At 44.7% G+C, this 115,343-nt stretch carries 75 protein-coding genes (1 of these 75 cut by a window edge); 29 read left to right on the forward strand and 46 right to left on the reverse strand.

The annotated features are described in order from the left end of the window. The first annotated feature begins 143 nt into the window (after nucleotides 1-143). The gene (locus KD145_RS05615; RefSeq protein ID WP_212004925.1) at nucleotides 144-962 is read left to right on the forward strand and encodes a GNAT family N-acetyltransferase; all 819 of its coding nucleotides are present in this window, start codon (nucleotides 144-146) and stop codon (nucleotides 960-962) included. Here the strand turns inward: KD145_RS05615 and KD145_RS05620 are convergent. Both KD145_RS05620 and KD145_RS05625 read right to left on the reverse strand, forming a co-directional pair. Further along, nucleotides 955-2,532: a Na+/H+ antiporter gene (locus tag KD145_RS05620; RefSeq protein ID WP_212004926.1), complete on the reverse strand. Its 1,578-nt coding sequence runs from the start codon at nucleotides 2,530-2,532 to the stop codon at nucleotides 955-957. The two genes, KD145_RS05615 and KD145_RS05620, sit on opposite strands and share 8 nt — an antisense overlap. A gap of 215 nt (nucleotides 2,533-2,747) precedes the next feature. Beyond that, on the reverse strand, nucleotides 2,748-3,734 hold the full coding sequence (locus KD145_RS05625; RefSeq protein WP_212004927.1) for an aldo/keto reductase: 987 nt from the start codon (nucleotides 3,732-3,734) through the stop codon (nucleotides 2,748-2,750). 357 nt (nucleotides 3,735-4,091) lie between these two features. On the opposite strand from KD145_RS05625, the gene KD145_RS05630 reads away from it, so the two are divergent. The 3 genes from KD145_RS05630 (at nucleotide 4,092) to KD145_RS05640 (ending at nucleotide 7,319) form a co-directional block, all read left to right on the forward strand. Beyond that, a complete protein-coding gene (locus KD145_RS05630) occupies nucleotides 4,092-4,601 on the forward strand; it encodes an RNA polymerase sigma factor (protein WP_212004928.1) in 510 nt (169 codons plus the stop codon). Nucleotides 4,602-4,634: 33 nt separating this feature from the next. Then, nucleotides 4,635-5,300, forward strand: a complete 666-nt coding sequence (locus KD145_RS05635; RefSeq protein ID WP_212004929.1) for a hypothetical protein — start codon at nucleotides 4,635-4,637, stop codon at nucleotides 5,298-5,300. 264 nt (nucleotides 5,301-5,564) lie between these two features. Next, a complete protein-coding gene (locus tag KD145_RS05640; protein WP_212004930.1) occupies nucleotides 5,565-7,319 on the forward strand; it encodes a hybrid sensor histidine kinase/response regulator in 1,755 nt (584 codons plus the stop codon). Here KD145_RS05640 and KD145_RS05645 read toward each other — a convergent pair. Together KD145_RS05645 and KD145_RS05650 are read right to left on the reverse strand one after the other, a co-directional pair. Continuing rightward, a complete protein-coding gene (locus tag KD145_RS05645; protein WP_212004931.1) occupies nucleotides 7,314-8,258 on the reverse strand; it encodes a hypothetical protein in 945 nt (314 codons plus the stop codon). The two genes, KD145_RS05640 and KD145_RS05645, sit on opposite strands and share 6 nt — an antisense overlap. A 355-nt stretch (nucleotides 8,259-8,613) precedes the next feature. Next, entirely contained in the window at nucleotides 8,614-9,267 is a 654-nt protein-coding gene (locus tag KD145_RS05650; RefSeq protein ID WP_212004932.1) for a DUF1349 domain-containing protein, read from the reverse strand. A gap of 133 nt (nucleotides 9,268-9,400) precedes the next feature. Here KD145_RS05650 and KD145_RS05655 point away from each other — a divergent pair, with 133 nt between their 5' ends. Both KD145_RS05655 and KD145_RS05660 read left to right on the forward strand, forming a co-directional pair. Next, complete coding sequence (locus KD145_RS05655; protein WP_212004933.1) at nucleotides 9,401-10,162, forward strand: response regulator transcription factor; 762 nt, start codon at nucleotides 9,401-9,403, stop codon at nucleotides 10,160-10,162. Nucleotides 10,163-10,636: 474 nt separating this feature from the next. Continuing rightward, nucleotides 10,637-11,461, forward strand: a complete 825-nt coding sequence (locus KD145_RS05660) for a M57 family metalloprotease (protein ID WP_212004934.1) — start codon at nucleotides 10,637-10,639, stop codon at nucleotides 11,459-11,461. Between the two features lie 42 nt (nucleotides 11,462-11,503). On the opposite strand, the gene KD145_RS05665 is transcribed toward KD145_RS05660, so the two are convergent. Both KD145_RS05665 and KD145_RS05670 read right to left on the reverse strand, forming a co-directional pair. After that, nucleotides 11,504-11,923 carry a DUF4267 domain-containing protein gene (locus tag KD145_RS05665; RefSeq protein WP_212004935.1) on the reverse strand — a complete coding sequence of 140 codons (420 nt, stop codon included), beginning with the start codon at nucleotides 11,921-11,923 and terminating at the stop codon, nucleotides 11,504-11,506. Between the two features lie 79 nt (nucleotides 11,924-12,002). Then, the gene (locus KD145_RS05670; RefSeq protein WP_212004936.1) at nucleotides 12,003-12,578 is read right to left on the reverse strand and encodes a Crp/Fnr family transcriptional regulator; all 576 of its coding nucleotides are present in this window, start codon (nucleotides 12,576-12,578) and stop codon (nucleotides 12,003-12,005) included. 258 nt (nucleotides 12,579-12,836) lie between these two features. Between KD145_RS05670 and KD145_RS05675 the strand changes: the two genes are divergently transcribed. From KD145_RS05675 to KD145_RS05685, 3 genes are all read left to right on the forward strand, one after another. Further along, a complete protein-coding gene (locus tag KD145_RS05675; protein ID WP_212004937.1) occupies nucleotides 12,837-14,036 on the forward strand; it encodes a DUF4848 domain-containing protein in 1,200 nt (399 codons plus the stop codon). A 105-nt stretch (nucleotides 14,037-14,141) separates the two neighbouring features. Next, nucleotides 14,142-15,632, forward strand: a complete 1,491-nt coding sequence (locus KD145_RS05680) for an FAD-binding oxidoreductase (protein WP_212004938.1) — start codon at nucleotides 14,142-14,144, stop codon at nucleotides 15,630-15,632. A 16-nt stretch (nucleotides 15,633-15,648) separates the two neighbouring features. Further along, nucleotides 15,649-16,683, forward strand: a complete 1,035-nt coding sequence (locus KD145_RS05685) for an RNA ligase family protein (RefSeq protein ID WP_212004939.1) — start codon at nucleotides 15,649-15,651, stop codon at nucleotides 16,681-16,683. Here the strand turns inward: KD145_RS05685 and KD145_RS05690 are convergent. Further along, nucleotides 16,680-18,959, reverse strand: coding sequence for a hypothetical protein (locus KD145_RS05690; RefSeq protein WP_212004940.1), 2,280 nt, complete (start codon nucleotides 18,957-18,959; stop codon nucleotides 16,680-16,682). The two genes, KD145_RS05685 and KD145_RS05690, sit on opposite strands and share 4 nt — an antisense overlap. Nucleotides 18,960-19,231: 272 nt before the next feature. On the opposite strand from KD145_RS05690, the gene KD145_RS05695 reads away from it, so the two are divergent. Beyond that, entirely contained in the window at nucleotides 19,232-20,113 is an 882-nt protein-coding gene (locus tag KD145_RS05695) for an AraC family transcriptional regulator (RefSeq protein ID WP_212004941.1), read from the forward strand. Here the strand turns inward: KD145_RS05695 and KD145_RS05700 are convergent. From KD145_RS05700 to KD145_RS05745, 10 genes are all read right to left on the reverse strand, one after another. After that, on the reverse strand, nucleotides 20,100-20,510 hold the full coding sequence (locus KD145_RS05700) for an L-rhamnose mutarotase (protein ID WP_212004942.1): 411 nt from the start codon (nucleotides 20,508-20,510) through the stop codon (nucleotides 20,100-20,102). The genes KD145_RS05695 and KD145_RS05700 overlap by 14 nt on opposite strands. Before the next feature lie 2 nt (nucleotides 20,511-20,512). Continuing rightward, nucleotides 20,513-22,057, reverse strand: coding sequence for an SLC5 family protein (locus KD145_RS05705; RefSeq protein WP_212004943.1), 1,545 nt, complete (start codon nucleotides 22,055-22,057; stop codon nucleotides 20,513-20,515). A gap of 50 nt (nucleotides 22,058-22,107) precedes the next feature. After that, complete coding sequence (locus KD145_RS05710; RefSeq protein WP_212004944.1) at nucleotides 22,108-22,989, reverse strand: aldo/keto reductase; 882 nt, start codon at nucleotides 22,987-22,989, stop codon at nucleotides 22,108-22,110. A 3-nt stretch (nucleotides 22,990-22,992) separates the two neighbouring features. After that, nucleotides 22,993-24,222, reverse strand: a complete 1,230-nt coding sequence (locus KD145_RS05715; protein ID WP_212004945.1) for a glycoside hydrolase family 27 protein — start codon at nucleotides 24,220-24,222, stop codon at nucleotides 22,993-22,995. A gap of 15 nt (nucleotides 24,223-24,237) precedes the next feature. Continuing rightward, nucleotides 24,238-26,913, reverse strand: a complete 2,676-nt coding sequence (locus KD145_RS05720; RefSeq protein WP_212004946.1) for a glycosyl hydrolase-related protein — start codon at nucleotides 26,911-26,913, stop codon at nucleotides 24,238-24,240. Nucleotides 26,914-26,964: 51 nt separating this feature from the next. Continuing rightward, nucleotides 26,965-29,514 (reverse strand): hypothetical protein, encoded by a 2,550-nt coding sequence (locus KD145_RS05725; protein ID WP_212004947.1) that lies wholly within the window; start codon nucleotides 29,512-29,514, stop codon nucleotides 26,965-26,967. Nucleotides 29,515-29,765: 251 nt separating this feature from the next. Beyond that, complete coding sequence (locus KD145_RS05730) at nucleotides 29,766-31,508, reverse strand: RagB/SusD family nutrient uptake outer membrane protein (protein ID WP_212004948.1); 1,743 nt, start codon at nucleotides 31,506-31,508, stop codon at nucleotides 29,766-29,768. A gap of 29 nt (nucleotides 31,509-31,537) precedes the next feature. Beyond that, entirely contained in the window at nucleotides 31,538-34,666 is a 3,129-nt protein-coding gene (locus KD145_RS05735; RefSeq protein ID WP_212004949.1) for a TonB-dependent receptor, read from the reverse strand. A gap of 292 nt (nucleotides 34,667-34,958) precedes the next feature. Further along, entirely contained in the window at nucleotides 34,959-36,131 is a 1,173-nt protein-coding gene (locus tag KD145_RS05740) for an enolase C-terminal domain-like protein (RefSeq protein WP_212004950.1), read from the reverse strand. Between the two features lie 168 nt (nucleotides 36,132-36,299). Further along, nucleotides 36,300-38,447, reverse strand: coding sequence for a S9 family peptidase (locus tag KD145_RS05745; protein WP_212004951.1), 2,148 nt, complete (start codon nucleotides 38,445-38,447; stop codon nucleotides 36,300-36,302). Nucleotides 38,448-38,700: 253 nt separating this feature from the next. On the opposite strand from KD145_RS05745, the gene KD145_RS05750 reads away from it, so the two are divergent. Next, complete coding sequence (locus tag KD145_RS05750; RefSeq protein WP_212004952.1) at nucleotides 38,701-40,110, forward strand: APC family permease; 1,410 nt, start codon at nucleotides 38,701-38,703, stop codon at nucleotides 40,108-40,110. A gap of 76 nt (nucleotides 40,111-40,186) precedes the next feature. On the opposite strand, the gene KD145_RS05755 is transcribed toward KD145_RS05750, so the two are convergent. The 5 genes from KD145_RS05755 to KD145_RS05775 all read right to left on the reverse strand — a co-directional run bounded on the left by KD145_RS05755 (nucleotide 40,187) and on the right by KD145_RS05775 (nucleotide 42,566). Then, complete coding sequence (locus tag KD145_RS05755; protein ID WP_212004953.1) at nucleotides 40,187-40,765, reverse strand: YdeI family protein; 579 nt, start codon at nucleotides 40,763-40,765, stop codon at nucleotides 40,187-40,189. Between the two features lie 15 nt (nucleotides 40,766-40,780). Continuing rightward, nucleotides 40,781-41,161, reverse strand: a complete 381-nt coding sequence (locus tag KD145_RS05760) for a DoxX family protein (protein ID WP_212004954.1) — start codon at nucleotides 41,159-41,161, stop codon at nucleotides 40,781-40,783. Nucleotides 41,162-41,197: 36 nt separating this feature from the next. Then, complete coding sequence (locus tag KD145_RS05765) at nucleotides 41,198-41,665, reverse strand: SRPBCC domain-containing protein (RefSeq protein WP_212004955.1); 468 nt, start codon at nucleotides 41,663-41,665, stop codon at nucleotides 41,198-41,200. Between the two features lies 1 nt (nucleotide 41,666). Continuing rightward, nucleotides 41,667-41,990: a helix-turn-helix transcriptional regulator gene (locus tag KD145_RS05770; protein ID WP_212004956.1), complete on the reverse strand. Its 324-nt coding sequence runs from the start codon at nucleotides 41,988-41,990 to the stop codon at nucleotides 41,667-41,669. A 183-nt stretch (nucleotides 41,991-42,173) separates the two neighbouring features. Then, entirely contained in the window at nucleotides 42,174-42,566 is a 393-nt protein-coding gene (locus tag KD145_RS05775) for a hypothetical protein (protein ID WP_212004957.1), read from the reverse strand. Between the two features lie 369 nt (nucleotides 42,567-42,935). On the opposite strand from KD145_RS05775, the gene KD145_RS05780 reads away from it, so the two are divergent. The 3 genes from KD145_RS05780 to KD145_RS05785 all read left to right on the forward strand — a co-directional run bounded on the left by KD145_RS05780 (nucleotide 42,936) and on the right by KD145_RS05785 (nucleotide 47,645). Continuing rightward, nucleotides 42,936-44,114, forward strand: coding sequence for a SpvB/TcaC N-terminal domain-containing protein (locus KD145_RS05780; protein WP_212004958.1), 1,179 nt, complete (start codon nucleotides 42,936-42,938; stop codon nucleotides 44,112-44,114). Continuing rightward, complete coding sequence (locus KD145_RS32225) at nucleotides 44,047-45,765, forward strand: neuraminidase-like domain-containing protein (RefSeq protein WP_249219745.1); 1,719 nt, start codon at nucleotides 44,047-44,049, stop codon at nucleotides 45,763-45,765. The genes KD145_RS05780 and KD145_RS32225 overlap by 68 nt, the downstream gene beginning before the upstream one ends. A gap of 482 nt (nucleotides 45,766-46,247) precedes the next feature. After that, nucleotides 46,248-47,645 (forward strand): hypothetical protein, encoded by a 1,398-nt coding sequence (locus tag KD145_RS05785; RefSeq protein ID WP_249219839.1) that lies wholly within the window; start codon nucleotides 46,248-46,250, stop codon nucleotides 47,643-47,645. A gap of 126 nt (nucleotides 47,646-47,771) precedes the next feature. On the opposite strand, the gene KD145_RS05790 is transcribed toward KD145_RS05785, so the two are convergent. After that, the gene (locus KD145_RS05790; RefSeq protein ID WP_212004960.1) at nucleotides 47,772-48,134 is read right to left on the reverse strand and encodes a hypothetical protein; all 363 of its coding nucleotides are present in this window, start codon (nucleotides 48,132-48,134) and stop codon (nucleotides 47,772-47,774) included. A gap of 359 nt (nucleotides 48,135-48,493) precedes the next feature. Between KD145_RS05790 and KD145_RS05795 the strand changes: the two genes are divergently transcribed. From KD145_RS05795 to KD145_RS05810, 4 genes are all read left to right on the forward strand, one after another. Further along, entirely contained in the window at nucleotides 48,494-50,689 is a 2,196-nt protein-coding gene (locus KD145_RS05795; protein ID WP_212004961.1) for an outer membrane beta-barrel family protein, read from the forward strand. Between the two features lie 123 nt (nucleotides 50,690-50,812). Beyond that, on the forward strand, nucleotides 50,813-51,523 hold the full coding sequence (locus KD145_RS05800; RefSeq protein WP_212004962.1) for an alpha/beta hydrolase: 711 nt from the start codon (nucleotides 50,813-50,815) through the stop codon (nucleotides 51,521-51,523). A gap of 168 nt (nucleotides 51,524-51,691) precedes the next feature. Continuing rightward, nucleotides 51,692-52,552, forward strand: a complete 861-nt coding sequence (locus KD145_RS05805; protein ID WP_212004963.1) for an AraC family transcriptional regulator — start codon at nucleotides 51,692-51,694, stop codon at nucleotides 52,550-52,552. A gap of 95 nt (nucleotides 52,553-52,647) precedes the next feature. Beyond that, on the forward strand, nucleotides 52,648-53,427 hold the full coding sequence (locus tag KD145_RS05810) for an alpha/beta hydrolase (RefSeq protein WP_212004964.1): 780 nt from the start codon (nucleotides 52,648-52,650) through the stop codon (nucleotides 53,425-53,427). A gap of 67 nt (nucleotides 53,428-53,494) precedes the next feature. Here KD145_RS05810 and ppsA read toward each other — a convergent pair whose 3' ends face one another. From ppsA to KD145_RS05835, 5 genes are all read right to left on the reverse strand, one after another. Next, nucleotides 53,495-56,095 carry a phosphoenolpyruvate synthase gene (ppsA, locus tag KD145_RS05815; protein WP_212004965.1) on the reverse strand — a complete coding sequence of 867 codons (2,601 nt, stop codon included), beginning with the start codon at nucleotides 56,093-56,095 and terminating at the stop codon, nucleotides 53,495-53,497. Further along, nucleotides 56,092-56,544: a MarR family winged helix-turn-helix transcriptional regulator gene (locus tag KD145_RS05820; RefSeq protein ID WP_212004966.1), complete on the reverse strand. Its 453-nt coding sequence runs from the start codon at nucleotides 56,542-56,544 to the stop codon at nucleotides 56,092-56,094. Before KD145_RS05820 ends, ppsA begins: the two co-directional genes overlap by 4 nt. Before the next feature lie 220 nt (nucleotides 56,545-56,764). Beyond that, nucleotides 56,765-57,031, reverse strand: a complete 267-nt coding sequence (locus KD145_RS05825; protein ID WP_212004967.1) for a hypothetical protein — start codon at nucleotides 57,029-57,031, stop codon at nucleotides 56,765-56,767. A 63-nt stretch (nucleotides 57,032-57,094) separates the two neighbouring features. Beyond that, nucleotides 57,095-58,669 (reverse strand): FAD-dependent monooxygenase, encoded by a 1,575-nt coding sequence (locus KD145_RS05830; RefSeq protein ID WP_212004968.1) that lies wholly within the window; start codon nucleotides 58,667-58,669, stop codon nucleotides 57,095-57,097. Nucleotides 58,670-58,741: 72 nt separating this feature from the next. Then, complete coding sequence (locus KD145_RS05835; RefSeq protein ID WP_212004969.1) at nucleotides 58,742-59,542, reverse strand: helix-turn-helix domain-containing protein; 801 nt, start codon at nucleotides 59,540-59,542, stop codon at nucleotides 58,742-58,744. Between the two features lie 441 nt (nucleotides 59,543-59,983). Between KD145_RS05835 and KD145_RS05840 the strand changes: the two genes are divergently transcribed. The 3 genes from KD145_RS05840 (at nucleotide 59,984) to KD145_RS05850 (ending at nucleotide 65,742) form a co-directional block, all read left to right on the forward strand. Then, entirely contained in the window at nucleotides 59,984-63,238 is a 3,255-nt protein-coding gene (locus tag KD145_RS05840) for a SusC/RagA family TonB-linked outer membrane protein (protein ID WP_212004970.1), read from the forward strand. 11 nt (nucleotides 63,239-63,249) lie between these two features. Further along, nucleotides 63,250-64,728 carry a SusD/RagB family nutrient-binding outer membrane lipoprotein gene (locus tag KD145_RS05845; protein WP_212004971.1) on the forward strand — a complete coding sequence of 493 codons (1,479 nt, stop codon included), beginning with the start codon at nucleotides 63,250-63,252 and terminating at the stop codon, nucleotides 64,726-64,728. 273 nt (nucleotides 64,729-65,001) lie between these two features. Next, the gene (locus KD145_RS05850; protein ID WP_212006714.1) at nucleotides 65,002-65,742 is read left to right on the forward strand and encodes a bifunctional 2-polyprenyl-6-hydroxyphenol methylase/3-demethylubiquinol 3-O-methyltransferase UbiG; all 741 of its coding nucleotides are present in this window, start codon (nucleotides 65,002-65,004) and stop codon (nucleotides 65,740-65,742) included. A 69-nt stretch (nucleotides 65,743-65,811) separates the two neighbouring features. Here the strand turns inward: KD145_RS05850 and KD145_RS05855 are convergent, their stop codons facing one another. From KD145_RS05855 to KD145_RS05880, 6 genes are read right to left on the reverse strand one after another with little or no spacing between them, the layout of a single operon-like run. Next, complete coding sequence (locus KD145_RS05855; protein WP_212004972.1) at nucleotides 65,812-67,446, reverse strand: cyclic peptide export ABC transporter; 1,635 nt, start codon at nucleotides 67,444-67,446, stop codon at nucleotides 65,812-65,814. A gap of 18 nt (nucleotides 67,447-67,464) precedes the next feature. After that, nucleotides 67,465-68,430 (reverse strand): 2,3-diaminopropionate biosynthesis protein SbnB, encoded by a 966-nt coding sequence (locus KD145_RS05860; RefSeq protein ID WP_212004973.1) that lies wholly within the window; start codon nucleotides 68,428-68,430, stop codon nucleotides 67,465-67,467. After that, a complete protein-coding gene (gene sbnA, locus KD145_RS05865) occupies nucleotides 68,417-69,394 on the reverse strand; it encodes a 2,3-diaminopropionate biosynthesis protein SbnA (protein ID WP_212004974.1) in 978 nt (325 codons plus the stop codon). Before sbnA ends, KD145_RS05860 begins: the two co-directional genes overlap by 14 nt. Before the next feature lie 24 nt (nucleotides 69,395-69,418). Then, complete coding sequence (locus KD145_RS05870; protein ID WP_212004975.1) at nucleotides 69,419-70,861, reverse strand: aminotransferase class I/II-fold pyridoxal phosphate-dependent enzyme; 1,443 nt, start codon at nucleotides 70,859-70,861, stop codon at nucleotides 69,419-69,421. A gap of 29 nt (nucleotides 70,862-70,890) precedes the next feature. Continuing rightward, nucleotides 70,891-71,445, reverse strand: coding sequence for a hypothetical protein (locus KD145_RS05875; protein WP_212004976.1), 555 nt, complete (start codon nucleotides 71,443-71,445; stop codon nucleotides 70,891-70,893). Nucleotides 71,446-71,472: 27 nt separating this feature from the next. Then, nucleotides 71,473-72,354, reverse strand: coding sequence for a polyketide synthase dehydratase domain-containing protein (locus KD145_RS05880; RefSeq protein WP_212004977.1), 882 nt, complete (start codon nucleotides 72,352-72,354; stop codon nucleotides 71,473-71,475). Between the two features lie 81 nt (nucleotides 72,355-72,435). On the opposite strand from KD145_RS05880, the gene KD145_RS05885 reads away from it, so the two are divergent. Continuing rightward, nucleotides 72,436-73,002 (forward strand): hypothetical protein, encoded by a 567-nt coding sequence (locus tag KD145_RS05885; protein WP_212004978.1) that lies wholly within the window; start codon nucleotides 72,436-72,438, stop codon nucleotides 73,000-73,002. Here KD145_RS05885 and KD145_RS05890 read toward each other — a convergent pair. Genes KD145_RS05890 through KD145_RS05930 form a run of 9 tightly spaced genes read right to left on the reverse strand, consistent with a single transcriptional unit; the run spans nucleotide 72,941 to nucleotide 102,406 of the window. Next, the gene (locus KD145_RS05890) at nucleotides 72,941-73,888 is read right to left on the reverse strand and encodes a hypothetical protein (protein WP_212004979.1); all 948 of its coding nucleotides are present in this window, start codon (nucleotides 73,886-73,888) and stop codon (nucleotides 72,941-72,943) included. The two genes, KD145_RS05885 and KD145_RS05890, sit on opposite strands and share 62 nt — an antisense overlap. Nucleotides 73,889-73,899: 11 nt before the next feature. Continuing rightward, nucleotides 73,900-74,391, reverse strand: coding sequence for a hypothetical protein (locus KD145_RS05895; protein ID WP_212004980.1), 492 nt, complete (start codon nucleotides 74,389-74,391; stop codon nucleotides 73,900-73,902). Nucleotides 74,392-74,403: 12 nt separating this feature from the next. After that, on the reverse strand, nucleotides 74,404-80,964 hold the full coding sequence (locus KD145_RS05900) for a non-ribosomal peptide synthetase (protein ID WP_212004981.1): 6,561 nt from the start codon (nucleotides 80,962-80,964) through the stop codon (nucleotides 74,404-74,406). A gap of 6 nt (nucleotides 80,965-80,970) precedes the next feature. Next, nucleotides 80,971-82,653: a PhpK family radical SAM P-methyltransferase gene (locus KD145_RS05905; RefSeq protein ID WP_212004982.1), complete on the reverse strand. Its 1,683-nt coding sequence runs from the start codon at nucleotides 82,651-82,653 to the stop codon at nucleotides 80,971-80,973. Beyond that, nucleotides 82,650-88,091 (reverse strand): condensation domain-containing protein, encoded by a 5,442-nt coding sequence (locus tag KD145_RS05910; protein ID WP_212004983.1) that lies wholly within the window; start codon nucleotides 88,089-88,091, stop codon nucleotides 82,650-82,652. Before KD145_RS05910 ends, KD145_RS05905 begins: the two co-directional genes overlap by 4 nt. A gap of 45 nt (nucleotides 88,092-88,136) precedes the next feature. Continuing rightward, nucleotides 88,137-89,348 (reverse strand): ACP S-malonyltransferase, encoded by a 1,212-nt coding sequence (locus KD145_RS05915; protein ID WP_212004984.1) that lies wholly within the window; start codon nucleotides 89,346-89,348, stop codon nucleotides 88,137-88,139. A gap of 30 nt (nucleotides 89,349-89,378) precedes the next feature. Beyond that, nucleotides 89,379-95,843, reverse strand: coding sequence for a non-ribosomal peptide synthetase (locus tag KD145_RS05920; protein ID WP_212004985.1), 6,465 nt, complete (start codon nucleotides 95,841-95,843; stop codon nucleotides 89,379-89,381). Nucleotides 95,844-95,849: 6 nt separating this feature from the next. Beyond that, a complete protein-coding gene (locus KD145_RS05925; RefSeq protein ID WP_212004986.1) occupies nucleotides 95,850-99,254 on the reverse strand; it encodes a non-ribosomal peptide synthetase in 3,405 nt (1,134 codons plus the stop codon). Between the two features lie 2 nt (nucleotides 99,255-99,256). Then, a complete protein-coding gene (locus KD145_RS05930) occupies nucleotides 99,257-102,406 on the reverse strand; it encodes a non-ribosomal peptide synthetase (protein ID WP_212004987.1) in 3,150 nt (1,049 codons plus the stop codon). Nucleotides 102,407-103,085: 679 nt separating this feature from the next. Between KD145_RS05930 and KD145_RS05935 the strand changes: the two genes are divergently transcribed. Next, nucleotides 103,086-105,524, forward strand: coding sequence for a TonB-dependent receptor domain-containing protein (locus KD145_RS05935; RefSeq protein ID WP_212004988.1), 2,439 nt, complete (start codon nucleotides 103,086-103,088; stop codon nucleotides 105,522-105,524). Between the two features lie 42 nt (nucleotides 105,525-105,566). Here the strand turns inward: KD145_RS05935 and KD145_RS05940 are convergent, their stop codons facing one another. Continuing rightward, the gene (locus KD145_RS05940) at nucleotides 105,567-106,058 is read right to left on the reverse strand and encodes a YdcF family protein (protein ID WP_212004989.1); all 492 of its coding nucleotides are present in this window, start codon (nucleotides 106,056-106,058) and stop codon (nucleotides 105,567-105,569) included. Between the two features lie 233 nt (nucleotides 106,059-106,291). Here KD145_RS05940 and KD145_RS05945 point away from each other — a divergent pair, with 233 nt between their 5' ends. The 3 genes from KD145_RS05945 (at nucleotide 106,292) to KD145_RS05955 (ending at nucleotide 108,758) form a co-directional block, all read left to right on the forward strand. Beyond that, on the forward strand, nucleotides 106,292-106,438 hold the full coding sequence (locus tag KD145_RS05945; RefSeq protein ID WP_212004990.1) for an SDR family NAD(P)-dependent oxidoreductase: 147 nt from the start codon (nucleotides 106,292-106,294) through the stop codon (nucleotides 106,436-106,438). Between the two features lie 149 nt (nucleotides 106,439-106,587). Beyond that, nucleotides 106,588-107,664: a serine hydrolase gene (locus KD145_RS05950; RefSeq protein ID WP_212004991.1), complete on the forward strand. Its 1,077-nt coding sequence runs from the start codon at nucleotides 106,588-106,590 to the stop codon at nucleotides 107,662-107,664. A 77-nt stretch (nucleotides 107,665-107,741) separates the two neighbouring features. Next, on the forward strand, nucleotides 107,742-108,758 hold the full coding sequence (locus tag KD145_RS05955) for a phosphotransferase family protein (RefSeq protein WP_212004992.1): 1,017 nt from the start codon (nucleotides 107,742-107,744) through the stop codon (nucleotides 108,756-108,758). Between the two features lie 146 nt (nucleotides 108,759-108,904). Here the strand turns inward: KD145_RS05955 and KD145_RS05960 are convergent, their stop codons facing one another. After that, nucleotides 108,905-112,054: a TonB-dependent receptor gene (locus KD145_RS05960; protein WP_212004993.1), complete on the reverse strand. Its 3,150-nt coding sequence runs from the start codon at nucleotides 112,052-112,054 to the stop codon at nucleotides 108,905-108,907. 167 nt (nucleotides 112,055-112,221) lie between these two features. Between KD145_RS05960 and KD145_RS05965 the strand changes: the two genes are divergently transcribed. After that, nucleotides 112,222-112,620 carry a hypothetical protein gene (locus KD145_RS05965; protein ID WP_212004994.1) on the forward strand — a complete coding sequence of 133 codons (399 nt, stop codon included), beginning with the start codon at nucleotides 112,222-112,224 and terminating at the stop codon, nucleotides 112,618-112,620. A 152-nt stretch (nucleotides 112,621-112,772) separates the two neighbouring features. Here KD145_RS05965 and KD145_RS05970 read toward each other — a convergent pair whose 3' ends face one another. Next, nucleotides 112,773-113,702: a hypothetical protein gene (locus KD145_RS05970; RefSeq protein WP_212004995.1), complete on the reverse strand. Its 930-nt coding sequence runs from the start codon at nucleotides 113,700-113,702 to the stop codon at nucleotides 112,773-112,775. Between the two features lie 906 nt (nucleotides 113,703-114,608). Here KD145_RS05970 and KD145_RS05975 point away from each other — a divergent pair. Next, on the forward strand, nucleotides 114,609-114,953 hold the full coding sequence (locus KD145_RS05975; RefSeq protein ID WP_212004996.1) for a hypothetical protein: 345 nt from the start codon (nucleotides 114,609-114,611) through the stop codon (nucleotides 114,951-114,953). Nucleotides 114,954-115,078: 125 nt separating this feature from the next. Then, a protein-coding gene (locus KD145_RS05980) for a GLPGLI family protein (RefSeq protein ID WP_212004997.1) crosses the window boundary here: on the forward strand, nucleotides 115,079-115,343 show its 5' portion. The gene runs 581 nt beyond the window's last position; the window shows 265 of its 846 coding nt (coding positions 1-265); its start codon is at nucleotides 115,079-115,081; its stop codon lies beyond the right edge, outside the window.

Here is a 115,343-nt window from a genome sequence, read left to right on the forward strand (position 1 = left end):
TATCCCTTTTCCAGCATGCGGACTACCCCACTGCGCCATTTTATCCCTATCTTCCCAGGGCTAAAGCCCTGGGCTATATTTGTTTGCATTTTTTTGACTTTTTTGACTTTTTTGACTTTTTTGACTTGTTAAAAGATAAACAGATGGTATTACTTGATAAAAATAACTATCATACATTGGTGGGATCTTTAAACGCGACTCCATTCAATACTTATTTTGCGCGCGCCGTTGTTGAACAAAAGATCGACGGGAAAGTGTATGTAGATAATACCGGAACCCCTCAGACATTTTATATCCTACACCCCTATGGGATGTCTTTATTGTTGGGGAAAAGCGATAATGAAGTGTTTAATCAACAATTCAGGGAGTATATTATCAATGCTGACAGCCCACGTGACAGGGATGAATGGATGCAGACATTTCCACATGACTGGAATCCGGTTCTGGGTGCATTATTCAGGGATGATCACCATAACCTTATCCCTGAAGTGGAACTGGACACCAGGGTTAATTTTAAATTCAACAAAGAGAAATACCTGGATTATAAAGCCGGTGAACAGGCAGATGTCAGGATACAAATTGCTCCTACCACAGAGACTGTTTTTGAGACCTTGCAGGGGGCTGTTATTCCGGCTAACTTCTGGAACAGTTCAGCTGAATTTGCGACTAACGGTGTAGGCTATAGTTTGTATTACGACAACAAGCTGGCATCCGTAGCTTTTGCAGCTTTCATTGAAAAAGGGGCGCTGGAACTGGGCATTGAAACCGTTGATCAATTCAGGGGAAAAGGGCTGGCACATAAAGTATGTTCCGCACTGATAGACTACTGCCTGGAAAAAGATCTTGAACCTATCTGGGCCTGCAAACTGAGTAATACCGGCTCCTTTAAACTGGCCCATAAACTGGGCTTTGAAGTTTCCAGAGAGTTGCCTTATTACAGGTTAAAATACGCCGCTAGATAAATTTGAGTTTTTCTTCTTCAATATCTATCTGGTGTAAAAATTTCCTGATAATGTCTTCATCAACATGCTCTGCTTCCTGGTTTTTATCCAGCAGCCACTGGCGCTGTTGATTTAAAATGTCCAGATATATATCCCTGCTTTCGGCAGGCAATGCGGGGTCTGTATCTTCCCGGGATTTTTCTTCCCACTTATCAGCCAGCTGTTGCAGGAAGATATGGTGGCCTCGCTGTTCGCTGTAATGTGTGTTAAGATGGTCAAGCGCACATTGGGCCAATCCTTTTCTGAGTATATATTCCGCGTCCTCCTCCGGCAGATAGTCATTAAAGGCGGGCAGCGGTATCTTTTTAATTAAATAGGGAAGTGTTAACCCCTGCAACAGCAAGGTGGTGAGTATCACAATAAAGGTAATAAAGAGGATAAGGTTTCTCTGTGGGAACGGCTCTCCATCCAATAATACAGGTATAGACAAAGCCGCGGCCAGCGATACCACGCCGCGCATACCTGTCCAGCCCAATAACAATGGTACTCGTAAGCCGGGATAGGTGGGATCCGCGACAGTAATAAAATTACGGGCAATCATAGTGACAATCACAGCACCGAAAGCAGCTATAACCCTCATGACAATCAGTACCACGGTTACTAATAAACCATAACCAACAGCAGCTGAAAAACTGATGCCCTCCTGTTTCAGCCCGGCTGTAATTTCCGGCAGGTCCAGCCCTATCAGCAAAAAGACAATACCATTCAATACAAATACAATACTCTCCCAAACATTCACCCCGCGCAAACGGGAGGTAGCCTTTAAAAAATGATGCCTCCGGTGAGACAGCAGCAATCCTCCGCTCACTACGGCCAGCACACCGGAACTATGCACTTCTTCAGCTGCCATATACATCACATAAGGCGTTATGAAAGTGAGTATAATGTCCATATTGGCATCGGTGGGCAACCGTTTGTGAATATTCATAAATATCCATCCTACTATCAAACCGATACCCACGCCTCCCAATAACATCCAACCAAAACTCAGCGCCGCCTCGTACCAGATAAACTGCCCGGTTGCTACCGCTATCATGGCAAAACGAAAAATAATCAATGCAGAAGCATCATTCAGCAAACTCTCCCCTTCCAGTATAGAAGACATACGTTTGGGTACTTTCACAAACCTCAAAATAGCACCCGCACTAACAGCATCTGGCGGAGATACAATACCACCCAACAGAAAACCCAATGCCAGCGAAAAGCCGGGGATATAGGTGTTGGCCACAAACGCCACCGACAAGGCTGTCAGGAAAACCACCACAAAGGCAAAGCTGCTGATGATACGCCGCCAGCGCCATAGTTCTTTCCAGGAAATAGCCCAGGCAGCTTCATACAACAACGGCGGTAAAAAGATGATGAATATTAATGAGGGGTTAATACGCATCACAGGGATGCCAGGTATAAAACTGATCAGCAATCCGGCCCCCACCAGCAGCACCGGATAGGCCACCTTTATTCTGTTGGCCAGCATTATCAGCAATATGATCACTAAAATCAGGGTTATGTAAAAAGGAAAGTGCTCGATCATTCTGGTTGAATTTATGTGCGTAGTGCGTGAAGGAAAACACGCGAAATAGGGTTGGGGTTTTCACCTTGATAAAATAATTGGGACCTACACTGGATTCCAAAGCAAAGCGTGAAGAACCTGTATCCCTTTACTATAAAGGAATACAGGCCATATTATATCCATTTTAACCGGACAACAATGCTTTAAAATCAGTCTAATCCTGAGTAAGACAAAATTCAACTCCGGTCCACCAGCTGGTTCATGGAGTCATTGTACCGTTCGCCGGTGTTGGGGAATTTCTTCAGCAGGTCTTCGAGGTTTTGCAGATCGGTAGGCGTTAGTTGTATGTCTACCGCGCCGGCGTTGTCCAGGAGGTATTTGCGCCTTTTGGTGCCGGGGATGGGGATGATGTTTTCTCCCTGTGCCAGCACCCAGGCCAGGGCCAGCTGGGCGGGTGTGCAGTTTTTGCCGGCGGCCAGTTCTGCGAAAGCGGCTGCGAGCCGCCTGTTGTTTTCGGCGTGTTCGCCCTGGTAACGGGGCAGTAATTTCCTGAAATCGTTATCTGCGAGCTTGCTGATGTCGAGGTCGTTGGTAACGAGGCCCCTGGCAAGCGGACTGAATGGCACAAACGAAATGCCCAGTTCCTTGCAGGTGGGCAGAATATCCTTTTCCACATCGCGGGTGAGCAGGGAGTATTCGCTTTGCAACGCACTGATGGGATGCACGGCATGCGCCTTGCGCAACGAATTGGCAGAGGCTTCCGACAGGCCCAGGTAGCGCACTTTCCCTTCTTTTACCAGCTCCGCCATAGCACCCACCATTTCTTCTACCGGTACATTCGGATCTATGCGGTGGGCATAGTATAAATCGATCACCTCTGTTTGCAGGCGTTTTAAGCTGGCTTCCACCGCCTTTCTCATATAAGTGGGAGAACCATTGAACTGCATCACGCCATCTGAAGGGTTGGCGGTAAACCCGAATTTGGTGGCAATGAAAATTTTATTGCGGTGGGGTTTCAGCACTTTCGCTACGAGCTCTTCATTTTTACCGGCTGCATATACATCTGCTGTGTCCCAGAAGTTGATACCAATTTCCAGCGCCTTTTCCAGGGTGGCGATGGATTCCACATCGTCGGGAACGCCATAGGCATGGCTCATACCCATACAGCCCAATCCAAGGGCCGACAACTGAACGTTTGTAGTTCCTAATGTTCTGTACTTCATAATATATTTTTTCCGTTTATTAATCCGATCCCGCAAAGGTAGCCGGGCAGCACCGTTGCAAATTGTAAAAACAACAGTATTAATTGTGCATTTCAAAGAAGATATTAAAGATACTTATTCTGCCTGATAGCAGTATCAATCGTAATTCTAAAGCCTGATATGACGGCCTGTTACCGCAACCGGCCTCTCTAACGGAGACGTATACACCGGTAAAGGAACTGGGATTTAACACCAACCCATAAATATTAAAAAACAAAACCATACAAAAACATATAATCCTCATCAACCTAAAAAATTTCTTCCCTCTCCTGTGATTTTTGCCTTTCGGCTGCGTATCATATATTGTAAGCATACAGCATGAGCACATCAAAAGAACAGGAAGCATTTATCCGGCTAATGGCGGGCACTCAGGGAATCATCCTTAAGATCTGCTATGCCTACTGCTACAATAAAGCTGACCGGGAAGACCTGGCGCAGGAAATTGTTCTTACGCTATGGAAGGGCTTTCCCAAATATGACCCGGCCTGTAAATTTTCCACCTGGATGTACCGGGTTGCCATCAACGTTGCCATCACGTACTACCGGAACCGGATTAAAAATAAGGGGACAATTCCGTTTGAAGAGCGTTATCTGGAAATTGAAGACACCCGTCCGGATACCATGGAAACGGAAGCCGCCACCAATAAGCTGCAAAAACATATTGCCCTGCTGCCGGACCTTGAAAGGGCCCTGGTCATCCTTTATTTTGAAAAGAAAAGTTACCGGGAGATCGCCGAAATCATGGGACTGACAGAAACGAACGTAGCCACCAAAATCAGCAGGATCAAGGAAAAGCTGAAAAAGAACATACTGAGTGACCCGGGCTGATATTAATAATATAACTGATTAAAAATACAGGATATGGAAGACATAAAATTAGAAAACCTCTGGAACGATTTCAACCGGAAAGTTGAAGAGGCCAGCATATTGAATATGCAGGCCTGGATGGTTAATCTGGAAACCTTCACGCACCTGCAGCAGTTTAAAGTAAAAACCATACTCAACTCAATAGCCCGGTTTAAAATATGGGCGGTATTGCTGGGCATCATTCTCGTATTACTGCTGGGTTTCCTCGTATACGCCGATCACCTGCGCAATCCGTTTTTCACCATTTCGATGGGCATGATCATGATCTTCACCATCATTGCCATTATCGTTTATCTGCGCCAGGTAATACAAATCCGCCGTATCGATTTGGGCAGCAGCGTCACCGATACGCTACAACGGCTCTCCGCCCTGCAGGCATCCACGATTCATATTTACAGGGTATCATTCCTGCAGATGCCATTTTATTGTACCTGGTTCTGGACACCGGCCTGGATACATGATAAAGCAGGCGCTTTCTGGTTGACAGCCTTTCCCGTCACCCTCGGCTTTACCCTCTTGTCCATCTGGCTCTTCCGGAATATCACGCCGCAGAATATGGAGAAAAAATGGTTCCGCATCCTCTTTGGCAGCAAGGAATGGACCTACATTATCAAAGCCGCCCACGAGGTAGAAGAGATAGAGCGCTTTAAAAACAAATAAGCCACAACCCGCCCCCGAAGCTCTTTGAATGATGGAAGAAACCTGGCCGTAAAAGGAGTATGATGCGCCAAGCGCACTGACAATCAATATGTGAGAACAGAAAAATACACTTTCAATTTCAATAAATTCACTATCTTACTCCGTTAAAGCATTTCTTACACCTGCGTTGATTTTTTTACCGGATTGAAAAACCTTTAGCCGGATTATCCTGGCATGTTGTAATAAGAGAAAGGCCTTTAAACCTATAAACCCTTTGGTAGTAAAATGAAAAGTGATATTAACGCTGGCTTCCTATTGATAAAAACCATGCTATTGAAACCCATACTGGCCGGTACTACTGAAAATGCGGAAGATGTCGAAAAAAGATCCACTATCGTCTTAAATTTAATGGCAGTAGTGCTGATTATTTTGGTAGCGAGTGTGGGCGTTTATTTCTATTTTCTCAAACCATCTGCTCTTTTTCTGATTGGGGTGCCAATAGAAACGCTTTGTTTTCTGAGCGTAATTTTCCTCAACAGGTCCAAACAGTATTATAATGCCAATTTATTGATGCTGGTGACCAATGCCATTTTCATCGGATACTGGTCAACTGTGCTGGGGCCGGCTATTTCACTCGAACTGCTGCTGGCATTTATTACAGTGATCACCTTTTACCTCGCTTCTGCATTCATACTGTATAAAAAAAGTAAGATATTACTGCTTTGTATTGCCGGATGCCTGGGAGTTGGCGCCTATATGATCCTCAACTCCTACTACAATTTTGTAGCTCCGCTGGATTTGAACAGAAATATTACCATCATCATGCGCTGGTCTACCAGTATTGTACTGCTCATATTTATACTGGGACTGCTCATGAGCTATACCACACAAATTAACAGCCTGTTACACGAAGCCAGGCGCCTGAAAGCCATCAGCGACCGTAAAAGCGTCTTTCTTCAGGATACCTTCCACGAAGTCCGCACCCCTATCAATGCCGTATTCTCCATCGCCCAGCTGCTGAAACTGGATAAACAGCCTGCACAAAACGAAGACCTGTACAATAGTTTATACGATAGTTGTTACATCACCCGCAATATCATCAACAATGTACTGGAAATGTCCCGCATAGAATCCGGTAAATTCTATACGGTCAAAAAAGAAAACATTTCATTCGGAAACTGCCTGAAACGTTGTGTGGCCGCCAATGGCTATATCGCCTCCTCCCGGGGCATCCGGATCAACCATACCATTTCACCACTGCTTCACCATAATCCGATCTATAGTGATGAACTGATCCTGACGAAGATCTTAAACAATCTTTTGGGTAATGCTGTCAAGTTCTCCAAAGGAGAAAGCGAAATACAGGTGGATTGCACTGCAGAAAACAATGTCCTTATCATAAAAGTTACCAATGAAGGTGTGATAGACCCCAATATCACGGACAAGCTCTTTGACCGGTTTGTCACTGAAAACAAGAACGGCACCGGAACCGGTTTAGGGCTGGCCATTACCAAAAATCTGGCCCAGCACCTGGGAGGTCAGGTAGCCCTTATCCCTGATAGTGCAAGAGCAGGGCAAGTAACGATTGTGTGTGAGCTGCCCTATGAGCCCGCGATAGCCTGCAAACAAAATACGCCGGGCACCCAATTGCGCCGAAACACCTTTTATGGTGCCAGGGTACTGTTAGTGGAAGATGATCTTTTAGGCGCATCGCTTCTACAAAAATTCTTAAAGGGATTAGGCATAAACCCCGTTATCTGCACCAATGGAGCAACAGTCATTGATAAAATCAGGGCAGAAAAACCTCATGTGATCATTTCGGACCTGAGCATGGAAGGCTTCCATGGCGCAGCACTGGTGAAGTTTGTAAAAAGCGATCCTGAATTAAAAAGCATCCCCATTCTGATTATCAGCGGGGACGCCTTTTCTAAGGAGGAAATTTTAAAAACCGGCGCTGCCGGCTTTTTACTTAAACCCGTTCATTTCGATGATTTATATATGGCACTGGCTCCTCTCCTTCCCAATCATACGCTGTCATGAGGCATAACGGCCTGTGTCCATTACAGCCCAGTCATCGTAACCACGTACAATTCTACATAAGCCGGATAGGTAATCGTTCAGTTGCCGGTTGACAGTCTCACTCCAAAAAGGCAACCGGTCCCGGCATTGTTCAAATGTCCGGAGATACCGGGCATGCTCCTGCTCCACAAATGTATTAGCCTCCTGAAGGCTGATTCCCTTTTCCCGCCGGGCAATCAGGATCAGGTTAAATCCTTTCTCTTCCATATCGTCTTCCCGCGCAACGGAATGCTGGTCGTTGCTGAGGCAACCGCACATGTTCATACACAGCTCCATCTCTCTGACTACAGGGTGGTCGTATACTTCATCCGGAAGTGCTGAACTGTTGAAAATATCCACCAGTGGGAACATGATGTAAAAACCGGTATAGGGCCGCTCTTTATAGTACTTTTCAATATCGGGTTTCCTGCCGGACAGCTGCGTCTCAATTTCGAACTGGCATTCTTTGATATAGTCAATCATATGTTCGCAGAACCGTTTAAACAAAAAGGGTTTGTTCATAGCCTTTAAACGGCTGACAATATCCACCAGGGCCAGCTCCAGTTTCCCATCGCCATCGTATGGCTGGTTGTTTAATATTCCGATGAAGCCTTCCAGTTGCAGGCGCATATGATGGGCGGCTGTTTTATCTGTAGAGCCCCGGTCGGAAGTATCGTCGAGGGTAAACAGCCAGGTCAACAGCTGTCCTGCCAGCGTCACCTGATCGAGTGTAGCCTGCGGATACTCCCTTGCAGCCTGAAAGCCAAAGCGGGCTTTCGTATACCATGCCACCGGCTTAAAATCGGGGGCCAGCCTGAATTCCCGGGCCCAGATAAGTGTATTGTCCTGAACCTGATTGTAAAATGGGCTGATCTGGGAATCGCCTGGTATCGTTACGCAGGCCTGTGTAACATTTTCCATGAGTAGAGGAATTTAAAAATGAGGGATTTAGTAAGCATAAAAAAGGAAGCATCAGTAAGGTATAACGCAGAGGGATATACGAGCAATAATTGTTTGTGACCATCAAATTCTTTTGTATAGTGTATCCTCTAATCCGCCGGATTTTACATACTCACCTGACCGCCTCCGGAAAGACAATCTAAACATCAGAGACATAGGGATGACCGGTTTTGCCGCAAAAATGCGCATTTTATTTAATAAAAAAGCCTTCAAAGCGGGTAGCTTGAAGGCTTTTTTATTTTATGGGCCCATCCGGCCCTTTATAATAGTGGAACTTTAGCAGGGGTGATTCATAAGGACAGGTTTCCTAAAAAGTTTATTTTTCTGAGTGCTGCTGCAACCAGTTTAATCTCCGCAGGTCTGGCAGGTGCTGAACGGTGAATTTTTCAAATTTCGCCTGGAATCCTTTACCATCAGGAGAAGCAGCCATCAGCCCTACCATTACCGGACGATTATCTTTGAGCGGAGCATTCCGTGTCATAACATAATTTTTGTCGTCATAGGAATAATAGATCTCAACCGCATCCAGTCTTCTGATGGCCTTAATCCAGATGAACGGAGGTGTTTTATCCAGCGGTAATACGCTCCAGTCGCTGGTTTGGTGCGTAACCACTGTGCTCACATTAAATTTACCATCATAAAACTCCACGCCGGTTTTGATGTAATTTTCGTGGTCAATTCTGATCATTAAGCCCATCTGGTCGAATCTTGCTTTATAATCTCCTGTCAGCTTGACTTTCACCTCAAATTCACCACCATAGGTAGCATAATAAAACGGGGCATCATCTACCGTGAAACCATAATGCGATATGCGCCAGTAATCCGTTTGGGGTGTAACAAACATGGATAAAGCATTCTCTTTTATTTCCCATTTCGCGGGTTCATTAAACCACTGCATTTTCTCCAGACTCTGGGCAGAAAGTGATTGCAGCACAGACATCATCAATACACTTAAAATAATCTTCTTCATATCAAAATAGCATTTAACTTTTACGCAGTATTGTTGGTCTTTCAGAGAATAACCATATAAAACCAATACCTTTGCAAAGGTAAATCCCTAATAATGAATGCACAATGGTTAAAAATAACCATATCAATACATTATGAATATTCTACATGCACTTAATAACAATTTACTCCGGCAAACATTTGGCAACAGCAATGCGTCCGTAAAACTTTCCAATTTCCAGCTGATTGCGCAGCTATATGCACAGGTAGAAAATTCCATCAGTGTTTTAAGTGATCTGAAAGCCAACAAAAGTTATATCTACACCGGCGGAGCAGCATCAGCGCTGGGTATTGTTCATAAAGAAGATTCCAGGGAGATAACATCGATTTGGGAAGAGGATATTCTGAAGAAAATACGGGAAACAGACCTGCTCGGGAAATACGCGCTGGAGCTGCGTTTCTTCCATTTATTAAAAAGTCTTCCTGTTGCTGAAAGATCAGACTATCAGGTGATCAGCACACTGCACATGCAGGACAAACATAAAAAATATGTTCCTGTTCAGCATCGGATGTTTTATATACAAAGCACGGAAGATGGTAGTATCTGGCTGGCGCTATGCCTCTACAATCTTTCTCCCGACCCCCATCATACCGGCACTTACCAGGGTTCTATTATCAATACGCGAACAGGTAAAGTAATAAGTCCTGATGAATACCGGTTGAATAATATCCTCACAGAACGGGAAAAAGATGTACTGTTACTCATCAAAAATGGGAAAAGAAGTAAGGACATAGCTGCATCACTTTCTATCAGTGTGAATACTGTACATCGTCACCGGCAGAACATTCTCGAAAAACTGCATGTCACTAATTCAATGGAAGCCTGCAGGATGGCAGAATCGATAAAGCTGATTTAACCCTCACAATCACATCGAATAAAACGCTTTACCAGCAACATTAAAACGAGATTAAAACAAACTTAAATTCCGCTTAAATTAAACAGCAACATAGTTCGGACTACTGCTATTCCACTACTGGAAAAAATGAGTGCACGTTTTTAAAATATTTTTTTCAATTAACAGAAAGCTGTAATATTGGCAAGCAGTCACAATATAATTCCAAACGTCGAGCCATAATCTCTTAGCAAATCTGAATAACCCACATAAAAATTTAGAGCACTGGAAAGCCCTTTCTATTCATTAACCCGGCCTCAGAGGATACATATACGGCAATCATAAGGATGGCCTTATTTGTTGGCGAGTAACCCAAGCTTTCCTTTTTTATTTTACGTATAAACTTCAACGTTAGCTATCAAAATAGCTATAGTATAACGTATTTTTTCATGCAGGCACTATAACAATCTGAAAATCTAACATCCAAAATCGCAACCAATGAAAAATCAAGCACTTCTGTTTCTGATCTGTCTCGTGACAGCATCGTTCATTACTTCATGCCGGAAAGACAACAAACAAGACAACAACGAAAAAGCCGCCATCTCCAATGATGTACTGGCACAGATCAAGGCTAAAGGATTCAGTACGCAGCACGTACACCCCGTAAATGGAGGTTATTTGGTAGAAGGAGATATCTTCCTTAGCACCAGTGATCTCAGCAAAAAAGCAACCCATAATAAAGTAAGAGTTGCCAAATCCGAACAGTATTCTACCAACAACCTGGTAAGTGCACTTCCCCGTACAATCACCGTAAGGGTGGTTAGTCTCGGAAGCGCCTTTGTACAGGGCACAGACCTGGCTATCCAGCGTTACAACGCATTAAACCTTCGTATCAAATTCCGCCGTATTACCAGCGGCACTGCAGACATTACCATCCAGGGCTTCAATGAAGGGCCCAGCGGCGGTTATATCACCCTGGGATCATCCGGTTTCCCTACAGATTTCGGAGACCCTTTCAATCTGATACAGATGAACACCAATCCTTACGCATATGGCAGCAACCCCAATGTTCAGTATGTAGGTTCTGTTCTTCAGCATGAAATAGGCCACTGCATTGGTATGCGCCATACCGACTATATGGACCGTTCTTATAGCTGCGGTGGTGATCCGGTAGACGAAGGTGATGGTGGCGTAGGCGCTGTGTATATCCCAGGCACACCCAGCGATCCTGATGCAGACTCCTGGATGCTGTCCTGCTCCAATGGTGGCAACCGTACCTTTAATTACAATGACATCATTGCATTAAACTACCTCTATCAATAAACTCCGCAGGCATGCATGAAAAAAAAGAAAGGTTACACCGCCTTATTGGGCCGGTGTAACCTTTTGCATGGATGATCTCTTTGTGGTGTACAGATAGTAAGGCCCTACCGTCAGGCAGATCAGCACAGCTGTCAGATGAGGATACAGATGACTGCTCTGGTGATGGGCATCATTTAATACAATCAGAAAATCAGTGATGGGGATAATACCCATACATAACATCAACCAACCCAGACTTCTGAATTCCTTGTTCAGCAATAGTGCCAGGATAAGTATGCCGGTTGCCATATCACGGATACCTTTGATATAACAAAAAGCAAAGTTGCTACTGAGTCCTGTCTGAATGCCGAAGCCGGCCTCTGCACGAAGCGGTGTAAGGAAGAAACGTACTCCGATAAAGATCAGCAGTAATCCTGTGGCCAAGGAGGCGATGTAGGCGGTTTTTTGTGACATTGTTTTCATGGCTTTATGTGTTTTTATCTGATGACAACACAAAGCTAAAAAGCCGCTGGCGCCTGTTCATTCACCCAGGTTAATAAATTTATCTGGCTAGTCTTTTTCTGATCCGGCTGAGCGATGGCGGTTTTACGCCCACATAGGAAGATATATAGTATTGAGGCAGCCTTGGCACCAGGTCTGCATAGCTATCCAGGAACTGCAGATAACGTTGTTCCGGTTGTTCGCTGTACATAGAACGGACCTTGTGGATGGCCAATACATACAGGTATTCACAGATCAGGCGGCCAAACTTCTGCCCTTCTGCTACATGTGTATATAACTGTTGAAGATCATCATAGGATATACAAAGAATGGTGCATGGCTCAATACACTGAATGCTACTGGACGATGGGGAGTGGTCCAGAAAACTGGCGTAATTACAGGTATATTCCAATTCCTTATTGAAGTCCACTGTCAGGTCTTCCCCATCTTCCTTCGTCACAAAATATCTTACCAACCCTTTCTCAATAAATCCTACTTCGCGACATACCTGTCCTTCCCGCAGGAAAAAATCACCTTTGTTATAGTTACGGGGAATGAATCTTGCAGAAATCCATTCTTTTTCCTCTTCTGACAGTCGTATAAAATAGGATATGTTGTCAATCAGTTGTTGGTTCATTTGCAGTGTTTAAAAGAGTTTCGCGGGATAAACGGTATTCCGGAACCAATATCCCGGCAGCTAAAATAAGATAAATCAGCATTGACTAAAAATGTCGTTTTCATACTATCTGAAAATGCGCCTGTCAGCTAATTTTGTAAAAGCATATAAAATAATTGTCTGACTGTAGCATTTTTGAAATCCACCGTTTTGGTAGTGATTGTCTGTCGATTCCACCATGCCTTATTTTATTGTTTCACCCACTAAACCCAGTTTTCCATGAGAATCAGTTTTATTACACGCACCTGTGCGCTACTGATGTTTGTTTTCCTGTCCTGCAAGAAGGATGCAGCTATCAAAGAAAATGAACCAGCAGAAAAAGACAACGCTGTCAAAGTCGTAGATGGCGTACTGCACTTTTCCGACTATCAGGTCTATGTACAGACCATGTTATCCATTAATTCGATGTCAGCAGAGCAAAGGACTGCCTGGGAAAAACAGGTAGGATTCACGTCTCTGAGATCGGTGTACGACAAGTTCAACAAAGAACTGGACCAAATGGAAGCCATCCGCGACAAAGACGGCTTCTTTGCAGTGAAGAAAAAATATGAAAACGTTGCAGTATGGAACAATACCGGCACCTCTTATGAGATTAACTGCAGAGGTATTCTTGAAGCTGGTATCGTAAATGCAGATGGTATGGTACAGGTAGGTGATCAGCAGATGCACTACAGCCGTAATATGATCACAGCATCTTCCACAAATGCCCAGGCTGGCAGCAACGCCAGAAAAGATAAAGACCTGGTTATATGGACACGGCAAAACAATCAGCCTCTTTCGGCAGGAATGAGAACTGATCAGCAATCCGCCTATATTGCCTATGGTCAGAATCCCGCAGCCAATCAGCTTTATATGGGAGAAGGCGGTATAAAAAGCGCTCCTCCGATAGAACCTGGTGTGGAAGCAGAAGGATATGCTCAGGTAAAGATCTATAACCTTTTATGGAATGGACAAAACAGAGGTTTTTGTACCCTACGCTACTTTGCTTACCACAGAAACTGGCTCGGTATTATGCGGCAGGTACAAACGATCAGCAGCGGATTCCGGGCGCCAGAGCACTATATTACACTTAGCAATGAAGGAGACAGAGTATTTTATAGTGGCGGTACATTCAATAATCCTGACGCATGGCATAAAGGCCCGAACTGGAACGAGGGATTCTCCGATGAACATGAAGTGGTATTTATTGCATCGGCCGAGCTGAAAAATAACCCAGCCACCATAAGTTTTATTCCTCCCTACCTGAATAATCAGCTTGCCAACGCAGACATTTCGGTAACAGAAAACGGCACTGCCAACAATTACTGGAAACGATATGTACCATTTGGATATCTCGGAATACCGCTCCGTGTTAAGATCCACAGTATAGGCACCCCCCCAAATGCCAAAACACATACTTTTATAATTGAGTTTAACTAGTAATAGTACAGCATAACAGAAAGCCTTCAGATCTTTCCGGATTTGAAGGCTTTCTGCTTTTCATAACACTGAGGAATAAAAAAACATTTTGTTTAAATTTAACCTATGGAAAAAATCACTCCAAGGGATATACGTTATGCTGATCTTGTAGAAAAAAGATTCAACAAGCGCTTTACCGGAAAGCCGGAATATATCTATCTGCCCACCACTGTGCAGGAAGTAGTGGAAGCATTACAGGAAGCGGTGGACAACAAGCGGCGGCCGGTGGTCCGTAGCGGCGGGCATTGTCTGGAAGGATTTGTAGCTGACCCTGCCGCTCAGGTACTTATTGATATGTCGCTGATGACCGATATTTACTATGATGCGGAAAAAGCTGCTTTTGCTGTAGACGCAGGCGCTACCGTGGGTGAGATGTACCGCAGGCTGTTCCTGGGCTGGGGTGTTGTCCTACCTGCCGGTGAATATCCTGGCATCGGTATGGGCGGGCATGTACTGGGCGGGGCTTTCGGGTTCCTTTGCCGGGAATATGGACTGGCTGCCGACTATCTGTATGCTGTAGAACTGGTAACTGTCGATGCTTCAGGAAAAGCACACCGTGTTATTGCTACGCGGGAAACCACAGACCCTCATCGTGAACTATGGTGGGCACATACCGGCGGCGGCGGTGGCAACTTTGGCATCGTAACCCGCTACTGGCTGCGTTCTCCGGATGCCACCGGATCTGATCCTTTTTCTGCACTGCCCAAAGCACCGGCATCCATCACCACCTTCCGGGTGGGCTGGGACTGGAAGACCATTGATGAAGCAGCGTTTTCACGCCTCGCAAAAAATTTCGGGACCTGGTGTCAGCAGCACAGTGCCCCTGATTCTCCCTACAACCAGCTATTCAGCATACTCTTTCTGAATCACCGTAACATAGGCAGACTGGAGATAAAAGGAATTGCCACAGGCCCCAATGCCACCCGGCTCATAGAAGATCATCTGGCCGCCATCGCGGCCCCTGTTGGCCAGCCATATACACAGCAGATAGAGGAAAGCCCCTGGCTGCATTTTGCACTCAATCCATTTCCCGAATTATTTCAGCCGGGCTTTGATAATGTACAGGCAAAAGTAAAAGATGCTTTCTTCCGCAAACCCCTCACCGACAGCCAGATTGCGACCTCCTATCAGTATCTCACGGCGGAAGCAGGTATAGGCGGAGCACTGGGCATGGCCACTTACGGAGGTAAAGTGAACACCATAGCACCGGATGCCACCGCGTCGGCACAACGCGACGCTATCATGGACGTTGCCTGTAATACAGGCTGGATCAGCCCCGAAGGCGCATCCCCCAGCATGTCCTGGGTCCGCAATTTTTATAAAGACCTCTTTCCCGGCTCTGGTGGCGTACCTGTGCCCAACGAACAAACTGATGGTAGCATGATCAACCATCCGGATACAGACCTCGCCGATCCCGAATGGAACCAGTCTGGCATACCATGGCATACCCTCTACTACAAGGAAAATTATCCGCGGCTGCAGCAGGTGAAAGCTAAATGGGACCCGCTCAACATATTCCATCATGCCCTGTCCATACAGGTTGATGATAAATTGTAAGAAGAATACGAGAGATATGAACAGGAATGCTGAATATGAGAAAATGCCCAAAAGCCTGAAAGGCCTTAACCTGTCTGAGAAAGATCTGAACAACCTCAACAAATTAAAGTGGGTAGTAACCGAAAAAATTCATGGCGCGAACTTCAGCTTTGTATATGAAGACCGCAAATTGTTATTTGCTAAACGAAAAGATTACCTTTCCTGGAACGATGATTTTTTCGGGTTTCAGGCGGTGGCAGCTGAAATAGAAGACAGGATGATCAGCCTGTTTGAACAATTAAAACAAGACATCCCCGCACACCGGTATATTATATATGGCGAATTATTCGGTGGGAAGTACCCTCATCCGGAAGTAGCGCCAGCCCCGCATGTCCAGGCCATTCAAACGGGTGTCTACTATAGCCCTTCCATCCGTTTCTGCGCTTTCGATATAGCCATCGAAACAGCCGGAGAGGATTCGAAGCAGTATCTCGACTATGATATGGCAGTAGCCTATTTCGAACGGTTCGGCATCTTTTACGCAAAAATATTATGCTGTGGTAAATGGAATGAGGCCTTAAACTTTGACCTCAGAATCGACTCCCGGATACCAGGCCAGCTACAGCTGCCCGAACTCACGCCCAATCTCATAGAAGGCGTGGTCATCAAGCCCTTAAGCCATTCCGGGCTAACGGGCCTGGCTATACGCCCAATCATCAAATTAAAGAATCCGGAGTTTGATGAAGAAAAGAAATTCCATGAGGCAGAGAAATGGTCCTTTATTCCCAACATCAGCTCCCGGTCGGAAGAACTTTCCTTCCTGGTGGATGAAATGAGCCACTATATTACTGAGAACCGGCTTAACAGCGCCTTGTCGAAGATCGGGCAGCTTGACATCCACAACGAAAAGCGGTTAACGGAGATAAAGAAGGAATTTCAGGAAGATATACTTGTTGATTTCAACGATGACCATGACGATATTCTTTCTTATCTGGATGAGTCTAAAATCCGGTGGCTACGGGATCGCATGGAAGTCCGTATCGCTGAATTTATAGCCCGCTTGAACTCTTAGTTCAGGGGAATACGCACCTCCACTGTTTTACCTGCATCCACTTTGATGTGAGACCATTTCAGAAATGCCGTATATGCCAGCGGAACGGAAGCCTGCCGGTTCGTTTCGGCCATCAGTGAAACAGAGGCGTCGTAGGGTGTTTGATTGGTTACGGCCAGCGTTATAGAAGATTTATCTTTTGAAATGATACGGGCAGTAACATGATCAAAGACATATACTTCTCTTTTGTCTGTATTGACATAAATACCAGGAATTTCCAGCGCCATCAGCATACCTGCCGTTTCTGTCCAGGAATTGCGTGTATTGATAAAATTGCCCACGCTCTCCTTCCCTTCTGCATCGCTGGGCTGTATACGCTCCATAGATGATCCGATGAGGTTATGGGTGGTCAGATGCCCGGGCATGTTCACCGCTTCGGCATGTGCATGTTGAATATCCCGCAGGAGATCAGCATACCGCCTGTTGCCGGTGGCACGGAACAGTTTGAACAGTGCATCGCCGGAAGAAGTACAGATACCCGGCGCGGCGTGTTTGTTCTGGATACTGGCCCATACAGCACCAGCCATATGGCATTGCAGCTGGTCAATAGCGCTGCCGGATGGAAAAACAGGGTCATAGGAAAGCACCCACGTAGCGCAAAGCGCAGCCTGGGTTTCAGCCATCATCAACCAGCGTTGCTGTCCTGAATAATGATACATGGCCATCAGTGACTCCAGAAACCCGAATGCCGATTCTGAATTGGCATCCTGTGAAATGTCCCCACAGTCACCGCCTGTGAGCCCCTGTCTTTCAACATCGCGGAGGTAATAAAAGGCGGACGCATCTTGTGCGATCTTCGTCCATTCTCTGACATGAAAGTAACGGGATGCCATCATCAGGCCTGCCGGCACAATGGCTCCCGCCGTGGAATTAAATACAGCTATCTCCCCTGTTTCGGGAGCAATATATTGTCCGAATTCACCATGCTTTTTCCAGGTAGCGGCAAAAGCCGTAGCCAGGCGTCTGGCCGCCTGCTCCCACTCCGGCCGTATGCTGGCCGCGTATCCCTGCGCTTTCAGCAACAAGAGATGTTTCATCAGCCAAAACAATACATCCCCGTTCTTCCTCACCATAGCCTGCGCCGCTGGAAAGGAAGGATGCATTTTTTCAGAACCCAGCTGTCCGCCGGCTGTAATGGCACCATAGAAATAACCGCTCTTTCCCTGCATAGCGTTTACTACGAAATCAAGTTCCGCAGCAACACGTTGCCGTTCCAGTGTATCGTTCAACGCCAGCATCGGATAGGTGTTGATCATACCGCTTACCCATCCCAGCTGGAAGTCCTGATTGTTCTCCGGCTTATAATAAGCGCCTGCCTTCACTTGTATGAAGTTATTTCTGCAGATGTCTGAAGCGCATTGCAACAGTTTACTCATAGGCAGTATGTTGCGGGGCTGGCCGGGGGCGCCCGGTTCCCCGCGCACCTGCATGAAACGACTTAACACAGCAGGAATACCATCTGCTTCAAATACATATATCCTGAAATGCAGTGTTACTTCATCACCGGCTTTCCAGTCGGGCGCATGGTCACCGCTGGGATGGAAGTCCCCGAAACCTGCTGCCAGTTTTCGTACTACCGGCGCTGTTATACCCATCGTACAGCTGTCCCTGCCGCTATTCTCTTCAATGATAAGACCACTGTTCCCTAAGCGCGTCTGCTGGGTGGTAAGCAGGATAAAGCCTTTCTTTTCGGAAGGCGAGAAAAAGCAGATAGCCGGCGTGGCGGCATTGCCTGTCTGTAATGAAATGAGCGAAGGCGCATTCATTTCTGTTGACAGGCGGGGATTGTTGGATATGGTGAGTGGTGTCTTCGGGTTGTAATACATATCCTCCGGATAGGAAGGATTGTAGCCGTTTCCGATCGCATGGTAACGGTTACCGTTGTACACGGAAGCGGGCACCATCACATAATTATGGGTGCTCCATTTACCGAACTCCAGCGATACGGCGATGGCACTTTGTGCAGCAGTGCCCTGTTCCAGCCTGCATACGGCCTGCACGTCTGTGGCGCCAGGTATGGCCGTGGCAGTTGTTTTCAGCCGCCAGCTGCCATCAACTGTCTGCGCCACATTATTGCGAAATGATTGCTCTGATACCAGGGTAGTACCGTTGAACTGCCGGATACTGAAGTGCAGCGTACCATGCAGCTTTTTAAGCAAGCTGTCCGCCGGAGCCTGTGCAAGCGCCGTCAGACCACAACACAGTAAACATAGTGGCAACAGATACCATCTTCTCATTGTTCTTATCAATTTTTTTTCGTTTATACCCTGGCAGGTCATCGTCACACCGGATAGTACCGGAGAGCCATATCGTGGAATTTATAATATGCTATTATCAGTATTTTACCATACCGGTGTAAAATTCGTATTCATGCGATAGGCATACAAGCCCTTAATTGACCAATATCGGTGCTTTTTTTGCCGCATAGCAAGAGAACAACAGGATGATAAACAAATGCTAAATGTTGCTAAATATTTATACTTTTAGTACCGAAAGATGCCAATTTAATATGCAGTATGTTTATGAAAACTTCACCTTTCCGGCAGACCAATCGTTTACCATCAGGACGGAATGCCTGGAAATAAGGAAGTATACCGCGTTAAAATCACATGTGAACTTTGAGATCGCGCTGCTAGAGAACTGTAGCGGCAAACGTTTTATTGGTGACCACATCCATGATTTTGAGGGTACGGAACTGGTATTGCTGGGAAGTTACCTCCCGCATTGCTGGCAATATTACGGGCTGGTAGATCCCCTGCAACCGCCTACTGCAACAATCGTACATTTTTTTCCCGATTTTCTCGGCAAACAACTACTGGAAAAACCAGAGGCCAGGCAGCTCAACACTCTCTTTGAAAAAGCCGCGAAAGGCGTATTGTTCAAAGGTCCTACCATTACTGCCGCCCGCAACATTATGCAACAGATGTTGTTTAAAACAGGACTCAGCAGAGCAGTACTGATGCTGCAGCTGCTGGACATACTATCGTTATCCTCACATGCAGAAGTACTCTCCTCTCCCTACTTCAATGTGGTGGAGAATTCAGGAGAAGCCAATAAGATCAACAAGGTATTTGATTATATCTTCAGGAATTTTACAGAAGAGATCGTATTACAGGAGGTGGCTGAACTGATTCCCATGTCTCCCGCAGCATTCTGTCGTTTTTTCAAACGTAAAACCAACCGCACGCTGATAGATTTTGTGAAGGAATTAAGAATAGGCCATGCCGCCAAACTATTGCTGCAAGGGCACCATAACGTAGCGGAAGCCTGTTATCAGAGCGGCTATAACAATATCTCCAACTTCAACAAACATTTCAAGGATATCAAAGGTGTATCCCCCCGTGATTTTATAAAACGGTACAACGGGGAGGAAGCTATTATTCATTCCTGAATTCATAAAATGGGGTAGCTTCCACCCAGGTTTCGCCCTGGGCCGTGCCCGCTACGCCCAACTGGTATCCTGCCATCAGGCGATTCCATTCTGCACAGCGCGGGCTGTATGACTCCGCCACCTTTCCCATCTGCTGCAGGTCAGCCCCTGCAGGTGTTACAATCTTCATCACCAGCAGGTGCTGGTATCTGTACAACGTGATTTTTCTATAACCCGCCTTTCTGAAACCAGCTTCTACTTCAGGCCATATCTTCCGGTGATAGTCGAGGTATTCCTGCAGCTTTTGCTCACCGGGAACAATATTCACCACAAAAACCTTTTCCTCCGTTTTTTCTTTTGTACCACAGGCAGCCAGACATGCAACCATTAGCAGCAGGAGTATCTGTATCTTTTTCATATTTATTTCAGTATCAGATAAATGATCAACATTACGGCAGCCAGTATACCCCAGCCCATCCACACTTTCGGAGAAAGCGCCTCCACCTGCCCTTCCGCTGCCTGCGGTGCCCCGGCCGCTTCACCGGATGGAGCAGTCAGCAAGGTAACTACCACCATCAATACCGACAGGCCTGCAAACAAATATACCGACAGCAACAGGAAATGCGGCCAGAAACGTTTATATGGGAAGTTCAGCAGATAACACATACCTGTAATGAGGCAGATGCTTCCTCCTCCGTAGAGCACCGTGTTTACAGCAGCTCTGTTCGTTCTCTTCCAGCAAACGGATGCCAGGAACACCACTGATAATGGCGGCGCCAGAATAGATACCATGCCTTGCGTGATCTCAAACAATCCCTTCCCGGAATGCTGAAATATAGACGCCATGCCTATCGCCAACAGAGAAGCCAGCACAGTGACCCATCTTCCGGCGAGCCGCCGGCCCTTATCATTCATCTCCCTGAACTGTGCAATCACATCCAGCGTAAAAACCGTACTGAAAGAATTCAGTCCCGACGCTACCGTGTCTATCAATGCCGCGATCAGCGCGGCAATACACAGCCCCCGGAAGCCTTCAGGCATCAGTTGTTTCACCAGTGTGATATAGGCGTTGTCGGCAGTTGTAACATCACTGAACAAAATAAAGCAGATAATACCGGGCAGCAGAAAGATAGCCGGTGTTATGATCTTGAGCGCCGCAATAAAAAGTGCACCGTATTGCCCTTCACGGAGATCCTTCGCGCCCAGCAGCTTCTGTACAATTGTTTGATCGGCGCACCAGTAGTAAATAGCCACCACCGGATATCCCGCCAGTACGGCCAGCCATGAGTATTCAGGATCTGAGCTGCCATGCAGCAGTTTCCAGAAATCAGGAGGAAGATGCCGGGAAACGTCCCCGCTCTTTATCACCCTGTTGAAGGCCAGTATTGTCAGGATAAGGGAAGAAACAATAATGATGACCGACTGAAAGATACCTGTGCGTACCACCGCCTTGAAACCGCCTACTGCGGTGTAGCTGGTGGCAATCAGCGCAATCAGTGCCACTGCATATATCTGCGGGCATCCCAGTACCTGTGCAATCACCAGCCCTCCCACATATAATGCGCTGCCCAGCCATACCACCAGTATAGACACCAGGCTGTAGATCACGAGAAAATTATAGGCATTTTTTCCGAAACGGAGCAACAGGTATTGCGGGATAGTGCAGATGCCTGCCGAGAGATAACGGGGCAAAAAGAACATGGCGAGCAGCAGCAGGAATACCCAGGCCAGCCATTCGAAATTGGCCCCCACCACCCCATGTGAAAACCCAAGGCTTGACATGCCTATCAGCATCATCGGACCTGCATTGGCACTGAACATGGAAAATCCCGTCTGCCACCAGCTGAGCGAACGTCCACCCAGGAATATGTCCTGCCCAAGGGTCCTGCTCAGATAAAAACCCAGCATCAAAAGTGAGATGATATAAATCACCAGCACGGTATAATCTAAACCAGTAAGAAACATAAAAGACCATTGTGACACAATCGGTGAATATGCCCAGTTGGTCCATTATCTCACCTGTTGTTACATTCCAGTATATCGCGGTATACAGATGCCGGCAGCGCCCCCTGCCGGAGGCTGGCCAGCGTGCTTTCCAGCTCTGTCCTGTCGGATGCCCCTATCACAATGCTGAAATCATACGGAACATTGAGCAGGAAGCGGTGTGCCAGGGCAGGCAGGGCAAGATGGTTTTCTGTCGCAATCTGCTGTAGCCGCTGTGCCACTGTTATGATACCGATGGGTAACCATTGCGGTGGCTCTTGCTGCCAACGTTGAAAGTTTTTCCCCAACAATCCCATATTCAGCGGACTGGCCGCAAAATAATCAATATTCCTTTCATTACAGCAGGGCAACCTGTCCTGCAAAGCAGCTACATTACAGGCATTCAGCCGGTTGAACTCCATGATCACATCAAAGATGCCTGCTTTTATATGGTGCTCAAACCACACGGGGATGTTCCCTCCCAATCCTATCTTCTGTGTAAGCCCTTTCTGCTTCAGATCCTGCAGCACGGCCACTACCCTGTCTGCTTCCTGCGATGGTACTGCCTCGGGGTCGTGTAGGAACAGGATGTCTACCGCAGGAAGGTCTAATGTTTTCAGCGAGTGGTGCACGCTGTTCATCATCCCGGTGGTAGAATAATCATAATGACCCTGATCTGCGGCATAAGACCTGAGTCTCCCTGCTTTGGTACTAATAGCCGGCAATGGGCCTTTCCATTGTTGCAGCGCTTTTCCCAGATAATATTCTGCATCCCCGTAAGCGGGGGCGGTATCAATGGCTGTGATCCCGCTATCCAGCGCCTGAAGTATAGTGCGAACAGCAGTCCTTTCATCCACTTTACCCCATACGCCCCCAAGACCGGCTGTTCCCAGCACTATACGTTTTGTATCCATTTACTATTGCTGTTTTTCCTGCAAGATAAATACTGCGCAGTCATGACCATCCAGGTTTCCTTTCAGCGCCTTTGTTTCCCTGTTGTTCCAGATATCCATAACCCTGAATGGCTGCCAGAGGTCAAGATCCCGCTTCAGATCAATATCAAAAGTCTGCGCACCTGTATTGCTGTTGAATATACAAACAGCAAAAGCCTTATCCTTCAATGGTTTCAACAGTATCTGCAAGCCATTCCTCTTTACAACGGTCACCGCCTGTTTGCCCAACACGTCCTGGTTGATAGCGATCAGCTGTTTATGGGTAATCAGCCGGAGTATATCAGGTGTGATGTTTTTCAGGTCCATATTGACCATCAGCGGGGCTGCCAGCATACACCATAATGCAAAGTGGGTACGATACTCCGTGAAGGTGCATCCTTTGAAACGTCCGTCAACAGAAGAAGACCGGCCTTTGCCATAAAGACCTACCATCAGCAGGTCCGGATCATTCCAGCCACCGGGGCCTGCATAGGGAGCGAGGTTTTCCTGCTGGCGGAATATTTCCATGATACCGGTGAGGTCGGAGTTATGCGATTCCCATACATCCCGGCTGTCCCAGGTGGTACGCCACAGATGGCCACCTGCGGCCCTGGCCCAGAGCCATGGCCTGCGTTGCCCCCATTCACAGATGGAGTATACGATGGGACGTCCGCATTTTTTCAACGCATCACCCATGCGGCTATAGCGTGTAAAAGCGGTCGCTACGTCTTCCGGCGCATTGCAATAATCATATTTCAGAAAATCGATTCCCCATGCCGCAAACGTGCGCGCGTCCTGCTCTTCGAAATTATAACTACCCGTAACACCGCCACAGGTGAGCCAGGCAGCATCGGAATAGATACCGAGCTTCAGACCTTTTCCATGCACATAGTCCGCGAGATACTTCATGCCATGCGGGAACCTGGCCGGATCTGCATAAAGGTTGTTGTGCTTATCACGGCCCGCCACCCAATGGTCATCAATCACCAGATACTGGTACCCGGCGTCTTTCATGCCATTGGAGGCCATCGCGTCCGCCATGTCCATGATTACCTTTTCACTCACATTTGCTTCAAAAAAATTCCAGCTGTTCCATCCCATAGGCGGGTTAAGGGCCAGCGAATCCCAGGCGCTGTAAGGCGTTTGGGCAAATGATGCCAGGCAGCAAGTCGTTGCTGTAAACAGTAAAAGCATCAAACGGATCTTCTGTTTCATTATTCCCGGAGCGGTTTATTTTAATAAAATACTTAATGGCGCATATGCGCTGATGTTGACTTCCATCTTTTCATTCACCGCAAAAGGTTTTCCTAATGGTGTCCCTCGCAGGTCGCAATAACAGGCTGTCTTAAAGGGATGATGCGGAGGAAGCGTAATAGTACACTTTCCGCTGTTACCTGCCTGCTCCCATAAGCGAAGGACAGTTCCTGTGCCATCAGGGTTTTCAGCGAAGGCGGTCACCATTACCCCTTTCATGGATACCTGCACTCCTGCAGCAACAACAGGCAGCTTTCCGCCTTTGTTATTTACCAGCGTGGCTTTCAGCGGGTAGCGAGATTCTTCTGCCGGTGTGATCACGGCGCTTTCATTGTCATAATGCGCTGTGCTGCGCAGGTATATCCTGGCTGACCATGAACCTTCTATCCACTCTGTAAAATTGGTGCTCCACAGGTTGTTATACAAGTTGATGAAGACATTTGGCTGCTGAGGCACATAGTCTGAAGAGTACTTCCACAGCCCTGGACGGCCGAGGCTTACGCCTGGAGCGTCCGGGGAGAACAAACTCACACCGGCGCCTTTGTCATCGATCACGGCCATCCCTGTATGCAGGAAGCCATAATCCAGGTTGCTGCCTTTCACAAAATCTGTTGCGGGATCAGTTATTCCTCCAAGCCTGCCCAGTCTGAAAGAAGGATGGCTGACATTCAGCGGAAAGCTGATCCATCCTGCCTCCGGCCATGGTTCTGCAGGTTTCCCGTTAATGCTCCATATCAGTTCCAGTTCAGGAGAATTTTCGTATAAGGTGGCCGTGATACTATACCGGTGCTGAACGTTGGCATCAGGCTCAAAAAACATGGTGGCGCTTACACTTACAGGAGAAGACGAAAATACTGTTCTCGCATGGCTCCCTTTTACAGTTATATGCGGACCTGGCGTCAGTGCCGGCCTGCCCAACTCTGCACCTGCCCATTCCTCACGAAATGCTTTTACATAGCTGGCGGTATAATCGTCTGCATCCTGCTTACTGAAACGTTCATATACATATTGCCCGAAACCATACCCGCTGTTGCGGTCTACCAGCTCCCTGCCACTGTTCTTATCCAGCATGGAGGCAATGGCACCATGCTCAGGATCCAGCTGTATGCGGTAGTATTTATTCTCAATGGTGCGGGTAGTTTCATTCATGCTTAATGCCGCTACCATGGGAGCATCCTCTTTTATCAGCTGATAGTTGCGATAACCGGATGCAGGAATATCTTTTGCGATAAACTGTATCACATTATTTTTATTGGATACGGGCATAATCTCTCCCGTTACAATATCCTTTACCGCATTACCCGGGTTCCAGTCGGAAGACACATGTAAGGTGACAAGGCCGCCACGTGTCCATGGTAATGGGTTGTAGACGAAGATCCGCTTGCCGTTCACGCCGGATTCCAGCGCCAGCTCCTGCAACGCGCGGTTAAGATAAGGCGTAACGGTATTCTCTGCTATAAAGACACGGTTGCTCTTTTCTTTCCAGGAAGCTTCAATATCATCATACACACCCTGTGCCCTCATTTGCGCGAAGGCGTCCCCATACGCCCATACCCCGCTCCCAGCGTGGCTCATAGCCATACCGAAAGTATGCTCATTGAACAACAGGTTGTTGTCATATGATTTTTGCAGCGGTGTATTGATACTATATCCTTTGGAAGTCCAGAGGCGATAGAGCGTGTTAATAGATTGCCAGGTGAAGAGGTCTGCGCTTATTTTCCGGTTGCTCTTTACTTCGCGGGGCATTGACATGAAGCCGTGTATCCATGTATCAGGCATGTCTCCCTTCACAACAGGCAGTTGAGGGTTTTCTTTCATGACTGCGTCGTAGAAATCAGAGAGGCGCCCTACCCTGACCCTGGCGTTGGGAGCCAGTTTATGTGCATCTGCGATGATCCGGGCCACCTCTTCCGGAGATGGCGGGCCGTCGTTATCATTTGTCTGCATCAGCGCCAGCCATGTTTTACAGGGCCAGCCGGGCGGAGGGAGCAGTGAGGTGCCGTAGTTCTTCGCCCAGTACATGGTCATCAGCCTGGAACTGTCGGGGCCCTGCCACCAGAACAGCAACGGCAGCTGCGGTGATTGAGATGCCGGATTACAGCCGATATGCAGCATCTCTACCCCGGCATGTGTGAGCAACGTAGGCAGTATCCAGGAATGACTGGGCACATCCGACATCTTCGCATCGCGGGGTAACGGTAATCCTGCATTACGCACCAGACCGGAGGAGATGTTCATGCCACGCACCAGCATCTCCGGGTCCGCTGATTCCGTCTGTATGCTGAATGGCAACGCATGCACGGCAAAGTTCCCGTTGGAGAGCGCCTGCTTCACCCGTGTGGCCACTGCCGGATCACTGCGTTGCAATATCTGCTGCATAGGCCAGCCTGAAACCGTCCATACAAATTTCCTGTTTGCAGCCTGTGCCTTGCTTTTGTCTACCACTTCCAGGGCATGTTGTATCATGCTGGTGCTGTACTTCTGTACAACAGCTTCGGCAAAATCGGTATAGCCGATGTCAAAATGCGTTTTGAAGACAAGGATGATCTCCCTGACGGCAGTGTCTTTCTGCGTTGACTGTGCGCCGGATGTCATTACGGAGAACAACGGCCACAGTAACAATACGTGGAATTTACAGTTTCTGATAAACATTATGTTTATATGTTCGAACAAATATAATAATTCCAATCAGAAACAGCGGCATTAAATTTTCTCCGCCCGGCCTGTTACCGGCACTACCAGTTCGAGCCTGATTTTCTCATCCTGTGCAGGGTGTAACGCCGCCACAGAGAATGAACGCTGGCCATGCGCAATCCGTAAGGCTTTGTTCACTGCCACCTGTTCCAGCGGTCTACGGCCATTATCAGCCACATACAGCTTACCATTTTTGCAGATGATAAACTGCCCTGCTTTTATTTTTTTATCAATCAGCAGTTCGGTATTGCCTGCCCATATGATCTTAATACCATTAACAGTAGCGTCTTTAGGGCCAGTGACTTTGATAGAAAATTCCAGCGGCTGATCACCGAACTCGTTCTGCAAAGTGACCGCTGCCGGCGCTGAGGTACAGGCCAGTTCCGGGAACCTGTTTTCTTTTACAGTATACAGCAGGAAGGCGTTGGTCCCTGTTTTCTCCAGATGGAATTTATAGTTCAGGTCTTTGAGCTTTTCTTTTATCGTCGTGCTGAATTTATTGGCGGCCCTTGCCTCTTCCCAGGTGTGGAACGCCTTGAATATAGCTGCTTTTTCAGCGCTGGCCTCTACGGCCTGCTGGCTCAGACCCAGCATGTACGTGGCATTCCAGCCGATTGATTTCGCCTCGAGGTTCTCTGCATCATACAGGCTCCAGTCTGACTGATAGTTTTGGATACCGAATGTAGCGGGGAAATAGCTGCTTTCAAAAACATAGCGCATGTCTTTTCCTTCAATACCCCATTTATTCAGTACCGGACTGAACATATGATCACCGCCACCCACATTGCAGACGCTCATATAATGCCAGCTGCCTTCCTGTACAGCGCTACCCATTACACGGAGATATTTTCCGCCGTTACGGTAATAGCTGTCGAAAAGCCCGCGGAAAAAGCGTTTGAAGGAGTATTGACCATGCCCCTGGTACATACAGCTTTCCAGGCCATCGAAGTCGATGTAGTCCATTTTGCCTTCTGTCAGCCATTTACCGTAGTAGTCGGCGTAAACATCCTGGAGTTGCATATCGGGTGCAAAGCCGCGGTAGCAGTTGGGTTGCAGCTTTACAATAGTGGTACCGGTTTTGTAAGTTCCACGCACAGTATGATGAAAACCTCTTTTTACTTTCAGGAAAGTATAGGGAGATGTATGGGTGATACCTTCGTATTCAATCAGTTCCTTACCTATCTTCAAAACATTGGTATGATTACCTTCCCAGCCACCGAATTCATGGAAATAGGCCGTATCAGCCACTGTGATGATGGTATCTTCCGGTAAAAGATCTTTTGTAATCACTGTACGTTGCATGATGGCGAGGTGGTCGTTGGGTACGGGAGCCACATCGCTGTTATCATCTGGCTGCAAAAACTCGCAGAGCGTGTGCAGCCCGTAACGGATACCGTTCTGCTGCATCAGTGCGCCAAATGCGGGGATGCTCATAGGAGCCGATCCTGTAAAACTTATTGGCTTTGTCTTCCAGCGGTTTGACGGATTGGGATAATATTCACCCCATCCTTCATCCTGCACGCCTTTGATATTAAGTTGATTGGCATAAGTGGCCAGACTGTCGTGAGGTCCCCACCAGGCTATATCAGGACGGAATCCTGCCGGGTCCTTAATCCATTTACCATCGATGGTAGGATGCGGTAGTCCTTCGGCCAGTACAATTTTTTCTATCGTATGCAGGCCCAGCGAATCGGGGCAGGCATACAGTGCGATGGAGGAACCGATAAAATCCGCATCTGCAGGCGTTACCAGCTGATACCTGGCAGAGTTGGCCTTGCCTTCAATTCCATCCGGGTAATCCGGGAACCGGATCATCTGTTCCTTGCGACGATCCCTGGAATGCATGCAGATGCTTGCACCATAAGCTGGCTCCAGCTTTGCGCCGTTGCCGTAATTCATTCTGAAATATTCTTCCGGCTGGGAATAAAAGGCCACGTCGTTCACGCCGTCACCACCGATGCTGAAAGTCTGTCCTTCTTTCAGGTGCGCCGGCAGCGGATATTTTGCAGGATCGGGAGAATGAATAAAGTAATACATGAATGACATGTCCCCTTCACTGGGCGCTCCGCTGGTAGTGTTATCATCCAGCCCCAGGAGCCCAAATGCAAACTCCCTGTTCCTTACCACCCCGATCACATCCCCTATCAGCGCGTTGATCGTTGTTTTATACGGGCCCCATACGATATTGTCAATGTTATTCCTTGGGGTTAGTGACAGCAGTTTGAATTTAAGGTATTCCGCTTGCTGGTCAATCCTAATCCTGGCTTCGGCTCCGTTGGCATATTTGAGTGAGAGCTCTTTCTTTTGCTGAGAATAGGCTGCCTGGACAGGCAAGATGTATTGTTTCCCGGCGTAAAGGCTCATCAGTGCGGAACTCAGCCCCCGGGGACAATACTCCTGTCCGTTTTTTCTGTTCCTGACGGAAGATATAAACCCCTTGTTATCGATCGTAACAGTTGCGTACTTCGTCTGCAAAATGGTGGATTGTGCGTGAAGACACACCGTATACAACACTAATGATAACAGTACCGTTACCTGTTTTAATCCCCTGAAATTCATTTATAAAAATTTAGATAGTCACCTCAAAAATACCACTGGTAAATCCCAACTAATTAACAAGATATTATCCAATGTTGATGATTTATTTGCCCATCCCTTATCGGCCCCTCTTTCCGGGAAAAGTATATAAAGCAGCGCGCTGGTGTCTGTAAACAGCCACCAGCGCGCCAAAGCCCCTCGCCAAAACGGGGGGCTTTGCAAAATCTGTTTCCCTGCCCCGAGAGAAACGGTCAGATCACTTAAACAATCATTTATTGCATAGGATCGAAATCGCCTCCCCAGTTATTATTCTGTTTAAATAAGGGGTTTCGGTCCATAATCGACTTAGGAATGCCGTAAATATAATATTGGTCTTTGATGGCGATATCAACAGCATCAGTGGTAATCACGGTAGCAGTAAATCTGTTCCACACTGTATTTATATCTGACAGCGGACTTACATCCGGTTGACCAGCTTTCAGCAATACTGCGATGCCATGGCGCTGAGGCAAGGCTCTCAGGTAATCAAACATTTTCCAGCGGCGTAAATCATCCATACGCTTACCTTCAAAACAAAACTCTACGAAACGTTCTTTCTGAAACGCTTTCCGAATATCGGGCTGCGTGGCGGCTGTAATACCGTAATTATTGAGCGTACCGGGTAAAACGCCTGCACGGCCCCTGATCTGTTTTAATACATCCAATGCCACTGAGGTATTGCCTACTTCATTGGCACATTCGCCATAATTCATTAAGACTTCTGCATAACGGATTTCAATCCAGTCGACTGCTGCATTATACACCGTGCCTTTATCAATCGTTTTATCGATGGCTTTTATGCGATAAAAACTTGAATTAGACCACAGGGGATCCTGTGTAACACTGTTATGCACACCTTCCAATCCGGTGGTACCACTGTAGTTTGTTATACTGGTGAAATAAGTCCACAGATAGGTTTTATCATCGCGCATTCCCTTTAAATACTGGTTGGGCGCTCCGTTATAATAGATATTGGCGTAGAAGCGGTCATCTCTGTTGAAAGACAGTGTATCATAGCTTCTTGCCTGTGATTCCCAGGCGGAGCCATCTTTCATAGGGAAAGCATTTACCAGTTCCAATGAAGGCCGGTCGGCGCCCAAATCATCTTTAGACCAGTTCAGCGGAATCAGGCCCCCCTGGAAATAGGTTGCCTGCGGATAGTTGTATCGACGCACCATTACCACTTCCTTGTTTAACTCATCATCCCAGATTTTGCTATATGTGCTATACAATCCCTTACCATGTGCATCTAAAAATTCCTTGGCTGCTTTATTGGCATCGAATGCCTTTTGCCAGGAAGCGATGCCGCCTAAGCCATTAAACAAAGGGCTGGCATAAAACAATAATACTCTTCCTTTAAAAGCCATGGCCACACCTTTATCTATCCTGCCCATATCATTGTCTGTAAAAGCGTCGGGCAGTAAGGCAATCGCATTATCCAGATCTTTTAAAATCTGTGTTACACACTCTGATGTTTTATTGCGGGGTTTCTGCAGCGTTGTCAAATCTGTAGTAGGAGCCTGTGCATCCAATATCAGCGGCACGCCACCATAATTGCTCACCATACTATGATAAGCCCAGGCTCTCCAGAACAGCGCCTGCCCTTTGATCTTATCTTTATCTGCCTGACCAAATGCAGCTTTGTCGATATTGCCTAACAGGATATTAATGGTGCGTATATCACTATATATACCAAAGGTATTTCGTGAGTCGAAGGTGGCGGTACCTCTCAACCAATCATTGGTTTGTTTTTGATAGGGAACCCCTTCATCTGTTCCGTTGGCGCCGCCATAGGTATTTCCTGGCATCAGCTTTCCATAAATCTGATTTAAATAAGCAGTGGCCATATTTACATCCGACCATACCTGGTCAGGGCCCACGGCAGAAAGATTCGTTTTATCAAGCACCTTATTACAACCTGCCAATAAGAAGGAAGCGCAAAAGGTGAGTATCGCTTTATTTAACTTATTCTTCATTTTTTTACTTTTTATTGTAACACACTTTTCTACAATCTGATATCAATACCAGCGGTAAAAGTTTTCGTCGTAGGATAGCTCATGAATCCTTTTATCTCCGGATCATATAACTTAAACTTCGTTATATTAAACAGGTTAGAACCTGCCACAAAAACCCTCACGTCTTTAATAGACAATTTGTTTAACACGATTTCAGGTAGTTGGTAGTTAAGGTTCAGGTATTTCATCCGCAGGAATCCGCCGTTATATACGTTGAAGTTGGAAGTCCAGGTATAGCCGGCAGAATGCGGATCGCCCGATGGATATATTTTTGGCGTAGAACCGTTGGGGTTATCGGTAGTCCATGAATCAGCATGGTATTGCGGCACCTTTCCTCCGCCACCGAAATTTCTACCCCAGGGGTCATTGTAAAACAGCTTATATCCTGTAAGACCGGAGAATAAAGCCTCCACGGAAAAACCTTTATACGTCAATGATATATTCAGTCCATAACTAATAGGTGCATTGTCTGCTCCGAAATATTTACCCAGCACTACCTGGTCGTAGTCGTCTACTTTATTATCGGGTTTTCCGTTCGGGCCACTTAAATCCGCCAGCAACATATCACCTATAGCTGGTGCCACACCATTGACGGTATAACCGGCCGGTAATTTATTCAAATCATCCTGTGTGCGTATGATACCCAAAGCCTGGTAGCCATAGCCATATGACAGCGTTTTACCAATTGGGTTCGCGTAGTCTTGCGTATTGGCTGCCACATCTTTCCTGATCACCTTATTGGTAGCATACGTGAATACGCCTTTCACATTGTAGCTGAAGTTTTTGCCGATGTTGTTATTGTAACCCAGCTCCACTTCAATACCGTTGGAATTCACTTTTCCGTAATTTTCCGGCGGTAAAGTTGAGCCAAACTCATTAGGAATAGCCAGTATACGAGTGCCTAATATGTCATACGACTTCCGTTTCCAATAGTCGAAACTGAATCGGATATTTTTATGTATCGTCGCATCCACTCCGATGCCAACAGAATTAGATTTTTCCCAGGTCAGGTTGCTATTGGGAAGACCTCCGTATGATAAGCGTGGAGCAGGAGTACCGGTAGCACCGAGAAAATAGCTACCACTTGAAATAATATATTGCTCCATCCATCTCCATCTGGCGTTAGGATCGTCTTTATCCAGGATGTCATTACCGGTGGTAGCGTAGGAGCCTCTCAGCTTCAGGAAATCCATACTACGACCAAGCGCGGATGACTGGAAAAATCCTTCTTTGGAGATTACCCAACCCGCAGATACCGATGGAAACCAACCCCATCGTCTGTTGGGAGCAAAGTTGGTAGAGCCATCTCTTCTGACAGAAGCACTGAAAAGGTATTTAGCATCATAATCATAATTCAGTCTTCCGATGTAGGACAATCTTCCAATCTGACCTTCATTACCGCCTGTTGACCAATCGGCGTTGTTGGCGCTGGTGTATAAAAACTGATCCATTGGGATGAGCGGGAAGTTATATCGCGTCAAACTAAATTTGTTCGAGTAACCTTCGTACTGCTCATACACAAACAATGCTCCCAGGGTATGTTTGCCGAATGTCCGGTCGTAGTTAATCTGCGTATTCAATTGGTATGCATCCGACTTCTCGTATGTATTCCCTAAATACGGTGTACCCGGATCTCCGCTTAATACGGAACCCACCAGTGAATCTGTGTAAATCAGGCCATTAGGACCGGTTTTCTTAAAATTATACAGCGTCTGTTTCTTCGCAAAGGTTTTTACATAGCTGTTGTCAAAGTTCCTACTGTAGGTTCCTTTTACACTCAGCCCCTCCACAAAAGGTATTTTATACGCTGCAGTAATCAAGGCATCTACCTGCTGATTGTTGTTACGCCAGTAGCCTCCATTTCTCATCATCTCTATAGGATTGCCCAACCAACCCGGATTATTCGGTTTACCATTTATATATGGCATGGCAAATACATCCCAGTACAATAGTTTACCCCAGAGATTATTCAGGTCGTCGGAACCATAATCGTATGTAAAGTTGAATCGATTTTGGGTACCGTAGCTGGTACCCACATTTAAGCCAAGGGTAAGGTTTTTCACCAGGTTAGCCTGTACATTACCCCGCAGGTTATATTTTTTATAGGATACCTGTGGAAGGAAACCATCTTCATTCACATAGGAACCTCCAATGTACGCCCTTATCTTTTCATTACCTCCCGAAGCGCTCAGTGCATACCGCTGACTGGAAGGATTGGTATAGGCGGCTTTGTAATAGATGTCACCGTTGGGATTATTTTTTAACACCCAGTTGATTTCTTCATCACTCAGGCCCCCATTCACGGCTTTGGTCAAATTCAGTCCATCTTTCACTGGCATGTATTGGGGCATCGCGCCTACGCGTTGCGCGTTATAAGTGGCATTGAAATTTATCACCGCCGCACCACTCTTACCGGTTTTTGTGGTTACCAGGATGGCACCGTTGGACGAGCGGGAGCCATAGATAGCCGCGGAAGAGGCGTCTTTCAGAATGGTAATATCCGCCACTTCATTAGGGTCCAGTGCGTCGAAACTTGTTTTATCCCTTACGACCCCATCAATCACATACAAAGGCTCCACGGCACTGTTACTAAAGGAAGAGCGGGCCCGGACTTTGACCGTTGAACCAATGCCAGGTGTACCTGTCGGTGAACTGATAAAAACACCGGATAAACGTCCTGCCAGCGCATTTGATAAGTTAGTAGTGGGAACAAGCGCTATATCCTTCGCATTCATGGAAGAAACAGCAGCCGTCATTTTAGTCTTTTTCTGCGTACCATACCCTACTACTACCACATCTGACAGTTCTGTAGCAGCCGTGTGCAATTTAATGGTCAGCGGAGTAGTGCCGGCCACCGCAAAAGCAGTGCGAAAACCGGTCATCGTTATTTTCAGCCGGCTGCCAGGAGGGGCATTTAACTCAAAGCGCCCTTCCGCATTGGTAATGACCCCGTTTTTAATATTCCCTTCCTGGTTGATTGTTGCGCCAGGCAGTGGCGCTCCCACGGAATCGGTCACCAGACCTTTGACACTCACTTTGTTCTGGGCATACGTACCCGTAGCCTGTAGGACAATACACAACAATGCGATCGCCCAAAGAAACGATTTAGATTGGTTCATAAATTAAATTAAATAGGTAGCTAATAATTTGTGGAATTACTCATTCATTGTTCAGCCAATAATGTGCTCAGATAACGTGAAATAACATTGTATGTAAAGCTCCTTTTTTATCACGCTATAAACCACCATGAATTTGCTAATTAACGATGTTTTCTTTGCTGTCCTATTCAGCCAGAATACCTATCAACACTATATTACGAAACAATAAGGTATCCTAAAAAAACAAGCCCCTTCATTACGAAGAGGCTTGTTTTAGGATACCTTATTATATTAGCTTCATTATTTATCTCCTTCAGACAGATACAATAGGCATATATTCGTTTAGTCGTTCGCGTTCCCATTTAAAAGATCTGAGGACCAGATTCTTTTTATGGCAATATTCCCAATCTACTTTTACCGGGAAACCAGGTATTTCAGACAATATCAGATTTCCATTTTTCAACACCGGTTGTACTTTGAAATAATCCTGTATACCATACATCAGTGAATACAGGTACTCCACCTGACACTGTTCATGCGCAGTGGCCACCAAAGCAGCCGTATACCAGGGATATCCACCGGAAGAGAATTCGATATTTTCACGGGAGGCCAGATCTCTTACATTCATCAGTTCCTGCACACTGCCTATCTGGGTAGCTACCGGCTGCAAGTGCCTGACACCCGCATTCACAAGGGCCGGAAATACCAGTGCTGACCGCTCTGATTCCCCGTAGGAAACAGGAACCGCTGTCAGGCTGCATAACTTCCCGATCTGGTCCAAAGAAGCGGAATGGACCGGTTCCTCCAACCAGGAGATGTCAGCGCTTTCCACCTTGTCCAAAAAATGTAGTGCTTCCTCGCAGGTCCATACCTGGTTGGCATCTACCGCAAGACGGACATTCTTTCCCAGCAAGCTCCTTACAAATTTCACCCGCTCCACATCCTCCATCATTCTCCTGCCATGTGCCCTTCCTATTTTCATTTTATAACAATCCACGCCTGCATCCAGAAAATAACTTATCTCTTTTTCCAGCTCCTCTAATGTATAGTTAGCCCCTCCGCCGCTACCATAAATCTTCACTTCACTCCTGTTTGCGCCCAGGTATCTGTGCAAAGGCATTTTACTGCGTTGGGCCGCTATATCATGCAGCGCCAGATCAATCTGGCCAAGCAGCGCGGAAGCCGGCCCCCTGAATCCTTCGTTGCGGATAGACCAGTACATCCTGCGATAAAGATCGGTATACGGTATACCCTTACTATGCAACAGTATCGGCAGCAAACACATTTCCAGGATATTGTTGTACGCGCTGTATATCGGAGCCTCTCCTATAAAACCATCCTGGTCTTCCAGGGAAAGGACCGCAATACCCAATCCCTGAAAAGGCCCCATAGTAGCATCCTCGAAGGGAGTGACTGCCTTTGCCGGTTTCAGCACACTGATCTGAGCGCTCTTAATGTTAAAAAACTCACCACCTATTCTTTGCATCAAAGCTGGTTTTGGTATATGTTACTTAGTCTCACACTGCTCTCGCGGAAACAGGTGCTTCAACAAATTTAGGTGTACCTCCTGTTTATTAGTAGGTTCATTTTAACCAATACCTATGTTTTATTTGCCTGGAAATACTGTATAGTAATGACGCCGGCGCGCTATGTTTTATTCATTGTTGTTCCTGTCAGGAGGCGTTGCCCCTAACAGATGGCGCACAAAAAAGTCGTTGCGTTTATTGCGGCCATAAGGACCACCATCACTATGTCCCATACCCGGTATGGGTAGGAATTCGAAGTTCTTGTTATTTTTTATCAGGGCGTTGATCACGCGGTAAGTGGATTCGGGCGGCACGTTGGTATCTGCCTCTCCCACTATCAGGAGTAGGTCGCCTTTCAGTTTACCGGCATTGGTAACATTGGACTGTTCTTCATAATGTTTGCCTACAGGATATCCCATCCACTGTTCGTTCCACCACTGTTTATCCACGCGGTTATCGTGGCAGCCGCAGGAAGCTGCTGCCGCTTTGTAAAATTCAGGATGGAAGAGCAGGCCACCGAGTGCATTTTGTCCGCCGGCAGAAGTGCCGTACAGCCCTACCCTGGCGGTATCCACGAAAGGATATTTTGCAGCAAGGGCTTTGATCCACAAAATACGGTCAGGGAAACCTGCATCCACCAGGTTTTTCCAGCATACATCATGAAATGCCTTGGAACGGTTGGCAGTGCCCATGCCATCTATCTGTACCACTATAAATCCCAGGTCTGCGAGACGCTGCATGTCTATATAGTAACTCATAAAACTCTTGGGCACATAAGCATCCTGCGGTCCGGCATAAATATTTTCTATCACCGGGTACAACTTATTGCTGTCGTAGTCGGAAGGACGACACATCATCCCCCATATATCTGTTTTCCCGTCCCTGCCCTTTGCAGAGAAAGGCACCGGAAAAGGTACGCCTGTGGCCTGCCACGCACTAAGGTCGGTTCTTTCCAGTACCGTAATGAGTTTAGCATCCATCGTACGACGCAGTTCATTTACAGGGGGTACGTTCACCTGTGAATATTTATCGATATAATATTTTCTGTCGGGAGAAAAAAACACCTGATGATTTCCTCGTGCAGGCGTGAGCGTTACCAGGTTATTACCGTCAAAGCCGATGCGGTAGTGATGGACGAAGTATGGATCTTCGTCCCGCTGCATTCCACCGGCACGGAACCATATCTCCCGTTTTTTGGCATCCACGCTGTCGATGCTGCGAACGACCCATTCACCTTTGGTAATCTGATTCTTTACAGCGCCGGTGAGGGTATTGACCAGGTACACATGGTGCCAGCCGTCCTTTTCAGAGGTCCATAACATTTCGTTTGTTTCGGGTAGGTAATGAGTATAGATGCGGGGCTCATAAAGAAAAGTAGTGGTTTGCTCATCCACTATGTTGCGGGTAGTGCCGGTAAGCGCATCCACTTCGATCACGCGGAAACGCTGGTTGCCGCGATCTATCTTTTCATATAAAAAATAGCGGGGGGCCTTATGCCGCCAGTGCAGGACAGGCGGGCCGTAGAAATCCAGTGCTGCGGCATTTACCGCTGTCACCTTTTTATCTGCCACAGAAAAGATGTGCATCCTATACGCCGGGAAAGGATCTCCGGGCTGCTTATAAGGCTGTGAGCGCAGCTGCCCGCGGGTGGTGCCGGCAACGTCCGTAAGCACGTAATAGACCGATGAATCTATTACAGGGCTGGTGAGGTAACCGACGAAGTACCTGCTGTCGGGCGACCAGGCGAATGCTTCGTAACGCGGGGCATCGCTGCTGTCGGAGCCATTACTGGTGAGTTGCAGCAGCGTACTGTCTTTAGCGGATTGAAGAAATACATTGCCATGAATATTCCTGGCGATCCATTGCCTGTCAGGAGACAGGGAGTCAGCTTCAAAGTCTTTCCATCGTGCAGGCCCCTGTTGCTGCAGCTGCGACTGCATCGTGGCAGCAGCCCGTAACTGTGCGAGCCGGCTGGTATCCTTTATTTCTTCCTTACGGCCGGAAGAAGCCTGCACCAGGTAATATATCTTTGATGTGTCTTTGCTGCTGTTAACCGAATACCAGAATTTTTCTCCGCCCGGGAGCCAGTTGGCCTCCACATTATGCCGGAACACTTTCTTTCTGGTGATGCTATCCAATAGCTGTACTTTGTGGTAACGTTGCACCATTTCCAGGTGAGTAGGCTGATAGGGCGTTTGTGCTATCTGTTGTGCCAGCAGGGATCCGCCAGGCAGGCAACACCCCGCGAGGAATCCAAAAAATTTACTGTATCTCATAAGTATATCTAGTGCTATCAAAAGTAAGTCATTCCCTTAACCCTTAAATATAGCCACTGCGAGATGCTGTTTTTAAACAATTTTTGATGACTTATACACGTATTTTAACCTAAATCCCGTCTGAAAACAGATTTGTGATGACAGGCCGCAGTTGCAAAATCTGCACACTATTGGTTAATAATCGGATAGCACCGGGGCGATGATCGCTGTATTTTGGAAATAGTTACCACCAGCAACACCAAATCTAAACGCTATGCCAGAAACCCCTTCGTTCCGGCCTTCGCTGAAATTGCTCGACGCCACCATGATCGTGGCCGGCAGCATGATCGGTTCAGGTATTTTTATTGTGAGTGCAGATATTACCCGTCATACCGGCAGTGCCGGCTGGCTGCTACTTGTATGGCTGATCACCGGATTTATGACCCTTACGGCCGCCCTGAGCTATGGGGAACTGAGCAGCATGTTTCCCCGGGCAGGCGGACAATATGTATACCTCAAGGAAGCCTATAATCCCATGACAGCCTTTTTATATGGCTGGAGTTTTTTTGCAGTGATACAAACCGCCACCATAGCTGCTGTCGGCGTAGCCTTTGCCAAATTCACCGCCTATCTCCTTCCCTTCTTCAGTGAAGAAAATGTGTTACTGGACCTGGGGATTATACATATCACCGCCGCGCAACTGCTTTCCATTGCTGTTATACTGCTACTCACGTATATGAATACACGTGGTATTGAAGGCGGGAAAGTTATCCAGACCACCCTCACGCTCACCAAGCTGGTGAGTCTTTCGGGACTGATAGTATTCGGTCTGATAGCTATGAAACCGGATGTATGGCAGGCCAACTGGCAACAGGCATGGCAACTGCATCCACTCAGTGCAGACAATACGCCGGCATCCTATACCGCCATCGCCTCCCTCGGCGCCATTGCCGCTGCCATGGTAGGATCAGTGTTCAGCAGTGATTCGTGGCATAACGTAGCCTTTGTTGCAGGAGAGATCAGAAACCCCAAACGTAACATCGGCCTGAGTCTGTTCCTGGGCACCGCCATAGTCACCATCATCTATCTGCTTACCAACATCACCTATCTGACCCTGCTGCCCCTCCATGAAATAGCTTACGCTCCCAAAGACCGTGTGGGTGTTGCCGCATCACAGGTCATATTCGGGCAGGCAGGCACTGTCATCATCGCACTCATGATCATGATCTCCACCTTCGGCTGCAACAACGGGCTGATACTAGCCGGAGCCCGCGTATATTATACCATGGCCAATGACGGCCTTTTCTTTAAAAAAGCCGGACAACTCAACAAAGCAGCAGTCCCCTCCTTCGCCCTGTGGATACAATGCATTTTCGCCGGCATCTGGTGCCTCAGCGGCCGCTATGGCGATCTGCTGGACATGATATCTTTTGTAGTAGTCGCCTTTTATATGCTCACCATTGCAGGCATATTTATCCTGCGCATCAAAAGACCAGATGCAGAACGTCCTTACAGGGCATTCGGCTATCCCCTGCTGCCCATACTCTATATTGTGATGGGGCTCTCATTTTGCGGGCTGCTGTTTGTATTTAAACCACGATTTACCTGGCCAGGTCTGCTGATCACGCTTTCGGGCGTACCTATTTATAAATTACTGAAGAAAAGAGAGAGGAGTGGCTTATGAGTGAACAGCGGGCTAACTGATAAAAATGGGGCTGACCAAAAGTAATGGTCAGCCCCAAACTATAGCATACATCTTATCAATCATTCAATCCCTTTCCTTCCAAAATCTGTTCGATACATTTTTCAATTCTCGATTCCCGGGTTTTGGATTGTTTGGGGGCAGAAAAATAAAGCAGATACCCTCTTTGCCGTCCTGGTGTCAGGGCTTCAAAAGCAGTTTTTAAGGCGGCCATTTCATCTAGTTTATGCTGAAATTCCTCCGGCATATTGAACTCAGGCGTTTTTTTGTACTTCACTGCCAAACCAGCCTTTTCCACTTCAATAGCTTCATAAATATAAGCTTTCACAATGGGCGCCATTTTCACTAATTCCTTGAGACTGGTGAACCGGAGCTGACGCGCTGCCTGCACATTTTCCGTCTGCTGCACCAACAGATTATTTACATCTCCCAGTAAGGCTCCTTTAAAAAACAGTACCGCACAGTAATCCTTAAAGCCATGTATTAAGACGATGTTATTGTTCTGATAGGTGTAACAAGGAACACCCCATTTTAATTCTTCCGTCAGCCCGCAGTCAAGAATGATGGTTCTCAACTGCTCAAATTCCTTCTCCCAATTTTCGGCTTTATCAAAAAACCAATCCACTTTAGGATTCATGTTGTTCACTATTTATTAATTAACGGAAAGTACTTTTCTGTCCACAGGTCTGAAATACCATGATATCACGGTCAGTGTAAGCAACAGCAGGGAAGGAAATATATCCTTCATAGGATCACCTGATATGATATGTGAAACCACCGCTCCTGACATTACAAAGAAAAAGCCTGCATAAGCCCACTCCTTCAGTAAAGGGAATTTAGGAACAAGTATTGCTATCACTCCAAAAATTTTCCAGACACCTATAATTGTGAGGAAATAGGCAGGATAGCCCAGGTGTGTCATATAATCCGTTTCGGTTTTCATTTTAAGCACCTGTACCATTGCAGTGGATAACATACCTAATGCCATCCAGAGTGTAGCGATCCAATAGATGATTTTATTCCTTTTAGTCATGGTCTGTTAATTTAAATGTATGAAGGATATTGCGGATTATTTCAGTTTATGAAGAGCTTCTTCGAGGCGTTTGTGGGCAATGTTGATACCTTGTTTAAAGGGCATCTTCAGCACCTGGTCTCTTTGCGCCACGGATTCGTATATAACATGCATGGTGAGTTTACTGGTGTCGTCGCTAAGTGTTTCGAACTCATAAACCTCCAGCTGAACACCAAAGGGCGTATTCTCCATTTCAAAGGTCCGGATGATTTTCCGGTCCGGAATCAGCTCATGGATCACACCATTGGCCCTCATGGCCACGTTTCCCTGAGCGTCCGGGGTTTCAATCTGCCAACTGCCGTACTTTTTGCTCTCCAGCTTTAATACTTTCGTGCACATCCATTGCTCCACAATATCAGCTTCTACATACGCCCTGAAAAGTAAATCTACCGGCAAATCAAACTCTCTGGTAATCACTAGGTCGAGTCTGCCGTCTTCGGCATTGACTTTGGTCTTTTGTTCCATGCTATTTTTTTGTTTTGTAGGTTTTCATGATGGCTTCCAGTTTATTAAACCTGTCATCCCACATTTTGCGGAAGGGTTCTATAAAATCGGCTACTTCTTTCATTTTTTTTGCATTGAGGTGATAATAAATTTCCCTTCCGTTCTGCTCCTGTTCCAGTAACTCACATTCCGTGAGTATTTGCAGATGCTTGGAAATGGTCGGCCTTGCCGTATCAAAATTAGAGGCTATTGCCCCTGCTGTCAGGGCCTGCGAAGCAACCAACAATAGTATAGCCCTTCTTGTCGGGTCTGCTATCGCTTGAAATACATCTCTTCTTAAATTCATTGCGTAGCTATTTGACTACAAATATATACGTAGCCATTTAACTACACAAATTTTTCTTCAGAAATTTTATAATAAAATTTAATCATATTGATTATGAATTAGTTAAAAGAAACACGATGACAAAAAAAATGACAAGTCAATTATTTTTGACTTGTCATTTAATACTTTTCGATAGTAGTATTATTACCGCTTCACCACTCTGGAGGCCACATAAGCAAACAGCCCCTGCACCAGACCGGAAACAGCGCCCACTACCGGCCCCATCATCAGCATCATTAACCGCGGACTATCCGGCATCGGCATTTTCGCCATCATTTCTGCTTCCTCCAGATGCCAGGACAGGTAAGTTTTATATAACAGTATATGCACTCCCGTTATCCATACACAGTTAAAAAGACTCAGCATAAATCCGTGCAGAAAAAACTTCGAGGTACAATACTTCGCGATGAAATAAGCGCAGATAATAAAAATAGCAATCCAGCAAAAAGGCTCCACTTTGGAAGGAATAAAATAAACAGTGCCCAGCGCCATCGCCAGACCGAAAAATGATAACTTAAAAATTAAGCTCCAATTCATATGTAACAGTTTAGGTTTGTCTCAACAGGAAATGCCCGTTCTTCACAGGACTCAGTAGTGATTCCGGCACTAAATATACATATATTCGTCTTAAATGAAATATACCTTTCTGAAGGTCTGTTATTATCCGCTACCACCCATTGGATAACATCTGTTATCCCAACGTAAACGTATATACAAAACATCTGGACAGCCTGTATGACCATTACAGCGGATCCACGCTTTAATGCGCTTTTGGTTTTAATTGGATTACGAAGTATCTTTAGAATCTCAACTGGCACTAAGCACTATAGAATTCGTCATAAATCCCCAAAAGATTTAAAGAAGCAGCTTCTCTTATTTGCATAACACGACATAATCGTAAGACCAATGTCTGGTGATAACCATTCTCCTGTAAAACCGGCATCGTTTCTCAGCAGTATGATGGATAATACTACAGAAACGAAATCCAATGCCATTGATATTCCTAAAATATCGCTGCCCAAAGGCGGAGGCGCATTAAAGAATATTGATGAAAAATTTACGGTAAACCCCTCCAACGGTACGGCTTCCCTATCGATACCACTACCTTTCTCTCCTAACCGCAACGGGTTTACCCCTCAGCTGTCACTTATCTATAATTCCGGTACCGGTAACAGTCTTTTTGGTATCGGCTGGAACCTGCCACTGACAGCCATCCAGCGGAGCACCGATAAAAAACTGCCACAGTATGCAGATACAACAGACGTAAATCTTATTGAACAGGAAGATTCTTTTATGCTGTCCGGCATGGAAGAATTAGTGGCAGTAACAGATAAGGATAACGCTATTGTACAATCCACTCACAATGGCTTTATCGTACGGGAGTACCGTCCACGCATCGAAAGCGGCTTTTCCCGCATCGAACGCATATATCATCCCGACAAAGGCTACTACTGGCGGGTAACTTCCAGAGAGAATATCACTACCTGGTTTGGATACAGCCCTGCCTGTCGCCTTGCTGATCCTGCCCACCCGGAGCGGATTTTTTCCTGGCTTCCGGAACTTAGCTACGACAACAAGGGAAGCTGGATATTATATACCTATAAGGCTGAAGATCTCAATGGTGTTACGAATGAAGTATATGAACGGAACCGGTTTAACAAGCAGGCATTATTCGTCAACCAGCACCTCAGCTCAGTGCAATACGGTAATACAACCGCCTACTACCCCGATCCCAACCAGCCTTATGATGTACAGTTACCACAGGACATGAGTTGCTGTTTCGAACTATTGCTGGATTATGGTGAGTATAACACATTGACTCCTCAACCAGGAAACGTACAGCCCTGGCCATCCCGCAAAGATCCTTATTCCTCCTTCCGTGCAGGCTTTGAGACAAGGACCTACCGTTTATGCAAACGGGCACTGATGTTCCATCATTTTCCGGATTTAAACGGTGGCGCACCTACGCTGGTGCGTTCCCTGGACTTTGATTATACACCATCTGCCACACAGGTAAATGAAACAAACCTCCCTGTGGAAGTTACCTTTCTTTCTGCTAACCAGCCCCAGCAACTCAACAGATAAGATAAAAGATCAGGGAGACAAAACAGCCAACGATATCAAGCCATTGGAATACTACGAAATAAAAATGGCCTGGAGTGAATACCGGAATGGAAAATGGACACAGAAACAGGTCAGCAAGGAAGGTGCCACCACCAATAATATTGATCCCAGCCACGATCTGCCCTACTTTAAATTTGTACCATTCATCTCCAATGACAACGTATTGATCAGTGTTGATGATTACCTGGACAGCGATGGCGGCTTTCTCAACACCTTCAGGTTTGAAGGCAGCAAACTGGTTCTCGACAGCACCACCCATAACGCCAGCTCTGGTGTCCCCATTAATTATTTCAACAAAACAAATACCTATTCACTCCAGACCTGGCAGTTTAACAATGATATCAGAACCAATCATACCTTATCTTTCGATGATCAGATATCTAAAACAACCATCAGTCATTTCTTCACTTTCCACGGAACGAATTTTTATCATCCGTATGCACATCAGTTATTAGGCCTCATTAACAGTGCGGAACTCAACAATTTCTTTTCATTCAATGTAAAAGGCATACTCACACAATCTGATAAAGAAGATGCATTTGGCGCCGGTGTTGATTCGATTGGCACAAGAACCTATCACGAACTAAAACGGCCCTATTCACTTTACAACTGGGAGTTGTTTTTCCATGCACCGATGATGCTGGCCAATGCACTGAGCAAGGCCCAGCAATTTGAAGAAGCGATGAAATGGTATCATTATGTATTTAACCCTATGGCTGAAGGCACCAGTGATAAAAGATGCTGGGAGTTCAGTCCGTTCAGGGAAATAGATGCTACCCATATCCTGGAAAAAATATTTAATCTCTTAAAGCCCAACACCGCTGATGCAGCCATCTCAGAATGGCGCAACAACCCCTACATGCCGCATCTGGTGGCCCGTAGCCGTCCTGTTGCGTACATGAAATGGGTAGTGATGAAATACCTGGATAACCTGATCGCATGGGGTGATTATCTGTTCCGTCAGGATTCGATTGAATCCATTAATCAGGCTACACAGCTGTATGTGCTGGCAGGGCATATCCTGAGGCCCCGTCCCCAACTGATACCTAAGAGAGGGACCATACAGCCACAGACATATCTGTCGATGCTGGGCAAATGGGATGCTTTCTCCAATGCGGCCACAGAGCTGGGACTGGCGGCACCCTACAGTAGCCAGATTGACCAGCCCTTTGTCCTGACCGGCGGCGGAAAGGAAATAGCGTTTGCCAACATCTTCGGATTTGCCAGCGCATTGTATTTCTGCATCCCGTCAAACCCACAACTGATGGGATATTGGGATACGCTGGCAGATCGTTTGTATAAGATCAGGCATTGCGAAAATATAGAAGGTGTATTCAGGATACTGCCGTTGTTCCAGCCGCCGATAGATCCGGGATTGCTGGTGAAGGCAGTCGCACAGGGGCTTAGCATCGCCTCTGTGTTAAATGATCTTAATACGCCGATGCCCAATTACCGCTTTTATTACCTGCTGCAAAAAGCGCTGGAGCTGTGCGGAGAGCTGAAATCCATGGGAGGCGCCATGCTCAACGCCATGGAGAAAAAGACAATGAAACCATCTCCCAGATCCGTAGCAGGCACGAAAGCGTCATGTACAATCTTCAGATGGAAGTGAGGAAGCTGCAGCTGGATGAGGCACAGAAAACACTGGACAGCCTGGTGGAGAACCGGCGCCTGCCTGCACTCCGCATGCAGTATTTCCTTCAACTGATAGGAGAAGACCCCAGCAAGGTACCGGGAACAGACAGCGACTTCAGCGAGCTGGCCAACGGCATAGAAGTACCTGTAGATGACAGTGGCTTAAAACTGATCTCCTATGAAAAGGAAGATATGGATAAAGCCAGCGCTGCTGCCGACTGGCAGACAGGCATCGGCGTAGTTGAAACACTGGCCTCTGTTTTCCATGCCCTGCCTACCATGAATATACATGGTACCCCGCTGGGTATAGGCGTGGCCGCATGCTGGGGATTTCCCAATCTCGCCAATGCTACCAGCGCTGTTGCAAGAGGATTAAAGATTCATGCAGACTATCTCGCTTATCAGTCTTCCCACGCGAGCAAAAAAGGCGGCTTCTTACGAGCCATGCAGGACAGGATCATGCAGGCCAATGCTGCCGGACGTGAGGTAAAACAGATCGATAAACAGATTACCACACAACAGATACGTATCCAGGTTGCCAATCAGGAAATTACAAACATCCAGCAACAGATAGATAGTTCCGCAGAAGTAGAAGATTTTCTGAAAAACAAATATACCAACGAAGAACTCTATACCTGGATGAAAGATAACATGCGGGCGCTTTATCATCAGGTATATAATGTTGCCTACGAACTGGCAAAGAAGGCAGAAAAAGCATTCCGGTTTGAACGCGGCCTTACAGACTCTGATTTCATCCAGACCGGCTACTGGGACGCCTCACGCGACGGCCTGCTGGCAGGAGAACAGTTATATGTCAGTCTCAAACAACTGGAAGCTACCTATCAGAGCGAACGAGGATATGATTATGAGATCGTCAAACATATTTCTCTCCGGCAGATCAACCCGCTGGCGGTATTGCAGCTAAAAGCCACCGGCCAGTGCGAATTTGAACTGCCTGAATCACTGTTTGACATGGATTATCCGGGTCATTACAACCGTCGTATAAAATCGGTGGCACTATCCATCCCCTGTATCGTTGGCCCGTATACAGGTCTGAACGCAACATTGCGGATTATGGAAAATAAATTCCGAAATTCTCCCATTGCCAAAGATGCCAATGATTACCCTGAAAAACAGGAGGAGCAAGATGATCGTTTCAGCAGCTTTATTATTCCGATCACTGCAATAGCGGCCAGTACCGCACAAAACGACAGCGGTGTGTTTGACCTGAACTTCAAGGATGAGCGTTACCTGCCATTTGAAGGCGCCGGTGTAATCAGTAAACTGCGGCTCGAACTGCCCTCTTTCAGGCAATTCAACTACGACACTATTTCTGATGCCGTCGTTCATCTCCGGTATACCGCCTCTGAAGGTGGTAACCGTTTGGCCAAGGCTGCCGCAGGCACTGTCAGCAACCTCTTGAAAAGTATTGAGGGATTGGGCAAAGACGAAGGATTCTTTGCAGTAGTAGACGTGCTGCATGACCTTCCCATTGAATGGCACCAGGCATTACAGCAGAAAACGCCCGGCAATGAAATTTCGCTTCCGTTGGATAAAGTAATGGACTTCCTCCCTTATTACACCCGTATCAAAGATGACGGGACATTAAGAGATATAAAAAAGATCAATGCCGGAGATGTTACCGCGGTAATAGCTACTGCCTCCAATGTTGGTTTGTCTCTCCTACAACAGGAAACGTCTTTCGATTTCAGCCCCGCGGCAAAGATCGGTACCAACAAGGTTTTCACCTGTGCAACCGACGAAGCTAAATTCAACAACTGGGCGCTTAAAGTCACAGGAGTGGACCAGGAAATTGAAAAACTCTGGCTGATAATACGGTTTGTATTGAAAAACTAAATAAGCTAAAACTTATCAGGTGATCCCGGCCGGATCACCTGATAAGAAATTGCAATTGTACAAAAACAGGCTATATAGGAAATGGGTTAGTTTTCATCTACGAAATAACTTACTTCAAGAAATTTATCAGCAGCACCTTCTTCTACCTGATCTACTGTTCTTAATAATCACATTGGAAGCTACCATCCCTTTGTCATTTACTTCTGAAGGTAATAGGTCATGTGCCTTATATTTATTATAACTTTCCTGCAGCTCAGCATCGAATTTATCCATGATGGCCGCCTTCGAATTTTCATCAAGACCAGCGATGGCTAATTCCAGGAATAGTATTTCCTTTTGTTTTCCGAAGTATAGCCCTGCTACCTTGCCTACCTCTGAATGGCTTATGCTTCGATCATTGGAATGAGTAAAAATGTTGTAAAATCTTCCACCATTATCCAAATGGCTGATTGCTTCAGCAGCGTCTTTAAAGGGTTTGATTTTTTCCATTGCTTAAAATTTAGTGCTATCGTTTATTCCAACAGGATATTGCATCCTGATAAATTTAATCTTTTTAAAATCAAAAAAACAACCCATGACGTCAATACGCTATTCACCCAGGCAGATTAAACAGGTATCCAGGCATAAATCCACATATATATGAAGAAAGCAGATCTAAAGAAATACATCCTCGCTGGCAATACAACACTAAAGTAATCGTGATCACATGATAAACTGACCAAATCCAATACCATTAAAGCATTCGGAGCTTTTATTTATCAGTTGCAATACCTATATTCCGTTTTAAGGCTGGATGAATCAGGATGCTTTTTTCGACTGTCATTTATTACGTTATCTATTTTTCCCGTATGAAATACTTAATACCATTTTATTTTTTTATTATCTGCAGTAGTTACACTTTCGCCCAGGAAAAAATCCCTCCGGTAAAACCAGCTGTAGCTGGCAAGGATAGCAGCAAATCACTCAGAGAAGTAAACGTAGTTGCGCAAAAACCTTTCATCGCAATTGATAAGAATAAAATCATTTTATCTATTGATAAAAACAAAGTGGCCGGACAATCTGTTGCGGACATACTAAAAAAGGCACCCGGAATCACCATTCAAAACAATATCATTCTCTTTGAAGGCAGGCCCATCACTGCTCAGATGAAAGGGAAAACTATTCATCTATCTCTTTCAACACTAACAGACTTCCTGGGTGCGACGGCTGCCACCGCCATCAATGAGATAGAGATCATAACAGTTCCGCTCTCAAACGTGGATGCATCCGCTACCAGCGCGATCATTAATCTGAAACCGGCCAAAATTCCGGCCAACGGGTATAACACCAATCTCAACTTCAAAATAGGCACCAGGTCGGATTTTGGCAATGGTGGCATAGGAACAGCCGTTAATTTTAAATACAACAAACTCTCCGGTTTGGCTGCCATCAATTATTCCAGAGACCATCAGCTGAGTAAAGAAGAAGTCACCCGCAACTTAACGCCCACAGAAAAAAACAAGACTTCTTTGATACATGAACTCAACAACAGTAACAGTCAACCGGAAAACATACCGTTATCACTGAGCCTGGAATATACATTGAGCCCAAGAAGCCAGATAGGAACAGTCGTAAATGCCCTGTTTTCCAATACCTCAACAGAGCGGCATAACACCTCATCGATCTTCCTTCACCCCTTATCCACCGACGCTGCCGATTCGCTCATCACCATGCCGGGTACTCAAAAAAAACAAGGTCAATCTGGCGCCATCGACCTATACTATAGATTGAAACTGGATACGGCAGGCCAGGAATTAAACTTCAACACCGCCTATTCAAAAGGACATAGCACCTATATTAACTCGCAGGACTATGATTATTTCCTGACTGATGGCAGTTCCTATCAAACATCATCCAGCCTTAACCAATCCTCTGTCATGGATTTAGTTACCAAAAGCATACAGGTGGACTATATCAAACCAATCCGGAAAATTAAACTGGAATCCGGATTAAAATATGGCTGGACAAGTGTTAACCAAAACCTGCAGCAAACTATAACCAACAAAAACGGCTCTACTCAATTGAATGACGAACCCGCCTATGACGAAAATATTTTTGCGGGATATGTAAACCTGTCCGGCGCCATCGGTAATACCAGCTATTCAATTGGTGTAAGAGGAGAAAACACTGCTATTAAATCATTCCCCATAGATACCTATGGAAGCACAAACAGAAGCTATTTCAAGGTATTTCCCACCTTACTTTTTTCCAGGAGAGCAGGCCAAAGCAGCTTTGTTTTGAGTTATAAAAAGAGTATTGAAAGACCCCGCTTCTCCCGCTTGACAAATTTCAAATATTACATAAGTCCTTTCTACTATTATACCGGTAACCCTGGCTTACAGCCTTATTTCCAAAATGCCACCAGGTTTTCCTGGACATTTAAAAACAGATTCCAGGTAGTAGCCAGTTACACCTGGTACAAAAACAACATGCTGGAATATGCTGAACTGGACACTATTAACAATATTACGAGAGGATTGATTGCTAATAACGGAGACTTTAGAAGTGCTATTCTGAACCCCAATTATTTTGCAAACATGACCAAATGGTGGTATACCAACACCGGCTTCAGAATTATGCAAAGACACCTTGGCTTTGTCTCCAATCAACAATCAACCAGCTTAGACAACACAAACTTTAGCGTTAATACATTAAATACCTTCACCCTTTCCAAAAGCATGAAATGTGAGTTTTATGCTTATTATAATTCTCCTACTTATTATAGTGCCTCTAAAACCGGCGAGTTTTATTTCGTGGATGTAAGCATCTTTAAAAATGTATTAAAAGGAATGGGACAGCTTTCTCTTTCCGTAAGCGATATTTTTTTCACGAATATTTCAAAGTCAGATGCCCAATATGCACTAATCAGCTATAAATCCAGCAACAATTGGGATAGCCGGAATGTTCTTCTAGGGTTCAATTACCGGTTCGGCAGCAAAAGTTATAAAAGTAATCAGTTAAAGAAGTCTTCAGCCACCGATGATATTAAAAGCAGGTCATATTGACCTGTGATTTCCCGAAAGGGAAATAATCACAACTTATCGGGCAATTCACTCACTGCCTACGTCTGTTTTTCAAGCCATCTTTGTATCGTCAATCCAAACAAAAAACCTTCAAAATCTAACAAAATGAAAAATCAGGCAAACACTCAGGCAGTAAAAAACATAGTTTTAGTTCACGGTGCATTCGCTGATGGCTCCGGTTACAAAGGTCTTTATCAATCCCTTACCCAACAAGGGTATAATGTTACCATCGTACAAAATCCACTAACTTCTCTGGAAGACGACGTGACTGCGACCAGGGTTGCACTGGATGCTCAGGATGGCCCTGCCATCCTCGCCGGACACTCCTGGGGCGGTGCCGTTATTACTCAGGCGGGCAACCACCCCAACGTGGCAGGACTGGTTTATATCGCGGCCTTCCAGCCAGACAATAATGAGTCTGCATTGCAGTGGTTTCAGACCATCCAGCCGGCCCCTGAGAATGGTGTACTGCCTCCGAATGAAAAAGGAATCGTTTATTATGATAAAGCCAGGTACCATGCCGGTTTTTGTGCTGATCTGAGTGAAGAGGATGCTGCCTTCATGTATGCTTCTCAAGGCGCATTTTATGCCGAATGTTTTGTTACCCCTATCACGGATGCCGCCTGGAGAAATAAGCCTACCTATGGCATCGTTGCTACAGACGACAAAAGTATCCATCCCGATATCCAGCGTAATATGTACAAACGCTCTAATACCCAGGTGACAGAGATCAAAGGCAGCCATGCTGTTTACATTTCACAACCACAAAAAGTAGCTGCTGTCATTGCCGAAGCAGCACAGGAAGCATCCCTTTAATAACATACATTCCAGCTTATAACACAGGCCCCATTTGCCGTTTGCAGCAAATGGGGCCTGTGTTATAAAGGCACATCAGCACAAACTAAATTTTGGCCTTCGATTGATCTTTCGTACTTTAAACGTGAAACGGGCATCGTATTTTGCTAATCATTCATCTAACTAACAATGAGGCTTACACTAAGGGAGGAGAACACCGGTGGGGAATTACTGCTTTTTAAGGAAGAAGCGGGTTTTGACAGATTATTTTTTACCAGAGACCGGTTCAATAAGTATTTTACGATTGCATGGAACCCGGGAGAAAGCCAGACCGTTACCATTGATGGAACTGAACATGAATTCCCGGCCAATACCCTGCTGACCCTTTTGTTTAACCAGACTTTCAGTTTTGAAAATTCCGCAGACATCGTTGCCTGGCAATTTAACCGGGAATTTTATTGTATTATCGATCATGATAGTGAAGTGAGCTGTGTTGGTTTCCTTTTTAGCAGTACCGATCATTTATTTATAAAGCTGGGCGATCAGGCCCAACAAAAACTACAGCTGTTATCTGATGTTTTTACTGAGGAGTTCAAGACTTCAGACCATATCCAGAGCGAAATGCTGCTGGTATTGTTAAAGCGGCTGATCATCTATGTAACACAGCTGGCAAAGCTGGGATATGCACCCACCAAAAAGCTTCAGGATGAAAGATTTCATATTATCCGAAAGTTCAACCTCCTCGTTGAAGCAAACTTCAAAGCTGAACACTCCGTTAGCTTTTATGCCGGGCAGCTTTGCAAGTCACCCAAAACCCTGTCCAATCTTTTTGCCATTTACAATCAGAAGACTCCTTCGCAGATAATCCAGGAAAGGATTACGGTGGAGGCTAAACGACTTTTGCGTTATACCGACAAATCGATTAAACACATCACCTTTGAGCTGGGCTTTGAAGATGTGTCCTACTTCTCCAACTTCTTCAAAAAGAACACCGGAGCATCACCCTCCGATTTCAGAAATGCAGCAGTAATATCCAATGAAGGGAAATAATCACAACTAATCGGGCAATGTGCTCATAAACGATGCCTGCTTTTCGTCTCATCTTTGTATCGTTGATTCAAACAAAAACTTCAACGAAATAAAAAATGAAAAAGCAATCCTTACTCAGCACATTAAAAGCCGGTATCATAGCTCTCTTCACCTTAACCGGTGCAACTACCGCGGCCACTGCACAAACCGTAAAAAATGTAGTATTAGTACATGGAGCCTTTGCTGATGGCTCTGGTTATAAGGGAGTTTATGAAGCCCTTACCAAACAGGGTTTCCATGTTACGGTCGTGCAAAATCCATTAACTTCCCTGGAGGACGACGTAACAGCTACCAAACTTGCCCTGGATGCTCAGGATGGTCCTGCTATCCTTGCCGGGCACTCCTGGGGTGGCGTTGTTATCACACAGGCCGGTAACCATCCCAAAGTTGCAGGATTGGTTTATATCGCGGCTTTCCAGCCAGACAACAATGAGTCTGCCATACAATGGTTTCAGACTGCCAAACCCGCGCCCGAGAATGGTGTACTGCCTCCGGATGAGAAAGGCATCGTTTACTATGATAAAACAAAGTTCCATGCAGGTTTCTGTGCTGATCTGAGTAAAGAAGAAGCCGCATTCATGTATGCCTCACAAGGTGCGTTTTACGGCAAATGTTTTGCCACTCCCATCACCAATGCCGCCTGGAGAAACAAACCCACCTATGGCATCGTTGCTACAGAAGATAAAAGTATTAACCCGGACATACAGCGTAATATGTACAAACGCTCCAACACCAGGGTTACTGAGATCAAAGGCAGTCACGCCGTTTATGTCTCACAGCCGCAGAAAGTAGCCGCTGTCATTATGCAGGCCGCCAAAGAAGTGTCCGGCAAATAAGTCCGGAAGCGTTTTAATATAAAGTAAAGAATCGGGGTTATAAGCCCCGGTTCTTTTTTTTATCAACCTATAGTATTTCCACATATCCGTCTGTCCCATTGACCCGGATGCGCTGTCCGTCTTTGATCAGGCTGGTAGCATGCTCCACTCCTACCACCGCTGCCAGACCATATTCCCGCGCTATGACTGCCCCGTGGGTCATCAGGCCACCCACTTCGGTGACCAGGCCTTTTATAGCAACGAACAACGGTGTCCAGCTGGGATCTGTAAAGGAGGTCACCAATATATCTCCATCTTCCAGATCTGCATCTTCCATATTTAAAATAACACGTGCCCGTCCTTCTATTACTCCGGAAGAAACAGGCAGCCCCACAATAGCTCCCGCAGGGATATTTTCCCGTTTATACTTCCCCGTTACAATTTCACCATCAGATGTGATAACCCGTGGTGGCGTCAGTTTTTCATACCATTTGTACTCGTCTTTTCGTTTGCTGATGATCTGATAATCGAGTTTATTGGTGCGTACCACTTCATGAAATTCTTCAAAAGTGAGATAGTATACATCTTCCTTTTCCTGAATAGTGCCGGCCTGCACGAGCTGTTCGGCTTCTTTCAGCAAAGCCTGCTTATAAACGAAATAATGATTAACAATGCTATATTTTGGATACTCACGATAACCGCTAAAATTTCTGATCAGGTCGATCCTTCGTTTTGTTTCATCCACTTTTTGTTCCCCATCCGGCAATAGTTTCAATCGCTCCAGTAACGTTTGTTCTTTACGGAGAGCTTCCTGCAGTCCCTGCTCAAATTTCCGTTTGCTGGCACCAGGCTCAAAGTTTCTGATATTACTGAGAATCATGGAAATGAGTGTGGTGGGCTTTTCGCGCCAACGCGGTTTAGTAATATCGATTTCTCCGGCACACCGCATTCCATACTTATCAAGATAAGCATAGAGCGTGTCCCGGATCTGCTGTCCACCCTCAAATTGAATCAGTTCATCCAGAAAGCTGTCTTCTTTTATATGCTGCAAATAGTCTACCACCTGGGGATAATGGCGAATGACATCTGCGACATCCATCAGCGCCAGTCCCATTTCCGAAGTAATATTGTTGGGTACTGATTGGGAAAGTTTATCGGCTACATTTTTTTCATTTAACCATTCATTCATTTTTTCATTGATCCATGCAGCAGCATTGATAGCAGCCATAATCACCCGCATATTCCCCGCCTCAAACATCGTCTTTCTGAGTCGCAGTAAGTCTTCCCGGATAAAATCAAATAACTCCGGTCCGGATTTCGTTTGGATGTTTTGTTTTAATGCTTCCAGCGATGTTTCACTGCACTTTATCAAATCAGCAACGATGGCCGGATCATTTTCGATTGTTGCCTGAAGATCCAGCGCTGGGGCTCCCTGATGGTTTTTACCAGCCGGTTCCTTGTTCTCTTTTATAAAACCTTCCCGCTCCATGATGGTCATGAGCGCATCTTTTATAAGCGGATCGGATTGTCCGAGGGTATTAAACAAATTTTCCCGGCCAGCCGGCGAAGACAGATTCGGAGCCACATCAACAAACAATCTTCCTCCCGCGGTACGCATGCAGGCAGGCGTAAATAGCAGGTAAAAAGACAATCCCAGTGGTTTTATGGGATCCGTCATCATTTGCTGATGCCCTACGGATACATAGACATGATTTTCGGAATCATTGGTTTCGGGGATCGGATATAAAGTAGTGATTGGCCGGCTCTGGACAATATAACAGGTATCATCCGCCCAACACCATTCGATATCCTGAGGCCGGCCGAAATACGCTTCGATTTTTCTGCCTGTGTGCTCAAGCTGTAAAATCTGCTCATCCGTCAGGACCTGACTGTGCTGCCGCTCAGGCTCCATCTCCTGCTGTCGGGTGCCGCCCTCTTTGACTGCATAAACAGCCAGTTTCTTAGTGGATATCTTCTTATCGGTTATCTTACCGCTACTCACTTTATAACTATCCGCATTCACCAGGCCGGAAACCAGTGCCTCTCCAAGCCCGAAGCCAGCATCAACAGACACCACCTTCCTGTTGGATGTGACGGGATCGGCGGTAAACAATATTCCTGCCGCCTGAGGAAAGACCATCTTCTGAATAACCACAGACAGGTATACTTTACGGTGATCGAAGCCCTGCTGAAGGCGGTAAGTCACCGCCCGCTCCGTAAACAGCGAGGCCCAGCACTTGCTGATATGCTGCAGGATGGCCGCTTTTCCGATGATGTTCAGATAGGTATCCTGCTGGCCTGCAAAAGAGGCCGTCGGCAAATCCTCTGCAGTGGCGCTGGACCGTACCGCATAGGCATTTTTTTCACCAAGCCGGAAAAGATGACGGGAGATCTCTTCAGCAATATCTTCAGGGATAGTTATTTCTTCAATGATGCTACGAAGCTCCCGGCTCAATTCAGCTATCTTATCCCGGTCTTCCACCTTTAGCGATGATAACTGATCCAGTAATTCGTATATGGATGGCGTTTCCTCCATGATCAGCCTAAAAGCCTCCGTGGAAATACAAAATCCATCCGGTACCTGCACTCCTTCCATCCTGGAAAGCTCTCCCAGGTTCGCGCCCTTCCCCCCGACCATGGCCAACTTTGTCTTATCGACTTCCTGAAAACCAAGTATATAGGAACTCATATTTTTAGTTTATCTGTTGTTTCATTCATTATTTCGATTGCTTTTGAGAAGTAGGTTTCAAGCACCTTGACTTCCTTGCCGGAGAATGAAGCAATCAGTTTTTCTGACCTGTTACGGAATTCTTTATAAAGCGGCACTAAAAGCGCATTGATGTTATCCGTGTTGGGTTCAATGATAACCTTCCGTCTGTCGTTTTCAGCAAACTGCCTTTTTACCAGCTTTTTCTTTTCGAGCCTGTCTATCAAACCTGTAACAGCTCCCGTGGTCAGACCTGTTAAAGCCGCCAGCTCGCCTGCCGTCATTTGCCCTTTTTGTATTAAAAACCCTAAGTATTTGTGGTCAGTACCGGTGAGTCCTGCCTTCCGGGCGATGGCTTCGTGCATCTGAATAGAGGTGTATGCATGCAGCTGGCTCAGTTTCCTTATCTGTTTGAGCAGGTCTTTATCCATTTTATGTCTTATTAACTAAATATCTTAGTTACTAAGATAATATTAATTTTGAAAGATGTCCAAATAATTTTGGAGGTTTTGAGGATTTATTCCACTATGTATCCTGGCTAGTCTTCCGAATGTATCAGTTTTGCAGTATTAGAAGCCCCACTTAAGAGTCAGTATTTTTTTTGTAGGTTTAAACTGCTATTAGAACAGGGTACTTTACAGTCCGAACATTCTATTTACGCTCTAAGTACAATTGCATTATTTTTTCTACGATTTTATTAAGGGCGTATTTGTGTTCATTATTTTCTTTGTCGTAACCAACCTCTAAATTATTGATTAAAATGTTCTCCAAACAAACAGTTAAATCCCTTTTGCTTTTAATGTCTTTTAGTATTAATGGGATATACCTTTTATACTCGTCTTTCGCGATATTTTCACCTACGCCAAGAGGATCCCATTCAGCTAAAATATGATTTACACCTTCAATAATATTCTTCATTTTTCTTTACTATTTAAAGCGGTTTATGGTAGGTAAAGTAGCGTTACACTGCCTTCAGCTTGTTTAACACCTGATCCCCACGTTACAAACAAACCAGCGATCAACAGCCTTTTGAAATTCACTGTAATCCGGATCGTTGTCAGAAGCCCAGGCAACAATCCCATCAGGACGTACCAGCAGCGCGCTTACCCCTAACCGGTCTTTTACACTGCCTGAAATATACCTGATTTGATCAGCATATTCACGCGCCAGCGTTTTAAGCGAAGCATTCATATCAAAATCAAGCAGTATCCCCTGACCATCGCGCATTAACTCACCAATCCTGGTACCGTCTTCGAACTCAAAGTTGGGAACACTGCGGCCTGTCAGCGGATGATCGCCACCGAAAGGATAGTGAGTGAAAATACCCCATACCCTTCCTGCAATATAGGTGGCGCCATCGCGTGTATTCATCAGGTCGCGGACAATTGCATTCAGCGCGCGGGCAGGTGGTTCAGGTTTCATGATGGCTACCTGGGCGCGCGACCAATCCAGCACCTGCACACCAATGGGATGTCGTTCAGTATGATAACTATCCAGCAAAGTTTCCGGTGCTCTCTTTTGGATGGTTGCTGCGAGCTTCCAGCCCAGATTCATGGCGTCACCCAGACCGAGGTTAAGCCCCTGGCCACCCAACGGCGAATGAATATGCGCGGCATCACCCGCTAAAAGTATCCGTCCGTTGCGGTAAGCTGTGGCCTGCCGTGCCCGGTCAGTCCATGTAGTCGCGATATGCAGAGCGTTGATAGTAACATCTGTATTCGAGATACGGCGTAAAACCTCCTGCACATGTTCAAGTGTGATTGGCATATCTCTATTATGAAATGCTCCTCCATCAAAATCCTGTATTATCACATAACCTGGCTGCGATTGCAGATACATACCTGTTGCTGTGAGATTGCGGCCAGGGCTGAGTTTCTCCGGGTCTGCAATATCCATTAGTGTAGAGTAACCGGTAAATTCCGGCTCTGTACCGGCGAATTCGAAGCCGCCCATCTTACGGACAACGCTGCGGCTACCATCACAACCTACGAGCCATTGACCTTTAAAAGACTGATCACCTGCCAGAACAGCCACCCCATCCCCGGTTTGATGGAAGTCTGTAATGGCAAAACCGCGCCTGATGTGTACGCCCAGGGCTTCTGCGCGGCGGGCCAGCACAGATTCCAGCTCCTCCATTTCAGACAATAAAGTGGTGTCGGTCGAGCCCGGCAGGCGATACTTCCATTGTGAGGTATCAATATTGTCGAAATGAAATGGAATGCCGGCGAAGTGTCCGGCCTGACGACGGAGTGGTGGTTCTTGCCCGTTAGTTGGGCTGCTATGGGGATTTTTAACGCGTTTGGGTACTTCCAGTTCATTTAACAACCCGCGACGATAAAGCGCTTCAACAGTGGGCGCCGAGAGCCCCCGCATTCCAAAGGGAAGTTGTTTTAATGGTGAGTGCGGATGCTCCGCTTTTTCGAGTATCAGGACAGAACAGTGAGCCAGGGCCAGTTCACAGGCGAGGAATAATCCTACAGGCCCTGCACCGGAAATGATTACATCGTAAATAGCATTATTTTGTGCAGACTCCGTGTTTTCAAGTGTTACTTTCATATAGCATGATTGAAACACAAAATTCCGGAATGTGCTTACAGTAAACTTGTATAAACACGACAAAATCGTTGTTTACAGTTTGTTTTCCTTTCTTGCTTTTCGGGCGAATGCCGCTGGCGTAGTGCCGCTGTAGCGTTTGAACTCCCTGCTTAGGTGGGCCTGGTCCGTATAGCCGAGCTCGTGAGCCAGGCCGGCAATATTGGAATCCGGATAAAGCCATAAATGGTTTCGTATCTGCTCAAAGCGTATCAGACCGGACACATCTTTAACAGTATAGCCGGAAAAATGCTTAAACTTCCTTTCCAGTGTACGAACCGTCGCATGAGCTGCCACCGCCACCTGGCTTACCGGCAGGCCGCCGTTTGCTTCTCTCATAGCAACTCCCGCTTTGAATAATGTATTGTCAATAACCATCTGCGACCGAACATGCAGGAAGTACTGTTTTACCTCAGCCAGTGCATCCTCTATCCTGCCCTCCTGCACATACTTATTCAATGTGGGTTGAAGCAGGGCGACAGGATGCTTCAATATATGCACGCCGTCCCTACCGGAGGGAAGTCCGAGCAAATCAAACACGGTCCATGGAAAACACCTGATACCAATGATATCCAAACGATTTTTTGCATTTATAGTAACGGGCTGATTAAGCAGTCCCATTATAAACGGCGATGGCATTGGCTGCAAACATCCATTGTAAGAAATACTGCAGGCATCTCCGAAATGAAAAATAATTTCAGCATAACCGTCAGGCAGTACTTCAAAACCTGATGGTTCTTCTCCAAAGTCTTCACTGTTGTACCAAAAGCACTTTATGATATCCCGTAGCTCCTCAGGCGGTTCAAATTCCTGGTGCTGCATTTTGAAAGATCGCATATCTGGGATGTATTATATAAACATGAAGGTAAGTAAAGATGTATTTCCGCAGGCTAATTTTTTATTTATGAACGTACTCCACCGCTGCTCATTTCCCTACAAAAGGGATAGAGCAATGCAATAAAATTACGTGCAGAATAGCGGATTCATGAAAGCTGATTTACCAACTGTAATATGATATCAGTGATGAAATGATGAATTGATAATTTATGAAAACAATGATGGATTTTATCTATATTTTATTATCTTTATTTAGATGAACGATAGACCTGTAGCCCAGTTTGCGACCCAATTGCAGTAAACTAATCCGATGCCACGAAGATCAACTACATGAGACCCTGATAAACAATCCATTTTTTTATTTCAACGAAAAACCCAAGACGATTATGACTCAAGCATAATGACCGGACCCTCTATATTTTTCAACCAAATCTAAACCACATGAAAAAGACTTTGTGTCTTATTGCCATTCTCATGGCAATCAATTTCCTATTGTCTGCACAGCAACGGCAGATAACCGGAAAAGTGACCGGGAACAATGCACCTGTTCCATTTGCCAGCGTTCAGCTCAAAGGTGCTACTACCGGCGCGATTACAGACCAGCAGGGAAATTTCAAGCTATCTGTACCAGGTAAGGATGCCGTACTGGTAGTCCGAAGTATCGGTTACCTGTTGAAAGAAATACCTGTGGGAGATGCCGCCAGTATCAACATTGAACTGCAACCCGATGACAAGACCATGCAGGAAGTAGTAGTTACTGCGCTCAACGTAAAAAGGGAAAAGAAATCACTTGGATACTCCGTACAGGAAGTAAAAGGTGCGGATCTTACGCAGTCGAAAGACCCCAACTTTATCAACTCACTCAGTGGAAAGGTAGCAGGTATACAGGTTACAGGCTCCTCCGGTAATATGGGAGGATCTGCCAGGATCACTATCCGCGGTATCAATTCAATCTTCGGAAACAATAACCCGCTGTTCGTAGTAGATGGTGTTCCGATGGATAACAGTTTCTTTACCGGCAACAACCCAACCAGCGCCATTGACCAGGAACGCGGCCGTGGCGGATACGACTATGGCAATGCCATACAGGATATCAATCCCAATGATATCGAATCGTTGTCTGTACTCAAAGGTGCGGCAGCATCTGCATTGTACGGTACCCGTGGTTCCAACGGTGTGATTGCCATCACCACCAAAAAGTCCAAATCAGGTATTGCCAGCGGTATTGGCGTCACCTACAACTTTGGTGCACAGATGGAAAAAGTATACATCATGCCCAAATACCAGAATGAATACGGTGGTGGTTATAATTTCACCAAACTATATGTAAATGAACATCCGGAAGGATTCAAAGATGGTAAAGCCACTTATAATGATAATGATGGCAAAGGCCCGTATGATCTCGTTCCCGATTATGAACCCGATGTTTCATGGGGTCCCAAAATGGATGGCAGACTGGTTCGTCACTGGTGGTCATGGGATAAAGACAAACAAAACCCTGATTTCGGTGTAGCAGCGCCCTGGGAACCACATCCCAACAACAACCGCAGTTTCTTCGAAACCGGCCTGACACTCACCAACAGTGTAGCCGTTTCCGGTAGTAATGAAAAAGGTGCTTTCAGACTGGCCTATACCAACCTGGATCAGAAATTTGTCTTGCCCAACTCCCGGCTTAAACGCAATTCCCTCAGCTTCAACGGTAACTATGCCATATCCAGCCGGCTGGAAGCCTTTATAGGCGTTAACTACGCAGGCACCAACGCACTTGGCAGACCCGGCACCGGCTATCACGGAAGGAATGTAATGCAGGGATTCACCGAATTCGGGCACCGCGACTGGGACATGGAGAAGATGAAAGATTATGCCTATGCATATGATGGTTCCCAACGTTCATGGAACCGGGGTGCATGGGACGATCAGCCTCCCAGGTATACCGACAACCCCTACTGGACCAGGTATAAGAACTATGAGACAGACCGGCGCGACCGCGTATTCGGGAATGCAGGTATCAACTTCAAAATCACAGACTATCTTTCCGTCACCGGTAAATTTATGACTGACTTCTATACAGACAGCCGGCAGGAAAGAGTAGCGATCGGTACACAGGGAATCCCCTCCTATATCGAAGCAACGCGATTTGTAAAAGAGAACAACTACGAAGGTCGTATCAATTTCAATAAGCCAATCGGTACCCACTTCTCCCTGTCTGCCTTTGCTGGTCTCAACAGAAGGGAGAACTATCTGAAATTCACAGGCGGAGAGAGTAAAGACGGATTAAATATTGATGGCTGGTATAACCTCGCCAACTCCCGGCAGCCCGCCCGGGCATATGACCATGTGGAAAAACTGCGTGAAAATGCCGTTTTTGGCAGTGCTTCGCTGGGGTACCAGGGTATGCTATACCTCGATGTCACCGGCAGGAATGAGTGGTCCAGTACATTGCCTGCTGCCCACAATTCCTACTTCTTCCCATCAGTATCCGGGTCATTTGTATTCTCTGAAATAAAAAACCTGAAAAACGCCCCCTGGTTGTCTTTTGGTAAACTCAGGCTGGGATGGGCACAGGTAGGTAAAGGTACTATTCCGTATAGTACAGCGCTGGCCTATCTGGCAGAAGAGAACTTCGGTTCCACCGCCAATATTACCGTACCAGACCAGCTGAATAATGCGAATATCAGACCCGAGATCACCACAGAAGTAGAAGCAGGTCTTGAATTACGTTTCCTGCATAACAGGCTGGGTGTAGATCTCAGCGTATACGACAAAAAGTCAAAAGACCAGATCATACCACTGACCATATCTGCCTCTTCCGGATATACCACCGCGATCATCAATGCAGGGCTGATCAGGAATAAGGGTTTTGAACTGGCGCTAACCGGAACGCCCCTACGTACCAAAAGCGGGTTCACCTGGGACCTTGGTTTTAACATAGCCCGTAACAGGAATAAAATCGAAAAGCTGTACGACGATCCCGCCAAAGGTATCCGGGTCACCAACCTGCTGCTTGCCAATGCGCCCTTTGCCGTAACCGTGAATGCCCGCGAAGGGGAAGCATATGGCTCTATCGTTGGTTATGCGGTTAAACGGGACGCCAACGGCAACAAGCTTGTAGGTGCCGACGGTTTCTATATCAGGGCCGACAAACAGTCTGTACTCGGCAATGCACTACCTGACTATACCGGCGGATTCTCCTCTATATTCAGTTATAAAGGTATCTCGCTGGGTGTCAACTTTGATTTCCAGATAGGTGGAAAATATTTCTCCACTACAACCATGTTCGGCCGTCAGTCCGGTCTGCTGGCTGAAACAGCCGAAAACGGTATCAGGGAAAAAGGTACTGTAGCAGAAGGATACACAGAAGACGGCAAGGTAAATACCAAAGTAATATCTGCTTATGATCATTTTAATAACAACAACGGATATGTGGTGCAGGAACTCGATATGTGGGACGCAGGTTATCTCTACCTGAAAGAGATCAACCTCGGGTACACTTTTGAAAAATCATTTGTATCCGCATTAAGGATGCAGCACCTGCGCCTTTCATTCTCCGCCAGGAATGTATGGCTGATCAGTAGCTCCAATCCGCATCTCGATCCTACCAACCTGGCCATATCCGCCGGTAACGTACAGGGAATTGAAGCCGCTGCCCTCCCCTCTGTGCGTTCTTTCGGTGTTAACTTATCCGTTTCCTTCTAAAAAATTACGCCATGAAAAAAACAGTATTTAAAGAACTGTGTTTCGCGTCGGTACTGATACTCCTGCTAGCAGGCTGTACTAAAAAATTTGATGAGATCAACCAGGACCCGAATAATCCTAAAACTACAGATCCGGGCTACCTGCTGGTCTCTGCCGAGAAAAAAGCCATAGATAACATCTGGAACGAATGGAACAACGGACGTACCGGTATGCATTACGCCCAATACTGGTCTGCCACCACCTACTCCAATGAAAGCCGCTACCAGATCCGTGAAAACCGGAATAATGAATTCTGGAACATTATGTATGCCGGCTCCATAAAAGATCTTAACGAAATCATTAAAATCAATAAGGAAAAACCTTTCGATTATTCTCCCAACCAGATAGCCATCGCTGAAATCATGAAAGCATGGACCTATCATATGCTGGTGGACGTATATGAAGATATTCCCTACAAATTATCACAGGGCGGCCTTGACCAGCCCAACAGCCCATACGACAAGGCTATTACCATCTACACCGATCTCCTGAAAATACTGGGAGACCAGGTGGCCAAACTGGACCCTTCCAAAGGATCATTCCCTGCCAAAACAGATATCATCTATAACGGGGATGTCAATAAGTGGAAACGTTTTGCCAACTCGCTCCGGCTTCGTATAGCTATGCGGGTTAGTGATGTTCCCGCTATGCAAACGCTCGTCAACCAGGCCATCAACGATGCCGTAACCTCCGGGGTGTTCACTTCCAATGCAGACAATGCCCTATTCAGGTATGTGGAAGCTCCCCCGAACAATAATACACTGAATGAATCCTATAAATCACGTGTCGATTTCTGCATGTGCAAAACAATGGTAGACTACATGCTCGACATCAATGATCCCCGACTGCCCATTTATGCAGCACCTGCAAAAGACAATGGCAGGTATATTGGCAAACCATACGGATTAAACCAGCAGAATGGGGAAACGATCCCCAACAGCGCCATCTCATTGCCCGGCAGCGCTGTGCTGGACGCTAAAGCCCCCGGCGTTTATATGGACTACGCCGAGGTGGAATTTATACTTGCTGAAGCTATAGAGAGAAACATCATTAGCGGCTCTGCCGAAGATCATTACAAAAAAGGGATCAGGGCTTCCCTGGAAGACCGCGGCGTTCCGCCCTCCGGCATTGATCCTTACATCGCCGGTGTACCCTACAATGGCGGCCAATGGAAGAATGTAATCGGTACACAAAAATGGATTGCCATGTACATGCAGGGACTGGAAGGATGGTTTGAAAGACTGAGGCTCGACATCAAAAAACCTAATGGACAGGATCTGTTCGTGGCCCCCGTTGACGGCTCACTCGACCGTGATGTAACCGTAGTACCCACCCGCATGACATATCCCGTAGATGAACAACAGCTGAATAAAAGCAACTACGACAAAGCTGTTCAGGCTATCGGCGGAAAAGACAGCAAAGCTGCCAAACATTTCTGGGATCTTTATTAATATACCATTGAGAATATAGAGACGGTCATAAGAAAGGGCCGGTCTTCGCAGGAAGGCCGGCCTTATTTTATCACCGGATTATTTTATTCCATATTTCTGCTTTATATTCGTTTTATTCAAAGATTGCAAGGCTTTATCCATAGCACCAATCTTCTTAAGGAAGGCATCCTTCATATTGTTATTTCTCTAAAATTAAACTCAAGACACGTGACTGACCCAAACACCTATTTTTCTGTGAACAAAGAACTGTGGAACAACAAGACGGATGTCCACATGAAATCAGCATTTTATAATCTGGACAAATTTAAAGCCGGGAGCACATCCTTAAACCCAATAGAAATCCATGAATTAGGAGATGTATCTGGCAAAAAGCTCCTTCACCTGCAATGCCATTTTGGAATGGATACGATCTCATGGTCCAGACTGGGAGCGATTACTACCGGCCTTGATTTCTCTGACAAGGCGATAACTGCCGCAAAAAACCTCGCATCGGAACTTGGGGCAAACAGCCAGTTTGTTTGTAGTAATGTCTATGATGCCGGTCTGCATATTACAGACAAATTTGATATTGTATTTACCTCCTATGGAACGATCGGCTGGCTGCCTGACCTGGACAGATGGGCTGCAGTAATAGTGGAACGACTTAAGCCCGGAGGAATTTTTTATATGGTCGATTTTCATCCCATAGTATGGATGTTTGATGAAGAATTTTCTTATTTCAAATATCCATATTTTAATACCGGCGAGCCCATAGAAGAAGAAAATTCAGGTACATATGCCGACAGGGAAGCAGATCTTAAGGATAAGGAATATGGATGGAATCATAGTCTCAGTGACATCCTGAATGCATTAATCAAAGCGGGTCTGACCATCAGCTTTTTTAATGAACATGCAACATCACCCTATGAATGTTTCAGTAACATGGTGAAAACAGGACCGGATTCCTATCAGATTGCATCCATGAAAAATAAAATACCACTGCTGTATTCCATCAAAGCCGTGTACAATCAGTAACAACCTATCGTCAAGGATAGGATTTCCTGACCCTTATCCTTGACGAACCGTATACCTTCCGGGAAATCACTACACGAAACTTCCACTCGAAACTTCACTCAATACACCTGTATCCATTCGATACAATCGGTGTGCGACATGAAAATAGCTATCATCGTGGGTTATGGCGATAATAGTGCGCCCCTCGCTGATAAGGGCTGGTAGTATTATTTCATAAAACTTCCTGCGAAAAAGGGGATCCTGATCTGCAGCCCATTCATCCAGTACCAATACCGGCCTGTTTTCCATCAGTGCCGCTATCAATGCCAGCCTTTTGCGCTGACCTGCCGACAGATCGATGGTTGAAAAAATCCGGTCCGTCATTTCTACCTTATGTGTAATTTCAAAAAGCGACAGATACTCCCGGAATTGTGACAGAACGGGATCCGATACCCCGTACAGCTTATCAAAGAGATAATAATCACTAAAAACAACCGAAAAACAGGAAGTATACTCGTTTTTTCTGTCATCCGTAACTTCATGACCATTAAGCAGAATCTGTCCGTGGTCCGCAGGAAACATATGCAGCAGCACCTTGAGAAAGGTAGTCTTTCCACTACCATTTCCCCCTTGAATGAACGTTATGGACCCTTTTTCGATTTCCATATTAATTGGCCCCAACCCGAATGAAGGATCTTCCCCCTTACTATCATAGGAAAATTCAATATTACGATAGCTAAGAGACTGAAATTCCTGGTATTTTGATATTACAGGTGCTGCAGTGTAGGGTTTCGTATCTGGTCTCAGTTCTTCTTTCATTTGCATGATCCTTGCTGCGGCTACATTTGCCAGCGCAATACCAGGGATTTGCATGAGAATAGTCTCCAGAGGCTTCAGAATAAAGAGCAGCAGAAATATAAGACGGGTTACACTTACGTGGCTGCCTTGCAACAGATAATCTGAAAAACCAAACAGGAAAAAACCAATAAAGGAATAGTAGCTCAACTGAACAAAAAAGTTATTATTGATCATGCCGATAATTCCTTTACTATGGAAGAATATACTTTCTTTAATGTCTTTCCTGATTTCTGAATCGTATATTTCCGTTCCTTTTGCAGGATTGATCTTTATCTCCTTAAATCCGCCCAGAATATATTCCAGATGCCGCACAAACTGTTCTTCCGTATCCCGTGCCCTGGATAGATGAGCAACGAAAAACTTTCGGTTAAACAGGTATAACAGCAAGCCTATGGTTACCAGCAACGCAGTAACAATCAGCACTTTCAGCGATAATATACCGAGATAAATAATACAGCAGGCGAATACAATAATAGCACTGATCAGTTCCACAATCCCAAGGCAGGATTCGGATAACACCACCACATCTCTCGTAAGACATGCATAAATCCTGCTTTGTTTTTCATTTATATCAGCATAATCGGATTTGATAATCATATCAGTCATTTCAAGGCGGACCTGACCTAATTGCCGCTGCGTAAAACGAATGATAGCCCCGGATAACAACCTGGTTGAGACTACAAATATGAGCAGTAACGAAAAAAAGTACAGGGCGTCTTTCATACTACCACCATCTGCGCTTTTCCCTACCTGGTTATTGATTATTATTAGCAGGCAACTATTTGCAATTCCGGATATACATCCTGCAATCGCGAAATGCAGAAATTTTCTGAAATGAACTTTAAAGAACAGATGATACAGCGCCATATTCCAGCTACATTGATTTTAAACGAGTGATTGTCCTGTTTTCATATGCTCGGACATATCGAAATAATACCTGGCGATGGCGATGTCGAAGATGGCCATCCCCATAGGATTAAACATGACTACACTATTTCCCGCATCTTCCAGAACAGCATCGTCCAGTAAAACCTGACTGATGTTAAAAGTCTGGTCCTCCGAAAGTCCATATTGCAGGTGCATCTGTTCTACATCCGTATTTTCACGACAGATCTCCTCCCAGTCGTCCACCACCATTCTGTCAACACTCAGGAGAAATGACGGGTCATAATCCCTCAGCGAGACATTCAGATGCAGGGTACCTTTAGCGGGTATGCTATTAATATATCTACCGGAAGAGACGGTACAGGTAATCAATATTCTGCTATTGTCGAACACGGTTTGCCAGTCGTTGCAGATAACCACCTTTGATTGCAGGTGTGCCGGGATGTTTATCTCATCTGGTTTTCGCAGATCATAGATATAGATCTTATCCAGTTTATTTCCCCAGAGTGCATCAACCATGGATAGATGCATTCTGCCAATAGGTCCAAAACCGATGATTCCAAAATTGATATTTTCACAGGCATTGAGCGTAATATACTTTCTGATGACTGCGGCTGTCACTGCAGCTGTCCGGATTGCGCTTACAGTTGCAGTGTTCAGAATGGCAAAGGGAATCCCGGTATCAGCCTCGTTAAGTATGATAGTAGCATGTGCACGGGGAATCTGATGCTGAATGTTTCCCGGAAAGCTGGCAATCCACTTTATACCTGCTGTATTGATACTTCCGCCAACGAATGCCGGCATGGCAATAATCCTGTTCTTAGGGTCACGGTACCTTAGATATGGCTTTACCGGCTGGCTGGTATCACCATTTCGCAACAGTTCCGACGCGGTCTGTATTACATCCGCCAGACCGTTCCAATCCATTCCTATCTCCATTATATGCTGTTCACTAAGATATTTCATACATCATTTTATTGCTTGAGTTAATCGTTTTTTCCACCCAATCGCTACTATACACCGTATCCAGGTAAGCATTTCCCTTATCAGGACAGATAATGAGCGCGGACTTCTGTTGGAGTCCATTTCCAATCAGATATTTCCTTGCAGCAGCATATACCGCTCCGGTTGACGCCCCTCCAAAGAGCATTTCATCCCGGAGCAACTGCCTGCATCCTGCTATGATCTCTTCTTCAGACAGGATCATATAATCATCGATTTCTGCCGATCTGATCATAGTAGAATGCTGACTTGATCCAATCCCTGACAGATGTCTGACCCCTGGCTTACTCTGGAATACCATGGAGCCTTCCACATCTACTCCAATAATGCGAACATTCGGAAATTTCTCCTTCAGTCTTCGCGACACACCGGTAATAGTTCCTCCGGTGCTAACACTGATGAAGGCATAATCAAGATTCGTAAAGCTGTCACAAACCTCCTTGCCCAATGAATGATAGTAGCTGAGAAAATTATCTTCGTTCTCATACTGGTTAGGATGATAAGAGCCAGGATATATGGCCAGTAGTTCTTTCAGTGTAGCAAGCCTGTTGAGAAGGAAACCACCTGAAGAATCACGCTCTGTTACCTTAACTACATTAAAGGACAACAAACGCAATAATTTTTCCTTTTCATCAGCAGTATTGGGATCAATTACCGGGATGAATTTCAGGTTGAGTCTTCTGCAAATCCCAGCCAGTGCGATTCCAAAATTCCCTGAACTAGATTCAATCACCACAGATTCAGGATGAATCAGGTTTTTCTTTATGGCACTTTTGAGTATATAACAGGCTGAACGGTCCTTGACACTACCCATAAAGTTCTCAAATTCCAGTTTCGCAAAAAGATTACAGCCACTATTTTCCAGTTGAATACAGGGTGTATTACCAATTCGTTGTTCGATTTTTTCAATTGCGGATAATAGAGACATTCAGGTAAAATTTTGGGTAAACGACTATTGCAAATTTGTTTCCATCACAGCTGCATTCATTTCAGCATAACGCAAAAAATGATCATTCATCAATTCAAGGCGGTTAATAATAACTTCAGCGGGTTCGTGGATAGTAGTAATACGGAACCATGCATGTCCATTTTCCTGCGGCATTCCGAATACGTTGCCGGGTAATATTCCAAGTCTTGCACCATTTAATGTTTCCCGGAACAGCACATCACAGTTGCCACCAAAGAGTGCAGGGTTAGCCTTTGCAAAGATCACATTGCCAATATTGCCATTAACAACTGCACTGATAAGTGGTAGCTGGTGCAGGGCAGTAATAATTTTTGACATGCTTTCCGCCTGTACCGTATTACTATGATGAACCATCTTCTTATAATGTTCAAATAGCCCATTATCCAGAATCCCGTCGAGTACTTTCTGCACATCCATTTTCACATTCCAGCCGGCGAGGAAAGTATCCATCAGCGCTACATCTTCAGCGACCAGCGGAGTCCTGTCCAGCATTTTTTTACGGAATAACAGATCGATGGCGAATACCAGACTGGTGTGATTATTATGTGTATTGTTAAAGAGAGAAGCATAATATTGATAGGCTTGTTTGATACGCGGATCGCCAATCATATATCCCATGCGAAGACCTGAGAAAAATGGTCTGTCTTTGCTTGCTCCGAATACTTTAAAAAGATAATCCGGCTTTTCTGTCAGGCTGAAGATCTCCGGGTTCAGCATGTTTTCATCCCAGATTGTTTCCTGGTAAATATTATCAACAATAAGATAAACTTTTTTATCCTGGCAGGTTTTAACAATATCCACCAGCGTCTGGAGGTTTTCAGGCTCATAGGTGCTCTGAGCAGGATTGTTCGGGTATGTCAGCACAAGTGCCACAGTGTTTTCATCAATAGCTTCCGATACCTCTTCCACTGTTGGGAGGAAACTGTTCTCTGCTTTTGTAAGCAGATATTTGCTTTTACCACCATGCGCATTTACGATTCCATCATAAACACTATAGTTCGGGACACATAATACAACATCCGGCTTTCCGGCGAACCGCGGGCGCTCCATATCAAATATGGATTTAAGCAAACTACCCATCACCCCGGTAGTCCCCATTCCGGATCCAACAGCGAGAGATTCCATATCCACCCCTTTCCCAAGAACGGTGGATGCAATAGCCGGATAATTTTTTTTCAGCCAGTTATTGTACTGTTGAATCCTGGCCGTTTCAAGTGCCTTTACAAGTTTTCCGAGTTCGAAAGAACCATCCGGCGCACCATATCCATATGATGGTTTGAAAATATCCTCTACGATACCGGAATTTATTACCTCGCCGTAGATTTCACGATTGAAGTTAACCAGGTCCAGATAGTCACACTGCTGATAGGCTGCAATTGTAAAAGCATCAATCAGTCTTGTGTACATGTCATTACTAAGATATTGCATAATCAGGTTTAATTTATTGTAAGAATTTTTTACTTGTCAGGAAACATTGTATAGGTAAGGTGCTGGACAGGAATGCCCAACATCTGCCGCACTTCGGGAAGAGACATTTTCAGATACTGATGAGGATTAAAATCTTCCAGTGAATGCAGACCATTCGTTGCCTTCGCAAGACGGACTGCTTCCAGAAAAATGTTTACTTCCATTTTTGTAAGTCGGAATTTACCAGGGTACAGGTAACGACTCGCAAACCTGAACCATGCCACTTCGATTTTTTTCAGGCTGGGAACACTACCCATAGTAAATCCAATTACAAACGCTTCATCTGCATTCGTAAGGCCCCGGCCAAGAAGACAATGTATAATATCATGATGATACAGGGTAACGGCACCTGATAACGGCAATGGAGAAGCGGGATTCTCTATCAGCCTGACGATCCATGGAATATGCGTATCCGGGGTGATGTCATACATCTTCATGTATCGGGTATAGGCTTCTTCCACAGTCAGGTGGCCATCTTCCAGCCACGGGTCAACGCTTTCCAGAACGGTTACAGGTTCATTCAGGGTTAAATTTGTAGATTCCATTTTAATACGTTAAGGATGATAATTTCTTCATTTACCAGTGATGGATGTCAACTGATTCTCCGATACTTCCAACAAATAATATTTTTCAATTTCCAATAATATATTTCCGTCCCTGTCAGTAATGATAATATCTGTTTCCACCCCACCTGCTGCAGGATGAAGGGTTGCATGGCAATAGTACTGTGCCGGCAAAGGGTGATAATACCTGATAGATTTGAATTGAAATGGCGCCAGCATAGCGCTGTCAAGCAAGAGTGTAATAGCCACGTCCAACAGTGCAGGATGAACAGCATATGTTTTAATATCTTCTTCGAAGTCCGGTGCCAACATTAACCAGGCAATACCGCTCTCCTCACCTCTCCACAGCTGCCGGTGCACGTCCGTCCATCGTCTGCCAAATTTTAACTGATAGGAAGTTTCCGGATAGCCTGGTTTTTCCTCCTGCTGCTCCTTGAAATCTACCGATTGATATGCTGCAATGTGCCTTTCAATATCCATCCTCTCTCCTATCTGCGCTGTAATCATTTTTGCCATACCCGTAACATGCTCTACAACATCACTCCCTGTACGGGAAAATGTTACTGAAAACGTTGACTGGTCTTCATTTCCTGTGAAAAGTATTTTAAGTGTACCTTCTTCATCTTCCTGCATCAGCAGTGGTTGGCATATAGTCAACTTTGTCACTTCAATCATGGACCAGTGAAAGTAAAGCCGGCAGGCCGCCAGGATCAATTCTACAAATCCTGTAGCCGGTAGCGCCACCAATTCTCCAATACGATGTTCATGCAGCATCCAGTGGCTCTTTGCCGACAAGCTCAATTCAAATTCGCACTGATCTTTCCCCCGTCGAACATAGGTCTGGAAAAATACCTGCGTTTCCAGTGCTGTATCTCCCGGTAATAGTTCCATTGATTTTTTTTTATTTAAAACATCCATTATCTGATTCAAAACATATATTTTAGCTGTCATTAACCCTTAAAAAACTATACGATGAGTTTTCTATTTTTCAGAAGCCCTATATTCCTTCCCAAACCTTCCACACCAGCACACAGAAAAATTTTTGAAACTTTTTTTAAAATATATCACCAGAATCCTGAGCTGTTTCCCTGGATCACTCCTTCGTCATTATCTAAAAAAGGTTTGCTTTTTAAGGGCTTTCGCAGTGAATCATTCAGAAAATATGCAGGGCTGGAGATCGGACTTTTAACCAGTAACTATTTTGGTTATGTACGTCTTCCCGGTGCGCTGCCTGGCGGTGAGGGTATGGTGGAAACAGGTACTCATCATATTTCATTTACGTATCTACAGGGTTTTAAAAAGCATTTTTTATCCATTACAAAATCTGCGGATGCTACACTTCATCTTATTCAAGGCGATTCAAAAAAAGTAGCCAACAGGAAGTATCACTTTATCAAATTCAACTTTTACGATTATTCATTATTTACAGAAGAAATGTTTTATTGCCTTCATCATTATCTGACACAGAAAAAAGAAATTAAGAGATCCTTTCAATATCCGGTTGATCTTGAAGAAGTCGTTCACCTTGCAGAGGAATGACCAATGGGTCTTCACCTCTATTGGCATTGTCTTTCCAGTTATTCCTGAATAAAAAGAGTGCGGGATAAATCCACCATAACATAAAGAATGACAATATCATCAGGCAGTATATTCCAATATGCAGAGACATGCCCAGGAATGCCAGTACCTTATGTGTACGACGAAACAGGAATGCAAAAAAGAATCCCACTTCCACAATTCCGGTGTATATGCCAATGAAATGATATACCCCCCTGTACTGTGTCATAAATTGCCCCAGACGTGTACCGAACATCATGGTAGCATAATAGCTGGTCTGGCCGGAAATAAACCATCCGACTCCTGAATTGAGTAGTTTGGAAATTCCTGTCTGCAAATAGAGTACTGCAATAAAAATCTGCATGAATGCAATAGCAAAGGAAGCACGTTCCTGCTGTGCTTTATTGGGCGTATAAGTTTTCCTGGCAATTAACCTGTCCAGCGAGTAATACCTGGATGTATCCACGCAACATAAGGCAAAGGAGAAAAAATGCAGATGTGTAATATAGGCGAGCCAATAACTGTCATTAGCCGCAACATATCCATTCAGCAGGAAAAATGATACAGCAAGTACCACCATACTCACACGTGTTAACAGACCGGTTAATGTAAGAAAGGCACTCAATATTGCAATGCCTTTCAGGGCACCAAATGCACCGGTTCCCAGGGGTGGAAGAAATGGAAAGATAGCATCCTGTCTGTGCAGGAAGCTACTGGTAAGTCCATAAAAACTGGTATCGTAATCCCCCCAGATAAGCAGAACCAGGCAAATGGTACTAATCGTAATACGGAGTGCAGCAAGGCGTTCCCATACCGCAGGCTGATGGAATAGAAAATACATCAGTTTTCCAAAAAGCTTTTTCATCATATAGTTACGATTTAGGAATGTAAATGATAGGAATAAATCAGTTTTCCGCTAACCGGTTCAAGTTTCTTACCGTACTTAAACTGGTCCAGATTATAGTGGTAAAGGAATACATCCATTCCTATAAAATGACTTCCTGGTGTTGGCTTTGCTGCAGGAAGAATTTCATCAAACTTTCCCCACGGAGATTTGTTCAGGTGATTCAGGAGTATCTCACATAACTTTCGTTTTGAGTCTTCATTATCACCATCAAAAACGTCTCCCATAATCACAGGGGTTCTGTAATACTCAATAGGGATGGCATTTCCCGGCAATACCAGCTGCCGGTTTCCTTTACTATCATACAGCCAGATCATGAATTCTTCTGTTTCCGGCGGCATTATTCTATTGAACATATTATAGGAACAGAAAGGCCAGTTATTGGTATTATAGAAGGTATGTGATACCTGAACACCAAAAAAGGCGAACAGAAAAACCAGCAGTAATATTTTAATCCTGTAATGCATAATTAGGCGTAATTATTTAGATGAATTTTTTTTCCTGCTGATACATTGGTCAAGCTCCATCACCGACGGATTCAGAAAAATGTCTTCCAGCGTCAGTTCTGTACCAAACTCTTTCAGCAGCAATCCCATCAATCGGATGGCCCTGATAGAATGTCCACCCGCCTCAAAGAAGTTGGCATTTGGGCTCAGCTTGTCTGTTTCCAATACCTGCAGGAAAATCCGAAGGACCTTTTCCTGCCCTGATGTGAGGTCCGTTTCCATTTCCTCGTTGCCGGAAGGCAGGACTGACAATAGTTCAGTTTTATTATTCTTACCTGATTCCAGCATGGGTATTTTATCCACCATTACGATTCTTGCGGGAATCATGTAGGAAGGCAGCAGCTGTTGCAGTCTTCTTCGTACATTCAATGGGGTTAGATTAGGCAGGTCAGGGGCAGTAAGACTGCTTGAATGGTCGATCCATACACAGGGGTCATAATAGGTAGCCCTGTCGCAGGTCAGATCAACCTGTACAGCCTGGAGGGTATCTTTGAGGAAGTAGCTGCCATCGTTTTCAAATACGACTCCGGTCCATCCTTCCCATTGTACCAGTGAGCCATCCACATGCTGGGACTTTTCAGAGGTAGCAATAATTGTCCCGCCAATGGATTCGTGTAGCCGGATCCACTTATCTTCGCTCCTTCCCTGTATATCCCGCAGGGACGCATAGGTCTCAATCGGCACCTCCTGTTTGTTCAGCTTATCAATTGGGCGTAAAGCCACGAGCAGGTGTTTGAAGCCTTCCCTGGAGGCCAGCTTTTTGAATCCGTCGATAATGTGCCGGCTCACGCCTCCGGCCCAGGAGAATGATTTGGAAGAAACGCCTGCAAGGATTACCAGTGTATCCGGTTTTTCTCCCGTACCATCATACATGACACCTTTTTCAAGGGCATCATCCCAACCACAGGGCAGGTCGGCAATCAACCCATTCCAGCGAATGGGTACTGCATTTCCGACACCGGCAATGGTGCCTTGTTCATCCGTAATTACCAGTTGAAGCTCAGGAAATAGCTGATAAAGTTTATGCCAGCAATTTTTAATAACAGTTGCTCCTTTAAAATATTCCGGCCAGGCACCAGTATGAAGTGCATCCGCATATTTCTTTAATTCCGGTCGCTGAGCCAGGGTATACATATACAATGCATTGTCTTTTCTTGCTGAAAGGACTGTGCAGGCGTCATCGAGCTGTATTGCGGTGGTCAGCATTTCGCCGGCATTCCCCGAGGCGGTTACTATTGCAGCGGCATTATGTACGCCAGGTATTTTCAGCAATGCCGTTTCTACTTCATCCAGTTCTATTCTGTTACCATTCAGTTTTACCTGGTTATCCATTCTGCCCAGTATTACCAGGTTTCCATCTGATAATAGAACTCCTTTGTCACCGGTGCGATACAACCGGTCTCCCAATCCATCCCCAAATGGATTTGAGATGAAGGCACTATCAGTCTGTATCGTATTTCCATAGTAACCTTTGGCCAGACCCAACGAGGAGATCATTACCTCGCCGGCAATGTTTGGAGCACAAATGTTCATATGGCGGTCGACGATATAAATGGCTGTATTTGCAACCGGCCTTCCTACAGGCATAATATCAGATGAGGTCCTTTGGGAGCAGTTGTAACTGGCAGCATCGATGGTTATTTCAGTTGGGCCGTAATGATTAAACAGTCCGCACCTGAATACGTTAAAAAATCTGTCGCGCAGAGCCGTGGTCAGTATAGCGCCGCCACAAACCACATACCTGAGTGAGGCCGGGTATTCAAAAATGCCGGTAGCTGCAGCTGTAACAAATTCATCCAGGAGCAGTGGAACAAACTGTATAAAGGTAACGCGATTCCTGTTAATGCATTCTCCCAGCAGCTGGATATTCCGGCTTCCGGTATCCAATACAATGATACGGGCACCGGAAAGCAATGGCAGGAATATTTCCAGCATTACTGCATCAAAAACAAGAGATGTATGGAATAATACACTATCCTCATTTGTTAGCTTATACTGCTGCTGGGTAGATAGCATAATATTAAGAAGTCCTTGATGCCTTACCTCAATGGCTTTGGGAATGCCAGTACTACCTGAAGTGAATATGATATAAACAACATCATTATCATTCCATGATACAGTATCAAACTCGGGATTCATGCCCGCCAGTTCCGGCCATTTCTGAGAGGAATTACTGTATTTATCGGATAACAGCGCCAGCACTTCTGCTGAGAGTATGTTTTCATCGTAAAAAACATCTGCCAGTTCTACAGTCTCCATTATCACATTAATGCGGTTGGCGGGATATTCCTTACTGAGTGGAATCAAAGTAGCCCCTGCTTTCATGATACCCATAACAACACCAATCATTTCAAAAGACGGCTGTAATAAAACACCTACCTTGTCACCTTTTCCTATTCTTTTGCGCTGCAGGTAGCTGGCCACTTTTCCTGAGAAATGCTGTATATCTTCAAACGAATATTCGGTTGTTCCCTGTACTAATGCGCACCGCGTTCTGTGGCGTGCCATGTTATCAGTAATCAGATCTGTCAGTGACACGTCCGGCAATGTAAGGTTCTCTCCCATGGCCACTACTGGCGTTTCCTCCAGCAGAAAAGATTTCAGGTATCCGGATGGTGTCTTCAATACCTGTTTCAGCAGTGTCAAATACCATCTCAGAAAATTATTGGCTGTTTCTTCCAGGAAAAGATCCGTGTTGTAACGGATGGACAATTTCATGTAATCAGCGGTATGGTCCAGCTGCATAGTGAAGTCAAACACGGAGGTATCTTCTTCAAACAGTTGCACATTTTCCGGCTCGTACATCTTTACCTCCACCCCGTCAAACTGATAAGCCAGTTTTTCAAAAGAGGTCTCATCATGCTGAACGCCGAAAAAGACAGATATGAATCTTGATTTGGAGAAATCACCGGTATGTTTCAACAGTTCCAGTACCTTGTTGAAAGGATACGAATGATGATCATATGCTTCCAGTGACACTTCCCTTACCTGATCGAGCAACTGCTGAAAGGTAGCACTGTCATCTACCCGGCTTCGGATCGGTATCGCAGAGGCAAATAGTCCGACTATGGATTCAAGTGATGCATGCTCCCTGTTAAATATCGGTGTACCGACCACGATGTCATTCTGACCCGTTATTCTGAACAGCATCAGCTTCAGTACAGAAAGCAATAAAATCTGGAGGGTAGTATTATTAGCTTCATGAAACCGGGTTAATTCTTTTCTTGTATCATCATCAATGAGCTGGTATATTGTCCGGCCATTGAATGTCTGTTTGACGGAGCGTGGGAAATCCAGCGGAAGTTCAAGTGGAAGTGGGAGTACTTCAAACTTCTGCAACCAGTATACCTTATGATGATCCAGGCTTCCATCGCTCAATCGCGCATGCATCCACTCTGACCAGTCAAAATAATTTACAGCCAGTGGTTGCAGTTCCGGTTGAGATCCATTTTGCAATTGATTATATAACTGTTGAAGCTCTCTGAAAAATATGAATGTAGAAAGCTGATCCCAGATGATATGATTGATCTCAAAGACAAATATATGCTGCTCCTTTTCTATCCGGATCAGCTTAAACGTAGCAACCGGGGCTTTGGACAGGTCAAGTGGTTTTTTGTATACTTCACCAAGGATTTTCTCCAGCGAAGATTTCCAGTTGCCGGAGCCGGAGATATCAATCAGGAAGTCATCCATGGAGATATTCAGTTCATCCAGGATTGAAACATGCGGCTTTCCGATTATTTCGAGAAATGCGGCACGGAAAATTTCATGTCTGTTAATCAGTATATTCAGCGCCTGTAATAAATGGGACGTATTAACAGCTCCTTTCATCTCAAGTACCATTCCCACATTGTAAAATGTGCTTTTCGGATTTAACCGCAGCATATACCATTCGGGATACTGTACCGGAGAAATTTCATAATACTCCTTAAGGGCCTTTACCGGAATATCTCCGGTTTCGTCAGTACGCAGGAGCGAGCCTTCTTTCTGCCGGATAACACCAGCCAGGTTCCTGATAGTCGGGTTTTCGAATATATCCAGTAATACCAGGTCTGCCTTGAAGTGTTTTTTTATTCTACTCATTACCTGGATCGCTGCAACCGAATGTCCTCCGAGTCGGAAGAAGTTGTCCGTAACCCCCAGCCTCTCAAGCGATAGTGCTTCTTTCCAGATATTCAGTAGTACCTCTTCTTCCCGTGTTTGCGGAAGTTCGGCGCCTTCTGACTGGAATTCCAGTTCCGCCAGCGCCTTTCTATCAATCTTTCCATTTGTTGTCAATGGAAATTTGGATAGCACATGTATGTTGGTTGGCAGCATGTACTCCGGCAGATACAAAGAGAGTTCCGTCTGAATCTGATCTACATCCGTATCTGCAGTATCAGAGACTGTAATATACCCACAGAGGTATTTATGTCCCTGTATGGTTGTGTGATCAATAACTACGGCTTCTTTAACAACTGATATTTTCAGCAGTGCATTTTCTATTTCACCCGGTTCGATCCGGTATCCTCTTATCTTCAGCTGAAAATCCTTTCTACCCCAAAAGTCCAGTTGTCCGTCATTACGATATGAGCCCAGATCTCCCGTCCGATACATTCTCCGCGTTGTTTTGGAAAAAGGGTCCTGCAGAAATACTTCGGCTGTTTTTTCAGGGTTATTGATGTATCCTCTGCACACACCTATTCCAGCCACAAGAATTTCTCCTTTCACACCAACGGGGCAAATATTCATATACTCATCTACCACATATATAGACATATTCTGAACAGGCCGGCCAATGGGGATAACCTGATCTTCCGGAGGAGCTATCAGGAGACAATGTGTAATATCATCTGATGCTTCCGTAGGCCCGTATGCGTTAACAACAGGCACTCCGGGATTGCTGGCAAACCATCGGCTGGCAAGCTTATGAGGAAATGCCTCTCCTGTTGCCAGCAAGTAGGTCAGATGAGGAAATTCAACCATTCGTTGTTCCTGGGTATCACATATCAGCGAAAGATAGGATGGAACAACTTCAAGAATGGAGATCCGATCTTCGACTACCTGGTTAACAAATTCATTGATATCCAGATTGGTTTCTGTTGGATAAATCACCGTACATCCGCCAGTCACAATCGAAACAAAGAACTGCCAGACAGAAATATCGAAAGTATGAGAAGCATTCTGCGCTACAATACTTTCTGATGTCAATGCCAGATCATTTATCTTGGCGAACATGTGGTTCATCATTCCGGCATGCTCCACCATTACTCCTTTGGGCTTCCCGGTAGAGCCGGAGGTATAAATGATATAGGCAAGGTCCTCTGTTGCAGCACCGATCTGCGGGTTTTCTGCAAACATGTTTTCCAGCGTGTCCGCCACTTTATCCATACAAATGACCGTTCCCCCGGACAGGTCAAATGGTTCGATCATAAAGTCCGACCGGGTAATAAGCACCCGGCTTCCAGCGTCAGAAAGTATATCAACGATACGTGTATGCGGATACGTAGTATCCAGCGGGATGTATGAAACACCACATTTCCACAAAGCAAGAATCACCTGCATCATTTCAATGGAACGCGGCAACATCAGTCCTACAGGAGCTGATCTATCTTCCAGCAATGGCTTAAGAAAAGCTGCGATTTTGTTTACCTCTTCGTTCAGTTCGGTATAGCTCAGCATAACCCCATTACATGATACGGCCCTATTTTGTGGGATGCTGGCAGCATGATGTTCGAGATAATGGGGAATAAGTCTGTCTGCCGGAAATATTGTCTTTCGTCCCTCAAACTGATGAATCAGTTGCTGCTGATCTTCGGCTGGCAGCAGCCGGATGGTTTTAAATGGCTGATTCACATCCGCCAGCAGTTGTGCCGAAACGTTTTCCCAGCAACGAAGTAGCTGCCTGCACATATATTCAGGATAGGCCTCCGGACAAAATACCAGTCTGAATTTCAGTTTATCGGCCTGTTTAGAGAGAATTATCTGTATTTCATTACCCGGCTCATCGGAAAGAGCAATATCATGGATATTATCCATGGAGATGGTAATGTTTGTTGCCGGACTTAAATGAGGCGAAGCAAGACTATCCAGTATATTTTTCAGTGGGTAATCCTGGTTATCATATGCTTCGATGACGGTTTTACCGCATACCATCAGCAATTCCCGGAATGTGGCTGGTACGGAAAGATCATCAAAAAGGAGCAGGTTCCTGTTAAAAGTTTCCTCACTGGCCTTCAGTCTGTTGACCGGTGATGATACCGTGATATGTGGCTGCCCGAGAAACCTCGACAGCAGGATTTTCCAACTGGCGACCATCACGATGTAACATGTCAGGTCAGCATTGTTTGAGAGTTTTATTATCTTCTCCTGAAGGCTTTCGGAGATATCCCATTCCAGTTCTTCTGTGGAGGTTGCTGACAGCAGGTTATTTCCATAAATGGAAATGCGTACGGGTTGTTCAACAGCAGCAAGCTTTTTTAACCAATATTCTTTCTGGTTCAGAAATTTATTGGAAAATAACAGCATTTCTTTATCAAAGGTATTTGTCATCATGGGGTATCAGAATTTGAACATTTCATTTAACTGGGCATCTGCATTCATGTCGGACATAGGTACCGCTTCCTGCACTTCAGTTTCTCCTGCCCAGGCTTCTTTCATTTTTTTCAATACACTCACATCTGCTTCCTCTTTTTGCGGATTAATCAGCTTATCACGCACCCCTTCATTGAATGCTGCTATAAACTGTTTTAGCTGCGGTAATGTCTTTCCCCTGTGGAGAAGATGTAAAAGGTTATCAAAATCAAAGTTGTATTGTGGTAACCAAAGCGAGTTTTTAATGGACAGAAAATTCTGATCTACGATATCACAGGCTGTTTTGGCATCCATTGTTTCGTGGCTCCATTCAAAACTTTCACCTTTTATTTTGTATTTGTCTTTTTGTTTCCAGATGGGCGTGATGGGTTCAAAATACCATTGCTGGGTACGATAAAAGTCCATCTCAGTTTCCTCAATAAAATCAACCGTTTCTCTGACTGTCTCCTCTGTCTCTCCCGGGAAACCGATAATAAAGGAACCGAAAGTAGCAATGTCATATTTCTTCAGCAGCTCGATTCCTCTTCTATAGTGTTCAGCTGTAGCAGCCTTGTCCATATTTTTCAGGATACGGTTACTGCCTGATTCGATACCGAGAAACACCCCTTCGCAACCACTTTCCTTCATCAACTTCATCGTTTCATCGTCTGCAAACTGGCATCGATAGTAGGAATGCCACTTGAAGTCGAATCCGTGGCGGATCTTTTCCTTTAACAGTGTTTTAAAACGTTCTTTGGGAATATTGAAAGTATCGTCCACAAAGTGTACGCTTTTCAATGATGGTATTTTTGCGAGCAACTTCAGCTCTTCTATAATTGGTGCAACGTCTGTTGTCTGGTAGTCACCAGCATGTGCAGGAAAGCCACAGAAGGAACATTTATAAGGACATGAGATCGCAGTCCGAACAGCTACATGTTCATGAATCCGATGTGAAAAAAGGTCCCAGTTAACGGTATTATCCACCAGTTTATTATCTTCTTTCTTCTCTGATGTAGACAGATATTCACCTCCACTTTTATAATAGGTATTGTTCAGATTTGCGGGTGAACTGTTTTCGCGGAGTGTATTTAATATATTCACAAGCGTTAGCTCTCCCTGTGAACTGTTCACATAAAAATCTGCGCCTATACTTTTGAACAGATAATTTACGAAAGTGCTGTCCTGTGTTCTGATTTGAGTAGATATGAACGGACCACCAACAATCACTTTCACCTTATTACTATATTTCCTGACAAATTCCATGATCTCCATGATAGGAAATACAGAAACATACAATGTTGTAATGATAGCCACAGTCCGGATTCGGTCAGCTTTGAGCAGATCAGCAAAATAGTCTTTCTCATCCTGGAACGAATTAACATAGTCGAATGTAAACCCACGCCGATGCAAATAGGTACCCAGATACCCAATAGCATTACTATGGGTTTCCAGCATGTTAAACGGCCTGAATGTTGTATGTCCGGGTGTTGAAGCGCCTACAATATTGATAACATCAGATATAGGCAATATTTTTTTATTGATGGTCAGAATACTTTTGCTAAGATCCCGGTAAGCACCTGAATCCGTACCCATCTTGCGAAGATTACTTTCATAACCGGAAAAGGGCATTTCGTTATGACCTACAAGAAAACAGTCAATCATGTTATTCATATGTCAGAAAAGTTAAATTGGAGTCCAGATAAAAAAGGGCTTGTATCATCAATTGAATTAGGTGTAGTACTTGCATAGGAAATATCTGTCTTAACATTATCCACCGCCACGATCGACATATCTTCAATCAACAGATCTTCATTGGTAAATAATTGAGTTAACAGATGCTGGTAAAACAATGAAAAACGTATTACAGTCTGTTCAAAAAACAGTTCATTGTTATACTGAAAATCAAAACAGAGTTTACCATTTATTTCTTCAACAGTCAGAATAAGATCAAAAACGACAGAGCGGTGTTTACGCTGGTAGGGGCTAATGGTAAAGCCGGTAGGTTCTGCTATTTCCTCATCAAAATTGTACATCTCAAAAAGCACATCGAAAAGGGGATTTCTTGCGTCACGCTGGACGCCGAGTTCGGCAACGAGTTTATCAAACTGATATTCCTGGTTCTCGAGTGCAGCCGCCATAGATGCGGTAACTTCCCGGATAAAATCATGAACATTTTTAATCCGGGAGGGCCCATTACGTATCGCGAGTGTATTCACAAACATACCTATTCCGTTTTCCAGCTCTTCATGAACTCTGCCAGAGGTAACAGTCCCAATAACGATATCGTCCTGACCCGACAGTTTTGACATGAGTATAAAATAGGCACTGAGTAATACGTTGAACAGCGTTGTTCCACTGGTAGCTGACAACTTTCTTAATTTTTCTGTAAGCTCCTCTCCTACTTCAAAACAATAACTATCACCGGAAAACCGCTGTATATTTCCACGTTGTTTATCAAGCGGCAGCTGTAGCGGCATTACGGGCACCTTAAACTGTTCGAGCCAATATCTTCGCTGCTGCTGTACTGATTCCCCCTCAAAATGTCTGTTCTGCCAGACTGAAAAATCCTTATACTGTACGTTAATGGATGGAAGTGTATGCATTTCACCTTTGGAAGCAGCGGTATAAAGATGCAGGAGTTCCTGGATGAAAAGTCCCATCGACCAGCCATCAGTAATGATATGATGCATGACGTAACAGATGGCAAAACTATCATGATGCAGCTGGGCAACACTTGCCCTTATCAGGCCACCGGATGTAAGATCAAAGGGTGTTTCCACCAACTGCCCGATCCATTCATCCAGCAATTTTTCTTTATCCGGACGATCCCGCCAATCCTGGATTCCCAGCTGAAAACCAACCTCGCCGGGTGACAGAATTTTCTGTACCGGGATATCTTCATTCAATACGAATGCCGTGCGTAAAGATTCATGACGTTCAATAATATGCAGGAAAGCCGATTGCAATATGCCCGTATCAAGTGCTCCATTAAGCATAAATGTTGCCGGCATATTATAGGCGATGGCATTCTGTTCAAGCTGGCATACAATCCACAGTCTCTGCTGTGCGGCAGACATGGCATAATATTCCTGCGGAGGAGCAGCAGGTATGTGAGTGGTGTTACGGGTCGTTCTGTTGTTTTTCCTGTCTTCCAGAAACCCTGCAAATTCGCTGATAGTAGGATATTTTATCAGGTCTTTGAATTCAAGTTCTACGCCTGTAATTTTCTCCAGTCTGTTCAGCATCCGGAGCCCCAGTAGCGAATGCCCACCTGCTTTCAGAAAATTCGTATCCAGTTGCAGGTGCTCCAGTTTGAGGATATTTTTCCAGACAGCCGCCACAACATTCTGTATGGCTGTCCATTCAGCATTTATGATGGCAGGTATTACTTCAACAGCCGGTTCTTCATTTATATTTATCTCCGTTGTTGCGATCGGTGGCGCCTGTAGTTTTTCTTCAATAAGAAAATAAGGGTTGGTACCAATGGATGCGGGGCTTACATTGGATACAATATAGTTTGGCCTATTACCCTTTATTGCCAGTTCCAGCAGATATAATCCGTCGGTGGTGAGGATAGACTGTGCCAGTTCGGAGGCAGATGGCCGGTTGTTCGAATAAAAACGGCTCCACATACCGGTTTCTCTCCAGGATGGCCAATTCACCGATACAACACGAAATGTTTCATTATTCAATTTATTCGCCAGTGCATCCATATAGATGTTGGCAGCACCATAGTTTGACATCCGGGCCGCTGGTAGCAGTGCGTTATCCGAGGAAAACAGGAACATGAATTCCAGTTGGGCACCAACAGCCTTCAGAATATGATTGGTGCCGTGCACTTTTGGATACAGTGTTTCCCTGAATGTTTCCAGGCTATGGTGCCTGATTCGCATGGTGCCGGGGAGTCCCGCCGCATGAAAAACACCCGAAGGATTTTTACCAAAGAATGTACGGGCTTTGTCAACCGCTGTGTTCACCGCTGTTTCCGAGGAAAGATCAGCAGTCAGGTAAAGAATACGGGAGCCTGCTTTTTCCAGCTCCAGCCATTTTGTTATCACTTCATGATAAACAGACGACCTGTCTTCGGCTATTGCCTGCCAGTGCTCTCTTTCAGGGATATCTTTTCTGCCGGTAACTAAAATGTTCAGCGGAAATTTTCTTCCTAACCAACATACCACCTCCAGACCAACGCCACTATTTCCCCCGGTCACCCAATACAGTTCATCTTTTCTGATAAACACCGGTGCATCTTCCCGTCCGGGCGCAATTTCTCCCTGTTTTACCAATGGTGTATATCTTTGACGATTACGCCAACCAGTTACCTGATAAGGGTCTTCTATAGAAATTTCTTCTACCAGGTCAATAGCCACAGCATGAAGGTTCACGAGATCATCCCTGTGAAGGTCTACCGTTCTTACATTACAAAGCGGATATTCCTGAGGAAGATATATCGTAAAACCATGTATGGCCGCATATTCAGGTACTACCAGGTTCTGATCTCCTGGCAATATACACCGGCCATTTACAGTGACGGAGATGAATTGAACACTGTTTTTATGAAGGATATCTGAAAATGCATTAACAAAGAAAAACTGCGCATACAATCCCATTTCCAGCAGGCCTTCAGTAGTCCGTTGTCCGATGGCAGCACAGGCGCCGAGATGATAGACCGCTAGCACCTTAAGTTTCCTTGATTCCACTTCCTGTAACAGTTTCCGGTAATCATCCTGCTCATTCATGCTGATGAAGACATGGTCTTCACCATCCACCGAAAAACATGCTCCATTATCGATTAGAATATAGCTACGGTTTTCCGCCTTAAAAATTGCAGCCAATGCATTTCCAATTCCTTCCCCATCATTAAAGATGAGCACAACGCCATCGGGCTTACGGATATGTATTGTTCTTTCTTCCGCAGCTTTCCAGTGAAGTTCATACAGATTATTATGCAAGTGCCTGCTGTCCTGGTTTTCCAGCCAGCAGCGAATGGGATCAAAGCTGTATCCGTGAATGGGGATTTTTCTGACGTTCGACGGATAAAAAGCTGACCAGTCAGGCGTAATACCAGTAAGGTAACAGTGACGCACCAACGCCAAAAAAGATGTAATACTGCAGGGACTATCGAGTGTCTGTATCCTTGGGTGTACTTCTTTGGCACAGAGCTCCCTGAGTATCCTGGTGATACATCCTTCCGGACCTAATTCAACCACCACCGTATTTGTATGAAATTTTGTTTCAACAAATTTCCTTAGAGATGCCTGCAGATCAGATTTTTCCGGTAAAGGACCCGTAAGTATTTCAAAGGCTTTTCCCAGGTCGATCTTACCGGAAATTAATTCTGTCACAACTTTACCTGTCCCATAACCCATAATTTTCCTGGAAGCAATTCCCGCCCTGTCCATCACTTTATAAAGACAGTATTGAAAAAGAAACCTGTTTATCACGGGGCTTTGAGATTCATGCCCAATAATTTCCCTGCATTTCTCCAGCTGCTCTTCAAATATTGGATAAACACTGGCATATAAATCAATGGTTGTGGTATCTATTTCGTAATCATCTGAAAAAACAAACCAATGCTCCGGTTCTCCTTCCGGTTCATAAAACTGTTTTTCCTGGAGTATTTCTATCTGCGATAGCAAATCATCAGTATGATGTGCGATGATGGCCGTTCTGTAGGGGAAATGTTTTCTCCCATGCCCTAGTGTATAGGCGACATTACCGAGGTCGGGCTCAGATGCTGCGAGCAACTGCTGCAGAATTGACTGTAAATTTCTGTTCACCCCTTTAGCCGTCATGGACGAGACAGGTACGATCATTGGGGATGCTATTTTCTGCTGTGTATCCACAGGAATGAACTCTTCCAGGACCACATGGCAGTTAGTCCCGATAAAACCAAAAGCGCTGACACCGGCACGTCTTGGGTTATTATCGGAAGTATCCCAATATCGCAGCTTCGTGTTCACGTAAACGGCAGAAGCAGGAAAGTCTATAAACTGATTTGGAGCATTGAAGTGTATGGAAGGGAATAGCTGTTTTGAATGAATGGCAAGCGCCGCTTTTATGAGTCCTACTATTCCCGCTGCGGCGTCTGTATGCCCGATGTTTGTTTTAACGGAAGAAATAGCGCAGGTATTTTTCCGTTGGGTATATACTGCAAAAGCATTGGATATTGCTTCCACCTCAATAGGGTCACCCAGTGAAGTGCCTGTTCCATGTGCTTCGATATAACCGATAGTTTCAGGATGTATACCAGCTTTCTTCCATGCAGATAAGATAAGTTCCGCCTGGGCCAGGCTGCTTGGGGCGGTTAAAGAGCTTGAACGTTGCGCATCCTGATTAACCGCTGCGCCTTTTATAACGGCATATATGTGGTCCTTGTCAGCGATAGCCTTGTCCAGCGGCTTTAACAGTATCGCCGCTACGGCTTCGCCATTACCAATTCCGTCTACTCCTGCTGCAAAAGCCTTGCATTTGCCATCGGCAGAAAGCAGTCCGACATCTTCCTGCTTATCACTTTCTTCATTGGGGAATAGAATAATATTAGCTCCACCTACCAGTGACATTTCAGACTCTCCAGCCAGGATATCGTTGCAAGCCATATAAACAGCCAGCAATGATGAAGCACAGGCACCGTCTATCATGATCGCGTTCCCTGTAAAATTGAAAAAGCGGGCTACCCGACCCGCGGTAGCAGCATTGAAGCAGCCAGTCAGAAGGGTTGGATCGAATGCTGTAGCAAGCTTATAATATTGCTGATTCGTATCTCCCATGTATACAGATATACGTTTCCCACTCAGGTCGTCCGGATTAAAGCCGGCATTACTGATGGTCTCATAGGCGACTTCCATCATCAGCCGCTGGTGCGGGTCCATGTACGTCGCTTCGTGCATGGAAATGCCGAAGAATTTGTGATCAAACCTGTCGATATTTTCCATATAACCAGTTACCTGGTATCTCTTCGACCGGGACAGTGAAGTGTCTGCAATTCGTACCGTTGAAAGTTCACGGACCAGATCACTCCCTGCACACAGGTGGTGATAGAACTCCGACAAGTTGCCGGCATCCGGGAATCGTCCGCCCATTCCTATTATTGCGATATCTCTATTCATGATTACACGTAAGAAATTTATAAAAGTGGAACGCTCAGGCACCTGCTAACAGGCTGGCAGATTGCTGGCTATCTCCATTTCCCTGCTACATTCGGATGATGAAAGTCCTTTTGCAAGCAACATCCCCCGTAACAGGTCCAGCGCCTCCTGTTTCATATCGACAGTTAACCGCTCCATACCATATTTGTCACCCAACGTCACCAGTTGCGTCCAGGGATGTTGAAGTATGGGACCATCCTGCTGGCATTTGTTTTCTACTGATGCAGCTATGGCCAGGCACCGGTCTATCAGCACACGCCCTGTAATAGCACGGCTGTTATAGCGACGTTTCAGGTCATCAAGATCTTCTTCCATATCCATAGCATAACTTTTTACTCCTGGTGAAATAGAACGCAGCAGGTTTTTAAGTACCATTTGTGGTCCGGCTTCAATCATCAGATCAACACCGCATCCTACCAGATACTCCATACTTTCCTTCCATCTTACTGCTTTTACAAACTGGTTCATCAGCGTACGTCTGACCATATCACCTGCTTCATACGGCCTGCCAGATACAGTGGCTATTACCGGCCAGTCGAAACCAGATACAGGGCATGCATCCAGTGCAGCCGACATCTCGTCCCTGCCTGCTGCCATCAGTTCACAATGAGAGGCATAGTCGGTAAACAGGTAGTTGGTTTCAGCGCCAGCCTCCTCCGTCATTCTGACAAAGTGAGCAACATTTTCCCGGGAGCCCGCAACCACCTGCTGCCTGAAGTGATTACTAATAGCGTGATAAACCGTATATCCGGCAACGTTACACGCCGCAACCAGCTGGCGAAAAACCGGAAGGTCAATATTTTTTACAGCAGCCATGCAACTACCGGTTGATGCACCAATCTCCTTTAACAGCCGGGTTCTTACCTGCACAAGACTGATGGCCGATTTAAAATCAAAAACCCCTGCACAGGTTAAAGCAGCATATTCACCAACACTATGGCCACAACCATAGGACGGCACTATTCCCAAATTACTCGTCAATACTCTGTACGAAGCCACACTGCAGGTCAGTATCGCCAGTTGCGAATAGATCACATCATCCAGTGTTTCCTGAGGCCCCTCCCAACACAGCTTTTTCAGGTCAAAACCGATGATATCAGCAGCTTCTTCAAAAGTCGCTGATGCCACAGGATACTCCTGGCATAAAGACCTGCCCATACCTATATACTGGGTACCTGTCCCGGGAAATAGTAATGCCACTTTTCTGCTTGTATTCATATCAATCTATCATAAGGATTAGTCAATGTTCTATAGCTCAAACTCTTCAAAAACATCCGCCCTGTCTGATTCTTCCAGGTTAAGTCGTTCGGACAGTATAGTACAGATCTGTTGTACGGTTCCATATACAAATAACTCGCTGATGGAAAGTGCCCCTGGATAAGCATTAGACAGCAGTTTAAACAGACGGATCACTTTGAGCGAATTCCCTCCCAGCTCAAAGAAATTATCGGTGATACTGATGTTGTCTATCCCGAGAATTTCCACCCACATTTCCATAACGGATCTCTCGAGATCATTACGAGGTCTTTCGACAGCCTCTCCTGATCTTCTCTTTATCTGAAATCCGGGAGTCGGCAACGCATTCCTGTCAAGCTTGCCACTTGCATTCAGTGGGAAACTATCCATGTGAATAAATACTGCCGGAATCATATAGGGAGGTAACACAGCATGCAGATACTGCCGTAATTGAGTGTTATCATACATTGCAGGTGCCACATAATATGCTGCGATATATTTATCTCCGTCCGGGGTATCTTTGGCAATAACAAATACCTCTGAAATATTACCGTAGCCGGCAAGTACTTTTTCAACTTCACCTAACTCTACACGATTCCCTCTGATCTGAACCTGGTCATCAACCCTTCCCAGAAATTTCAGGTTACCATCATATTGCCACTCTCCTATATCTCCGGTCCGATATAATATTTCACCTTCAACAAAAGGATGGGGAACAAATTTTTCCAACGTTAATTCCGGTCTGTTCAGGTATCCTTTCGCAAGACCTGCACCACCAATAAAGATCTCCCCTTTCACACCCATCGGGGTCAGTTGCATATGCCTGTCCAGAATCAGGATCGACCGATTATACATGGGCCTTCCAATCAGGCTGGCAGTAGCGATATCCTCCACTTTATACCAGGTCGCTGACACGGTGCTTTCTGTTGGTCCATACAGATTATGTATAGCCATGCTTTTCAACCTTGTGATATATCCGGGCTTGAGTTCTTCCCCGGCACTAATGATGTGCTGGACGGAAGACAATCTTTCCGGAAAATCATTCAGCTCATTTATAACAAGAGGTGAGGCACTGAGTAAGGTCACGCCATGTTTTTCAATCAGCTTTAACAGGCCGTCAATATCTGCACCGCCCTCCCTGCTAACCACCAGTTTCCCTCCGGCACAGAGCACCGGATAAATTTCTTCCACGGAAGTATCAAAGGCAAGTGATGCCTGTTGTAATACCGCATGTGTTGGATTAAGAGAAAAATATTTTATGATGGAACATGTATAGTCAGTCAGGGAAAGATGACTGATGGGAATACCCTTTGGTTTGCCGGTAGATCCAGACGTATACATGATGTAAGCGATATCCGTTAAGGATATCCTGTCAAAAATCATTTCAGCAGTAGTAGAGGAAAGCACCTCCATTACAGCAGGATATATAATAAGAGGGAAAGAAGGATCATTAATGCGGTCACTTTTATCTGTAATAATAACTGCTGCCGCTGCATCGTGTAACATATAGGTAATTCTGCCCTCGGGATAGCTGGTATCAACCGGCATGTAGACTGCTCCCGCTTTCATTATTGCCAACATGGATACCACTGCTGCTATGGAGCGATCCATCAGAATAGCCACCACACTACCAGGAATTATTCCCGCCTCATCCCGCAGATAAGCTGCCAGCCTGCCTGCCCGATCGGCCAGTTCCCGATAGGTAATACTTTCATCTTCATTTACAATGGCTATACTATCCGGGAAAACCGATACCTGTTCTTCCAGAAGTTCCACGACAGTCTTCTCCGGGTGTATTACACGGGTCTCATTTACTGTATTGACCAGCCATTCCTTTTCGTCCTCAGGCAGATATTCCAGTTGAGAAACAGCCAGGTCCGGCCGTTGAAGTACCGCTTCCATCAATTTTTCCAGATGAACATGCATCCTATCAATACGATCGGAAGTAAAAAGCTCCGTCCGGTATTCAATATTCATGATGAGTCCATCCCCAACTTTCTGAAAAATAAAAGAAAGATCATGTTCACTTCTGTCAACATCATGCAATTCCTCCATGACTTCCAATTTCCGAATGGCAGGCAATTCTACTATGTCTGTGTAGTTCTGTAATATTACAGATACATTAAAAAGCGGATGCTCATTTCGCCGGGAGCCATACTTTTCTTCTACAATGGTATCGATAGGTGCCAGCTGATATGCAAATGCCTCCATGATGGTCTGTATGGTTTCCTGTAGCAGGCTATCAAAATCTTTTTGTGCATCAACCTGTAATACCAGTGGTAGCGTGTTGACAAACATCCCGGGAAGATCTTCCATTTCCTGCAAGGGCCTTCCTGCGTGGACCGTTCCCAAAATCATCTGTTCTGCATCACAATAACGATGTAGCAATAGCGCCACTATAGATAACAGGCCGGCAAACCTTGTCGCTTTACTATGGTGGAGATAGTTATCCCATGCGGTTATCAGGGAGTTATCAAGTCTGAATTGTGCTGTTCTTCCGGCAGGCAGTGCGTTCGGGAGCCGCTGTACCTGCACAGGTAAATTCAGTACGGGAATTTCATCCGGAAGTTTGTTTCTCCAGTATGCAATGGCTGAGGACAGATGGTTTCCTGTCAGTAAACGCTGATACCAGTCTGAAAAATCCCTATAATGATAAGTGGGTGTAACAATAGTATCTCCCTCATAAAGGGTAATCAGAGACCTGAAAAGCAGTTGAATGGACCAGCCATCTGTAATAACATGATGAATGACCAGACAGACCCTGAACATGTTACCTTCGAGCTGACATACCTGAAGAGAGGAAAGAGGACCATACTTCAGATCAAAGTGTTTTACTGCTGCAGTCCGGAAAAGTTCATCACATGTTGCACTGCTGTTTTCCACCTCTCTCAGATCTGTATATGCAAATGCTGTTTTCCAAACATCCGGAGCGTGCACAATCTGTACGGTATTTCCATCAATCATATCTACTGTGGTCCGTAGCACCTCATATATCTCCGCCAGTTTTTCCCATGCCTGCGCCAGGCGATTAACGTCAAGGTCACCACGGATCAGGAAAACATTGGTGACATTGAAGATATTGCTACCTTCCAGCTCACATTGCATCCATATACGCTTTTGACCTGGCGACATAAGATAACTGTCTGCTTTATCTGTCCGTATCATTTGTGGCAGCGCACTTCCAATACCGGAAGCTATGTGATCAGACAATTCCTGAATTGTAGGATACTGCCATATTGTAACCAGATTCAGATCCAGATTAAATTTCCTGTTCACTCTCGACAATAGCCTTGTGATGGTTATACTGGTACCGCCGGAAACAAAGAGATTATCTGCAATTCCAATTGGAGTACCAGGTACGAGATACTCCCATAACTCAAGCAACTGCTGATCAAGTGGATTTCTGGGAACAATCCTTATCCGGGATTTCTCCTGCTCTTCCAATCCCGCCTGCAACCTCTTTTTATCTATTTTACCATTTTTAGTAAGTGGTAATGCATCCAGTTGCTGAAAAATAGTAGGGACCATGAACGCAGGTAATTTCTCCTGCAGAAATGCCCGTAGGCCCGACATAGTTATATGATCATTTGCTACATAGCAGGTAGCCAGACTTCGGCCATCACCATCATCATAACCTAACACTACAACTCCTGTTATTCCATCATACTGCTGGATTACATTTTCAATTTCACCACACTCAATACGGAAGCCACGTATTTTCACCTGTTCATCCAGCCTGCCTTTGTATTCCAGGCTACCATCCTTTGTCCACCTCCCAACATCTCCTGTTTTATAAATCTTTCCATCTACGCCGAAAGGATTATCACTAAAGCGTTCCAGCGTAATGTCCGGACGATTATGATAACCGTCAGCAACACCGGCCCCACCAATATATATTTCCCCTAATGTGCCCTCTGGGAGAAGATTTCTGTCTTTATCAAGAATATATATATGCGTATTGCTTATCGGGAAACCAATATTTACCTTCCGGGTATATCGATCCGTTTTTAATGATGTGGAATACGTACAGGTTTCTGAAGGCCCATATAAATTAAACACATGTTGTACTTGCGGGCATTTCTCATATATTTTCTGAACAAGTTCTGCCTTTAGTTCTTCACCTGCGAGATTAACGGTTCTTACGGTAGGTGGTATAGCACCTTCCTCCAGCAGATGCCGGATGGCAGATGGAACCGTATTAATAATAGTTACATCCAACTGTTTATCCGAAGGGGCTAACAATGACAGCGCATTCTTAACTATCACCACCTGATGACCACAGGTCAGTGGAAAGAAAATTTCAAATACTGACAGATCAAAACATATCGATGTAGATGCCAGCATGACTTCCCGATGACCGGTATCAAATGTTTTGCGCGCCCATGATAGCAGGTTAAAAACATTCTCATGCCTGATTCTCACGCCTTTGGGTTTACCACTTGACCCCGAAGTGTAGATGATATATGCTGGCTGATGAATGGAGATCTCTGGTATGACCGTAATATCCGTATCCCAGGCTAAACTTTCCAAAATATCATCCAGTATAATCTTCTTTCCTGTATAGGCACCGAGCTCCTCAGAAAACATCTGTTCCGTCAACAGAAAGCGCGCCTGGCTATCCTGCAGGTAATACATATTTCTTTCTTCAGGATATTCAGTATCCAATGGAACATAAGCGCCACCGGCCTTCAGCACACCCAACATGCCAATCACCATGTTAATTGACCTGGCAGCAAAAATCCCAACCAGCTCACCAGACTGAAGCCCGTTTGTAATCAGATGTGCGGCAAGCAGCGCTGATCGCATACTAAGTTCGCTGTAAGTAATGGAATCGTCGCCACTTGACAGGGCTATTTGATCAGGTGTTATGTCTGCCTGTTTATCAATCATTACACCAATACAGGAAGGATCCTGCGCCGGGGTGATTTCCGGATTCAGCACCTGTAATAATCTGTGCTGTTCTGACGCTTCCAGAAAGTTGGCACTGGTAATGACTGTTTCAGGATTTGCTGCCAGCCCACTCAACAAGCACTGAAAATGCTGTAGCATTTTTACTATCGTCTCCCTGCAGAATACTTTATTATTATATTCCACACCAAGTTCCAGTGTATCCTGTTTTTCTACAAAAACAAAGGACAAGTCAAATTTACTGGTAGTTACAGGTAGTGGATAGGTAGTAATCTCCAATCCATGGATGGCAGGCAGATGTTCATAAAAATCATTCTCCTGTCTGTAAACAACCAGTACATTAAAAAGGGGACCATTTACACCGGAATGTTCCAGGAGATGGTGAAGCGGATAAAACTGATGATCGTAAGCTTCCGTAATATCCTGTTTTACTGACCCCAGGAATTTTCTGAAAGAGATATTTTCATGAATGGCTGTACTGATGGGCAAAGTATTGGCAAAAAGCCCGATTACACCATCCAGATCTGTATGTACTCTTGAAGCAGCCGGGATTCCCAATACCAGCTGCTCTTCTCCGGTGTACCTATATAGCAGCGCATTGACAGCAGCAAACAATCCTATGAAGGTACTGACTTCCGTTTTGATGCACAATGATCTGAAACCGGCAAAATTCTCTGCGGGCAAAGTACCTGTCTCCATGCTGCCGGTATAACTTTTTATACCTGATGGCACCACATCATATGGTAGTGGTAACAATGGAGAGGCATTTGAGATCCGCTTTTGCCAGTAGTTGCGCTGCTTTACTCCATCTGGTGAATTCAGCATTGATTGCTGCCACAGCACAAAATCGCCGTATCTAACGCCAGCTGCGGCAACAGGATTTTCATCTCCTGAAACAAAGGCATTGTATCGTTCCAGCAGTTCTTTTGTAAAGATACCCAGAGACCATCCATCACTTATAAGGTGATGCATATTCAGGAAGTAAATGTTCCGGTCTTCCGACAGATGGAGAATTGTTACCCTGAAAAGCGGGCCGTGGAAAAGGTCGAATGGCTCTTCAGCAAGTTGGATCAACAGTTGACGGATCTGTTCCTCTGTGAAATCGGAGCAATGATAGACTTCTATGGTGCTATTGATTCGGGAGGAATGATAAACAGTCTGAACTGGCAGTTCGCCATTCATAAAGAAAACAGTACGGAGGCTATCATGTTGCTGCACAACAGTATTGAGTGCCTTTTGCAATATAGCAAGAGAGAACGCTCCTTGCAGCAGATAGGCTACCGGCATATTGTATGCGCTCATTCCATCCCTGCTTCCTACGGTTGGCCAAAGCGCCATCTGATTTTCCGACAACGGGAAGTATTCACCAAGATCAGCTCTTTCTATGCGTGTAGCAGGTTTCAGCTTATTCATCCAGGTGATAATTTCCTGCTTCATTGCCTTCACCTCCGCCAGTAGATCCAACGGGATTTCCACTCCCGCGGGCGGAACTAATTTCAGTGTATCATCCTGAACGGACAACTGTATTTTGAGTGACTTTAGTCTGGCTATTATGCTGGTCGCTGTCATTACAGATTAAATATTAATAGCTTCTCCACTGATGATTCCCGAATCAGCAACATCCTGCTGCATCCATGAAATGGCCTCTATTTCACGTGCCAGCAGATGAATGGTAGGGTTATAGAATACCTGTTTGAGGTCCATCTCCACCTTAAACTGCTTATAAATGGCAGATACCATTCTTGTTGCTCTCAGACTATGACCTCCTATTTCAAAAAAATTATCATGGATTCCTATTGGGGATCTCTCCAGTAATTGCTCCCAGATTGCTGTCAGCATTATTTCCTCAGGAGTTACCGGCGGTACGTATTCCGTGATGCTTGCTATAGTGGCGCTACTCGCAGCAGGCAATGCTTTTCGGTCAATTTTACCATTTGATGTCAACGGGAATGCATCCATTTTTATGAATACGGCTGGCAGCATGTATTCCGGCAGTTTTTTCCGCAAGTCCGTTAATAATTCCGCCGCAGAAAAGGCCGGATCTGCACTGACAACATATGCTGCGAGGAAGGTATTATCGTCTGTGTCTTTTGCAGCAACAACTACCACCTGATCGATCAGTGCATGTGCAGCAATTTCGAATTCCACTTCTCCAAGCTCAACTCTATGGCCACGAATTTTCACCTGATTATCTTTTCTACCGAGATATTCCATATCCCCATTCTCGTTTATGCATACGAGATCCCCTGATTTATACATTCTTCCGCCCGGATGAAAAGGATCTTCCAAAAATCTTTCGGCGTTCAATTCTGCACGGTTGTGATAGCCTATTGCTACACCTTCTCCGCCCACATACAATTCTCCCGGAACACCTATTGGCACAAGCTGTCTGTTGTCATCAAGCACATAGCAGCTAAGGGTTGGAATTGGAATACCAATATTGCTTTTGTTAGCTGCTATTTCAGCAGATGTTAATTCCTTAATGGTAACGTGTACAGTTGTTTCTGTAATTCCGTACATGTTGATGATACGGCAGTGAGGATACTGTTGACTGAATGTATTAAGCATCGCCGGCTGTAAAGCATCTCCACCAAAAATCAGATATCTCAGGGAAGTGCACTGCTGCATTTCCACCTCAGCTTCGTATTGCAATAACTGCCGAAATGCTGCTGGTGTCTGATTCAGGATAGTAACTTTTTCTTCCATTAACAACGTTATATACTCTGCAACGTTCCGGCTGGTTGACTTTGGAACTATTACCAATCTTCCTCCAAAAAGTAATGCACCATACATTTCCCACACAGAGAAGTCGAATGCATAAGAGTGGAACATCGTCCAGACGTCATTTGCATTAAAGTCAAAAGGAAATTTTTCATTCTTCAACAGGCGAACCACATTCCGGTGCGATAACAACACCCCTTTGGGTTTTCCGGTAGTGCCAGACGTATAAATCATGTAAATAGGATCCTCTGGAGATATAGCCACTTCAAGATTTTGATCTGAAAATCCCGAATAATCCAGGGATAAAGTATCTACATAGGGAATTGATATATTGGCTGCAACACTTCCATCCGTGAGCATTACCTTAGGTCCGGCATCCTCCAGGATGAAAGTTATCCGCTCATCAGGTACTGCAGGGTCCAGGGGAACATATACAGCTCCGGCCTTTATTACAGCCAGTATCGCGATGATCATATGCTCGGAGCGTTCATACATCAACCCTACCAGATCCTTTCCGGATACGTCATATTTTTCTTTTAACAGGTGTGCGAGCTGATTACTACGATCGTTAAGCTCTTTATAGGTAATTGCTGTACTTCCAAAAGTCAGTGCTATATTCTCGGGTGTTTCTGCTACCTGTAGCTCGAACAGACTCACGACAGAGGCATCCGATGGGTAGCTGCAATCCTGTTCATTGAAAATTTCCAACAGATTCTTTTTTTCGAAGGCTGTTAACATCCCGATCCCGGACAGTTGCATTTCCGGGTGCTGACAGACGGACCGGATGATGTTCATCAGGTGATGTCCCATTCTGTCGATTTTTCCGCTGGTAAACAGTCCGGTATTATATTCCAGTTCCAGCCGGATTCCTGCTGTAGTTTCTACAAATGAAAAAGTCAGATCAAACTTACAATTGGTCTCTTCCGGTTTATATAATTCGAATTGTAATCCCGGTACCTGTATACGGGATAACACATCCTCTCCCTGCATAACCACCATCACATCAAACAACAGGGATCGGTCCATTTTACGCTTTAACTGCAGATCATCTACCAGCAGATCAAAAGGATATGACTGATGATCAAAGGCATTGATGGTACCTTCCTTTACTCTCTTCAAAAGGGTTGTGAAGTTGTCAGTTGTATGAATGGAGTTGCGGAAACACAATGTATTTACATAACAACCAATCTGATCTTCCAGGTCCGGATGAATACGTCCGGAAACAGGGGACCCGATTAATATATCATCCTGTCCTGTATATCTATACAACAATATATTTACAGCTGCCATTACACCCATATACAGGCTGCTTCCATTTTGCTGACAAAGCTGCTGAAAGTTGAATGACTCGTTTTTATCAAGTTGAAAAGTTGCAATGCGGCCAGCAAAACTTTGTACTTCCGGCCTTCTAAAATCAACAGGCATCTCCAGTACCGGCAGTGAACCAGACAACTGATTTATCCAGAACTCCCGGTGCTGCTGCATTTCAGGCAGTGCTACCTGTTCAGCCTCCCAGGCAGAAAAATCCTTGTAGTGAATAGTCAACGGCGGCATCGCCACTGCCCTTCCTGCTGAAGTAATCTGGTAGAACGCTAACAGTTCCCTGATCAGAATACCCATGGACCAACCATCACTTATGATATGGTGCATCCCAAAAAGAAATGCATGCCTATCCGCTCCCATTGGTAATATCGTTGCCTTAATAAGGGGGAAACTGTCCAGGTCATACTTCTGCATGGAAAAGCTGCGAATCTCCTTTTCCAGCAAGTCTTCAGAGAGCATTCGTTCTTTTTGATACTTCAACACCAGATCAGTGGCTACATGCGATAGGATCTGCTGTCTGGGTATACCATCAATGGAATGAAAAATAGTTCTCAGACTTTCGTGACGTTCCAATAACAGGCTGAATGCATTCTCCCAGGCAGTGAAATCCAGTTTACCCGTCATAATAAATGCACCTGTCATATTATAGGCCACAGACTGCTCTTTGTCCAGCTGACTCAGTAACCATAAACGCTGCTGCCCATTTGATAATGCATAGTTTTCTGCTTTGGCAACAGGTAATATAGGCCTGATCCTTTTCGCTGATGCAGGAATGGCATTTCTGTAATATTCAATCAGAGATGCCTTATTATCCTTCAACTCCTGCAACAAATCAGGCGGAATCGTTTCATTTTCCGGACATACGACTTTCAATCCATCCCCTTCCAGTTGAATTCTGATATTTAGCTGACGTAGTTTTCGAATGAGATCTATCATATTCAAATCGATATATGTTTATTGACTGATAAGTTTTGTACTCCGGATTTATTATCCTGCTGCATCCATCCAAGTAAGATCATTCTTGCTGCCAGGCCGCGAACGGTAGGATGTTCAAACACATCCGTCAATGTAATTGCAAGACCGGTTTCAGCAATAATGGCGGATATTAGTCTCGTTGCTTTCAGACTATGCCCACCCAGTTCAAAGAAATTGTCGTTAATCCCTATCTGTCTTTGATCAAGCAGATTTTCCCACAGCCTTACCAGTAAAAATTCTTCCGGGGTATCTGGAGGTACATAGTCCATTATTGCCGGCACCTTTTGATGTTTGCTTTCCAATATTGCTTTCCTGTCAATCTTCCCATTTGGTGTAAGTGGAAATTCATCCAGTCGTATGAAGTATTGCGGGCACATGAAAGAAGGTAATACTGACTTTAAATGCACGAGCAACAGATTGACTGAAATCTCCTGTTCAGCAGTATAGTAAGCCCATAGCTCCTTTTCATGATTATCCGGTTTCACCGCTAAAACAGCAGCCTGAGAAACGCCTGGATACAGATTGAGATGATAAGCGATTTCACCTGTTTCAACCCTATGGCCGCGGATTTTTACCTGTTCATCATTCCGTCCTGAAATTTCCAGTAATCCGGCGGTCCATCTCCCCACATCACCTGTTCTGTAAATTTTCTGTCCCGGTCTGAAAGGATGGGCAATAAATTTCTCCGACGTCAGCTGAGGCCGGCCATGATAACCGGAAGAAAGCCCTGATCCTCCTATGCATATCTCCCCCATAAAACCTGGGGGTAGCAGCAGACCCTTGTGATCCAGGATCAGTATGTCAGTATTAAGGATTGGTCTTCCTATGTACACTTTTTCATCCTCCGGGTCCAGACGGTGCATACTTGACCATACTGTTGTTTCAGTAGGTCCATACATATTCCATAAGGACTTTCCTTTCTTCAGCAGTTCCCTCGCCAGCGACATATCCATTGGCTCACCTCCACAAAGAATCGTGGCAGAGGGCATACCCTCCCAGCCTGCAGATAAGAGTATCCGGAATAGTGATGGAGTTCCCTGAATAAATGTTATTTCACTGGTCGTAATTGACCTGGCAAAAGAAAAAGGATCTCTTATTTCCTTCTCGGTAATCAGATGTACCCGGCCACCACAAACCAATGGCAGGAATAATTCAAGAATGGAAATATCAAAAGATATATTCGTAATTGCCATCACAGTATCCTTCTCACTCAGTTGTAATTCCTGCTGCATGGCAGACAGGAAATTGGCTATTGCAGCATGACCGATGGTAACACCTTTGGGTTGCCCTGTAGAACCCGATGTATACATTAGATAAGCCGGGGCGTTTTCCTCCGGGGGCGGCAGCACTCCGATTGATATTTCAGGATATTCAACTGCGATCTCGTCAACATATACCAGCCTCGCAGCCGGATATTCCCTGTTGTCCCACATTTGTCCGGTGGTGACTATTATTTTCAACCCACTATCATCGATGATATATTCCATTCTTTCCCGGGGCAGGCTAACATCAATGGGCACATAACAGCCACCGGATTTTAGTATAGCAAGAATGGCAACCACCATTTTAGCTGACCGCTCAAGGTGTACACCAACAATCCTGGGGGTGCCAGGACTTGCCTTGTAAATATCGATCAGATGAAGAGCCAGGATATCACTTGCCTGCGTGATCTGTCTGTAGGAAAACTGTTCACCATTACAGATGATCGCTGTTTGATTCCCGTGCAATAATGTCTGATGGCTGATAGAAGTCAGCATATGTCTTACTGCCCCTGGAATAGAGGCACCATGTACAAGTTGTAAATAGTCAGATGGAATGGAAGTCAGCAGTGGCAATTGGGAAATATCTTTCTCTGCGCTGTCAATACATGTTTCCAACATCTGTAAATAAACAGCACTCAGACTACTGACCTGTTCATGACTAAGAAAGCTTTCTCTGAACTCAAAATGTATGCATGCGGGTTGGCCCGATTGATAATCGAGTATCTGAACAACGAGGCCCTCTTCCTGCTCGTTTCTGGACAACATACTTATTTCAGCAGGAGTATCATGAAAACGACTGTTAAAAAGGAAATGCTGATACGAAAACAGGATGTTATATGGTGGCCTTTGCCGGTCAGTCATATCAAAAACCTCAGCAGCGGGGAGTCTGCTATGTCGATAAGCACTCCTGCATTCATTTCCGACTACTTCCAGCCATTCTTTAAATGAATATTCCTTTCCGGTATCCAGTATTAGCAATAGGATATTTATGAATGGACCAACGGTTTTTTTATCAGAGGCACTCCTGTTCAATACCGGGATACCGATGGAGAAAGCATGCTGCTGGAATAACCTGCTTATGACCACTGAGAAAACAGCAAGCATAAATTGCGATGTGCTAATACCCTGCTGTTTTACAAACGCTGAAATCTTCTCAGACAGATGTTTGTTTATTGTTGCAGAAGATCTGCCTGACCTAAGCACTTTTTTCCTGCCAACAGCAGATGAGGATCCTCCGTCGATTACATCCGGAATCCTATCAACACGGGCTTTCCACCACTCCCTATCTATATCAGCCCTACTACTTTGCAAATATTTTACTTCCTGTTCTACAAAAACATCATACTGCTTAACCACAGTATCCTGAAGATCATATTCCGGAAAAACAAGCTGATGATAGATCCTGGCTGTTTCATCAAAGATAACAGACATGGAAAATCCATCCATGATCAAATGGTGAGCCTTAACGTACCAGTAAAAAGTAGTGCTATCAACTTTGATAATGGATGTAGTGAACAGCTGTTCCGTATTCCAGATACTAATATGAAAATCATCCTGCATCCATCTCAGCGCCGCATCTTCCGCATTATCATCTGCTGAGAAGTCAATGAAATGCACATTCACGGATGCACCTTCTTCCAATGAAAGTGTGTGAGCAGATTTATCAACAACGTGACTACATAAAATACGGTGACGTTTTACAAGTAAGCCTATGGCCTCTTTCAGAGCGTCGACATTAATACCAGCGTTAATTTTCGCAAATCCACCTATATTAAACAGATCAGAATAGGCATACTGATGCTGTGAAAAATAAATTGATTTTTGAATACAGGTGATTCCCAAACAATTCATATTTCTCAAAATATTGCGCTTACAGTAGTGACATAGCACGGCTACATGAAATTCATGCAGACGGGTAACAGAAATCAAATTATAAGTTGTTAACTCTGGAATGAGTACTCCCAGAGAATTACCGGCTTATTACAATGATTATTCTGATATTTTTTGTCCTAAACACTATTGGTTGTGTAGCATTACAGGAACGGGCATTACAGTTGACATATAGAATACAGGTACTTAACTTCATTTATGATCTGCTTGTTACACAGATCGGGGCCACTAATAAATGTTCTTTTCAAGTACAGCGAAAAAATCGGGTTCACAATTCAACAACGCTGGTTTAAATGCTGGCTATTTGAGCAACAGACCCAATACAAGCCTGTCTGTAAGTGTTGTTGATGAACAAAAAACATCATCATTTTCAACAGCATACCTAACAAATGTAAAATAAAAGAACATAAAAAAAAATAAAATTGCTTTTTTTTATTTTCTTTGAGATGTAATTATCAATGTAGCATAAATAGATTTAGAAACCCTGAGATTAAATTGTTCCCACACCCAATCAACCAATATGATTTGTAATCCGGTAGGTGTATCCTTGTTCCCGTTTGCAGGTAGCAGTGCTTTTTCATACACTTTTTCACATAAGTATTTCCCAAAGAAAATTGAACTCGTTCTATCAATAGTATATATGATCATCACAGCTATATCCCTCAGGAAACTACTACAATCGGTATGCATTTTCGTTTTACTGGTAATTACCGGTAGTGCTATGGCGCAAACACCATCAGGAAAAATCTTCGGCACCATTACAGATAGTGTTGGCCATCATCCCGAATTTTCAAATGTTTTTCTGATCCAGGATACCACAGGCAAAATATTATCCTCCACCACATCCGATTCCAATGGTATTTTTGTCCTGGAAAAACTGAACTTTGGAAAATACAGAGTTGGTATCATCGCTGCCGGATATAAGCAGACCATACAAGGTCCTTTCCACGTTACCAGGGAAAATCCGGATATAGATGCAGGAACAATAAGACTTAGCGGAAACAGCAGCCAGTTAAAGGAATTACTGGTTACCGGTCAGAAGCCATTAGTACAGGTATCAAATAACAAAACAGTATACCATGTAGAGAATGATATCAATAAGGATAGCTACAGTACGGTAGAAATGTTGCGAAACATTCCGGGTATTATGGTAGATGGCAGTGGTAATATTTACCTGAAAGGAAGTACAAGTTTTCGTGTATACCTGAACGGTAAAAGCTCCTCTTATCTTGCCAATGACCCTAAGGAAGCACTAAAAATGCTGCCTGCGGGCTCTATTAAAACAATTGAAGTGCTCTTTTCGCCTTCCGCAAAATATGACGGAGAAGGTTCAGCCGGCATCATCAATATAATCACCAGAAAAAAAATATCAGGTACCAATGGGCAAGTCAATGTTAGTGGAACATCACTCGGTACATTAAGTGGAAACGGCGTACTCAATGTAAGAACCGGGAACCTGATTATAACTGCAAACACCGCTGCATCTCATTATGATTATGATGCCACCCTCGATACCCGTCAGTCATCCACCGCTACTTCACGGGAATATGACTTTTCAAGAGCAATGGAAACAAACCTGAAAATAGACAATATTTCAGGAGGCCTGGATATAAGTTACGAAATTGATAGTAGTAGCAGTCTTACTGTATACGGAAATATCTCGGATAAACCATCGGGTAATTTCTCCACCGAGCACAACTCACTGACGACTCCTGCCACCACTCATCTTACCCCGGGAAGTCTTCTTGTGGATAATAAAAACAAAGATGCGAACTACGATGCTGGTATTGACTATAACACCCAATTAGGCAGTAATGGTACGCTATCCCTTTCCGGAAATTACAATCGGGAAAACCTTAACATCAACAATGATGTGGAGCAGATAGTCGGAAATACCTTCTCCGGTTTTTATAGGAACCGAAACGTACAGACACTCACACAAAACACTTTACAAGCTGATTATAATATAGGATTCAGAAAAAACAGGCGGCTGGAAGCCGGAGCAAAGTATATTGGCCGTGAAATCGTAAGTGACTACCAGCAATACCTCCGGAATCAGAATCACATTTATGAACCGAATACTAAAAGATCTGACTATTTCCGCTACCAGCTAAACGTACTGGCAGGCTATGTAATGTATCATTTCCCCATTACGTCGAAGTTAAGCTCCAGCGTGGGCATGAGAGTTGAACAAACATTTGTGAATACCACCGCCAGCGGAAACACGAAAGACAAGGACAGTTACCTGCACCCGTTACCTTCTGTCAATCTTCAATGGGATGTAAATGCGGACAATCAACTCACACTGAATTACAGTCAGCGATTACAGCGGCCATGGATTGAAAACCTGAACCCACTATTCAATGATAATGATCCTTACAATATTTCCATTGGCAACCCATCCCTTACACCTGAAAAAACCAGTACTTTTTCGATAGAATGGATGAATACACCTCAAAATATTTCCGTCAGCCTGGGACAGGCAATTACCACCAACAGTATCGAAGCCTATACCATACAAGACCCCGGCAGCAACAGTGCGATCAGTTCCTTCTATAATATTGGCAGAAGATCCAATACCAATATCGGGATCAGCTATTCATTCAATTTATCACAACACTGGAATACCAGTATTAATATACAGGGAATATACCTACGGGTATTATCGACAGATGAAAACAAATCTTCCAACAGCCTGTTAAGCGCAAATGGTGCATTCAGGTCGGGTTATTCCTGGAATAATGGCTGGAAAGTAGAAGGAGCCCTATATTTCTATACAAGCAACCCCACCTTACAAGGTCATTCAAGTGGATGGGTAAGCTATAATATCACAGCCAGAAAGACATTTTTCAGCGACAGACTCGGTATCAGTGCAGGAGTAGAAAGATTTTTTCAACAACATAACATCTATCGCGATAAAATCGAGTCACCCACCTTCTATCAGTATATAACCTATAAGACACTCGCAAGAGCTGCCAGAATAGGCCTCACGTGGAAGTTTGGTCAGTCAAAACTTGCCGGTTCACACAAAACAGGCGTTAACAATGATGACTTGAAACCAAGTATTAAAACAAGATAACCAACATGAATATTAAAAATGAACCACAAACATAATAAAACCCTATATCGAATCCGTCTCATTTAGTTTTTTCAAAGCTCGTGCCTCGTGCTCCAATAATGGCAAAAGTTGCTCTTCCGGCAAAGACGAAGGAGCCGGGATAAAAACAACCTTGGGATAATTGATAATCTTGCTATACAAGACCCTGGCCCTTGAAAGATGAAAGTCGGAGGTTATAATCACCAATATGTCAGGTTTCTCCTCAAGAACCAAATCTTTGGTCATTTGAAAATCTTCAATAGTATTGGAAGAAGGTGGACAGTTTAGAAAAGCGTCCGCGGGAATACTTCTGTCCGTAAGGTACTTTTTAGCATAATAATAATGAGGCTTATCGGTTGTATTAAAGTGTTGACCAAAGCCACCTGTACAAACAAGTTTAAAATCATTGTTTGCGCTATAAAAATTATGCGCACATGCTAATCTATCTTTAGCTATTTGTGACAAGTTTCCCAAATGATCATTGGGAGCTCCAAGCACAATCAATAGTTTATTCATAAAATTCGTTCCTGCCTTTAACGGTATGATCCGGATGATTTAATTAAATAAAAAGGTACTCATTTTATCAAAATAAATAACCATGAAATTAAAAAGAAACGTGGTTATCTGGAACATTGCGAGATCAGCTACGTGCCAGGCTTCGAAGACCAGGCACACTTCAACAACTTTTTTAAGAAACAAACCACCATGAATCCTTCTATCGCAGGCTTTGCGCCAGTATCGGGTGGTCGATGTACTGCGCGGCTAAATTTGCAGTGAGCGGTCTTAGCGAAGCATTGGCCAATGATCTGAAACCATTGGGCATACATGTAACCAATGTTAGCGATGCATTCAACCGTGCAAAAATCAAAATAGAACTTCAGCCAACTTTTCTTTAATAATCAAAAAAACAATTATATTTATATGCCAGCTTCCTTGATAATGTGTAACCATGGGCATCTGATCTTCATTCCCGATACAATCGTTCCTTATTGCAGTTTTTCAATCATCCTATAATTAAAAACACCCCCATAAAACGGCTTATATCATGAAAAAGATAGTTTACCTCATAGCCTTCTTTGTTGTTACTGGTTCTGTTTTCGGACAGTCTTCAAAAGTGGATCTTTTCATCGATTCTTTCGTAATGAAGAATAATTTTAATGGTACTATTCTGTTGGCAAAAGAGAATAAAGCCTGGTATAAAAAGAGCTTCGGGATGGCCAATTTCCAACTGAATGTGCCCAATACCACCGATACAAGGTATAAGGTTGCTTCCATCACCAAAGCCTTTACCGCTGTATTAATCCTGCAACTCTATGAACAGGGTAAAATCGATTTGAATAAGCCCATCAATACATATTTACCCGAGTATAAGGGAGATGCTGCTAATAAGGTAACGGTCGCACAACTATTGAACATGACTTCGGGCATCCATAATATAGATGATGGTATAACACTTGAATCAGCACTAAAAAATGGCATGCCGCAATATCAGGTACCACATACAGCCGATGAAATGCTGGCACTTTTCAGTAGTGGCAAGCTGGTAAGCAAACCAGGTAAAGAATGGGATTATAACAACGCCGATTATATCATCCTCGGGAAAATGATTGAGCATATGACCGGAAAGACGTTTGAGCAGCATCTTCAGGCTAATATCCTGCAACCTTTACTGATGACCAATACAGGCATAGCCTATCAGCAAAAGATTATTCCCCGTCTTGCAAATACCTATTTCTACCGGGATGATATTAAAACAATGGTCAACGACCTTCCCGTTTATACGGAAAACTGGTACGCTGCCGGTGCTATGTACTCCACTGTTGATGATATTCTTAAGTTTACCAATGCGCTGTTTGAAAAAAAATTATTGAAACAAACAACACTCGACCTGATGTTCTCCTCCGGACTAGGTGAATATGGCTATGGAGTTTGGGTTTACAAAGATTATGACATTCATCATAAGCACTATACGATTATTAAGAGGCCTGGCTCTATTATGGGTGCACAGGCTATGTTGTTCCATGTGTTGGAAAAACAATCCACTATCATTATCCTAAGCAATACCGGAACCACAAGTTTGGATGAATTTGCAGCAAAAATAGCTGAGCAGGTCATTGATTAAAATTGTGCAATAGAAATACCATGAAGTTCCAAATATCCCTAGTTGCTGGGCGCTGTTATTGTATAAATGCTTTCCCTATGTCATTGAATTATTCCGACGTATTTCCGGCTGATCGTACAGCCGCGGTAAATGTTGCCCTTGAAAAAACATTCGGCAACGCTGTTATCAGTGAAGTGATATTGCTGACAGGTGGATTGTCGGCCGCTTCCGTATATAAGATCATCGCAGATAATCGTCCTTATGTGATGAAACTCGATATACCGCATGCCTATACTGCGGCAGATCCTTTTGAGAAAGTAACCCGTGCGGCGGCCGCGGGTATTGCTCCTCCATTGCGTTACAAAAGTGTGAAAGCGGGTATTATCATCAGTGATTTCATCGAAAATAAGCCGATCAGAAGCATTTACAGCGGCAGCGTACTGGCAGTTAAACTGGCAGAGGCAGTGAAGAAGATACACGCTGTACCTTACGCCGTACCAGGCGCCGATCTGAAAGAAACGATTGATCATATGCTGGCGGGTTTCCGTCGCAATCATATTCTGTCTGGCCCTATACCGGATGAATGCCTGAAACGGTATGAAAAAGTGAAAATGTTATATCCATGGCAGGATACAGACAAGGTATTCAGTCATAATGATCTGAACCCTTCCAACATTCTGTGTGACGGAGAGGATGTCTGGATCATTGACTGGGATACCGCCTTTGTTAATGACAGGTTTTTGGATCTGGCAGGTGTAGCAAACTTTTTCATTCATAGTCCGGAACAGGAGGCCGTGTTCCTGAAGACATATTTTGGCGAAGTGAATGATTATAAGATTTCCCGCTTCTATGTGATGTGTCAGATCAGCCGGATCATTTATGCTATGATGATGCTGCAACTGGCCGCTCAGGCCAAACCCGCAGACTATGCACATGACCAGCATATGGAGGGTGTGCATCTGAAGGATGTTGGTTCGCTGCTCGGCTCCGGTACACTATCGCTCGCCACCTACGAAGGACAGTTCATGTATGGCAAAGCACTGATGAATGAGGCTGTACAGCAGATGCGTACTACACGGTTTGAAGATGCCCTGCTTTCATTAGATAGCAGATGAACACGTAACAGCTATATTCCTCATTAACAGCGTAGAAGTGCCATAAAATGTCTGTCGCCAGACCGAAGTTCAACTTCAGCCTGGCGACAGACAATATGTATTTTACGGATGATGTCAATTAATCAGTTCATCCTGCTTATCGGATATTAGAAGAAGAATCTTGCTCCTAACTGCACCTGGTAAGGATCTCCACCTGGATTAGCAATTCCGCTGGTGTTAACGGAATAGTTATACGAGCGGGTTTCTTTACTGAATGCAGAAGCACGGTATAAGGAGGTATTACCAAAGTTATGGCTTGCACCCCATTTCTTGTTGAGCATATTTGCGAAGTTGAAAACGTCTACAGAAAGCTCAAAACCGCTCTTTTTGGAAACCTTGAATGATTTAGCCAGTCTCAAATCGAATGTACCATAGAAACCATTGATACCACCATTTCTTTCTGCAATCTTACCTTCTGATCTTTCAACATACTTTTTGAAGCTGGCACCTGCATCCGAATTCAAAAGTTTATTCAAACCGTCTCTAACAGCTGCAGATGTTGCCGGATCATTCGGGCTAAATACATAAGCCAGGTCGTTGGTACCGCTTACAAAATCCTGATTGCTGTTTACACCAGACAACAGGCTGTAACGGGTGCCACCGATACCGGAGAAGCGTATACCTAACACAAATCCTGCGAATGAGGGTGATGTAGCATAGAAGACAACCTTATGACGGAACTGTAAATCAGAGTAAGTCATCTTACTCAAATTACGAGGATCATCTGCCACTGGCAAACTTAAGGTAGCAGTATTGGCAACGTTACCGTTGTAGGAGGTATTATCTTTGGAATCGTTCCAGGTATAGCTGGCGGTGATGTTACCATCTTTATAATAACGATAGTTGACGTCATATACAAAAGTATAGGTATTGTTTTTACCTTTGCTGGTCAGTTCCAGTACCCTACCGAAAGCCTTGCTGATTCTACCATCCAGGTAGTTACCACTACCACCGCTGGTATTCATCTTTTCTAAAGGAATATATACTCCCCTGTTAGCCTCATTAGGCATCGTGAACAATGGAGTTTCCACCATATTTTTGTCTATATAGAAATAGTTATTACGGCCATAGGTCAGGTACGCAGAAACACCCATTCTCAGGCGGCTGGTGATATATTTGGTATAATTGATATTAGCCTTGTAAACGATCGGTATTTTAGCATCAGGACCTGTGTAATTGATGAGTGGCAGCTGGTACTGTGCAAAAGCAGGCACTGTAGAAAGATCTTTCCTGAATGCAGCGAAATCGGGAGAAGGTATATTTACAGAACTAGCGTTCAGGTTAGCGGTCCCGAAATGTTTGCCGTCAAATGTCAGGTTGTTAATGAGCATATAGTTATTAATATCGGAGCTAAACACACCTGCACCCACTTTGATATAATCTGTATGCTTTTGGTTGACATCCCATGTCAGCTGGATTCTTGGCTGTGGTACAAAAGACTTAATGCTGTTGTTGGTGCTTAAGCCCAGCGCATCATACAGATCCTGGTTGAATGGAGCTTTAGGATAAGTAGCCATATCGAAACGTAAACCGGCAGTAAGGCTTACCCCTTTACCCAGGTCTGTTTGCAACTGACCATAGATACCACCATTGAAAATACTGGAAGTTACGCTTGGATCAGCAACCAATGGTACTTCACGATAGAATGCATATGGCGTATTATTACGGAAAGCATCCAGACCTCTGTACACATAGCGGCCGTTTACTTCACTACCATACAGTGATTTAGCGTGTGTATACATCAGGTCGATACCGAAGGTATAGTTAACTTTTTCAGTGTTGTAATACAGGTTATCTGTCAGCTGGAATACGTTGTTGGTAAATCCTTCCTGACCAAAGCGGTGTCCACCGATCTGAATATTGGTAGACTTGGTAGAGCCGTCAGACAATACAGAAGTTACGTTTTCAACGATCGCTCTTGGAAGCGCACCTGGCAGCTCATCATTTTGTCTGCTAGCTTGCCAGGTATACAAATGCTGCACCTTTAATTCGTTGGTAACTTTAGTGCTGATGGTAGATCTCAGTGTCAGCAGCAGGCTGTTATCTTTGTTGAAGTCATTACCGGTTGACTCATACAGGTCAATGGCTGTATTATCAATCAAACCCAGTTTGTTGATATCATTGGTATAGTTGTCCCTGATGGTCAACAGATTCTTATCGTTAATCTGCCAGTCTAAGCGCAGGAAGCCGGCATCAGACTGACGTGTTTTTCCAAAAGAGCCATATTGCGCATGGTTGGAAACACCATACTTTGTTCTGGCAACATCTACAAATGTATCCAGTACGCTTCTGGTAGTGTTATACACCAGCTGATCGGAATTGGATTGTATGTCTGCAATTACCAGGGAACGGTTATCTGTCTGATGATCCCATGCAAAGAAGTAGTGAAGTTTATCTTTGATGATTGGTCCGCCGATAGAACCTCCGAACTGGTAAGTGGAATAGTCGTTATTTCTTTTGTTACCGCGGATATCATAAGGACTGGATAACCAGTTAGCACGACCGAAGCCGAATACAGAACCGGAAACCGTATTGGTACCGGATTTGGTAACAGCGCTCACTGTACCACCGCCGGATCTGCCGAGTGTAACGTCATACTGGTTCGTCACAACTTTAAACTCACGAACAGCTTCAATAGAGATAGAATAAGGAGCACCGCTTCTGGAGGTGGTAGGGCCAGCAGAAGTAGGGTTCTTTGCAGTCATACCATCGATAGTATAGTTGGTACCAGATCCCAGCTGTCCACTGATACTGTTACCATTACCGGTAAGCGGCGACAGTGCTGCCAGGTTAGAGAAGTTTCTTCCATTGACAGGCAGCCTGTTCATGTCAGTGGGGGTAATGGTGGTAGCTGCACCCGCATTCACAATCGCTTTCCTGTTGGAAGTAGATACGATTGTAACAGCATCAAGGTTTGAAACAGATGGCTCCAGATCAAAGTTTACCTGGAGAACATCCCCCTGGTTAAGGTTATAGTCCTGTTTTTTCTGAGGACCAAAACCCATTGCCGATACAGTAATAGTGTAAGGACCGCCGAGTGGCAATTGTTTAAAGGTGTAAAGACCTTTGGTATTTGACTGGATCCTGTTGGTAAAACCAGTCGATTCATTTCTCACTGTAATGGATGCACCGGGAATCAATGTGCCATCCTTTGCTTTGACCTGACCATTCAGATCAGCCAGGGTGGATTGTGCAAATACTTCGGAACACATCAGCATACCCAACGTAATAAAAAAAAGACAGATTAAGCGCTTCATCGATTTAGATGGTTTAAAATTCAGCCCGCAAAATTATCTATCTGACATTTATAGAATATTAACGCGGTGTTAACAAAACATTATATCTGATTTTCATATAGGCGTTACAGATAAGCCGTATCTAATGTTTACTTTTAATGACTAAAGGTGATAATAAAATTGAAAATATGACTGTATCTGAATACATCAGTAGTATGCCGATTGACAGGCAGGCATGCTTAAGCATGCTACATGAAACAATTGTTGCGCATGATCCGACTGTAATCCCGGTCATTAAACCGATGATGGGAAAAGAAATGATCCTCTACGAAGAGCGCTCCTACATGAAGTATGGCCTGGCGAGTACTAAAAATTATATGTCACTGCATTGCATGCCAATTTATATGAATCAGCCACTGCATGCCAAATACGTAAAGTTGCTGCCAGCAGCCAGGTTCCAGAAAGGCTGTATCAATTTTTCGGCTGCGGACGCTATGCCACCGGCAATAATAGCAGCTTTGATCGCCGATTGTTCGTCTATCAGCATTCCCTCAATGCTTGAAAACCGGAAAAGAAATAAAAAATGAGTAACTACTCTCGGCTTTTGATTTTTTTATCATAAAAGCAGAAAAGCCGCATAAATCCTGTGATTTAAGCGGCTTTAATTTTCTTTGATATTCTTGGATCTTAATATTTCCAGCAAAACCCTTTGCTTCAATATCAGGACTCTCCTGGTTAACTAAATGACCTTCCAATGTGCATAATCAATGCCAAATGTCATTTCATCTTGCCTGGCCATACTAAGAAACATACCGATGTTTGATGAATATGTGCCAATAAAAGCCGTACTTTTTTTCATGATCTCTATTTCTGCCAGTAATTGGACGACCTCTTCATACTTTTTATCTTCACTTAACTGCCGGAACTCTTCCATAAAAAACCCGGTATTTCTTTTATAAGGAAGATAGAATATCTTCTTGAGGGGGAATTTTTTCTGAACCTCCTCTATGATGAGGCTGTCATCTGTTGCCAGGAAAACAGGCAGGTGACTTAGCTCCAAACCCTCAATTTTTTTGAAATAAGCATCTAATTCGGTATGCGGAGCTTCCGTGTCCTTATCCCCTCGCCTGATATGCACGGCAATATATTCTTCAGGAATAGTAATCGATGATAAAAGGGCATCTATCTTATCTTGAGTCTTCTGATTATATTTCCATATGTTATGAATAATACAAGCACTCATTTCAACCAAAGTACCTTTAAAAGCAGGAATATTTATTTTTCTTGCATATTTATACTTTCTTATTTTCTTCCATACATGTTGAGTACGCAATATTTTCTTCTTTCTTGGTATATCAAAAAAAGATTTAAATATGGATTCTTTAGGAAGGGCGATGACATAAGGGCGATGATTAAATTTATCATTAAATGAATCATTATGGTGATCAGTGAATGGTTCGAAAAAATCAAGCCACCCATCTTCACTATAGCTCGCATTTTTTGAGTACAACTGAAATTGAATATTCTTTTCCAGGCAATAAACCATGGCAAGAATCATATTGTTAAACTCGGAAAAAAGGCCCGCACTACTCCCTAATCTAAATATAAGCGTATCAAACCCCTTATTCAAATCCGAATAATCGAACGATTTTGTAATTCCATTTTTCATTGTCTTAAAGGTTGTTTTAAAATTTTAGGATTATAGGATTATAAAAAGACTGAATCGATCAATTATTTACAACAAAACAATATGAATTTCATATTATTGACCAACTCTCAATAGTCAAGTATCGAACCAGTATCGATAAGTTAGATTTAGAATTGAGAGGTTGTTTTGAATATAGGTTGTAAACAGCCATAGATATAATTTCGACTGGATTTTTCAACGACTAAACGTTCAACTAAAAAACAAAACCCACGCCAAGCGCAGGTCTTAAAGTTTTTCTATGATCCCGCTGGGACTATATCCAAGGCTTAATTAGCGCTGCTTTTCAAGGATTTTTTAGCCAGTGTACCGATTTTGTATCCTTCCGGAATAGCTTATTTTGTAGAGGTTTGAAAGAACTTTACAACCTTACAAAGGTACGAAAACCATTGCTAAATAAGCATACGGGCATAAAATATATTACCTGTTTATACGGTAAGGTATACACGCTTTTGACTTGGCGTTGAATTACAGCAGACACCTGGTAACCAGCTCCGGGTGTTCTATAACCGGAAGTATACCTTCCAACGATTACCGCTTAACAAAATCTGCTATGCGTTCATTTTCTTTTAAGTCTTCCCGTAAATAATAAAATACCGTATCAGTATTGAGAGAAATCCTTTCTGCAGCAATTATTACGTCGTTTTTATAGTCCTCTGCTTTGAACATAAACAGGGTATACCCCCTGTTCTATCTCAAATTGAAAGTTTAGTTCCGCTTCATTATCTGGCAGCGACAATAAATTTTAATTCACAATTGTGTGAATTAAAATTTAATTTCTAACTTTGTACTTCTGAAGAAGGAAATACCAAGCCATCCTCTGCTTCTGAATAGATTTAGTTATCATTTATCACTTAAAAACCAAAAAACATGAAACATCTTCTTATTGCATTGATTTGCACACTAATCGGGTTTAGCAGTTCAGCAAGCAATTCAGCTCCAAAAGAGACCCTTCCTTTTTTAAATAAGAAGGTAGAGTTAAAAACAATTTCGAAAGAGAACAAAAACGAAATTATAGTATCCTCTACCCAAAGCAATACTGAGACAAGTCGTCTCCGTATTCAAAGACAATTCCTTTTTGAAGATGCGTGTGGTAACATGTGGATTATTTACGTGTCAGGCCCCAGTAGTGCCACATACTCACAAATGTACGGCGTAGCTCAACATGATTTTGTTGCTGGTGCAGATAGCAACGGTTGCTTTCATGGTCTATAATCGTTTACAGATCCGGAGCAAAATTTAAAAATTAGTCTTGATGGAGTGTAGAAGATGGTTTTTTCTTTTTTCAGAATACCCCAGGCGTGGCCTGGGGTATTCTATAAACTAATAATTTAAAATATATGCGTTATTATTTAAGGGTTTTTGTATCAGCATTATTTTTATGCTTTCTGTATTCGTTCAGCTATAAAAACACAAAGCTGCCCGATCCACCTACAACCCTGGCTTATTATCAATTTTATCACATTAAAGATACCACTCAGCGTTGGAAGGTTTGGAGCGAGGATTTTTTATTGGCGTTTAATTCCGATAAAAGCATATATACCAGCCAAACAAGAGTAAAACAAGATTCGACCATAGCAGAAAAATTAAGGGAAGCAGAAAAAA

It is taken from the genome of Chitinophaga sp. HK235, from assembly GCF_018255755.1.
GTDB lineage: Bacteria > Bacteroidota > Bacteroidia > Chitinophagales > Chitinophagaceae > Chitinophaga.

What these genes read in the sequence shown, in the direction of transcription:
- KD145_RS05615 (WP_212004925.1), top strand. Translation starts at nt 144, where the DNA reads ATGGTATTACTTGATAAAAATAACTATCATACATTGGTGGGATCTTTA.
- KD145_RS05620 (WP_212004926.1), bottom strand. Translation starts at nt 2,532, where the DNA reads ATGATCGAGCACTTTCCTTTTTACATAACCCTGATTTTAGTGATCATA.
- KD145_RS05625 (WP_212004927.1), bottom strand. Translation starts at nt 3,734, where the DNA reads ATGAAGTACAGAACATTAGGAACTACAAACGTTCAGTTGTCGGCCCTT.
- KD145_RS05630 (WP_212004928.1), top strand. Translation starts at nt 4,092, where the DNA reads ATGAGCACATCAAAAGAACAGGAAGCATTTATCCGGCTAATGGCGGGC.
- KD145_RS05635 (WP_212004929.1), top strand. Translation starts at nt 4,635, where the DNA reads ATGGAAGACATAAAATTAGAAAACCTCTGGAACGATTTCAACCGGAAA.
- KD145_RS05640 (WP_212004930.1), top strand. Translation starts at nt 5,565, where the DNA reads ATGAAAAGTGATATTAACGCTGGCTTCCTATTGATAAAAACCATGCTA.
- KD145_RS05645 (WP_212004931.1), bottom strand. Translation starts at nt 8,258, where the DNA reads ATGGAAAATGTTACACAGGCCTGCGTAACGATACCAGGCGATTCCCAG.
- KD145_RS05650 (WP_212004932.1), bottom strand. Translation starts at nt 9,267, where the DNA reads ATGAAGAAGATTATTTTAAGTGTATTGATGATGTCTGTGCTGCAATCA.
- KD145_RS05655 (WP_212004933.1), top strand. Translation starts at nt 9,401, where the DNA reads ATGAATATTCTACATGCACTTAATAACAATTTACTCCGGCAAACATTT.
- KD145_RS05660 (WP_212004934.1), top strand. Translation starts at nt 10,637, where the DNA reads ATGAAAAATCAAGCACTTCTGTTTCTGATCTGTCTCGTGACAGCATCG.
- KD145_RS05665 (WP_212004935.1), bottom strand. Translation starts at nt 11,923, where the DNA reads ATGAAAACAATGTCACAAAAAACCGCCTACATCGCCTCCTTGGCCACA.
- KD145_RS05670 (WP_212004936.1), bottom strand. Translation starts at nt 12,578, where the DNA reads ATGAACCAACAACTGATTGACAACATATCCTATTTTATACGACTGTCA.
- KD145_RS05675 (WP_212004937.1), top strand. Translation starts at nt 12,837, where the DNA reads ATGAGAATCAGTTTTATTACACGCACCTGTGCGCTACTGATGTTTGTT.
- KD145_RS05680 (WP_212004938.1), top strand. Translation starts at nt 14,142, where the DNA reads ATGGAAAAAATCACTCCAAGGGATATACGTTATGCTGATCTTGTAGAA.
- KD145_RS05685 (WP_212004939.1), top strand. Translation starts at nt 15,649, where the DNA reads ATGAACAGGAATGCTGAATATGAGAAAATGCCCAAAAGCCTGAAAGGC.
- KD145_RS05690 (WP_212004940.1), bottom strand. Translation starts at nt 18,959, where the DNA reads ATGAGAAGATGGTATCTGTTGCCACTATGTTTACTGTGTTGTGGTCTG.
- KD145_RS05695 (WP_212004941.1), top strand. Translation starts at nt 19,232, where the DNA reads ATGCAGTATGTTTATGAAAACTTCACCTTTCCGGCAGACCAATCGTTT.
- KD145_RS05700 (WP_212004942.1), bottom strand. Translation starts at nt 20,510, where the DNA reads ATGAAAAAGATACAGATACTCCTGCTGCTAATGGTTGCATGTCTGGCT.
- KD145_RS05705 (WP_212004943.1), bottom strand. Translation starts at nt 22,057, where the DNA reads ATGTTTCTTACTGGTTTAGATTATACCGTGCTGGTGATTTATATCATC.
- KD145_RS05710 (WP_212004944.1), bottom strand. Translation starts at nt 22,989, where the DNA reads ATGGATACAAAACGTATAGTGCTGGGAACAGCCGGTCTTGGGGGCGTA.
- KD145_RS05715 (WP_212004945.1), bottom strand. Translation starts at nt 24,222, where the DNA reads ATGAAACAGAAGATCCGTTTGATGCTTTTACTGTTTACAGCAACGACT.
- KD145_RS05720 (WP_212004946.1), bottom strand. Translation starts at nt 26,913, where the DNA reads ATGTTTATCAGAAACTGTAAATTCCACGTATTGTTACTGTGGCCGTTG.
- KD145_RS05725 (WP_212004947.1), bottom strand. Translation starts at nt 29,514, where the DNA reads ATGAATTTCAGGGGATTAAAACAGGTAACGGTACTGTTATCATTAGTG.
- KD145_RS05730 (WP_212004948.1), bottom strand. Translation starts at nt 31,508, where the DNA reads ATGAAGAATAAGTTAAATAAAGCGATACTCACCTTTTGCGCTTCCTTC.
- KD145_RS05735 (WP_212004949.1), bottom strand. Translation starts at nt 34,666, where the DNA reads ATGAACCAATCTAAATCGTTTCTTTGGGCGATCGCATTGTTGTGTATT.
- KD145_RS05740 (WP_212004950.1), bottom strand. Translation starts at nt 36,131, where the DNA reads ATGCAAAGAATAGGTGGTGAGTTTTTTAACATTAAGAGCGCTCAGATC.
- KD145_RS05745 (WP_212004951.1), bottom strand. Translation starts at nt 38,447, where the DNA reads ATGAGATACAGTAAATTTTTTGGATTCCTCGCGGGGTGTTGCCTGCCT.
- KD145_RS05750 (WP_212004952.1), top strand. Translation starts at nt 38,701, where the DNA reads ATGCCAGAAACCCCTTCGTTCCGGCCTTCGCTGAAATTGCTCGACGCC.
- KD145_RS05755 (WP_212004953.1), bottom strand. Translation starts at nt 40,765, where the DNA reads ATGAATCCTAAAGTGGATTGGTTTTTTGATAAAGCCGAAAATTGGGAG.
- KD145_RS05760 (WP_212004954.1), bottom strand. Translation starts at nt 41,161, where the DNA reads ATGACTAAAAGGAATAAAATCATCTATTGGATCGCTACACTCTGGATG.
- KD145_RS05765 (WP_212004955.1), bottom strand. Translation starts at nt 41,665, where the DNA reads ATGGAACAAAAGACCAAAGTCAATGCCGAAGACGGCAGACTCGACCTA.
- KD145_RS05770 (WP_212004956.1), bottom strand. Translation starts at nt 41,990, where the DNA reads ATGAATTTAAGAAGAGATGTATTTCAAGCGATAGCAGACCCGACAAGA.
- KD145_RS05775 (WP_212004957.1), bottom strand. Translation starts at nt 42,566, where the DNA reads ATGAATTGGAGCTTAATTTTTAAGTTATCATTTTTCGGTCTGGCGATG.
- KD145_RS05780 (WP_212004958.1), top strand. Translation starts at nt 42,936, where the DNA reads ATGTCTGGTGATAACCATTCTCCTGTAAAACCGGCATCGTTTCTCAGC.
- KD145_RS32225 (WP_249219745.1), top strand. Translation starts at nt 44,047, where the DNA reads ATGAAACAAACCTCCCTGTGGAAGTTACCTTTCTTTCTGCTAACCAGC.
- KD145_RS05785 (WP_249219839.1), top strand. Translation starts at nt 46,248, where the DNA reads ATGCAGGCCAATGCTGCCGGACGTGAGGTAAAACAGATCGATAAACAG.
- KD145_RS05790 (WP_212004960.1), bottom strand. Translation starts at nt 48,134, where the DNA reads ATGGAAAAAATCAAACCCTTTAAAGACGCTGCTGAAGCAATCAGCCAT.
- KD145_RS05795 (WP_212004961.1), top strand. Translation starts at nt 48,494, where the DNA reads ATGAAATACTTAATACCATTTTATTTTTTTATTATCTGCAGTAGTTAC.
- KD145_RS05800 (WP_212004962.1), top strand. Translation starts at nt 50,813, where the DNA reads ATGAAAAATCAGGCAAACACTCAGGCAGTAAAAAACATAGTTTTAGTT.
- KD145_RS05805 (WP_212004963.1), top strand. Translation starts at nt 51,692, where the DNA reads ATGAGGCTTACACTAAGGGAGGAGAACACCGGTGGGGAATTACTGCTT.
- KD145_RS05810 (WP_212004964.1), top strand. Translation starts at nt 52,648, where the DNA reads ATGAAAAAGCAATCCTTACTCAGCACATTAAAAGCCGGTATCATAGCT.
- ppsA (WP_212004965.1), bottom strand. Translation starts at nt 56,095, where the DNA reads ATGAGTTCCTATATACTTGGTTTTCAGGAAGTCGATAAGACAAAGTTG.
- KD145_RS05820 (WP_212004966.1), bottom strand. Translation starts at nt 56,544, where the DNA reads ATGGATAAAGACCTGCTCAAACAGATAAGGAAACTGAGCCAGCTGCAT.
- KD145_RS05825 (WP_212004967.1), bottom strand. Translation starts at nt 57,031, where the DNA reads ATGAAGAATATTATTGAAGGTGTAAATCATATTTTAGCTGAATGGGAT.
- KD145_RS05830 (WP_212004968.1), bottom strand. Translation starts at nt 58,669, where the DNA reads ATGAAAGTAACACTTGAAAACACGGAGTCTGCACAAAATAATGCTATT.
- KD145_RS05835 (WP_212004969.1), bottom strand. Translation starts at nt 59,542, where the DNA reads ATGCGATCTTTCAAAATGCAGCACCAGGAATTTGAACCGCCTGAGGAG.
- KD145_RS05840 (WP_212004970.1), top strand. Translation starts at nt 59,984, where the DNA reads ATGAAAAAGACTTTGTGTCTTATTGCCATTCTCATGGCAATCAATTTC.
- KD145_RS05845 (WP_212004971.1), top strand. Translation starts at nt 63,250, where the DNA reads ATGAAAAAAACAGTATTTAAAGAACTGTGTTTCGCGTCGGTACTGATA.
- KD145_RS05850 (WP_212006714.1), top strand. Translation starts at nt 65,002, where the DNA reads ATGAAATCAGCATTTTATAATCTGGACAAATTTAAAGCCGGGAGCACA.
- KD145_RS05855 (WP_212004972.1), bottom strand. Translation starts at nt 67,446, where the DNA reads ATGGCGCTGTATCATCTGTTCTTTAAAGTTCATTTCAGAAAATTTCTG.
- KD145_RS05860 (WP_212004973.1), bottom strand. Translation starts at nt 68,430, where the DNA reads ATGAAATATCTTAGTGAACAGCATATAATGGAGATAGGAATGGATTGG.
- sbnA (WP_212004974.1), bottom strand. Translation starts at nt 69,394, where the DNA reads ATGTCTCTATTATCCGCAATTGAAAAAATCGAACAACGAATTGGTAAT.
- KD145_RS05870 (WP_212004975.1), bottom strand. Translation starts at nt 70,861, where the DNA reads ATGCAATATCTTAGTAATGACATGTACACAAGACTGATTGATGCTTTT.
- KD145_RS05875 (WP_212004976.1), bottom strand. Translation starts at nt 71,445, where the DNA reads ATGGAATCTACAAATTTAACCCTGAATGAACCTGTAACCGTTCTGGAA.
- KD145_RS05880 (WP_212004977.1), bottom strand. Translation starts at nt 72,354, where the DNA reads ATGGAACTATTACCGGGAGATACAGCACTGGAAACGCAGGTATTTTTC.
- KD145_RS05885 (WP_212004978.1), top strand. Translation starts at nt 72,436, where the DNA reads ATGAGTTTTCTATTTTTCAGAAGCCCTATATTCCTTCCCAAACCTTCC.
- KD145_RS05890 (WP_212004979.1), bottom strand. Translation starts at nt 73,888, where the DNA reads ATGATGAAAAAGCTTTTTGGAAAACTGATGTATTTTCTATTCCATCAG.
- KD145_RS05895 (WP_212004980.1), bottom strand. Translation starts at nt 74,391, where the DNA reads ATGCATTACAGGATTAAAATATTACTGCTGGTTTTTCTGTTCGCCTTT.
- KD145_RS05900 (WP_212004981.1), bottom strand. Translation starts at nt 80,964, where the DNA reads ATGATGACAAATACCTTTGATAAAGAAATGCTGTTATTTTCCAATAAA.
- KD145_RS05905 (WP_212004982.1), bottom strand. Translation starts at nt 82,653, where the DNA reads ATGAATAACATGATTGACTGTTTTCTTGTAGGTCATAACGAAATGCCC.
- KD145_RS05910 (WP_212004983.1), bottom strand. Translation starts at nt 88,091, where the DNA reads ATGAATAGAGATATCGCAATAATAGGAATGGGCGGACGATTCCCGGAT.
- KD145_RS05915 (WP_212004984.1), bottom strand. Translation starts at nt 89,348, where the DNA reads ATGAATACAAGCAGAAAAGTGGCATTACTATTTCCCGGGACAGGTACC.
- KD145_RS05920 (WP_212004985.1), bottom strand. Translation starts at nt 95,843, where the DNA reads ATGACAGCGACCAGCATAATAGCCAGACTAAAGTCACTCAAAATACAG.
- KD145_RS05925 (WP_212004986.1), bottom strand. Translation starts at nt 99,254, where the DNA reads ATGATAGATCTCATTCGAAAACTACGTCAGCTAAATATCAGAATTCAA.
- KD145_RS05930 (WP_212004987.1), bottom strand. Translation starts at nt 102,406, where the DNA reads ATGAATTGTTTGGGAATCACCTGTATTCAAAAATCAATTTATTTTTCA.
- KD145_RS05935 (WP_212004988.1), top strand. Translation starts at nt 103,086, where the DNA reads ATGATCATCACAGCTATATCCCTCAGGAAACTACTACAATCGGTATGC.
- KD145_RS05940 (WP_212004989.1), bottom strand. Translation starts at nt 106,058, where the DNA reads ATGAATAAACTATTGATTGTGCTTGGAGCTCCCAATGATCATTTGGGA.
- KD145_RS05945 (WP_212004990.1), top strand. Translation starts at nt 106,292, where the DNA reads ATGTACTGCGCGGCTAAATTTGCAGTGAGCGGTCTTAGCGAAGCATTG.
- KD145_RS05950 (WP_212004991.1), top strand. Translation starts at nt 106,588, where the DNA reads ATGAAAAAGATAGTTTACCTCATAGCCTTCTTTGTTGTTACTGGTTCT.
- KD145_RS05955 (WP_212004992.1), top strand. Translation starts at nt 107,742, where the DNA reads ATGTCATTGAATTATTCCGACGTATTTCCGGCTGATCGTACAGCCGCG.
- KD145_RS05960 (WP_212004993.1), bottom strand. Translation starts at nt 112,054, where the DNA reads ATGAAGCGCTTAATCTGTCTTTTTTTTATTACGTTGGGTATGCTGATG.
- KD145_RS05965 (WP_212004994.1), top strand. Translation starts at nt 112,222, where the DNA reads ATGACTGTATCTGAATACATCAGTAGTATGCCGATTGACAGGCAGGCA.
- KD145_RS05970 (WP_212004995.1), bottom strand. Translation starts at nt 113,702, where the DNA reads ATGAAAAATGGAATTACAAAATCGTTCGATTATTCGGATTTGAATAAG.
- KD145_RS05975 (WP_212004996.1), top strand. Translation starts at nt 114,609, where the DNA reads ATGAAACATCTTCTTATTGCATTGATTTGCACACTAATCGGGTTTAGC.